We start from the raw sequence: 115,343 nt of genomic DNA, 5'->3' as shown, positions 1-115,343 counted from the left end.
GGCAGCTTCGGCCGCTGGCTCAGGCTCTGGTTGAGGCTCTGCAAAAGCGGGTTCCGGAGCCGGGGCAGGCTGAACGGCTGGCTCGGCGGCAACCTCCGGTGCTGACTCCTCTGCAACAGGAGCCTCATCACTTAAAGGATAGTTCTCTTCATACTCTGCGGTCGCCCCAGCCTGCGCATCGAGACTGGCCAGCCAGGATGCATCCTCGTCCGCCAAAGGCGGAGCCTCGTCCTGGGATTCTGGTTCAGGCTCTGGCTGTGCGGGAACCTCGCTGGATTCTTGAGCCTGCTCCGCGGCGACGTCCGTTGCCGGCCCGGATTGTGGCGGCTGCGGTTCCGGCTGTTTCGATTCTATTTGCGCAGCCGGCTCCTGTGGTGGTGTCGGCGCCGGGTCGGGCTCATCCCGTGGCTCGGAGGCGGCAGACTGACCACCGGAGCTTATAGCGGGCGGCTCGCGCCGATCAGCCCCGGGGCGAAAGGCCAGCATCCGGAGCAACGTCATTTCGAAACCCATCCGGGCATCGGGCGTAATGGTGAGGTCTTTCCGGCCAATCAGCGCAGACTGATAGAAAAGCTGGGCGTCTTCGGCACTGAGCTTACGGGCCAGGGCCTGGACCTGCTCGGCATCGCCCAGGGCGTTATCGGCACTACCCGGAACCACCTGCTCCATGGTGACCCGGTGAAAAAGCGACAGCAGATCGGCAAGGATGACACTGTAATCTGGCGCAAAGTCCGAAATCCGGCTGATTTCCGCCAGCAAAGCCGGGCCGTCACCTTCAACTAGTGCATTCACGATGCGCTCAATATCCCGCTGGTCAATGGTGCCCAGCATATTGCTGACATCACTGGCCGACAGCTTCTGGTTGCCAAAGGCGATCGCCTGATCGGTCAGGCTCAACGCATCTCGCATACTCCCATCGGCAGCCCGGGCCAGGAGCCACAGGGCCGGTTCCTCGAACGGAATCTCCTCGGCACCCAGCACATGGCGGAGGTGGCCAGCGATGTGTTCCGGAGTCATGCGTTTGAGATTGAACTGCAGACACCGTGACAGCACGGTGACCGGCAACTTCTGGGGGTCGGTGGTGGCCAGCAGGAACTTGACGTGTTCCGGTGGCTCTTCAAGAGTCTTCAGGAAGGCATTGAACGACTGATTGGTCAGCATGTGCACCTCGTCGATGAGGTACACCTTGTAGCGGCCACGGGTTGGCGAATACTGAACGTTATCGGTCAGTTCACGCATGTCATCAACGCCCGTCCGGGACGCGGCGTCAATCTCGATCAGATCCACAAACCGGCCTTCCTGGATCTCCTGGCAGCTTGAACACTCACCGCAGGGATTGGGCGTAACGCCGGTTTCGCAGTTCAGGCAGCGGGCGAGCAGCCGGCCAATGGTGGTCTTGCCTACCCCACGGGTCCCCGTGAACAGATAGGCGTGATGAAGACGCTGGCTCTCCAGGGCGTGAATCAACGCCTGAAGCACGTGTTCCTGGCCCACCATATCCTCGAAGGTGCGTGGGCGCCATTTACGGGCAAGTACCTGGTAGCTCATGTTCCGCCAACTGCAGTTAAAAACGGCTCTAACCTTAGCACGGACAAAGATCTATAAGAAGCAGACTTGATCCCGGAAACGCACGCACAAGTGCCGCACATAAGTTCATGGCTATCAAGGATAATCAGAAGGAAAAACAAGCGAGGGGAGAAAACTGGGGGTGACTCCACCAGCGACACCCCGGCACACAATTCCACCGCTGCGGCTGCTCCCTTCCGGGCCTGACCGGGTTCACGGTTTCATGTTGCGGAGGCACCAATGGAGCCACCATAACGGCGTTTCAGGACAATTCCCTGAAAGCGGCGCGCATATTAGCAAAAGGGTTTGCACACTACAATGACAAATCCGCACGCCGCCAGCATAGGCCTTATTATAAAGGCAGCGGCACCTCATCCTGGCGGAACCAGCAGGCCAGGCTGTAACGGGTGCGGTTTGCCGGCAACACCTCGTGTGGGATTTCTTCGCTCATGAACAACGCCATGCGCCCTGCCTCGGGCAACACGGTTCCGCACACCTCAAGGTCGTTATCGCGATTGAACACCTGAAGGGCGCCGCCGTCTGCTGCCTGCCACCCTTCGTTCAGGTAAAGCACCAGACTCACCACCCGGGACGCCCTGCCCTTAAAACTGTCCAGGTGCTGTTTATAAAAGTCACCGCAGTGGTAGGTAGCGTAATGGGTTTCAAACCGCTTCAGGCCCAGAAACAGTCTCTGGTTCAGGCCCTGACGAATCATCTCGAAGAATTCGAACAACGCTGCCTGAGGCGCAGTAACACCCTGCAACCAGGCGATCTTGTCGCGGCGCACCGAACGGTCACGCACCAGATCATTGCCGCGGCCAATCCCGGCTTTTTTCATGGCATCGGTACGGTCGAGAATCTGCACTTCCTGTTTCAATGCGGCCAACAGGTTGTTTCCCAGCCATGACCGCGCGTCAACCGACATCCAGCCGTGCTCGCTCAGCCCCAAAGCCAGCTCATCCAGCCAGTCCTCAGACAAGGCCTCACGTTGATCCGGCGCAAGGCCCATCAGCTGGACATCACTACCTGCCACCGCATCCTCGGCGCTCTGCAAAGGGGTGATAAGGGGATCATGGATCGGGATGATTACCGGCGTTTCCATCGGCTGGCCTCGTGCGAAATTTGAGCGTATTTTAGGCGCAATTCTCGCCGGAGCGGCAGTTTTAATTTACTCTCTGTGTAGGCAAATACACTTAACCGGTTTCACTTAGCAGATAACCATGTCAGAAAGCAGTAACAGGCCACCGCTCTCACTCTCTCCGGGCCAATGGTCCTTCACGCGCTGGAAAACGATCGGGCAACTGGAAGCCCTTGAGGTACACCACCCCTTGTTCCAGGCCACCCTGTTTTTACAGGGCGCCCACCTGGCAAGCTTCAAGCCCCAGGACGAATCTGACTGGCTGTGGATGAGCCCAACCGCCCGCTACGAGCCTGGCCGTGCCATTCGTGGAGGCATTCCGGTCTGCTGGCCCTGGTTCGGTGATCCGGCCCGCAATGCGCCGGAAGTTCGCAAACGTATCCATACCGACAAAGCCCACGGGTTTGCCCGCACCGCGCTCTGGAAACTGGAAGATGTCCGGGAGAACGCCCACGAGGTAGAAATCAGCCTATCCCTGGATGCTAATGAAGATTTCAGTGATGTCTGGGCCGGCCACGCACTCGCCCTGCTCACCTTCAGCTTTTCCATCCGGGGCTGCCAGCTGGCGCTGACCACCACAAACCTGGGGAACGATCCCCTGGCCTTTACCCAGGCGCTCCATACCTATTTGCCCACCAGCGACATCACCCGCACTCGAATACTGGGCCTTGGAAACAGCCAGTACATCGACACCCTGGATAACTGGGAATACCGCAACCAGGAGGGGCCGGTGTACTTCGAGGGCGAAACTGACCGGATCTACGAGAGCGGCGAGACCCTGACCATCGTGACACCGCGAAGCGGCCGCAAACTCTCCGCCGTGGGCAGCGACTCAACCATTGTCTGGAACCCGGGCCCCGCGAAAGCGGCAAAACTGTCGGATTTTCCCGATACGGCCTGGCAGTCCATGCTGTGCGTCGAAACCGCCAATGCCGCCAGCGATTACCGGGTGCTAAATAAAGGACAAAGCCACACATTAGGCGTATTCATCGGAAGGAAATCATGAGCCTGGCATCGTTTCTCAAAACCCGACTGGTTCCCGCGGAACTGGAGGAGCATATCAACCGCATCCGCAAACCCATAGGGAGCCTGGGCTATGATCCCTGGGGCTACAACAACGAAGCCATGAAATCCGGGCTTTCGCTCACCAAACAGATTTACGAGAAGTATTTCCGGGTCCAGGCCCACGGCGTCGAGAACATTCCCGCGGATGGGCCCGTGCTGATTATCGCGAACCACAGCGGGCAGCTACCTATCGACGGCCTGCTGATTGGCTATGCCCTCGCCTCCCGCGAAAAAGATGCCCGCATTCCAAGGGCAATGATTGAACGCTTTTTCCCGACTGTGCCCTGGCTGGGCAACCTGCTGAATGAGGTGGGCGCCGTGCTGGGCGACCCTGTCAACTGCGCCAAGATGCTCGCCAACAATGAAGCCGTCATTGTGTTTCCCGAGGGCGTACGCGGCTCCGGGAAACTCTACCAGGACCGCTACCAGCTCAAACGGTTTGGCAATGGCTTCATGCACCTGGCGATGAAGTACAAGGCGCCGATTGTGCCCGTGGGTGTGGTGGGCTGCGAGGAGACCATCCCGGCCATCGCCAACATCAAACCCCTGGCAAAGGCCCTGGGCATCCCCTACGCCCCGGTCGCCATGCCCGTCGTGCTGCCGGCAAAAGTGCACCTTAACTTCGGAGCCCCGATGTACTTTGACGATCTGGAAATCCCCGAAGAGCAGGTCACCGAACGGGTTGAGAAGGTCAAGGCGGAAATCAGCCGGCTGATCGACAAGGGACTGAGCGAAAGGAAAAGGCTTTTCTGATGACCGAACAACGCAGACCGCACATTCTGATTACCGGCGCCGCTGGCGCCCTCGCCCAACAGGTCATCGAACAGCTCAGGGATACCTGCGACCTGGTCGCCGTGGATTTCCGGGAACAGGTCTACCTGGGCGACGACATCCCAAGCTACTGCATCGATTTCAACAAGCGGGTATTCGAGGACCTGTTCCGGCGCTACCAGTTTGATGGCGTAATCCACATGGGGCGGATCATGTCCAGCCAGCTGACCCGCATGCGGCGGTACAACGCCAATGTGCTGGGCACCCAGAAACTGCTGGACCTGAGCCACAAATACGGCATCAAGCGGGTGGTGGTGCTCTCCACGTTCCACGTCTACGGAGCGGTGGCCTACAACCCGGCACTCATAGATGAATCGGCGCCACTGAAAAGCGCCGGGCTCAGTGCCGACCTCATTGATTCCGTGGAACTGGAGAACCTGGCGAACATTTACCTGTGGCGCTACCCGGAACTGAACATCACCATTCTGCGCCCCTGCAACATCGTGGGCCCCGGCGTGCGCAACACCATCAGCACCCTGCTCGCCAGCGAACGCGCACCTGTGCTGGCGGGCTTTTCACCCATGATGCAATTTATCCACATTGATGACATGGCCGATGCCATTGTGCTGGCGTATAAAAAACCGACACGTGGGGTATACAACGTGGCTCCGCAGGATTGGGTGGCCTATCAGCACGCGCTCAAATTATGTGGCTGCAAGCGAATCCAGGTGCCCTCCATCCCACCGATGATTCCGAAGATGATACTTGGCACTCTGAAGCTGAAGAGCTTTCCGTCCTATCTGATGGCGTTCTTCAAGTATCCGGTGGTGATTGACGGGCGGGCATTTGTTAATGAGTTCGGGTTTGAGCCGAAGCGGCCGTTGAAGGAGATTTTTCGGTTCTATCGGGAGAATAAGAGGCCGGTTTGATCAAACTGTTAACTTACCAATACATCGCACAATGATGAGCGTCACCTTTCTTTACATATCATGAATCCGGGCGAATTTGTTCTTTTCCTAAACAAGAGGTTAGGAAATCTGGAATGGTACGTGCTTAGCCCCCTGTGTCCATTTGACAAACCAGAAAGGCAGGTATGTATCATGTCCAAGATAAGACGTATTGGAACGGCTCTCGGGCTGGCGGCGTTGGTGATTTCACCCATCGCCTCAGCCAGCTTGCTTGATAACGGAAGTTTTGAGCAAGCCCTGACACTGAACCAGGCCGGTGGTGGCTGGGGTTACTTCGATCCAAACGACGTCGACGGATGGTCAAGCGATACCAACGACATTGAGATCTGGAACTCTGGCTTTAATGGCGTCGATGCTCAGGACGGCACCCGCTTCGCAGAGCTGAACGCTCACCCGAATACAACCGGAAGCGCATTCACGCTGTTTCAGGATTTCGACACAGTCGCGAATGAAACCTACCAGCTGACTTTTGCCTACAGGGCGAGGGTTGGTCAGGAGTCGTTCAACGTCACGGTTGCCGATCTAGATATGGATATAATCAACTTCGAGACCGGCGACTGGACCCTGTTTTCGGGCATGTTCACCGCATCCAGCGAATCCACCAGATTGATGTTCACCTCCATCAACCCGGATACGGAAACCCTCGGAAATTTCCTCGATAATGTTTCTGTTGTCGCCAAGGTGCCCGAGCCCGGCACCCTTGCGCTCTTGGGCCTTGGATTGGCCGGGCTTGGAATCGCGCGCAAACGCAAGAGCTGACGCTGACCATAAAGCACTATCAGCCAGCGCTTAAAACCCGCTGGCTTTTTTACAAATGAGTTACTCTTGCTTTTAAACAAAGCTATTCTTGGCAGGAGAATTTCATTTTTTTGGGGCATTGAAGCATGTTCAGCAACATGGACGTACTCAGCTACTCGTTGGCAGCGATTACGTTCGGGCTCCTGGCGGTACTGGTTGCAACCCGATATCTCCGGCGCGGCGTCGATAGGGCGCTGGCACTTGCAGCTGCTGTAACCGCAATCTGGGCATCGTCACTCGTCAGCCAAAGCCTTTGGGGATACCCTGACTTCAACATCCGGTATCTCATCGAATTGATCCGGGACGCAGCCTGGATCCACCTGCTGTTTGCGTTACTCAAAGACGGCCTCAGGGAAAACCGGCTTACCAGCAAGGTGAAGCAGGTTCTTGGCGCCAGTGCTGCAACCCTGGTAGTGATTTTGCTGGGGATCGGACTTGCCGAGCATTTCGCGGGAATCTACGTCGCCACTGGCAAGGTCAAGCTGCTGGGCCAGATTGGGCTCTCACTCCTCGGCCTATCTCTGGTAGAACAGATCTGGCGCAATTCACCAAGCTTTGGGCGCTCAAGCATAAAGTATATCTGCATTGGTGTAGCCACCATCTTTGCTTTTGATTTCTTCATGTATGCAGACGCGCTGCTTTTCGGTCACGTTGCTGACCCTTTCTGGAACGCGCGCGGCTTTGTCAATGCCCTGCTTACGCCGCTTTTCGCTGTCAACGTAATTAACACACGCAAACAGCCCGTGGATTTTCAGCTGTCCCGGTCCGCCGTCTTCCACGCGGGCACCCTTTTGTTTGCCGGTGGCTACCTGCTGTTCCTGGCACTCGGTGGCTATTACGTACGGGTACTCGGTGGCGACTGGGGAGACGCTCTTCAGGTTCTGTTCTTCACCATCTCCCTGGTTTTCCTGACAACGCTCCTGTTATCCCGGCGCATTCGCTCCAAACTCATGGTGCTCATCAGCCAGAACTTCTTCGATTACAAATACGACTACCGGGAAGAGTGGCTAAAAATGACACGGGAACTGGCAGATCTGAGTGACGACCCTCCTCTGCCCCATCGAGTTATCCGGATGTTGGCAGGACTGGTGGAGAGCAATGCGGGAGCAATTTGGCTCATTGGCGAGCAGGATGCCTATGTGTTGAAGGCGGCCGTCAATCTCTCGATGCCGAAGTACACTATGATAGACAGCGATTCAGAGATTGTTCGTTTTTTTCGGGATCGGGAGTGGATTGTAGACCTTCACGAATATAAATCAGATCCAGTGAGCTACAATCTTCTTGAGATTCCGGATGCCATTGCCAAGACACCCGACGGATGGCTCATTATTCCGCTTTACCTGGGTAATGAGCTGTATGGAATAGCCCTGGTCGGCAACCCCTATGCCCGAGTGGAACTGAACTGGGAGAACTTTGATCTCATCAAGGTCGTTGCCCGGCAAACCTGTAACCTTCTGGCGCAGGCTGATGCCCAGAACCGCCTGTCCCGAGCGATGCAATTCGAGGCTGTGAGCAAAGCCTCTGCATTCATGGTTCACGACCTGAAAACGGTCATTGCACAACTTTCATTGCTGGTGAAGAATGCCCCCAAACACCGGAATAATCCGGCGTTCATTGATGACATGATCAACACGACTGATCACGCAGTACGGAAAATGTCCAACCTGGTCGACCACATCCGCAAGCCAGACACGGACGATGTCAGTCTTATGAAGCCGATAAATCTGACTGATCTGATTCATCAGCTTGTCGCAAACCACCAGCATCGTGCACCCGCCCCCCGTCTTGATGGCGCCCCCCCTGACGTGGTGGTAAAAGCCGATTCTGAGCAGCTTCGCAGTGTTTTGGGTCACCTGATCCAGAACGCACAGGATGCCACTCCCCCAGACGGAGAGATCACCCTGACTCTGAAGCCCGCTAAAGGCAACGTGGTGCTTTTCATCCAGGACAGCGGCAGCGGTATGACCGAAGACTTTATCAGCGACCAGTTGTTCAAGCCCTTCGAAAGCACTAAAGGGCTTACGGGAATGGGCATTGGCGCATACCAGGCACGGGAATATATTCAGAAAATTGGCGGCAATATTGATGTAACCAGCGAGCCCGGCATCGGCTCATGTTTTTCGGTGAGAATTCCTCTTGCTGACGCCTCCGCCATGGAGGCAAGACAACAGGCTGTATCGCCAATTTCTGACACCACTGACTGGAAGGAGAGCGCCAATTAACCGGCGCAGCTGTTGATCAATGCAAACCGACATTGCAAAGTGTCAATGATCGGTTAAGAATCACGATTATGGAAACACTTTAAAAAAGGACTTAGTGCTGTTGTGACTAGACGACTCTTGATTGTAGAGGATGATCCAGGCCTGCAAAGCCAGATGCGCTGGTGTTTCAGCGAAGACCTCGAAGTAGCAGTCGCCTCTGACCGGGATTCAGCGCTGACAGCGTTGAGGCGAGATGAGCCTGACGTCGTTACCTTGGACCTCGGACTTCCGCCGGATCCGGGAGGAGCGACCGAAGGCTTCAGCCTGCTTGAAGAAATCCTGCGCCTCGCCCCTATGACAAAAGTCATCGTAGTGACCGGCCGTGAGGACAAAGAAAATGCCGTAAAAGCAATTGGTATGGGCGCCTCCGATTTCTACCAGAAGCCGTTGGACGCCGACATCCTTACCTTTGTTGTAAATCGTGCCTTCCGTCTCGCTGAGCTTGAAAGAGAGAACCGAGACCTGGCCCGGCAGGGCAACGGAACCAACATCAAGGGAATTGTTGCTGCCAGCCCACAGATGCTGACTATTTGCCGCACCCTCGAAAAGGTTGCCCCAACGGATGTAACAACACTGATAACCGGAGAAACAGGAACCGGCAAGGAATTACTGGCTCGGGCCCTCCATGATCTTAGTCACCGTGCCTGCAAGCCTTTTGCTGCCATAAACTGCGCAGCGATCCCCGAAAACCTGCTGGAGAGCGAACTTTTCGGATTCGAGAAAGGCTCATTCACCGGCGCTAACCAAACCAAGAAAGGCAAGATTGAAAGCGCAAATGGCGGAACCCTTTTTCTGGACGAGATAGGGGACATGCCAATGCCGCTTCAGGCGAAGCTGCTCCGCTTTCTCCAGGAAAGAGTTGTTGATCGCGTCGGATCAGTAAACCCTGTTCCAGTTGACGTGCGAGTGGTCTGCGCGACCCATCGGGACGTTCGACAGCTGATCGATAGCGGTGAGTTTCGGGAAGATCTCTATTACCGGATCAGCGAAATTACGCTGGATGTTCCGGCTGTTCGTGAGCGTGAAGGAGACGCGCTTGTAATTGCTCAATCGCTTCTGAAATCCCTGGGCAAGCATATGGATCGGCCCAATCTTGCTTTCTCAGAAGACGCAATCAATGCGATCAATGGATATTCCTGGCCAGGAAACGTGCGTGAGATGATCAACAAGGTCAAGCGGGCCACCATCATGGCGGATGGTAAGCGGGTTACTGCCGAGGATCTTGAGCTTCCTCCCGGTGAATCGAAATCTGATACTCAGCTGAATCTCAGGCAGGTTCGCGAAGTAGCAGAAAGGCAAGCCATCATTCAGGCACTGCGGACCTGTAATTTCAATATGGCTCAGGCCTCCCGATTGCTTGGCGTTACTCGCCCAACTCTCTATAACCTGACAGACAAATATCGAATCGACACCTCTCAGACAGTTACTGGTACCTGAAGCGCAGATACCGAACTCATAATAAGAGCTGATAAAACAAAGGAACTGGGCATGAAAGTATTCAAGGCAGCGCGAGTCACTCTTCTATCAACCGCCATAGCTCTCTCAGTCACCGGGTGTGGCGACAATCCGCCAGAGATGACACAGGAAGAAATTCAGTACATCAGTCATCTTGATCAGGCCCGCTTTTTCCAAAGACAAGGTGAACTTCGAGCAAGCACACTCGAAGCCCGAAATGCCATAGAGCTCCAGTCAGACGAGCCTGATCCGTATTTCATCATACTGGAGAATCTACTCGCAGCAGGGGATGCAGAGAACGCAGAACGCCAGCTAGATCAGCTTTTAGCCGCCATGGACGAGCATGAAACAAACATCACTCCTGCGATCGAGAGCCAGGCGAGCCTTATCCGGGCTGAGGCAAATTTCCATCAAGGGCAACTGGAAGACGCCCTCGCGGCTCTTGAAGCTGCTTCCTTTTCAGACCGATCCAAACAACTGGATGCAAAGTTGCTGGAAGCAAAAATCCACCACGCTGCAGGGGATTATCAACGGGCTGACGACGCCTATAAAGCCGCGCGTGACATTGATAACAGCTCTGCCCTGCCCCTGATCGGTCTCTCACGTCTTGCATTCAGCAAGGGTAACAGTGACGAGGTCACTGCCCTGCTTCAGGAAGCCGAAACGGTTGATTCTTCAGAACCAGAACTTTGGCTTTGGAAAGGCCAGCTCTTCCAGGCCAGAGAACAATGGGAACAGTCCGAAGAAGCTTACATCAGAGCTCTGGAGGACATCGGGCAATTTGACGTAATGACCCGCCGAAAATATGAAACCATGTCGTCCCTGATCACCGTACTTCGCGCCCAAGGTAAATCCTCTGAGGCCTTTGTGTACGAAGAAATCCTCGCCAAATCCGGCCCGGGCATGATCCGGAGCAGCCTGATTGCTGCACAGGAGGCGTATAACCGCGGAGATCTCAATGAAGCGGCACGCAATCTGGAGGAAATTCTCCGGCAGGCCCCCGGTCACACCCAAAGCAATCTGCTGCTGGGAATTATCCGTTTTCGTCAGGGACGGGTCGAGGACGCCGAGAGGTTGCTAACGCCCATCGTTGAAGCAACTGATTCTGAGGAAGCCAGCAAACTTCTGGCAGCCACCCGCATCAAGCTCCGCGATCCCGAGAGTGCAAAAGCCATTTTGGCTAACCTCGAGGATTCCGGAAGCGACCCCTCCACTACTGCTCTTGCGGGGATTGCGGCTCTCGCCAGCGGGGATCTTGAAACCGGCGAGACGCTAATCAGGAAATCGCTTGAACAGAACCCAAGCAACCATGCCCTGAGGCTGCGCTTTGCACGCTACCTGACGGAGGTCCGCAAGTTTGATGAAGCGATTGAAAACGCTCAGACCGTTATTGAGGCTTCCCCGGATAACGACAACGCTCGCATTGTTCAGATTCAGGCCCTGGCTCGATCAGGTGGCCCAGAAAAGGCTATCAGCGCCGCAGATAGATGGATTGAGGACCGACCCTCAAGCCAGGCGCCGCTGCTAATGCGGGGGCAACTGGCGCTTGAGGCCGACAACCTGAAAGAGGCCGAGACCTATTTCCACAAAGCCCAAAAGGCCTTCCCCAATACATCGGCACCTCTGGTGGCGCTTGGCAATATGGAACTTACCCGGGAAAACAAAGACCAAGCACGCGATTACTTCAAGAGGGCACTTGAACTTGAGCCCGACAACCGCCAGGCCCTGATCGGTTTCAGCCAGGTCACCTCTCGTGATGAAACCCTTGCCTTGATGAACACTCTTTCAGACATCCACCCTGACGCCATGGGTCCGAAATTGCTGTTGCTGGATGCCGCACTTACCGAAGGCAATGATAAGCGTGCAGAGGAGCTCACGGCCCAATTGCTGGATCGGGAAGAACCAGACCTTCCCTCCGCTTCAGAGCCAGCGGCCATGAATATTTATAGCGGTGTTGCGGCCCAAATCAGAGCAGAAAATCCGAAGAGGGCAGCCTCAATTCTTGAACGCGCTCGAGTACTGTTTCCAGAGAATGAACGCATCGCACTTCAGGCCGCAGACCTCGCATATCAGTCCGGGGAGAAAAATGCCGCGCGCGATATTATTCGGGAAATGAAGCGACTCCACCCCGAATCGGCTAACCCATACCTGATTGAGGCGTCTTTTTTCGAGCGACAAGGAGAGAATCGGCAGGCTTCGGAACTCTATGAGCTTGCTTTAACGAAGGACAATGCTGCCAACATACACGTTGGATACATCAGGTCGCTGCAAGCCGATGGCCAGACCGAGAACGCGTTACAAGCTGCCGAAAATGCGATCGAAGCCCATCCCTCGAACCCGTCTGTGTTAATGACATCGGCAATTCTCTTCCAAAATCAGCAGCAAATATCCAAGGCCGTGGCCGCTTACCAGAGCCTTCTGGAGTTGACGCCCTCAAACGTCGTGGCCCTCAACAATCTTGCCTGGATTTACCATGAAGATGGTGACGAGCGGGCCATGGAGCTCGCTAAGCGGGCCTATGAACTACAGCCAGAAAACGGCGCTATAGCGGACACATACGGTTGGATTCTGTTTAAATCAGGAAGGGCTGAAGAAAGTCTGCAGGTTCTGAAAAAGGCCCACGAACTCCAGCCCGATTCCCAAGAGATCGCTATGCACCTTGCAGAGGCTTACAAAGCAACTGGCAATACAGACGAAGCGAAGCGGATTCTGGAAAAGTTTGGTGGTCAGGGTTGATATAAACAGAGAGGCGATTCGCCGGTATCGCCTCCCGAGCCCTCACTGCTCGTCCCAGAGACCTGAACCGGCGAGAATTCCAGCAACCGCTTTATGCCCTTCAGGCGTCAGATGGCCTTCATTGGGGTGAAATAGTTGCTTTTCTGAGTTAATTAGATTTGCCAGTTCGGGCCCGAGATTTACCACACGGTATTCCCGGTCCTTGAGTTCACTCGACAACGCTCTTGCGGTGCTCTTCTGGTAAACCCCTGGAACCGTATTTTCCCGGAAATACCCGCTGCCGGGCATCAGAACGAACGCCATCTCACCACCCTGCCCTCTTACCATCGTCCTTGCCCTATCTGTCATAGCCAGGAAAAGGGCCACATCGCTCTTGAGACGCTCTTCAATATGTGACTGGAGGGCGTTCTCATCAAAGCCGATAATCGAGTTAATGCGCGTCCCGATCTGGGAATCAGCAAGAAGATCCTGCCAGATCGGATACAGGTCAAAGCCTTCCAAGATCGCTGAACTGACTGACATTGCCTGATACTTCGGGGTTTTCGCTTTCAAGGGAACCGGGCTGTTTTCCAGACGCAGGCGATTTCCATCCAGTACGTAATAGGGTTTTCCGTAACCAGCCTGCAACGGGAATGGGTAACGAATGTCCAACAAGTCGTTGCCAAGGTAGATCACCCACACCAATGTGTCCGGGCGATAACTCAGTAGATCGTCCAGGAGTATCAGTTGCTGGTCCGGAGCATAACCGGGCACGCTGAGGTTAAAAAAGTCTGTATGTGCCCCAGCAGCTGAACTATTGAGGAAATCCGGAAAGGTCTCCCCCTCATCAACGCCAAGCCCGAATGTAAAACTATCGCCAAGGAAGAATACCTTCTGGCTCTCCCCGGAAAATTCGAGAGCATCCCCACGAAACCCCAGTTCGTTCACCTGATACTGCACCTCAAAATCATGATGCCGGTGCTTGCCCTCCCAGCCGGGGTTTAGCTTCCAGCCAAGCCGGGAATCAAACAGTATAAATCCCTCATCCATGGATTCACTGCTTTGCATAGAACCGGTCATAGTCCTCAGAGCCCACTCGAAGACTACCAGAACAATCACAACAGAAATTACGACGGTGACAATTCCGAACCAGGCATTCCTGACAGAGTTACCTTGTTTCATCCTCAGCTTCCTTACCAATTCAAGAAGTTTATGTTTCAGTGTCTCAAGAAATTTACAGCTCGGCTAAATACTGTCGATTTTATTTACACTAACCTCCCCCCCAACAATCTTACTTTGCTGTTTTAACGAGATATTTCCGTTCCGGCCTGGTTTTTGCTGCTTACGGTAATGCATGTTCGCACAGCGAATTTAGCATTTCTGTGGAGCAAATCAGGACGATTATTATGAAAAATGCAGTAAAAGCCAGCCTGCTTGTTGGAGCCCTCGCCGCCCAACCGGTTTACGCGGATTTTATCAGCGATGACTATGTTGGATCCGATGACCACGGATACGGTGACGTCATTGCAAGCAATGCCGACACAACCAAGTTCGACATCATTGGCGCGGAAGCATCTCTCACAGGGAGTTTCCTGAATCTTTCAATCCAAACCAATTTTGTTAACCACGTGGGTATCTACCCCAACCTTACCAAGGACGGTCTCGGCGTTACTCTCGGGGACCTTTTCCTGGCAAGTGAATGGAACCCGGCCGGTAGCGCCTCTGATGGCTACAAATTGGACAACCACGCCAACGGAACCATCTGGCAATACGGCCTGGTCCTGAATGATCGTTCCAGTAACAATGGCGGTATTGCCAGTCTTTACCAGCTTACTGGCGCGACCAATGACGCAAACGCCATCCTTACCGAAGATGTGATGAGCAGCGGCGGAATTTTCCGGGACGGCCAGGAAACACTCGTCGATTTGGGCAATGAAACTGCGATCAGCACCGGGATCTCTGGCAGTTGGAGCATTGACTCAACCAACAACGTCCTGAATTTCGGCGTTGATCTGGCCGGCACCAGCCTCCTGTTCGGTAATGAAATTGCGTTTCACTGGAACATGACATGTGGTAACGACACCATCGAAGGCGCAGTTGACGTTCCCGAGCCGGCCACCCTTGGTCTTCTCGGGCTCTCGCTCGTAGCCATGTTTGGTCTGCGTCGCCGTAACCAGAAGGACGGCGAATCTGCCTGACCTGGTCATCGCGCTTAAAATCAAAAAGGGGCCTCCCAGGAGGCCCCTTTTTTCATTTCGTCAGAACAGCGTATAGATAAATGGGGCAAAGGCCGAACCCTGACTGAAAACAATCAGGCCACCCAGCAACATGAGCGTCGCCAGCAGCGGAATCATCCAGTACTTTTTCCTCGCCCGCACAAACATAGAAAAATCTTTCAGCAACTCCCACATCAGAACGGCACCTCCAGACTGGTCGTTGGATCGCTCTTTTTCCTGTAGGTCTCAGCGTCTGGCTCGAATGCTTTCGGAATTGGATCTTTTCCAAACAGCTTCATGATCAGACCCATCGGACAAACCAGGAGAAAGTACACCATGGAGAGAAGTATCACAGAGTTAATACGCCCCAGCGGTTCAGCAATCTTCAGGAGACCTCGCTGGACTGGAGAGAGGGCAGAAGGCGCCAGAAAGGAAATGAACAACAAGATAGCCCCCGTCAGCCAGGGCCACCACGGCCAGGAATAACTGAACAGCCATGGGAGAAACACACCAAATAGAACGGCGATGATAATCGCGAGACCAATTCCGAACTTCTTTAACTCTGACCTTTCCGCCGAACGTTCCATCCCTGCTCCTAATCCAGCTCGAATTGATCCACATGATCCATAAAGGCTTCCCTGCCAGACTGAGAGCCCTTGCTGAGCACAAAGTTCCCGACCACCAGGTAGTCCATGTCTGTAGCCATGAAGCAGCGGAACGCGTCTTCAGGTGTTGCGACGATTGGCTCTCCACGCACATTAAATGAGGTGTTTATCAGGACCGGACACCCTGTCAACGCCTTGAATGCGTGCAAAAGGCGTCGATACACAACCGACCCACCCTTGCCTACCGTCTGGAGCCGGGCGCTGTAATCCACATGGGTGACGGCGGGAATGGCTGAACGCACCTGCTTCAACTTCTGAAGCCCCGTAAGAGCCTCCGCATCAGCCGACTCGTGCCTGCGCGTCTTTGAAACCGGGGCAGTCATTAACATATACGGGCTGGTAAATTCGCACTCGAACCAATCCTTTGTATCCTCCTCAAGTACCGAAGGTGCAAACGGCCGAAACGACTCCCGGAACTTGATCTTGAGGTTCATTTTCTCCTGCATTCCGGGGAGGCGCGGATCACCAAGAATGGACCGATGGCCCAGCGCCCTGGGACCAAACTCCATCCTTCCCTGGAACCAGCCAACGACGTTTCCATCGGCAAGCAGGTCCGCCACCCTGGAACAGAGAGATTCCTGCGGCTCTTCATCGAAAACCGCGCCAAACCGATTAAGGGCCGAACGAATATCCTCATCAGAGAACTCAGGGCCGAGATAAGCACCGTTCATACCATCAGGGCTGTCCTGTCGCCGCTGCGGATGCTCACCCGCATACCAGGCGCTCAGGGCGGCTCCTATTGAACCTCCGGCATCCCCGGCGGCAGGCTGAACCCACAAGCCCTTGAAGCCAGCCAGGCGCGCCACCTCACTGTTCGCCACACAGTTCAGAGCCACCCCCCCTGCCAGACACAAGTGCTCCATCCCAGTTTCTTTTCTGAGCTGGCTAGCCAGGCGCACAACACAATCGTTGGTAACTTCCTGAATGGACGCAGCGATATCCATGTGGGCCTGAGTCAGCGCATCGCTCTCAGGCGCCCGGACTGGCAATCCAAAGAGCTTCCCGAACCGCTCGTTCACCATGGTCAGCCCGGTACAGTAATCAAAGTAATCCATATTGAGCCGAAACGAGCCGTCGGGCTTGATATCAATCAACTCAGAGCGAATGAGCTCGGCAAAACGGGGCTCTCCATAAGGGGCAAGCCCCATCACCTTGTACTCTCCCGAGTTAACTTTGAAACCCAAATAGTAGGTAAACGCCGAGTACAAGAGCCCCAATGAGTGCGGGAAATCAATCTGCCAAAGCGGCTCCAACTGATCGGAGTTCCCCACCCATGCCGAGGTTGTGGCCCACTCTCCCACCCCATCCAGACACAGCACTGCGGCCTTCTCATAAGGGGATGGAAAGAAAGCTGACGCTGCGTGAGACTGATGGTGGGCAGTAAACAGCAGAGGCGGCAGCGCTTTGCGCGCCAGCCCGGAGAGTTCGCACAACTGGGAGCGCAGCTCCTGCTTCAGATACAGCTTTTCCTTCAGCCAGACGGGCATGGCCTTGAGGAACGAGCCAAGCCCCTTTGGCGCAAAGCTAAGATAAGTCTCCAGAAGGCGCTCGAACTTCAGCAATGGCTTGTCATAAAAAACCACTGATTGGACCTGGTCCAGACCAATGCCGGCGAATTCGAGACAGAACCTGACTGAGTGAGCGGGAAACCCCGGATCATGTTTTTTTCGGGTGAATCTTTCTTCCTGGGCGGCGCAAAGTATGGTGCCATCACGTAACAAAGCGGCACCTGAATCGTGGTAAAAAGCTGAAATACCGAGAATATACACAGGAGAGGAATTGACGAAGTCATCATCCATGGAACACACGCGCCCTTGAGTTCAAAACAGCTACAGTAAAGCGCAATACCGCAGGGATTTCACTTGTAAAATTTACTGACGCCAAACAAAAACGCAGGATGGAGAGATCTCCACCCTGCGTTGACCAGCAATGCTAAATAAAGCCTGGCTTCAAGCACTTTGACTGCTCGTGACCATCAGGCCTTTGCGCGCTTCCTTAGCGAAAGACCAATCAGACCAAGGCCAAGCAATGCAAGAGTGCCAGGCTCAGGAACAGTGTACGAACCCTCGGTGATGTCGTTCGCACAGGTCATAGTCCAGCGCAGACCAATCTCTTGTGGATTGAGCGCGTCCAGACCAAGATCGGCGAGAGCGATCTGGAAGCTCAAGTTGGTCAGCACTGAATTGTCACCGGTATTTCCAGTGATGGCTGCCGAAGCCGACCCGGCGACTGTAGCATCACCCGCCGCCAGCACTTCCTGACCAACACGGATACCTGAAGCAAAGAGATCGCTGGACAAGACAGGAGCTGATGCGCCAACCAAATTCAGAAGATTGGCAGACCCACCCAATAGGCTGCTGATGTCTACAGCGAATTCCCAAGTCTCTCCGTTAGAGGCGTCGTCGTTTGCGTAAGGTGAGCTACCAAATGGATTCCAGCCATCCACACTGATGAACAGGTCACCGAAGTCATAACTACTGCCCACGTCGTCGAAGTTCGTATCGACATCGACATACAGGTAATTCATATCATTGGACACGTTCATGCCAAACACTTCGAACGCAGATGCTGCGCCAAAAACATCGTTGCCAGTCGTCGTGCCGGCCCCGATGTATTGATCAGTACCCGGAGCGGCATCAGTGCCGTCATCAATGGTGTAGGCAGCCGCTCCTGAAGCCAATCCCATCGACAACATAGATGTTATCAAAGCTTTATTCAGCGTTTTCATAATATTAATCCTTTTCCCTATTGTTCCCGAGGTTTGAACTTTTCCCCAGCCTAACCTATGCAATCCTTGAACCAGATTCCGCACAGTATTGTTTTTATTACTCTTTAGCTAAAATTGAGGAACCCGCTTATACGGCTTTGTAAATAATGCTGACACCATAACAGGGCAAGGAATACAGGCCATATTTTTTCGATATAACCCTTACCCTGAAATTCTGAATCATTCCAAGGCTGCACTGGCGACTGCAAGAAACCGAACCAATACTTAGTTAGACGCGCATCATTGCCGGTAACAGGTGACCTATGAATGCTTCCAGCATAGTTACAGTAGCCATCCTCATTTTCTTTTTGACGGGATGCCAATCCTGGCAGCAACGACCGCTGGAAGACTTGCCTCCAACCGCCTCCCTCCCGGATAGGAGTGAGCCAGGAAAAGCACAGATCTGGTTTTGGGACAATATTTCAGGAGCAAAAGTCGCCGATTTCACCTCGCTGGAGAGCTACCCCGACAATCCGACGGAGGTTGGGGAGTTAGATTCACTTCAGTTAAGGGGCAACAGAGCTGACTCTTATGGTGCGATGGTTCAGGGCTTCATAGTGCCCGAAGAGACTGGCGAGTATCGTTTTTTTGTCAGTGGAGACGACGAGACCCAGTTCCTGCTCAGCACTGATGCAAACCCTGAAAATGCCCGGCTGGTAGCTTCTGTGCCAAGCTGGAGCTATCCAGAGAACTACACCCAATTCAGCGCACAGACATCAGGCATTATCGTTTTGGAATCGGGAGTGAGGTACTACTTTCAATTGCTCTTTAAAGAGGGGAGTTACGACGATCATTTCAGCGTTGCGTGGGAAGGCCCCGGACTAGATCGTCGGGTAGTTAGCGGACAGTACCTTCATTCCTGGGGTGCACCACTCTACCCACTCGACGATGCATCAAAAGCTGCCTATTCAATGGGCTATCGCGTGGGTTACGTGGATGGCAATGAGAATCTCTCCTTTAATCCGCAATACCCGCCAACCGACGAGGATCAAGACGGCCTCTACGACAATTGGGAAGTTGTCATGGGGCTAGACCCCCGAGATTCCGGCGACGCCAACTCGGATCCAGACAACGACTTCCTCACCGCTGCCGACGAGTTTGCCCTGGGCACTCGTGAAAATATGGCCGATACCGACGGTGACGGCATTCCCGATGGCGTTGAATTCGCCTACAAGCTCGATCCTCTGGATAGTTCAGATGCAAACCAGGACCTGGATGGTGATGGCGCCAGTAACCTGGACGAATATCTGGGGAATACAGCGCTGGATGACCCTGACGATTTCCCTGAAGTGGCTCCCGCTCACCTGAAAGGGTTTGCTGGCCAATATTTCTCAGGGATGGAATTCGTCCAGTTCTACACCACACGGCCTGGCGAAAACATCCAGTTCAACTGGGCACGGGAAGCGCCAATGGAAGGACTGCCAGTGGACCGTTTCAGCGTTCGTTGGATTGGGCAATTTGAGGCGCCGCACTCATCTGGAACCCGCAGCTATCGGTTTTCAGTTCGAACCGATGACGGCGCTAGGCTGTATCTCGATTCCGAGTTGGTTATCGATCGCTGGGTAAATCGTGCCGCTACAACGAACAGCGACGAACGTGCTCTTGAAGCGGAGCAAGTAATTCCTATAGTTGTTGAATACTACGAGAACGCCTATGACGCGATTGCCGAATTCACCATTGTCGACCTTAACTCAGGTGACGTGATTGACACCATGGAACATGTAAGCGCTCCCGACCCTCAGAGCAGTCACACTCAGGATACGGACGCTGATGGCATTCCAGATGCCTGGGAACTCCGCTTTGGTGCCAATATGTACCAGGAAGACAGCAGCGCGGTACTGAATAACTCCGGTGTGACCTCCCTGGACGCTTATCAGTCTGGCCTCAATCCCTGGACTCTGGAGCAAGTTGCTGAACCTCCATCATCTCCTGAGGACGCTTCCCCCCCTCCTCCAACCTCAACTTCAGGCTCCGTAACGGTCACCTGGACAGCCCCATCAACCCGGACAGATGGCTCGTCCATCTCGCTCAGCGAGATCGACTACTATGAGCTTAGCTATGGCCAATCGGTCGATCGGTTGACAGAAACCGTCACAGTGGGTCCCGCAGAGACCTCTTACACTTTTGATGGCCTCAGCACCGGAGACTGGTTCTTCGCTATTCGTGTGATCGATACTCAGGGGCTCGCCAGCGACCAATCAGAGCCGGTCAGTTTTTCAATTCAATAACCAACCTGAATCGCACGGCTGTATATCACGATCCGGTTTGTAATATACTGCCTCCTCCTAAACGGTATCGGGTAATCAAGGACGAGACAGTGGCCCAACACAGACGTATCGGGCATTTTATAGAAACCGAATCATTCGGCGGAGCAGAGCAGGTTTTAATAGACCTCGCGCGCTTTACCAAGGCCAATTCAAAGACTTTTTCTCCCATTGTGCTGCATTTTGGCAACCCATGGATCGTTCAACAATGCGAACAACACGGGATTGAGCAGCTCACGATCCCATACCGCCATAATTTCAAGAGTGCTCTCCGGCTACCTGCTTTTATTATTCAGTTCAGTCGCTGGCTCAGGACAAACAGGATCGAGCTTCTCCACAGTCACCTTTTTGGACCGGTCACAGGCGCTGCCCCAGCGGCGTTTCTTGCACGCATTCCACATGTTGGAACCCTTCATGACGTGTATATGATTGAAGAGAAGCCCAAACGAATCCTCCTGGTCAAATTGGCCGCGATGCTCGGTACACGCCTGGTCACGGTTTCGAAAGATATGGAGCGATTCTATTCAAATCGAATGAAATTTCACGGCGACCGGATTCGGACAATCTACAACGGGGTAGATTCGGGACAGCAGGTTTCAAATAGTTCACCAAAGGACGAATTCATTGACTTTGGTAACGATAAGGGATCAGTTACCGTTATCTGTGTAGGCAGATTAGTTCCGTTGAAACGCGTAGAAATTGTGATAAAAACAATCCATGCATTGTCCAAGCGTTACCCCGTACGCCTGCTCATAGTTGGAGATGGGCCTGAAAAAAATAAACTTGAGGAATTGGCAGGCCAAGACCGGAACCAATCGATCTTTTTTCTGGGCGCCAGAGACGATGTGCCCCGCTGGCTTTCCCTTTCAGATATTTTTATTCAGTACTCCTCTACCGAAGGACTTTCGAGAAGTATTCTAGAGGCAATAGCGCTCGGCCTTCCTGCCGTCGTCAGTGACGTCGGGGGAAACAGAGAAATCGTCCTGAACAAGGAGAACGGCTTTGTTGTCCCACCGTCAGACGAACAAGCGCTTATGAACGCTTTGGAAACCCTTATTCAAGATGACACTATGAGAAAATGGTTTGGTGTGCGAAGCCGGGAACAAGCACAGGCCCAGTTCTCACGCGAATCAAACAATCAACTCTATCTCAATCTATACGAGAAACTTGTGGGCTGACGGACAACCCTCAGCCCTGGTTTGGAAAGGATGCTATGAAGAGTGAATTCAAAAGTATTTGTGTGATAGGCCTCGGCTACATTGGTCTCCCAACGGCCTCTTTACTGGGCACAAAGGGGTTCGACGTACTGGGCGTAGACGTTTCCGAGAAAGTCGTCAACACTATCAATGAAGGCAAGATACACATTGTTGAGCCCGATCTGGACATACTCGTCAAATCATCCGTGAATGCGGGCAACCTGAAAGCCTCTCTGACCCCGCGGGAAAGCGACGTCTTCGTTCTTGCCGTACCCACCCCCTTCAGGGACAACCACGAACCTGATCTTCATTACATTGAAGAAGCCACCAAAGCCATCTGCCCTTACGTGAAACCAGGCAATCTTGTCATTCTGGAATCCACCAGTCCTGTCGGCACCACTGACACGACCGTAGCCAGAATACTTCGCGAACACGGCCACGATACCGAAAAAGATGTATTTGTTGCTCATTGCCCAGAGCGCGTGCTCCCTGGAAGAATTCTCGTGGAGCTGGTTGAAAACGATCGCATCGTGGGTGGGATCAACCCTCAGTCGACCAACTGTGCGGCGGAGTTTTATCGGTCTTTCGTGCGCGGCGAGGTTCTTGAGACCAACGCTGTCACCGCAGAGCTGACCAAGCTCACGGAGAACGCTTTCCGGGATGTAAACATCGCATTCGCCAATGAAATGTCGCTTATCTGTGACAAGCTTGGAGTTAACATTTGGGATCTCATCAGACTCGCAAACCGTCATCCCCGGGTAAATATCCTGCAACCCGGGCCTGGTGTAGGCGGCCACTGCATCGCCGTTGACCCATGGTTCATTATCGCCAGCGACCGAGAGAACTCGGGCCTGTTGCAAGCTGCCCGCAATGTGAACGACTTCAAGCCAACCTGGGTCATAGAGAAGGTGCGCGAAAAGGCTGCAAAATTCAAACACCCGACCATTGCCTGCCTGGGCCTCGCCTTCAAAGCAGATGTGGATGACCTTCGGGAATCTCCTGCTGTAAAGATTGTGAATGAGCTTCGAAAACAGGAACTGGGTGACATCGTTGTTTGTGAACCCAACGTGAAAAAACACCCGGAATACGATCTGGTTTCCCTGGATGAAGCCCTGAGTTCAGCCGACATTGTCCTGCTGCTGGTGGACCACAGGGAATTCAAGGCACTCAAGGCGTCGGACCTGAACGAGAAGATCCTCATCGACACCCGTGGCGCGATTCGTTAAGGCCTACCATGAAACGTATTCTTACAGTATTCGGCACCCGGCCCGAAGCCATAAAAATGGCGCCCGTGGTAAAAGCAATTGAGAATGCTCCCGGGCTCGAAAGCATCGTTGCAGTAACAGCACAACACCGCGAAATGCTTGACCAGGTTCTGGATCTTTTTGGAGTTTCCCCAGAGTACGACCTGGATATAATGAGACCGAATCAGGACCTTTACGACGTCACATCCAGAGTAATGCTTGGAATGCGGGAGGTCATTGAATCGGCACGACCCGATATCATCCTTGTCCACGGAGACACCACGACATCCTTTGCGACCGCTCTGGCAGGTTTCTACGCGAATGTGCCGGTAGGCCATGTGGAAGCCGGCCTGAGAACCGGCAATCTTCGGGCGCCCTATCCAGAGGAAGCTAATAGAAGCCTCACGGCCCGCCTTACGGAAATGCACTTCGCCCCCACGGAAACAGCCCGCAATAACCTTCTGCAAGAAAACGTAGCCAGGGATAAAATATGGGTGACCGGAAACACGGTGATTGACGCCCTCTTGATGGCGCGATCGACGCTGGCAGACTATCAACCGGATTTCTGGAAAACCAGACTGGGCGAACCTCTGGTGGACAAGGTAACGAGGAACGCTGGAAAGCTGATCCTCATTACGGGGCACAGACGTGAAAATTTTGGCCAGGGATTCCTGAATTTCTGCCAGGCCATCCACAACCTCGCGCAAAAGCATCCGGACTGGCTATTTGTTTACCCCGTTCACTTGAACCCTAACGTCCAAAAACCCGTAACCCAACAACTGGGAAGCTCACCAAACATCATCCTGACTACGCCTGCAGATTACCTTCCATTTATCTGGCTCATGGATCAATGCGACCTGGTGCTCACGGATTCCGGGGGCATTCAGGAGGAAGCGCCGTCGCTTGGCAAACCTGTAGTGGTGACCCGTGAGGTTACCGAGCGCCCTGAAGCCGTCGAAGCAGGCACCGTAAAACTGGTCGGAACGGATCGAGAACAAATCGAGACCACCATTGAACAGATCCTGACAGATGACGCGCTATACACAACCATGTCCCGAGCTCATAACCCCTATGGTGACGGCCATGCCGCAACACGCATTGTCGAGGTACTGACACAACAGAACTGTTGGCATTCATGAGTAATAGAAAACTCCTGACGGGTTCAGCACTGCGCTTCGGTGCACTCATTATCGGAATGGCCATTTCATTCCTGATGATGCCCTTTCTGATCCGAAGCCTGGGCGACCACTGGTACGGTTTGTGGATACTGGTTGCCAGCACACTGGGGTTCTACGGCGTGTTCGACTTCGGGTTGTCCAGTGCGACCCAGCGTTATATTTCACATGCCCTTGGGCAGCGTGATGAGACGCGCCTTAACCAGATTTTGTCGAATTCGCTTTTCATCTACGCATTTATCGCCGTTATTGCGGTGATCGCCAGCGTTTCAATCGCACTCAGCGCAGACTTCTTCTTCGACGATCCCGAAGACGGCGATGTATTCCGAACCATCATATTGGTGATGGGATGCACCTTCGCCATTCATTTTGTGATGAATGCCTATTACGGCATTCTGACTGCCTATCTCAGATTCGACATTCAGGCCTCCACAGACATCTTCAAAGCGGTATTCCGCGCAGCTACTATCTACATCGTTTTTCAATACGACCCCAGTGTGATTAACCTGGCACTTATAACGGTGCTTTATGACCTAATTTCTCAGTTCATCATTCTCCAAGCGGCAAAACGTGAAGCACCCTGGATAGCGCCGAGGCTCACGCACGTATCGAAGGCCAATATGGCAGAGCTGGTGAACTTTGGATTCCACAGTTTTGTTATGTTCATCGGTAGCAAATTACGCGAGCGAGGGCCACACTTTGCAATCGCTGGAACATTATCCATTGGCACCGTAACCGTGTTCCAGATTGCGACCCAACTCGTCCAATACCTCGCACAGCTTCAATCCGCATTACTGGGAGTTCTTTTGCCCTCGTTCACTCGGTTGTTCAGCGAAGGCAAAAATGAAGAGCTGGATCGCAGCTATCTGTTCACTCTTAAAATTTCAACACTGACTGCCTCGTGCCTCGCAGGAGGCATGATTGCCCTTGGCCAACCTTTCATTACGTTCTGGATAGGCGATGGCTACGATGCCGCTTACTACACGTTAGTACCTCTGGCGATCGGATATTCCAGCATTCTTTTGCACTACCCTTCTTTTCAACTGATCGTCGCGCTCGCCAAGCACAAAACCTATGCCAGATACGAAGTTTTGGAGGGTCTAGCACTCACCACAGCAACCGTAATAGCTGCCGATTTGGGAGGTTTACCTGCCGTGGGGTGGGCGCTGGGGATAATATTGGCAACTGGGCGCATGATTCTGATTCCGCGCTTCGTAAGCCAAACCTGGGGCACATCAGTTGGAATTATCCAGTTACAGATGTTCAAGCAGCTATCGTTTGCAATACCTGCGCAAATCACCCTATGGTTTGCTCTCAAAGAAACAAATAGCGAATTCGGGTTCCTGATCACACTTTTATTGAGCATACCCATGTATGGAATATACATTGCTCTCTATCAATGGCTGATTTTCTCGACGACAGAAAGACAAAAAATAAAAGCCCTCTTACAGACATATCTAGCACCAATTAAGATACCCTCATAATCAAAAGCAGGCTTAAAAGGCAAGACTTAAGACGCTAAAATATTTCAACTCGGTGGCATTCTTCGAGTTAATTCAGGTTTTCTAGCTATCGACCTTCCCTTAAAGACAAAATGTCGACATATTTTTCGTATGCATTTCTCCATGAAAAATGTGTGCTAACGTGTTGTGTCAACCGCTTGCCCATTTCTTTAGCTGTAATGGGGTCATCTAGCAAGGACCTAATAGCATCTGCCAATTCACATTGATCATCAGGCGAGACCAGCACACCGTTAACGCCATCAGTCAATATCTCAGGGATACCGCCAATTCGAGAAGCGACCACAGGAACTCCAAAGCTCGCGGCTTCTAGAATCACAATCCCGAAGGGTTCCACTCGACTTGGAAGGCAAAATATCGCTGCTCCTTTATAAAAATCGGAAATGTATTCGTGCGACACATCCGGATAGAATTCCACGCACCTCTCGATTCCTTTTCTGACACACAATGCCCTCAATTCAGGCAGCATTTTGTCGGTAGCCCCAACAAGAACCAATTTCACACTCTCATACTCAGCCGCGATGTGCGCGAAAGCTTCAATAAGAACGTCCTGCCCCTTTTTCTGCTCAAATCTTGCTACGTTCAAAACCACCCGATCGGAACTCGGTTGAGACTTTTTCTCTGCTGAAGAAAATTCGCCGACGTCCAAACCATTATGAGCGACTACTGGCAATACCTCATTGCCAAGAGCCTCGACAAGTTTTCTTCCGAGATCATTCGAACAAGCTACCGCTTGATGGTTCGGATCTGCGAGCAGCATCTTCCATTGTTTTAACTCATCTTCACCTGCCGATGCGATAGCAGTCACATCAGAACCATGAAATGAAACAATAAAGGGGATGGCAGTTTCAAACTTTTTAACAACTCGCTCCAAAGCGAAGATTGGCGGCCCAGGAAAATGCGGATTAATCGCAATAACTTTGTGGTCAATACAAAATTTATGGAAGTCCCTGTAAAACTTGGCTTCCCAGAGAAAATATGCCAGCTTCTCTTTTAGACCCATGTCTTTACGGTAGGACCGAACACGCCATCGAACAGTTGTCAGTCCCTGAACAACTTCTCGAACTGGATTGATGGCATTCCAGTCGTTGATAAGCACGATTGGAAAAAAATCCCGTGCCTTTGCCATCTCTCTGGCAAGATTGATCACAACCTGATTCACCCCACCTATTTGGTCTATAGACCACGGCAAAACAAACAGATATGTATGTTCACCTACTCCATTAATCATTTATAAGTATTCCAATTCATAAATGTGACAACGGATAATAGAAAGGAACTCCGTCACACTCCGAAACTCCCGACTCCATCAATATTACACATAAAACCAACATGTCTTCTCTAAAGGCTCTGAAATTCAATCAATAACTACGGAGCCGATTCAGAACTCGGTATTGCCCATACGAAAGGGCAAAGATAGAGAGATTTCGTCCGAAACTGGTATTTTTGGTAGTGCCAGAAAACACCAGATAACGAATTATAGGACGTAGTCCACCATTATAATAATTTGTTTATGACACCACCTAGTTATAGGTTATTGCAAGAATATGAACAATAAAACACAACTCTACTTTATCAAATCAAAAATTTTATTGTGCTCATTAAGATAAATAATATCATCGTACAGCATTGGGTCTAAAGAGCAAATTAGGTGAATTTTTTAGCTTTTCCTGCACGTAGTCAAACTGAGCGAGCTCATTTACTATCTTTTCGGATCCAGTTTCTATTATTAGCACGGGGCGAGATTTTTTTATCAACTCCTGCATGCCCTTTAATACAAATTCTTCATGTCCTTCAGCATCAATCTTAATTAAAGATACCTTACTCGGCAAATTTAATGAATCCAAAGGTAGAGTAAGCACCGATAATTCACTGTCTGAACTTGGAGAGATATGTGCCTGATAGTAGTTGTCTAGCCCCGTCGAAAATGCTGGTACCGAAATCCCAGCGATGCTTAATGTGTCAGAAATACCAGCGTTGATGAGCGTAACGTTTAATTTTTTGAACTTTTGGGTATTCGCAGCGAGAATCGAAAAGGTTACGGGTACAGGTTCAATCGCAATAACTCTGCCGCTATCTCCAACCAACTCCGAAAACTTTTTAGTATAATGCCCAACATTTGCACCAATATCGACAACCCAATCTCCGGGATTTATCAAATCTTTAAGTATTTCATATTCAGGCTCATCAGTTACGAAATTATTTCGTCTGATTTGATTTCCATAATGAATTCGCTTCAATTCAACTTGCCAGCTCTTTGGCAACTGTGCAGCAAGTCTCTTTATCATGCTCATGCGAATACTCCCTTATCCAAGAAAACGCGACAGATAGCCACATTTTCAAAATATCACAATTCGATTTTGATCATACCTGTGTTTTTTTCAAATCGGAAGCTAAGAACAAAACGAAAATCTGATATTTCTCGATACAGCGTGAGCTTGAACGCATTAAACTGACCAAAAATCCCCAATGCATATGGTGAGTTGAAAATGCTAGGCCCGGAAAGTCCGAAATCTATGCGGTCAAGCATTTTAAAGAGATGACCTATTTCTTTTTCATTCGTACTCACTAGGTTTTTTCATATTTTGCTTATGCAGTGTATCTTACCTTACGTCAAGTGGTATGCTTAGCAGCGAAACCCGAGCTTCAAAAGACTTCGTCGTGGATGTCCTGTTGAAATTGTGCCTTAGAAACAGCACCCGAGGCAGGAAGCAATGAGTCCTGCTGCCTAGCTCCAGTGCACCAGCTCCGGATGACGAAACCTCCAGGTGACGTACGCAAACAAATCCACTATTAGCTAGAAGGCCAAGGGGTAAAAGGCAGCCAAGCAGAATATCTTCGAGCATATCGAAACCCTCTGCCTCCTAACCAGAAGGCACGACAGCATCTGTAGTTCTCTGAAGCTGGCCACGCGCATCACATAAGGCAATATTTTAGCCAATTGTCAGGTAACTAGGACACCAAGTTTTCAGATGGGCGCCGGTGCCACCAAAAAAAAATCGAAAAGCTTCATTCCAGACTTTTTGTTTGTTTAGCTCTTAGATTCCATTTAACATTGAGCGCGATTGGTAATCCAATTGCCCGCCAACGGGCGTCCTCAAAACCCAATTAACATTCAACGAACCACGGGCCCGACAGCTTGATCGTTACCGAACAATCTGTTGACCGTCCGAGATCAATTAGTAGGTGCTCGATAGGCTTCCATCACATGGTTGTCAAAATATCTAAAAGAAAGGTCATTGAAGACTAAGGAAACAGCATGGAAAAACGGAAGCTACTTTGGGTGTCCCACCTAGTTCCATATCCCCCAAAGGGCGGGGTTCTCCAGCGTTCTTACTACCTTCTCAAAGAACTCTCTCGTCACTACACTGTCGACCTCGTCGCATTCAATCAGGCTAGTCTGATTGCGCCGTTCTACCAAAACAACATCGAGAAAGCCCTCTCTGAAGCCAAGCAACATCTATCTAATATTTGCAATCATGTTGAGTTTTTTCCGATACCGAACGAAGCTGGTCGCTCGGGAAAACTAGGGCTTGCGTTAAAGAGCCTTTTGACGCGAGCCCCCTACACCATCAACTGGCTTCGTTCGAGCGAGTTTGAACGATACCTCCACCAGCTCGCCAAAACAGAGAACTATGATCTTGTACACTTCGACACGATCAGTCTGGATATTTTTCGGCATTGTTTTAATGGTGTCCCTTGCTTTCTTGACCACCACAACATTGAATCACACATGCTGTTAAGGCGGGCTGGCAACGAACCAAACCCGCTTAAAAAGCTCTATTTTTTCCAGGAAGGTCTAAGGCTGAAGCGATACGAACAGCGGGTGTGCCCATTGTACGATGGGCATATAACGTGCTCTGACATCGACACTGAACGGCTGAGAGCCTTAACGCCAAACTCCAGCATAAAGACAATTCCCAATGGCGTGGACACCCATTTCTTCAAGCCAAAAGGGCTTGAGCAGGAAGAGCGCACTCTTATCTTCGTTGGCACCATGAACTGGTATCCGAACATTGAGGCCGTTCTTTACCTTTGTAACCAGGTAATGCCCCTGCTACGAGACCGATGCGACAACATCACCCTTAAAATCATAGGTGCCAACCCGCCTGCCGAGATTCTGAAATTTAATTCAACAACAACTGACATCAAGGTCCTCGGATTCGTGGATGAAATCCGCGACCACATTGAGAAAGCGACTTTATACGTCTGTCCGATCATGGATGGTGGCGGTACCAAGCTTAAAATCCTGGATGCCCTTGGGATGGGAAAAGCGATTGTCGCCCATCGCATAGCGAGCGAAGGCATAGATGTGATGGAAGGCCAAGACATCATCTTTGCCGATACTCCCACTGAATACTGTACTGCGATCGTCAACCTGCTGAGCGATCCTGAAAAAAGAACAAGGTTAGGGGAAGCAGCCAGAAAAGTCGCTATTGAGCGATATGACTTTGAGTCAATTGGACAATCACTCAGCAACTACTATCTGGAAAGGACCGGCCACTAAAATGTGTGGGATCGCAGGATGCACTGTTCAAGGTTTGAATCAATCCGAGGTAGCCACCCTGGCAGATGCCTTCATCGCATCTTTAAAGCATCGGGGCCCCGATGGCCATGGGCACTGGTCGGCTCCCGACACGTTTCTTCTGACCCATACCCGCCTCTCCATTCAGGATCTGTCTGAAGCTGGCAAGCAGCCCATGCACTCAGCAAGTCAGCGATATGTCATCTCTTTCAACGGAGAAATCTACAATTTTCCGCAGATTCGAAAAGAGCTCCAGCAGCAGGGAGTCGCTTTCAAGGGGCACTCCGACACTGAGGTAATCCTCGCATTAGTTGATTCCATAGGCATTGCGGCAACCCTCGAGCGAATCGACGGCATGTTCGCGATCGCTCTGTTCGATCAACAGTCTGGAAACCTCACACTCGCCCGCGACCGAATGGGCGAAAAACCCTTGTTTTATGGGTGGGTTGGCGAGCAGTTTGTGTTCGGGTCCGAGTTGAAAGCTTTTCATGCTCTTGGCAAAAAACTCACCTTGAACAAGGAAATAATAGGCGACTTCCTTGCGTGTGGTTACATACCAACGCCTTATTCCATCTTTCAGAACATTTATAAACTCGCGCCGGGAACATACCTAACGCTGTCGCAGTTTGATCAAACCAAACAACCACGCCAGTTCAGTCCTCATCCAGGAACCGTTTCAGGTCCAGTACGATACTGGAATCTTCGCGATATTTCCCTGTCGGGCCCGGACCTCACAACAGACTCTCGCGCCATCGGCAACCTCCAGGACTGCTTGATGGAAACGATTGGTCAGCAGCTCGTGGCAGATGTCCCGGTTGGTTGTTTTCTCTCGGGCGGCATCGATTCCACGCTCGTGACAGCCCTGGCCCAGGCGGGCTCCGCAACCCCAATCGATACGTTCACCATCGGCTTTGACGACCCTCAGTTCGATGAAGCGCAACATGCTTCAGAATTAGCGCGGCATATCGGAACGAACCATCACGAGACCTATATATCCAGCAACGACGCTCTTGGCGTCATCGATGCATTGCCCACAATCTACGACGAGCCGTTCGCCGATCCATCGCAACTTCCTTCCGTACTTGTTTCTGCCATCGCAAAACAGAGCGTTACCGTTTGCCTCTCCGGCGACGGAGGGGATGAGCTGTTTGCCGGATACAACCGTTATTCCAGCACATCGCGGATGTTGGAAAAAACCAAATGGATACCCAAGCCGCTTCGTGAGCGGCTTGGCAAAATGTTATGCAGGATAAAGCCGGGATGGATAGAACAACTACTGCCTTACGTTAGTCGAATCCCAGGCCTCACAGCCGCAAAACAGGCAAACGTTGCCCTGAAAATTCGAAAACTCGGGTGGTTGATGCAGACAACCAAACCGGAGGACATTTATCTATTTCTTCTCAGTTTTAATGGACTTGAACCTGATCCGGAACGCTGTCCTGATATCCTAAAGAAGCGAGTACTTGACGCTTTTCAGGATCATCGCGACTTCCTCGATACCGTAATGCTCCTTGATCAGCTCAACTATCTGGTTGACGATAATCTGACAAAGGTTGATCGATCTTCGATGTCAGTGTCGCTTGAAACGCGCCTCCCACTGCTTGACCGAAAGGTCGTTGAGATGTCCTGGCGGATTGCGCCGTCACTGAAGTTAAATGATGACCAGACCAAGTGGCCACTGCGCCAGATTCTGTATCAGCACGTTCCCAGAGACTTGATAGAGCGTCCGAAAATGGGCTTTTCTGTTCCGATAAGAAAATGGCTGCGAGAAGAGCTCCAAACCTGGGGTAGTATGCTAATAAACACCGTACCTGATCACCAACTTATATCTGAATCTTTCTACAAGAGCTTATGGGAGACTCACTTGTCTGGACGCGCAGACAACAGCTTACAGCTCTGGCCAGCTCTCATCCTTCTTCAGTGGCTACAGCAACACAAGAACACCATCTTAATCGATTGATAAATCTGGCGGCGACGGTTTGGCATCAAACCTAATGTTGCGCACGCCTGGCAATGATGATCCACCATAAGCGCCCACATACGAACCGCCTCTGCCCATTGTTTTAGCCGGGCTTGTTTCCGATACTCTATAATCCTCCACCGCAACATTAACAAATAGGGGATCAACGACTTTACTATGAAGATCAGGAGAAGAGTCCATAGCTGTAGTTAACCTTTCTATCTCCCTACTACCAGAAACGCTTTGCCATTCCTGGAGTGAACCGTATCTGTAGGATTGACTACCGTAAAAACCAAGAATTGCATAAAAGTCTGGATAATATATATTATAATCAACAAACCTTAGGCTTCCACCATGCCGACTATCAGATGTAAAAACATCATCCTTATATTGCACTCGTATATATGCACTTCCGTACATTATGTTATTAAAAATATTAACACCAGAAAATCCCGAAATTGTAACACCCGATCCAACAATTGTATTGTTGAATATGCTGAGCCCGGAGCTCTGCGTCTTGGCACGAAATGTGTTGTCGTATAGAAAATTACCTTCGAACACAACATTATGGTGAATTGACGCATCTTTATGATAGGCGACCTCTGGCAAGCCCTCCGTATTTTCAAAACGGAACGCATTCTTTACGTCTTTTATTATATTATATCTAAACTCACCAACTGGCTCACCAATGAAATTAGGGTGCTTATGAAAAACACCGTTAGAAGCATCTGAAATCTCGTTGTGCTCGATTACCATGTTCCCCATGCGGTAGGAATGAATTCCGGAGGCATTTTCGTTCATTTCCCCCCCAACTCTAATATGATAAATCATATTATCCGAAATTTTTGAGTCGGAAATGTGGTCCGCACGAACTCCACCTACATTCCCACCCGACACACCATCAATGTGATGAATTATGTTGTTAGAAATAATAATGTTATGGTTCTTACGTTCGCTCCCACTGCGAATCCAAACGCCACCCCCATCGCAGTTTCGTAGTTCAAATCCGGAAATTTCAATATATGAACCGCCAAATATGCTGAAGCAAGCAGCCTGTCCCTGCATGTCGATAACAGGCCTCTCCCCGGGAAAACCTAATAGACGAATATATTCACCTTCACGCCCTTCATTAACAATCTCTATCCCTGCAGAGTCCGATGCGATTCCTAGACCCTTCGGTTCAAAATATACTCCATCCCTAACGTAAACGGTATCACCGCCCTTCACTGTAGAAGCGGCTTTCTGAATAGTTTTCCAAGGACCAGTTCCACCTTCGCTAATCGCACGACCGTCATTAGCATCAAAGCCAGACTTATGGTCAACGTAAAAAGAACCTGGCTCAACTTCTTGAGAATAGGTGAGCGTCGAAAACGGGAATATAGAAAAGAACAGAACGAAAGTTTTTAGCAAACTGATGGCCTTCATGGGACCTCTACTCCTGACCAAAGGGCTACCCCCATATCATACATCAACCAAGAGCCCAAACCTGTAAAACAATTTGTCTGTATAGATTGATTGTTCATGAAAGATGCCGAATTATACCCAGCGACGCTGAACGCGCTCGTAAAACTTCACTAACCGTTCGAAGTACACGGCAGGTCGAAAGTCAGACTGATACCTAAGCACCGCCTGCATGCCAAGTCTATCTCGCAAATCGGCATCATCAAGAACCATTCGCAACTTCCTTGCTAGATCCTCTACGTTTTCAGACTCAAAGAGCAAACCATCAATCCCATCTTCTATCACAGTCGGAATCCCGCCCACACTTGATCCAATTCTAGGCTTTCCAGCAGCCATGGATTCAACAAGCACACGACCCATAGCCTCGGTTCTTGAGGGCAACACAAACAACCCACAACTACCAATGTGGTCCGGCATTAGATCCGGATCAACTGGCGGATGAAAACGGACGTTCGTTCTAGCGCCCAAAAGAGCCTGCAATTCTGACTTATTCGGATAATAACCAAGAATCTTCAACGTCCAGTCGGGATAATGCGGTGAGATCAAGTCAAAAGCGGACACCAAAACATCTAATCCTTTGACGTACATGGGAGCACCAACAAATAAAATTTCCTTTTTATGCTCAATATTATGAAACCTCGAAGCATTGACGTAATTAGGAAAAACCTCAATTATAGGCCTCCGTAATGGTCTAAAGTAATCAACCTGCCCATGATACAGTAACTTCACACCATCGGAGTTACGTAGCACAATCTTTTCTACAAAAAGCACCGCCTTCCTTTTAAAATATCGCTTGATCGGCGATTTAATTTCCGAATAATTCCATTTGTTGGTATAATCTCCATTAACTTCTACCACCAACTTTGTGCCACTTAGCCGCGCTACAATAAGGCCTATAAGTCCCGTTTTCAACGGATCGTAGGTGCAAATCAAGTCGTAAGGGTCGGTAAAGCGGTTAATAAAGACCTTGAATATAGATAACCAAAAAAAACTAATCGTACTAAAAAAAGAGTTACCAAATGGATCTCTAGTACGAGTCACACAAAAATTGCCATAAATTACTTTCTCTTTGCTAGGACCACTAGTCAGTATATCACCGGAGAAGGATTGACTTAAATTTAAGCACCTCTCACGAAATGCATGTTCTAAATTATATTTTGGACCCGGCGAGATAATCAGAATCCGCTTTTCCACTCTTTTCTCCATTTCTAAACCTATTTATATTAAAAAATAACTCATGATTATTTCGAATATAACAAAAGGCGAGACCCAAAAATATAATATGCCAAAAAACCGGATAATAAAGCACTGATATGAAGGCGCCAGTTACTAAGAAACCAATAAGCATCGAGTATAATGACTTCGCGGTCGACACCATGCTTTCATCAGAAGACCTCCTTATTATTGTTATCATATTAGCCCTAAACTTAAAGACTAAAACAATGAACGCTATAACACCAACAGCACCTAGTTCCGGTATCAGTGTGAAGTAAAGAGAGTGGGACTGACGTCCAGCACGAAATCTGGCCCCCTCTTTAAAATACGGACTAAGATGCAGGTATCGATTTGACGTCCAGGGATAATTTCCAGGCCCAACACCAAATATGGGTTTATCCTTAAAGATTTCAATGGCTGTCGTCCAATGAAGTAACCTGAGATTTCTAGTCTCATCTTCCTTATTCGTAATTGTACTCATGTCATCGACATAAGCCTTCGGCAAGAAAGAAAGAGCAATCCCCCCCGAGAAAATAAATAGAGTTGTTGATATAAATATTACCTTCCATCTTTTCTTGGACATCCAGATCATAAACCAAATGACAGCGACCAAACCGACAAAACCACCTCTAGAGTATGTCAACACAATTGCCGTGATTACAGAGAATAGTCCAAGGAACAAAAAGTAGTGGAGCTTTTTATTTTTTGAGTGGAAGATACTATAGAAAATAACTGGTAACGCACATACCATTAAGAGGGCCGCATCATTTTCATCACCAACAAATCCACCGGGACCAGTACCACCAGAACGGATAATCCAAAAGGAAACCAAAACGAAGAATATGATAAGCCAATTTAAAAGTTTCAAGAACTTTTCTTCAGTATCAACAATTAAGACAGTCGCAAAGCATGTAAAAAACACCATAGACATTGACTTTGCCGTTTGAAACGCATGGAAGGTATTGGTCGCAAATGGAACCCAAGCTAAGATCAAGACCCATATCACTAGAACACTAATTACGAATTTATCAAAACGCAATCTCTTAAAGTTAGCCAAAACATATAAGGCTAACAGCAGATTGAGTAACATGGGGATTTTTAACGGGGATAGAAAAGGCAGAAAGCTTTCTTGAAATCTTACGTATTCAAAACCATAATATGAAATTAAAATATATAACCAAATTTTTCCCGATGATGTACGAGAGCTATTTAGTTGCTTTCGCTTATTTTTGATAATTACGACGTCACCCTGCATTTTTTATAACCGATATATATTCTTTATTTTGCTCGGCTCTGGCATATAACAATTTTCGATCATCGCCTGCCTCACTCGCAAGACCTCTTTGGTTGCGTACTTCCGAAAGTATCGTTTTTAATTTCTCCTTAACATCTTCTTTGGTTGACTGAGCAACAACGCCAAATTTATTAGATGATAGAAAAATCGAGATATCCGAATCAGGTTCGGAGACTAAAAATTGAACCGCTCTGAATCGCAAATATTCGAAAGTCTTAGCCGGAATCTGTTTTTTTTGCCCCTGAGCTAGATTCAATAGAATATCAGCTGCCTCGAGCTTTTTCTCTAACTCCTTGCCTGTTATATACTCATGTATTTCGACAAGATTACATATAGCATTCTCATTTAACCAATCTTCGAGATTTATACCATTCCAACTTTTGCAGTTACCGAAAAGTTCAAAAATGAATAACTTTTCATTAATTATACTCTCGGCCACAAGCTCCTTAAGCGCCTCAAACACAGGAAAGGGGTCTCTATTTAAATATAGGGTTCCCGCATATATCATGCGAATAACATTATTATTTTTTTTGTTTTTTGGTTTTAGCTCTCCATCATAACCGTTATATATCAGATGGACTTTATTATTATCAACTCTATTTTCTGAACACAATTCAGATTTCAAACTAGGGCTTGTAACTACAAGGGCGTCTGACTTTTTATAGTATTTTCTTTCCAGATCAGTCTCAACTTTTTCTCTTAACCGGGACTTGCAAACGGGTAGAACCTCCTCCCACATGTTGATTGGATCCCGAATATCCGTGATCCAAGTCGCTTTAAAGAGCCACTTTGCTGTCAATCCAATCAAATGGGACGAAGACGGCGGACTGGAGGTAACCACAACATCATAGTGTCGTCCGCTGACTTTGAGATACAAAAGAAACAATAGCGATGCCAGAACCCATGACTTGCATGCGTTCAAAGTGGCCTGCGTTGAAATTATATAACGCTTTAATCTGAACCTCAGTGTTTCCCCGACTTGGGTCTCGCGAGCTTGATCTATTTCAGGGTTTACGGCCGTTTGTGCCTTGCCCTTTTTATGACCCCGCACCCGTTTTACCAGCGCCCAAAGGGGGTCAATTATTCCTGGGTGCTGGTATATAGAATATATCTGTCCTATCGAATCTTTGCTAACTCTCGCTTCATGAGCTTCCTTTCCGATGTGTTTAGTAATTACCTCAACGTCCCAACCTTCCTCTATCATCGACTTGGTCAACTCGGTTGGCCTTTTTGCACCAACTGCTTGATCTGGATAGAAATGATAAGAAACAACTAATACTTTCTTGCTCACTTGGATTGGACCCTTTCCTCGTTGCATGCATTCATTGGTTTTAGTTACCTGGCCCAGACGTTTCCCGAAATACCGATAACAGTCACTACCTCAACCAACCTTGTGAGAAGGTTTGATTTCTCCATCGAACTCTTTGCAATGTGATCCCAACGAAGACGGATCTCGTTGGATTCAATCATAGATTCTATTGAGGTTGCTAGCTCATCGTCATTACCTATTCCTTCGTGGCTGCTTTCCAAACTCCTCGGACTTCCTTCTACTCTGGTTGATAAACCTGGTAACTCGGAGCTCGTTGGCAACCGCCCATCTCCGACGATAAGCAACTCGAATTCCAGATGACGCCTCTGGAGCACTGCGCAGGCTTTGATCAGGTTTTGAATCCCCTTTCCCGGGAGAGGGTACGCAACGGAGATGAACTTTACTGGCAGGGTTTTGCCTCTGCGCCGGTTTTTCCGCTGTGCACGTATGGATTCGAATGTTGTCTGATTAACCGCGTTGTATACGACTTCCGCTACGGCTGGTGGGCACCGATAGTCATTAATGAACTTCTCCCTGTTGTATCGGGAGACGCAGAAAATGCGACGGTGGGCTGAACCCAGCAGCCACCATCGTATGTTTTTCAACACGCGGGTAGCTTTTCCGTTATCCGCAGGAGCGCCCGACATGTGGTAGGTGGCAAACAGCCTCGCTCTGCTGAACAACATCAGAAATGAAAACAGGCAAAGGATTGGATAGAAGTGGAGGTGGACGATATCGGGATTGACAGACCGGGCCAGCTTGAACAAAGCCCAACCACTGAGCCGAGGCTGGCCATCTTCCGCGGGCATAACCTTTACAATCGCCCCAACCCGGTCCAGAGCGTGACTGACTTCGGCGATCGGCTCACTGGAAAAGAGTATTTCGTGCTCGTGGCCCTTGTTTGCCAGAAAGTCCGTGAACTCGACAAGATACTTCTCAAAACTGCCGAATTTGTCCGGGTTCACGTTTGCAACAGTGAGGACCTTCATTACCGTTTGATTCCTTTCCTTTGCCGGGGAGGCATTTTCCTGTTTCCACGCCCATAAGCCATGTGGGAACACAGCATATCAACAAACTGCGCTGCATGGCTATTTGTCCTGAATGCCTCGAAAACCTTGACCATTTATGCGCTCCCAAAGTAGCGTATTTTCAATCGCACGCCCGTGCAATGCCCTGCTATACTGCGGTTGGATTGTTTTTCGTAGTGGGTATTTTGAAAAGGATCTTCACTCTCCATGAAAGCCGCAACGTCCAGAGGTGGATTCATCCACCTGGTGTCCCTTCTATTTTTCGCAATAATATTTTTCCCGGAATGGGCTGACTATTTTGAGCTGTGGGACACCTCTATTGTCTACGCACATGGCTTCCTGGTTTTTGCTGCGATCCTGTTCCTGTTAATTCAGAACCGGGATGAAATCATTGCACTGCCCTTGAATCCCTCGCTTATTGCACTGCTCGGGCTTTTTGCCCTGTGCGCGATCATGCTTGTTGCCAAAGCAGCAGACATTAAGACGATCAGGTTGCTGGCGGTGCCCTTCATCATCGCATGCTGGGGCTGGGCCATTTGGGGCTTTGACTATCTGCGCAAGGCCGGTGTCCCTGTTCTTCTATTGGTGTTCGCTGCGCCAATCTGGGACGACATGTCGCCTCTGTTCCAGGCGATTACCGTCTTCTTCAATCGCTTCCTGCTTGAAATAGTAAACATCCCGGCCGAAATTCAGGAATTTTACATTACGATTCCGGGAGGTACCTTTTTCGTAGCGGGGGGCTGCAGCGGCGTTCGGTACCTCATGGTAGCGCTCTTCCTGGCACCGTTTTACGGCTACCTTTACTACAAAAACTTTTCCCGCTCTCTTATCCTCACGCTGATCGCCGGCTTCCTGTCGATGTTCGCGAACTGGATTCGGGTGTTCGGAATCATCGTAGCAGGCCATGTAACCGATATGGAAAGTTCGCTGATCGAAGATCACGAGCTGTTTGGCTGGATCACGTTTATCATTTTGTGCCTGGTGCCTCTCTTCTTCATAGCACGGGCCCTCGAGCCTAAAGCCGCCCTCGATTCCTCACTGAACGGGATACCACGTTCTGGCAAGGTATCCAGAACAAACAACGTTGGCATGACTTTCCCGGCCCTCGCTACCGCCTTTGTACTGGCTGTTCCTGTTATTTTCTATTCTCAGACAGTGCTCTTCGAAGCGGAGAACCCGGACTGGACTCCCGCGGTTCCAGTCAGCAACGAGCAATGGCGAGGGCCGTTGAGATTTGCCGAGGTCTGGCAGCCTTCCTTCGTCAATGCGGATGTTTCCGAAGACCTCATGTTTGTCTCAGAGGACCTCCAGCGGGTGCAGTTTTCACTGGTGGGTTATCGTTCCCAGGCCCAGAATAAGGAGTTGGTCTACTACCGAAATAGACTTTTTGATGATGGGTGGCAGCAGCTCTCCTCAAATAGGAGGGCTTTGGAACCCACGAACGTTTTCAATGTAGACGAAGTCACCGAGACAATGCTTCTGAACGAATCAACCGGTCGCACTGTGTTGGTGTGGTCGTGGTATGAGGTCGGAGACTTTGCGAGCCCCTCAAGGCTCCAGATCAAACTGGTGGGGGGTTTGCTGGCGCTCACTGGCGATTCAAAAGGTGCCTTTCTGGCCCTTGCCGGACAATGCGATGGCCTTACTCTAGATAGCTGCGGAGAACAAAGGGAGGCTTTCGAAGCGTTTATTTCTGCTGTTGAGCGCTCCTGAGCAGGGTTTTTACCATGATCCGGATATCCTTCTGGGTTACATCCTCATGCACAGGCAGAGTTATCAGACGTGATGCGAAGTCTTTGGCGCGTCTCAGGCCGCTGGTCTCTGGCAGAACGTCGTGCACTCCGGGAATATCGGGCAGTATCGCCCCGTAGAATGCATTTGCGCCAATACCCGCCTGATTCAAAAGCTGAACCGACCGATCCCTCGTTTCCATATCAGGTGCCAGCAGGCAATACCTCAATAATTTTGTGGGTTTCTTTTCCGCCTGCCCCAGCTTGGCCGGAAGGCGTATCCAACCCTGGCGGTCCAAGTCAGCAAGTTCGCGATCCAATTCAAGCCGGTAATCCGGCGCTTGTTCAAACCGCACCAAGCCAGAAGCCAGCAATCCAGGGATTGGATCTACCAGGGAGATTCGTTCAAGAGCGTGGAGACGAGTTTCACCAAGACGTAATGCGGGTATTTGCTCAAGCAGCCCAAAGAAGAGGCGCGATATTAGAATATTGAACAGCTGACGTTTCAAAGCCCACCTGATCGTCGGTCGCTCATTGACGAGAGGAAGTGGCGAACAGCACGTTCGGGCCTTTTCCTCCAAAGGGTAACCCACCAGCAGAGCACCGCCGCCCATCAAGTTAACCGGCTTACCTCTGCCAAAACTGAGCACAACAAGGTCTGCACATCCGTCTTCTGCTGAGGATGGTGGCATCCGTTGTGCCGAATCCTCTATGAGGAGCAACGCTGATCTTCTGGCCAGTTCCGAAAGCTGCTCCAATGGAGCGGCCAGCCCCAAGAAATTCACTGCGACGATTGCAACGGTGTTATCGGTAATCTTGTCAGCGACCTCCCGTGGGTTCATCCAGGGGGAGTCTTCGGCAAGATCAACCAGGACTGGAACAACACCTTGTGCCATCGCGGCGGCTATAAGATCCGGGCAACCATAACCGGGCAGTATCACCTCCGGCTTGTTGATCGCAGGCCTGGCCTGGCGCGCGATTGCAATTGCAATTGCAATGGATAATGCAGAGGTTCCTGAATCCAAAAACCGCGTTGCATAGGCGCTTTCCCACGGCATAACCAGATCATGGGCGCTGTCAGGAACAGGGACCCTGTTTCCAACAGGCCTTAACTTACCTAATCTCGCCATGCTTAACGTTGGGACGGTGTCCAGACCGTCATTCTGGTGCCGGACAGGAACTTTACCGTGGCGTGAGCAATGGCAATATTAACCTGAACGAAAAATAACGGAATTTTTACCACGCTCCGGGTTTGCAAACCGGGTTTCAGATATCCCGCCACGACAATGCCATAGAAAACTAGCTGACCAAGCATAGCGAGTGAGTAAATACCTCCCTTGTGGTTCAACAACAGTGTGGTGATCAAGAGCAAGAGGAGGAACCAGGGCACCGCCCAACGCAACACCTTGTGGCTCAGAACCTGAAACGTGAACCATCGATATTTAAAGGGGTTGAGCACATTGGGATGGCGCTCAAGCGCAGTTAATCCTCGGATAATGGTTCGGAGTTTTCGTTCGTATTCTTTCTTTGTATCCGCCACATCCTCGTAATAGCCATGTACATCGGGCGCTGTTACAGCGACGAACCCGCCAGTTGCGCAGTTGAGTGCGGTGTTGAAGTCGCTGGGTGACAAAATATCCCATGACTGGCAAACCTCTTTTCTGGCGGCAAAGAATGAACCACTCAAACCAACCAGACCTGCCTTGTCGGATTCCAGTCGCCGGAGCCACATTTCATAACGCACATAGGCACCTTCGCCTGCGACCTTGCCATCCCTGGTGAGAAACCTGTCCTCACTGGACACAGCACCCACCCCGGGGTCCCGGAAGTAGGCGGCAAGTTTTTGAAGGGCTTCTTCCGGTATTCGAGTGGCTACGTCGGAGAAAACCAGAATCTCGCCCTCAGCCTCGTTGATGGCTTGCAACTGGGCATACTCTTTACCTTTGCGCTCATGGGCACGCACCACGCTAACGCCCTGCCCGGCATATTCCCGAACAATATCGTCGGTGCCATCGTCTGACGCATCAGACGCTACGATAATCTGAAGATCGGGATAATCGATCTCAAGGCAGTTTTCAATTTTCTCACGAATTCTCTTCGCCTCATTGCGAGCGGTAACGATCAGCGAAATCCGTGGCTTCTGGCCATCTTCTTCAGACATGGCCTTGCGCCTGGAGGGAACGAGATGAAGCAACGCAGGGTAAAGAAAATAGCTGTAGATGGCGCCCAATAAAGACGCCCAGAAAATGACTTCAAGCATGGGTATCTGACTTCCTTTCCCGGGTGGAGATTCCTTTAAATAACGAGAACACCTGCTCGTCGTTCAATGTGTGTACCTGAGATACACTCTGCTCCCTGGCTACCACAACCGAAAAAGCATAGTGTTCTTCATAGCGATGATACGCAGCCAGCTCCCCTCCGGGCGCCATCATCTTGCCGTCCGATAGCGGTTGCCCGAAATCAAGCACTTTAAACAGGTCCGTTTGTTCCATGGCTCCAAGACCTTGCCCTGTGTACTTGAGATAGGCTTCCTTTAAGGTCCATATTCTATAGAAGCGCTCCATCAATGAACCCCGCCCAGACATTACAAATTCTCTTTCGGCGCTTGAGAAAACCTTTGTCTGTACCATCTCTTTCAGGTCTGGCAAAGATTGCCCATCTGGCACCTTCTCAATATCAATACCACATTGGCCAGGAGTGGTTGCGATAAATGCGACCCGATTTCCTGACGAAGATGAGTTGAAGTGCCATGTTCCGGCCGTGCACCAACGCTCAGTTTCAGAAACAAAGGGCTTTCCGTCGTTCCCCTCGGAGAATGCAATTTCTGACATTGGCAAACCGGTCAGCCTTGAAAGCAGCACCCTTCTAAGAAAATGCGAGCACACATACCGTTTTCGGTCCTTTTCCAGGACCAGTGTATTACAGCGTTCAATTTCTGATTGCTCCAGGGCTTGTGTCATTGCTCCCGGCAAGCCATCCAGTGAGGCGTCGCCGATTTCCCATATAACGCAAAGGGAGGAGATACCCCTGTCATTATCTGTCAGTTCAGGTAGACCAAACTGCATTTTTGCTGGGCTCTTTGGATTACGATTAGAATGCGGCGTCAGGACCCTCGTATATTATGCTAGCATAAAGGTCCAGAATTTAAGCCCTCTTGAGCACATACACCTTGCAGGAATTGTTTAAATGGATTTAAACGAACTATCGCTAAGATCGACGTCTGACAGGCAAGGCGACCAGAAGCATTCATCGCGACTACACGGGATTTTGATCAGCCGGAGAATCAGAGATAAATGCCTGCGATAGTCACTCATATCGCATCGGGAGATATCTGGGCTGGTGCGGAAGTTCAGGTGTATCAGTTGCTTCGGGGGTTACTCCAGTCCGGAGAGGTACAACCTACGGCAGTGTTGTTTAACCACGGAGTACTTCAGGAGAAACTGGAAGCACTTGGCATTCCGGTAACCGTCGCCGACGAATCGTCCCTGTCACCATTGCGGATGATTGCCTCAATCCGTCAGCATCTCAGGGCCCATCGCTCAAATCTGGTACACACCCATGGCTTTAAAGAGAATGTGTTGGGGGTGGCGGCTCAGCGCCTTGCCGGCGTCCCGGTGTCCGTTCGCACTGTGCATGGCAGCCCGGAATACCAGCGAAGCTGGAAAAATCCGGTTAAACGCGTGATTGCGCTCCTGGACCAGTGGATAGGCCGGTATCAACAGGATGCCGTGGTGGCAGTCTCACAACAATTAAAGAGCAAACTGGAGGATGTGTTCCCGCGCAAGACCAAGCTGATTTACAACTTTTTTGATGTTGAGTCTCTTCAGGCGGAGTTTGAATCCTTCAAGGTTTCACGCTCAGACGGGCCAGTGCTGATTGGATTCGTCGGTCGCCTGGTCCCCGTCAAACGTGTTGATTTGTTTATAGAAACAATTGAAAGACTAACCAATCAGCACGGGCGGGCTGTCAAAGGCATCATAATTGGTGATGGCCCTCTCCGAGCCCAACTGGAGAAGAAGGTTCGGGAATCCAATCTGGTCGACCAGGTGGAGTTCCTTGGTTTCGTCAACCCCGCCGCATCCGAGATTGCAAAGCTCGATATGCTGCTAATGACGTCTGATCATGAGGGACTCCCGATGACACTCATTGAGGCACTTGCCCTCAGCGTTCCGGTCGTTGCCCATAACGTGGGCGGAGTTCCCGAGGCCCTCGGCAATGGTCGATGCGGAGTTCTGGTTGATGAACATTCCCCGGCGGGTTACGCAATCGCCGTAAACGATGCGCTGAATCACGTCAATGACCTGAGAGAGCTGAGTGATAGAGGCCGCCAGCACGCTCAGGATCTGTTCGGCGCGAAGATGAACACTAGCGAGTATGTTTCCCTTTACCGCTCTCTTCTGAATTGATCATCTACTTCAGGGAGAAAGAAAGATCGCAGCCGTTCAATTGTTTCAGGCGACTCCATAAATACATTATGAGGAACGTCAATCTCACTTATTTTCAAATGCCCGGTGAGCAGACCTTCCCAACCAAGATACGGATCTTCGTACACACCTCCCAGCCCTTGCCTGCCCCTGATCAGGAAAACATTACCACGATATTCTGCATCAATGTGTTGGCTCAGTAGGCCTTTATGATATTCCTCGATAAAGAACGGTCTCAAGCTATAAGGGATGCGCAAATAAAAGATACGACATAACAAAACTACTGCTCTTCGCACATAATATGAGGTCAACGCTTTCGCGCTCCTCCAAGATCTCTTGCTGAGTGGCGTTACATCGGAGCTGAAATCACTAATGTTTCTCCCATTCGGCCCAATGGTATCCAGAAGAATCACCCAGTCGACTTCCACGCCTTCGGCCCGAAGTATGCGGGCCATCTCCAACGCAATGGTTCCCCCGAGGGAACCTCCCATTAAGGTAAACGGTTGCTCGTACCCGGATGACAACAGTTCCTGAACATAGTCATTTGCCATTTGATTCAGGCTTTCCTGCGGCGGTGTTCTTCCGTCAAGAGCACGAGACTGGAAACCAAGAAGTGGCCGGCCTTTTCCTATCAGCTCCATCACACGACGATAGCTCAACACGTTACCGCCTACCGCATGCACACAGACAATGGGTTTACGGGTGCCCTCTCCGCCCAGCTCCACCAGACAATTCCAGCCAGACAGATGGGTGTCAGAGCCCGCTGACAACGCCTTGGGTGCCTTGGCCCTGTCGAGCTCAAGGGCAAGGTCGCGCAGCGTCGGGTACTCGAGCAATGTCGATAAGGGAATATCCTGTTTGAGCTCCCTGGCAAGGTGACTAAAAACCTCCAGGGCTTTAATGGAGCTCCCCCCCAGGGCGAAAAAGTCATCCTCGCGACAGACACCCTCGACGCCCAGAGTCTTCTCCCAGATGCGCGCCAATGCCTTTTCGGTAGTGGATGTCGGGCGTGTTCTGCCGCCGGTTTCGGATACTTCCGGGAAAAGGAGAGGGTCAGGCAACCGAGCTCTATCAACTTTTCCTGTTAAACCCACTGGCAAAGCGCTCAAGCCGATAAGTCGAGCAGGCAGCATGTATCGCGGCAGCTTCTGGCCAAGCCATCTTTGCAACTTTTCGACATCGTCCCGCGATGGGAACGACGGGGTGAAATAGCTGATCAGTCGAGTGTCTCCGGAAGGCGCTGTCCAGCCGATGGTTATGGCATGCTCAATATCAGGATAGGACTCGATGATGTCACTGACCTCATCCGGCTCAATTCGGAACCCTCTGATCTTCAATTGGTTGTCGTAGCGGCCAAGGAATTCGAGGGAACCATCACTGCGCCAGCAAACTTTATCGCCAGTTCGGTAGACCCGACCGATCTGCCTTCCAAACGGGTTTTCGAGGAACGAGCGTTCCGTCAGCCCCGGCTCTCCAACATAGCCTAATGCTACACCATCACCGCCAGCATAAAGCTCTCCAGGAACCCCGATCGGGCAATCGTTCCCGCTCTGGTCCAGAACGTAGACCCGGGTGTTCGCAACAGGCTTTCCAATGGGAACCGGTGAAACCACGTCGTCAGAAGAAGACATCGGATAACAGCAAGTAAACGTGGTGTTCTCTGTTGGCCCATAACCGTTGATCAGCTTAAGGCCCGGATTGGCCGAAAGGACTCTCCTGACCCATTTGGGCGATAAAACATCCCCGCCAGCGAGCAAAAAACTCAACCCTGAAAAAGCCCCAGGAGAATGCTCAGCCATATAGTGGAACAATGCCGCGGTTAGCCATAAGGAATTGACATTGTGGTTAACAAGGACCGATTCCAGTTGGTCCATAGACTGGTTGTCGTCTGGAATCACTAGGGTCCCCCCGTTCAGGAGCGGCCCCCAGATTTCGAGAGTCGAAGCATCAAAAGCCACCGGTGCAAACATCAAAAACCTGGTATTTGCATCCAGTGTCATGAAGTTGTTGTTAATAACCAACCTCACGACATTACGGTTCGATACTTCGATACCCTTGGGCACGCCTGTTGAACCGGATGTAAACATCACGTAGGCCGGGCTCTGGGCAGACCTTCGGGTTTCCTCGGCCGCTCCTGAACCTTGCCCGTTTATCCGAGCCGCTTCGGGCCAACTCGCCATTTCAATGGCGGGAACAGAATGTTCCAGTTCTGTAACATCGCCAGGCTGTTTTTTCGCAGACAGGACCGCCTTGATAGCTGCCTTGTGTGCGATGTAATTCAGCCGTTCGACCGGGTAGGAAAGATCCATCGGCACATAGATGCATCCCGCCCGAAGAATCCCCAGGATACCAGCGACGGTCTCCAATGACTGGCTGGCAGCAACCCCGATTCTGTCGCCCTCCGATACGCCAGATTCTTTCAGCAACCGGACAACATAATTCGCATATTCAGAAAGCTCACGATAGCTCAGCGAAACCCGGCTGGTTTCGACCGCCGGCGCATCGGGAGAAATGGACACCTGTCTCTGAAAGCACTGATCAATGGTTTCCTCGCGCGGGTATTCGGTAGCCGCCCCGCTCCATTCCTTCAAATGCTGTTCTTCCGTACGATCAATAATCGGCAGGTCCCTGCAGATCTGATCTGGAGTTTCGACCACTGATTCCAGCATCACCGCGTAACGGCGCACAAACCGTTCAAGACTCTCCCGACTGAAGAGCCGTTCACTCGCCTGGAAGTGTAATCTCAACCTGTCAGGATAAAGATCAACGAAAAGCACCAGATCAACCGGAGAGAACCCTCCGTTCACAGGCTCAGGAGCCCATTTTAACTCTGGCGAAAGTCCTGTGGGCCGTTCGCTGTATTCGTTGAGGGCGAACATCACCTGATAAATCGGTGTGCGTGAAGGATCCCTCTCCGGATTCACCCTCTGAACGATTTCATCGAACGGAACGTGATCATGCTTCATCGCATCCAGGGCGATCCTGGAAACTGCACTTACCAAGTCGGAAAACGGCAATTCGACCTGGGACCTTAATCTCAGCGGTATGGTATTGGTAAACAAACCGACCATATCATCGGGCCAATAGGGCTCCCTTCCACTAACCGGGGTACCAATAACGTACTCACCTTGATTGGAATGCCTGGCCAGCCAAACAAGATATACGGCCAAATACACGGTGAATGGAGTGGAGTGAAGGTCTCTGGCGAGTTCCCTTATGGACGCTTCCAGATCTGGAGGCAGGTCCAGAAAAACGTCTTGCCCGGCATAATCCATTTTCGCCGGCCGAGGATAATCCGTTCTGAGATCAAGAGGCTGAACTTCGGGCGCCGCCAGCAAATGATCAACCCAGCATTCCAGGCTCGCCGGGTCTCTGACAGGTTCGCTGCCAAGGTATTTGAGATAGGCCGTATCCTGCTGGCTCTCCCTCCCAGGCGATTGCTCTGCGCCGGTCTGATAGAACTCAGCCAGTTCCTTCCATAAAAGCGTTTCGGAGAGGCCATCAATAATAAGGTGGTGGGCTACAAACTGAACAACATGCCGCTCGTTGCCATCGGTATAAACGACAAAGCGAATTAAAGGCTCCTCGGAAAAACGAAAACTTCGCGAAGCTTCATTATGCATTTCCTGAGACAAAGACTCCCAGGATCGGTCCCCTTGTTCGTCCAAATTCACCTGACGCAACGGCAAGTCTGGACTCTGCAAAACGGTCCAGGTCAGGTCACGCTCATCTTCAACGACCATTCTGAATGCGACATGCTTATCCATGATACTGCGAACAGCATGTTTCAATCGGGTAAGATCCAGCTTTCCTTCGACCCGATAAGCCTCGGATTCATTGAAAATACCTGCTGAATCTCCGGACTGAACCGTGTACCACATACGCTTCTGCGCAGCGGAAAATGGAATGCGTGTTACCGCAGCACTGTTGAAAGACCCGGTTTTTTCTACTGGGCCAGCTCCCTTGGCTTGCCTTACGAGGCGACAATGGTCAGCCAGGGTACTCTGGCTAAGCAGCTCGACTGGTCTTACGTATTGCCCGGTCTCTTTTGAGAGTGCAACACTCAAGCGCGCTGCCAGGAGCGAGTGCCCACCCAAGGCCAGGAAGTCATCAGATTCCCGATCTGGTTCGACGCCCAACAGGCTCCGCCAGTGATGTGCTATCGCTCTCATTAGGGGGTCGTTAAAATTGGAGTCACCAAACTCCTGGTTCGAATGTTCGCCCTCTACCAATCGACGTAACGCTTTTCGATCAATTTTCTGATTTGGTGTCTTGGGCAGTTCGGGGTACCACCTCCAGGCCCTGGGAATCATATAGGGAGGCAAGGTTTTTGAGAGCCCATCCTCAAGCTGCTTCAGATTCACATCCTTGCCGGTCTGAATGCACCCGACCAGCACAGGCTCGTCCTCCCCAAGATTTGCCACCACCACCGCGGAGTCTCCAGCTGAAACAATACGCGAAAGTGATGCTTCGATTTCGCCGAGTTCCACCCTGAATCCGCGAATCTTCACCTGGTTGTCCAGTCGATCGACGTAAATCAGTTCCGAACGGGAGTTCTCAAAGACAAGGTCACCGGTGCGATAGTATCGACGACGGGTATCGCCTGCTTCCATCGAGAGAAATCTTTCCTCGTTCAGCTCGGGACGACCGTAGTAACCAGGAGTGATAGCAACCCCAGCGATCAAAAGCTCCCCGGGACTGCCTTGCGAGCATGAATTACCCGACTCATCGAGAACCCGATATTCAAGGTTGGGAACCGGATCTCCAAGCGGAATCCTTCCATCCTGAAGATCAGATGCCGTCACTCTATGGCAACTGGACCAAACGGTCGCCTCAGTTGGGCCATACATGTTCCAGACTTCCCCGGCGCAGGCGACAAGTCCGTTCGCAAGGCTCAACGGGAACGCCTCCCCCCCACAAAGCAACTTCTGGTGTCTTTGGGGCCGCCAACCGTAGTCATACAGTAATCGCCAGGTTGCCGGCGTAGCCTGCATCAAGGTCAGACGTTTTTCATCAATGACCCGCGATAGCGATTGAGGGTCGAGGCTGTCTCGTTTTGAAACAACATAAACGGTGGCTCCGGCAATCAGCGGCAGGAACAATTCCAGAACGGAGATATCGAAAGAAATTGTGGTGAGGGCCAAAACCCGGTCTTCGGCAGCTATACCCGGTTTATCCGCCATCGCCAGCAGGAAGTTCATCATGGCTGCCCGGGTGATGGGGACGCCTTTGGGGCGGCCTGTCGAGCCGGACGTGAATATCAGGTAGGCGAGATCGTCCGGGCGCCATTCAGGAAGAGATCGGGCCTCAAGCTGGGCAGGTTTGTCCTCCACCACAAAGCGAACGGACGGATTGCTCGGGGGAAGGAGCGCCTCACTTTCCCGGTCTGAGATCACAGCGGCCGAATCGGAGTCTTCAATGATCACAGCGATGCGATCCGGCGGAAATGCTGGATCGGCTGGAACATAGCATGCCCCGGCCCGAAGGATACCCAATAACACAGCAGGCAGTTCCAGGGCACGTTCCATGCACACCAGAACCTTGTCTCCCGTCTTTATGCCTTCTGACAGAAGCCAATGCGCCCACTGCCGGCTCTGGAGTTCCAGTTCCCGGTACGTGAGAACATCTTCACCAAACACTACAGCGGTTTTTTCCGGCTTATCCTGGCTTTGATTGATAAACAGGTAATCGTAAGGAACTTCCGGCCAGTTCTGGGAATCTGACAGTAATTCAACTGGAGCGATGACCGAACCAATCGTCTGATTATCCCTTTGTGCTCTTTCCATTGAACATCCGATCTCAAGGGAGGTTTTTTACAATACCCGGACCAATTAGCCGGCTCATCCATACTGGCATTCGTTTCCAAATCGCAATTAAAAGGCGAAACTTTGGGTTGTCCGGATTCAACTCTGGCAGGTTTTTCCCTTCGGGCAACGCATAATCCCAGAACAGAGGGATTTCACTTGCACCCCATTGTCGCTTAAACCTTGAGGTACCCGCTCCCCTGCTACAGCGCCCAAAATCAAATATTTGATATTTGTTCTGAATCGCGTATTCAAGGATTCGCCAGTACATCAACATATTAATTCCGGTGTAATTCTCCTCGCGAATCGTCGAGGCCCAGGGTATCTCGAGGCGCCCACCCTGGCCTGCGATGAAAGCACACCCGACTGGCCGGCCATTCTTTTTAACGACCACCAGGCTGGCACCAGAACCTAGCTCTCTCAACAAGTTGGAGAAGAATTCCTTGCCGTAAACGGGTGTCCCAAGGTCTCGCATATTGCGGGCGAAAACTTGATAGAACTGACTCAACAGTTCTTCCCCGCCGAAAACGACCTCATCCGCTTCCCGCTCGCCCCTGCGAATCTGGGCCCGGACTTTGGGCCGAAAACTGTTCCACAGGTCCTCTTTCGCTTCTGGAAGAGGTAGCCAGAAGGTCAGTTTATCGGTGCGCTTGGGAAACTTAAACCCGATATCGAAGGCGTGCCTCAGTTCGACATGAGCTGCCCCGGTTTCATCTCGCCAGGAAACGGCATTATTGGCAAGTAAATCAGCCGCCTTCCGGTGGTTCGCCAGCACCCCGCCGTAATTGAAGTAGGGAACCGAGACAATAAAATCACCGAAAAGACGGCTTTTCATGCGCACCAGGGGCAAAACCCCGATAACACGGTTGTTTTCGTCCAGTGCGCAAAGATATCGGGTCTGATGGCCAGAGGTTGCTTCGATGAACCTGGTAGTACCTGTGGAATGCCAGATTGAACCCGCAGGGTGCGCCCGCACGTAAGCATTCGCAGCAGCGAGGAACTCTCTGCAGGCGAACGCATCAACTATCCGGACTTCTCCGGCTACGGGGTTATCCAGGATTGGCGAGGGAACATCCGGCGTTCCGGGAAACCAGGCTTTGGGTTGCTCGTCGACCGTTAATTGCTTTTTGAGCGTTTTCTGAAGTTCCTTGATCTCACTTGAGACCGTCTTCAGCTTGTTGATCAGTTCATCGGTGTTGGCGCCCGTTTTTTTGGCCGCTCCGATCGCTCTGTTCAAATCACCCTTTCTGTCGCGGAGCCTTTCCAACTGTGCTTTTAGCTGCCCGGCATCAGGGAATTCGCGATGTGAACCCATATCCGTTCCCTAGACTGAAACCGGTTCAGGGCGGAGTTCCACGCTTGATAGTACGTCTTGTACTGAACCAAAATGAAAATCGCCGAGAAGGGTTTCCAGCCGCCCCATGCATTTATCGAGGTTGTTGTAATGACGGAACCGCGAGAACGCTTTTACTTTCAGGCGGGGTTGGTCGGTGTCGATCTCCCAGGGGTGCAAATAGAAGATGAAAGGCTGCCCTGACCGATTGATTCGCCCCAGCCCCCAACGGCTCAACCAATAGGGGAAAAGACGAAAATATCCGCCTCCGGCAATGGGTAATCGGTAATTTCCCAATGGGCAGGTGGACAGAGGAAACTCGATCAGCGTGCCTCCATTCGGCGCACGCAGTCGGTAAGGCTCATGAGGCGTCCCTGGCATGCCATAGCGGTCATGATGCACGGGGAAAATCGAGGAATCCCAGGTGAAGCCCTCCTCACACAGGATGTCGAGAGCCCAGCGGGATTGTGCCGTAATTGAATAACTGGCCGCCCGATAGCCGGTAATCGCTTCGCCAGTAATGTCCTCAAGGATACCCTTCGATTTGCGGGTTTCTTCTCGAAAAACTTCAGGACTCTGGTTATAGACAAGCTGATGACTGTATCCATGGCTGGCGATTTCATGGCCAGCATTCCGAATTCTTCTGACAAGATCCGGGGAACGTTCAGCCACCCATCCGAGGGTAAAAAAGGTTGCTTTCACGTCTTTATCCGAGAACAACTGCAGAAGACGGTCTGTGTTGGCTTCAACACGATATTCCATTGAAGGCCAATCCTCAGGACTGACTGCTTCGGATAACGCGGCTACCTGGAAATAATCTTCAACATCGATCGTTAGGGCATTCCTGATCACTTCCGTCCACTCCACTGCTTTCAGAGGCGCTTGAAATATTCTTTCTGGGGAGGCTTAACTATTTCACCGGAACCGGTAATTTACTCCTACACTCACCCAGTTCTCTTCAAAATCATTCGCAGGAAGATCGCTTTCGCGATTCTCATGACCAATTTGAGCTGTCAGATCGAGGTCACTCGTCGCTGAATAAGTGATTCCCGTCCTTAGCCTCAGCGCCACGTCATCCTGGGTATTGACTTCAAAGCGAGAATACTCGTAATTACCGGACAGCTGGACGCTCAGCAAAGGCCTCAAGGGCTGACTGTAGGCAATATTTAAACCTGCAACATCTTCGCGGTCATCGGTGCGGAGGTAATCCGCCCTGTTTGCGTATAAACGAACGCTCAAGTCAGCATTATTGCTGTAGCTTTTATTCAACCCGGTGCTTACAGCTGTTACTTCTACTTCAGTCGTTTCCCGCAAATTGAAGACGAAGTCCTGAAACCGGATATCAAAGTCCGATGTCTGGTCAGTCAGTTCTCTGCTGGCCTCAAAAAAGAAGACCATGGACGAGGCCACATCCCGCTCCAGGAACAGCTCTCCTATCCATCCATCAGAGCTCTGCTCAAAGCTGCCAAACCGGCTGGTGAGTTCGCTGTAACCAAGACTTCCTCGAAATCGAGTGGTCGCCCACTCCTTGGACCAGTTGAACGAGGCCGAATCGGTATCAATCTCACCTCCTGTATCCAGTTCTGCCCTGTCTGCAGTAAAGCTTATTCCCCCCGAGAGGGTTGCATTAAACAGATGGTTCCAGCCTGCCGACCCGATGTATCTTTCGCTGTCTGTTTCTTCAGGTTCGCGAAACTCGGTATTTTCATAGTTTATCGAAAGGTTGATCTGGTCCCGGTTGCTAATGGGAATTACGTAGCTAGGCCCTGTGCGGAAGACGTTTTTTAGAGTGCGATTATCCGGAGTATCGGTTCCGCGCGAATCCTGTTGAACCTGGCTAAGATTATCGGACAACTGCCAGGTCAACCCTGGTCGAAGTTCACACAGCCCCCTGAATGCAAGGTCGGCATAGGTCTCAGGGTCATAGGTAGAATCTGCCCAGACCCCATAGCCAAGGCTGCCACCCGTTTCTGACACGCACCTGCCCGGATCAGATTGGTGCTGAACAGATAACGTAACACGGGTTTCCGTATCGCTGAGTTCATTGTTCGCGCTCTGGGTGACGTTGTCACTGTATTTGGACTCTACGCCTCCCGATAAGGTCACAGGTTCAGCAGAAACATGCGGGGTACCAAACCCGACACAAACAGCGAAGGTAAAAGGGCTAGCGTATTGAGTCATCCGTGATTTCAATAACCTATCCATTGATTACCGCTCCCACGAATTTATTCGAACTGAAGGCGCTCGCAGCTTGCTCCAGACCGGAACTGGTAATCTTGCCGTGAGGAACAACAAGCATTCCGAAGTCACAAAGTTCAGTGAGTATTCTGGCATCGGGCGAATCCGAGATAGGCGCTGTATCCAGTACAATAAAGCGATCGGGATAGCGCCGACGAACCGCCTGAAGGAATTGTTTCATTCGGAATGACGTAAAAAATTCCGCAGGCGTCTCACGCCTGCTACCGGCCGGTATCAGGCGTAGACGAGGAATTCCTGTTGGGTAGAGAATTCGACCAATATCGAAGTCCGGGTCGTCCAGAAAATCTGTCAGGCCAGTCTCCGGCATTATATCCAGGGCTGAATGCAACGTCGGTTCCCGAAGATTGCAGTCGATAATGAGAGCGGTTTTTGCGTGATCAAAGGCGAATGCTGCTGCAAGATTCAGCGCGACGAACGAGGATCCGGCGGATTCGGACGCCCCGCTGACGACCAGAGTGAAGTTATTACCGCCGGATATCTCCAGCAGCTTGGTCCTGAGGTTGCGGAATCGGTTTACGAGATCCCTATTCGCTGATTCAGGATAGATAATACGGCGCTCATCCAGATCCTCTTTGGTGAGCTTCCGGGGTTCCTGCATCCGGGCAATCTGTTTGCTGAGGACATACTTGTCGACCGCACCCGGCCCCAATTCCAGGGAGCTCGGTACAAGCAGCCTGGAATCATTCCAGTCTGACTGCTCCTCGACCTGTTTATCCTCTTGGGAGCGCTCCAGTTTTTTGTTAGCGTCAACATCTCTCATCAAATCACCCCAATGATGGTTGCGGCAACAACAGCAATGTAGGCAGCAGCAACCAACGCCGACAGAATAAATACAGCAACGGTGATCCGCCTGTCACGACGCTTCTCATAAGGCGTCCGAACCACCGGTATCTGCTCAAGCACCGGGAAGTCAAACTCTTCCTCCACCTGACTACGCACTCTTATTCTGGGATCGACTTGAACCCATCCGATTGCCGCCCCGAACGGAGCCACAAGACCTATGAACAGGCCGGCCATGGCGAACATCTCAAACCTTGGCCCGTCCGGGGCGAGTGGGTACTGGGCTGTTTCGTTTATTCGGTAATTCAGGCCCTGACCTTCAATATCCAGGTGCATGGATACACGCGCTTTTTCGCGACGTTTCAGGAGGTCATCATAGATCTGTTTATTTACCTCCATGTCGCGGGTCAGCTCGGAGTACTGGGCCTTATTCGCCTGGATCCGCTCCATTCTTTCCTTCTGTTCTGAAATCAGCCTCTCGATGGAGCGAATGCGGGTTTGTATCGTCTCCATATCCGCCCGGGTAGTAACCAACTCGGATCGAACCTCTTGGTAGACCGGATTGGCGACGCTCTCCCCCTGATTCTGATTCAACTCAGGAGTCGCCTCCGCTAGCGCTCTATCACGCTGCTTGCGAAGTTCTGCCAATTGCTCGCGGAGAATTACGATGTCGGGATAGGAATCATGATATTGCAGCCGCAGTGCATCAAGACGAGCTTCCAGAGTATTGATCCGCTCCTGAAAAGCATTTTCCGTCTTGCCCTGACGAAGCGTCGGCGGCAGATTACTCAACTGTTGTTGGAGGGAATTTGCTCTCGTCTCAAGTTCCTCTCGTTCCAATTGAGCAAGCTCCAGTTGGCGCCGGAGATCCGCCATCCTGTTATTGGCCTCGCCTTCGGTTCCATCCACATTCCTGGAAAGAAAATCCTTGAGACGCCTCTCAACCTCTTCGAGCTGCTTTTCATACCCTTTTACCTGCTTGTCGATGAAGTCGTACGCTGCTCTACTTTCCGAGCGTTTACGCTGATTGTTCTCCTCGATAAACAGCTGCCCAAAGCGCTGTGCCACCTTGAAGGCACGGATCTGCGATTCTGCCGTGTACTCAATACTGAAATAGGAGTCACCACGAGGCCTGACGATAAGATTGCTCCGCAAACCAGCGATTCGCCCTTCCAGAACCTCCGGAGATGCGGATGCAGCGCCTTCACCATATATATCCGAGTCCGTCGCTATCTGCTCTATGACGCTGCGCGACCAAAGGAGTTCCTTGGCCGCCGATGCACGCTCATTGATTTCCGTCGGTACGGCACTCCCTTCCATCAAAGGCCGGATAATGTTTTGGTCATCGACAAAAATAACCACACTCGATTCATATTTGTACGGCCAGAGAAAACCAAGCGCCAGTACCGCCGAACTCACAATGGCAAAGAGCAGGAAGGACAGCCATTTTCGCGACCGGACTTCGCGCAAGGCCTCTCGTGGCAACTGACTTAGGGGAAGAGCCATTTCAAATACTCACTCGGAATCGATGGTCTGTCAGGAATCTGTTCAAAAACTGCGCTCTGGTACGCTGATGATATCGCCCGGTCGCAGAGAATAGTTGGTAGTAATGTCCCCATCACTCAGGATGTCTCCAAGGCGAACAGGGATCGCAACGACGTCTCCCTCATGAACTCTGTAAAGACGAGTTTCATTCTGCGCCGCAAATGGCGTTACTCCGCCTGACCCCAGAACCATATCAAGAACGGTCATTCCCTCTCGATACGGCACAGAGGTCGGTTGCTGGACAGCACCTGTCACTCTCACCCGATTCACAAACTCGTTGCTTCCCATGGATGTGACGACAATACTCACTTGAGGTTCACGAATGTATTGCGCCAATTGAGTCTCAATAGAATCGGCCAACTGTTGGGGCGATCTGCCGCTGGCCTGCACGTCACCTACCAGAGGGACAGAGATTTTTCCGTCCGGCCGAACTGGCACGGCAATGCTGAGGTCCTCATTTCTCCATACGGACACCTGAACGACATCAGTTGGCCCAAGAACATATTCCTCATTTTCTGACGTCACCGGGGTCTCTAGCGCCTGTTGAATCCGCTCGGGGGACGATGACGGTGTTGAGGAGCAGCCACTCAGAACCGTCAAAACCAGAACAGAGACCACACCGTTCAGCAAACTTTTTGCGACTGTCATATCCATTACTCTCTTTCTTCTCCGTGAATGGGAAAGCTGTGATCGACGAAATTATTCTGACCAACAACTACCTTGATCCTTTTTTGAACAATACCACCTCTACTGTCTGAATTATAACCAACAAATCCAGAAGTAGACTCTGGTTCTTGATGTAGTAAAGGTCGTACCTGAGTTTCTCGCGGGTGTCCTCTTCATTGTCGGCGTAAGCAAAGCAAAGCTGCGCCCACCCGGTCAGACCAGGCTTTACCCGATGCCGTTCATTGTAGAATGGAATCTTACGGGTCAACTGCTCAACGAACACAGGACGTTCAGGTCTCGGCCCAACAAAAGCCATGGTTCCATTAAGAACATTAAAAAGCTGGGGCAGTTCATCGATTCTTACCTTTCGAATAAAGTCTCCGACCCGGGTCACCCGGGAGTCGTTTTTCTTCGCCCAAACTGCGCCATCTTTCTCTGCGTCGGTCTTCATCGAGCGGAACTTGTGGACCATGAAGGGCCTGCCGTTAAGCCCAACCCTCTCCTGACTATAAAACACCGGTGCCTTCCAGCCATCCTCAATCTTGATCGCGATAGCGGTCAACAACATCAATGGGCAGGTAGCAATAAAAAGTGCACCGGCGGCAAGCAAGTCGAGAGAGCGCTTTCCAGCGCCAAATACTGAGGAGACATTGAAACCGTCTGAAAACACAAGCCAGCCAGGTGTAATCATTTCAAGAGCAACTTTGCGGGATTCACGTTCGTAGAAACTCGCGCCGTCGACAATCTTTACGCCTTCCATCTTGCATTCCAGAAGGTCCTCCATCGGTAGCCCTTTTCGGCGGTCATCCACGGCCACAACAATCTCTGCAACGGGGCTGCGAAGCACATAATCGTGCAGTGTTCCAGGAAAGTTCAGGAGGTACTGCTGATCAACTTCAATATCGGCATCCGGCATTGGCACAAATCCGGCCAGGACAAATCCTTTCCGGTTAAACGGCGTTCGCAAATCTTCCAGTAACTGCCGGGCTCGAACGCCGGCACCCAGCACCAACACTTTTCGTTTGAACGCATCCTTGCCGATGACCGCGAAAAATACCGAACGGGCAATACCAAGAAGGAAAACACCAAATACCGAAGAGGTCGTCAGAACACTGCTGTCACCGAGGTACCACAGCCATTCACTTGAGGTAAACCAGGCAAAACCACTCAGTGGAAGCGCAATGACAACGGCCATGATGGTCCGGAGCATCATGCCGGACATGCCCTCCTCAACCCGGGACTGATGAACACCCAACGCGACCATCACGATCAGGTTAAATATTGCAAAAACAACACAGGAAGGAAGAATAAATTTCAGATTAGCGCCGAAAAGCTCAACATCTCCAAAGAACCGAAAAAAGATGGCAAGTGCACAAGCCAGCACGAGGACAACGCAATCGATCAGGCCAAGAATGACGAAGGGGAGATGAATGTAGTGTCTAAACAACCTGACGTGGGCCACGTCGACTCCTTTTGCTGCTCACAACCATAAAACTGCATCCTTTGCGTTCTATACAGCGATTTCAGAGCAACAGTGTACTTCAATTTGGGTTTACTTCAATCGAGGGGACGTAACCTTTTCGATACATTCAGCTATTTGTAAACAAAACTGACAGGCAGCCTCGCTTGCCCCTTGTCAAAGCTCGCTAAATTGTAAAAAGTGAAACAAAATCCTGTACGGCAGTTGCTTCCAGATCCTGCTGATCCTCGCATACTGCGTTTATCTGATCACAGCGCTGAGCGGGAAACCGCGTGGCGAGGTTGTAGCGGAATTTATCTAACAGCAACGGCATTCCCTCTTTTCTACGCCGACGATGGCCAACCGGATACTCAACGGCCACTTTGTCGGTGCTGCTGCCATCTCTGAAAAACACCTGGACCGCATTGGCTATTGAACGCTTATCCTCCTCCAGATATTCCCGGGTATAGCGCTCATCTTCAACGATCTCCATTTTGTCCCGAAGTGTGTCGATGATCGGGTGAGCCTCATGAAATGAATCCTCATAGTGTTCTGCAGTGAGCGTTCCGAAAATCAGAGGTACAGCTGTCATATACTGCAAACAGTGATCCCGATCCGCCGCGTTCGCCAACTTTCCAACTTTTGAGATGATCCGGATCGCCGATTCGTGGGTGGTAATAATAATCCTGTCAATCTCATCAAGCCGCTCCTGCACCTCTGGATGAAGCCTTACTGCCGCCTCAGCAGCGGTCTGGGCATGGAATTCGGCCGGGAAGGAAATCTTGAAGAGGATATTTTCCATCACATAGGAGCCAAATCCCTGGGGAATCAAGAGTTCTCTTTTACCCTCTGGCTTGAGCTTCTGATCTTTGTTGGTTTTGCTAAACAGTACGTCGTAGAAACCCCATTGCGGCGCTGTCAGCACGCCCGGTATTCCCATCTCCCCACGCATGGCTATATCGGCCAGCCGCACTGCCCGCGATGTGGCGTCGCCGGCGGCCCAGGATTTTCTGGAGCCTGCGTTGGGCGCGTGACGATAAGTCCTGAGTGATTGTCCATCTACCCAGGCATGGGATAACGCAGAGAGTAACTGCTGCCGGTTGGCGCCCATCATTTTCGCCGCAACTGCCGTAGAGGCGACTTTCACCAGCACGACATGATCCAGACCCACGCGATTGAAGGAATTCTCAAGTGCCAGCACCCCCTGGATTTCGTGAGCCATGATCATGGCTTCCAGAACCGTTCTCATAGTCAGAGGGTCTTTGCCTTCGGCGACGCGTTTTTGCGAGAGGTGGTCCGCAACGGCCAATATGGCGCCGAGATTATCCGAAGGGTGACCCCATTCTGCCGCAAGCCAGGTGTCGTTGTAGTCCAACCAGCGAACGATACAGCCGATATCCCAGGCGGCTTTCACCGGATCAAGCCGGAAAGACGTTCCGGGTACTCGTGCGCCATGAGGAACCGTCGTGCCCTCAACGATCGGGCCAAGATGTTTCGTGCACTCCGGAAAACGCAGAGCCAGAAGACCGCACCCCAGCGTATCCATCAAGCAGTAACGAGCAGTGTTCCAGGCTTCCTCGCTGTCAATCCGATAGCCAAGAACGTAGTCGGCTATTTTTTGCAGGACTTCGTCGTAGTCGGGGCGTTCGTTTATATCAAATTGCGCAGACATGACACGTTTTCCTCATTTGAAGTCAGCTTTACCGCCAAGACTAGTTGAATAACCCGCAGAATTCAGTGATCAGCTGATCGGCTGATGTTGAAAAAATTTACACCTTAGTGTGTCTTTTTCTAGACAGAAAGCTATATGTCACTGTTTGTAATGATGAATTTATGGTTGGCACGAGTCTGGCTATCGAAAAGGATAGAGCAAGCGACTGCGCTGCTCAGGCAAAGACGGGTTCGGAAACCTGAAAAACAATTTTCAAGGAGATCTTCACATGAAAATCAAACAAACACTCGCAGCTCTGCTTCTGGCGTGCTGCACGGCATTTGCACCATTCTCAGCCTCAGCAGCACCCATTACTGAATTGGCCTTGGTGGTGGACGCTTCTGGCAGTATAAGTAACTCCCAGTGGAACCTGCAGATGCAAGGCTACTCCAACGCTATCAATAGCGTTGTTCCTGTGGATGGCTCGGTTGCCATCTCTGTGATCAGATTTGCCTCAGGCGCCAGCGTAGTACGTGGAATGTCGACAATTTCGGATCTAACTGCGAGAACCAACCTGGCGAACTTTTTTCTTGGCCTAAGCCAAACCGGTGGGTCAACTTGCATTTCTTGCGGAATAATAGCGGCCGAGTCTACATTCAGCGGAACTGCTCAGCGGTCCGTTATCGATGTTTCCACAGACGGGTTTAGCAATGTGGGCGCCAACCCTGCTGGACCAGCATCCACTGTTGGCACTTCGGCGTGGGCAGTAGAGAATGGCGAGGCCGATGTCGTGAACGTAATTGGTATCGGAAGCAGTGCTTCTACTAATTTTGCTTACGGAACTGGATCGTTTTCGCTCCTGGCGAACAGTTTTGACGACTTCGAGGACACCCTCAAGGAAAAAATCCGTCGTGAAATCGTAGTTCCTGAGCCAGCAACGCTTGGCCTTCTGGGACTCGGTCTCTTGGGCATTGCAGGCATTCGTCGCAAGCGTGCCTAAGATCAGCCTGACGAGAAAGTGATAAAACGGCGGCCAAAAGGCCGCCGTTTTCATTAGAACGTATTGCCAGGCACCCTCACCCAACCTTCCATCAAAACCCGCGCACTGCGGCTCATAATGGCTTTGGTTGCGGTCCACTGACCATCTACTTCCTTCGCTTCTGCCCCCACACGCAAGGTGCCGGAGGGGTGGCCGAAGGTCACATGGGTTCGGCCGCCACCGCCAGCAGCAAGGTTCACCAGGGTTCCGGGGACCGCCGATGCCGTGGCAATCGCCACCGCCGCCGTGCCCATCATGGCGTGGTGGAGCTTGCCCATGGACAGAGCGCGAACCAGGACATCCACATCCCCTGTCCCAATGTTTTTGCCGCTTGATGACACGTAATCCGAAGGCTTCGCCACGAAGGCAACTTTCGGAGTGTGCTGTCGGTTGGCGGCTTCTTCGATGTTCTGGATCAGCCCCATTTTCACCGCACCGTGGGCACGGATGGTTTCGAACCTGGCCAGGGCTTTGGGATCGGAGTTGATGTCGTCCTGCAGCTCGGTGCCCTTGTAGCCGATGTCTTCGGCGTTCACGAAGATCGTCGGGATGCCGGCGTTGATCATGGTGGCTTTCAGCGTGCCTACGCCAGACACATCCAGATCGTCCACCAGGTTGCCTGTGGGGAACATGGAGCCTTCGCCATCGGCCGGGTCCATGAATTCCACCTGCACTTCGGCGGCCGGGAAGGTTACGCCGTCCAACTCGAAATCGCCGGTTTCCTGCACTTCACCGTTGGTGATGGGCACGTGGGCGACAATGGTCTTCTTGATATTGGCCTGCCAGATGCGGACGGTGCACGTGCCGTTCTCCGGAATCCGGTCTTTGGCTACAAAACCGCTGTTGATAGCGAAAGCACCTACAGCAGCGGTGAGGTTGCCGCAGTTACCGCTCCAGTCCACAAACGGCTTGTCGATGGAGACCTGGCCGAACAGGTAATCGACATCGTGATCCGGCTGAGTGGGCTCTGCCAGGATCACGGTTTTGCTGGTGCTGGAGGTAGCGCCGCCCATACCGTCGATTTGCTTCTGGTAGGGGTCTGGGCTGCCGATGACTCGTAGCAGGAGTTTGTCCCGGGCTTCGCCTGGGGTTTGGCAGGGTTCCGGGAGGTCCTGAAGGCGGAAGAAGACGCCTTTTGATGTGCCGCCACGCATGTAGGTGGCGGGGATTTTGATTTGGGGAGCGTGGGGCATGGTTTTACTCTCTGGATCCGTGAAGACGAGGGTCAGAAGAAGGCTCTCTTCTGACCCCGTGTTTCTTGTCGGATTACGCTGCGCTAATCCGACCTACGTGCGCCGATTTCATTGTCGGATTACGCTTCGCTAATCCGACCTACGTGCGCCGATTCTATTGTCGGATTACGCTTCGCTAATCCGACCTACGGGTTTGGCGGTAACTCTGCGTAGGTCGGATCAGGCCCAAGGGGCCGTAATCCGACATTTCTTCAGGCTACGCCGCCCCTTCGGACTGCAGGAAATCCTCCGCAAACCGCTGCAACACACCACCTGCGCTGTAGATAGACACTTCTTCAGCGGTATCCAGGCGGCAGATAACCGGAATGCGCTCGGTGCTGCCGTTTTTCCGGTGGATTACCAGCGTAAGCTCAGCGCGGGGTGCCGGGGTGCCTTCCACGTCGTAGGTTTCCGTGCCGTCGATGGCCAGGGTGTTACGGGTAGTGCCTTCCTCGAACTGCAGGGGCATCACGCCCATACCGATCAGGTTGGTACGGTGAATCCGCTCGAAACCTTCAGCCACGATGGCTTCTACACCGGCCAGGGCAACGCCCTTGGCGGCCCAGTCGCGGGAGGAGCCTTGACCGTAGTCGGCACCGGCAATGATGATCAACGGCTGCTTGCGCTCCATGTAGGTTTCAATGGCTTCCCACATACGGGTGACCTTGCCTTCCGGCTCGATCCGCGCCAGGGAGCCCTGCTTCACGTTGCCGTTTTCGTCCCGGACCATTTCGTTGAACAGTTTCGGGTTGGCGAAGGTGGCACGCTGGGCCGTCAGGTGGTCACCCCGGTGGGTGGCGTAGGAGTTAAAGTCTTCCTCCGGCACGCCCATCTTGTGCAGGTATTCACCGGCCGCACTGTTCATCAGGATCGCGTTGGAGGGCGACAGATGGTCGGTGGTGATGTTGTCCGGCAACACCGCCAGCGGGCGCATGCCCTTGAGGGTTTTCTCACCCACCATGCCACCTTCCCAATAAGGCGGACGACGGATATAGGTGCTCTGCGGACGCCACTCGTACAGCGGGTTGGTGTTGGCCTGGGCATCCCGGGTGATGTCGAACATCGGGATGTAGGTGCTGCGGAACTGTTCCGGCTTCACGCTGGATTTCACGATAGCATCGATTTCCGCATCGTCCGGCCAGATGTCCTTCAGGGTGACGGGGTTGCCGTCTTTGTCGTAGCCCAGGGCATCTTTCTCGATGTCGAAACGGATAGTGCCTGCAATCGCATAGGCGACCACCAGCGGCGGCGACGCCAGGAACGCCTGCTTGGCATAGGGGTGAATCCGGCCGTCGAAGTTCCGGTTACCGGAAAGTACCGCTGTTGAGTAGAGATCCCGGTCGATGATTTCCTTCTGGATTTCCGGGTCCAGTGCACCACTCATGCCGTTACAGGTGGTGCAGGCGAAGGCCACTACGCCGAAACCGAGTTTCTCCAGCTCTGGCAGCAGCTTGGCTTCTTCCAGGTACATCTTGACCGTCTTGGAGCCCGGCGCCAGGGAGGTTTTCACCCAGGGCTTGCGAGTCAGCCCCAGCTTATTGGCGTTGCGGGCGATCAGGCCGGCAGCCACCATATTGCGGGGGTTGCTGGTGTTGGTGCAGCTGGTGATGGCAGCGATGATGCAGGCGCCATCCGGCATCTTGCCCTCTTCCTGTTCCCACTCACCGGCAATGCCGCGCTCTGCCAGCTCGGATGTCGGCAGGTGCGCATGAGGGTTGGAGGGGCCAGCCAGTGTACGGGTCACTTTGGACAGGTCGAACTTCAGCACACGCTCGTATTCCGCGTTTTTCATGCTGTCGGCCCAGAGACCTGTCTCTTTGGCGTATTCCTCCACCAGGGCGACCTGATCGTCTTCACGACCGGTCAGTTTCAGGTAGTCGATGGTCTGGCCGTCGATGTAAAACATCGCGGCGGTGGCACCGTATTCCGGGGTCATGTTGGAGATGGTGGCACGATCGCCTACTGTGAGGCTGTCAGCGCCTTCACCGTAGAACTCCAGGTAGGCGCCAACCACGCGCTCCTTACGCAGGAACTCGGTGATGGCCAGTACCATATCGGTACCGGTGATACCCGGCTGCAGTTTGCCAGTCAGTTCTACGCCAACAATATCCGGCAGGCGCATCATGGACGCACGGCCCAGCATAACGCTCTCTGCTTCCAGGCCACCCACGCCCACGGAAATAACGCCCAGGGCGTCGACCATCGGCGTGTGGCTGTCCGTGCCTACACAGGTATCCGGGAAAGCGACACCGTCGCGGTTCTGAACCACCGGGGACATCTTTTCCAGGTTAATCTGGTGCATGATGCCGTTGCCGGGCGGAATCACGTCGACGTTCTTGAACGCGGTCTTGGTCCAGTTGATGAAGTGGAACCGGTCGTCGTTGCGGCGGTCTTCGATTTGACGGTTCTTCTCGAACGCGTCTTTTTCGAAACCGGCGTGCTCAACGGCCAGGGAATGATCCACGATCAGCTGGGTCGGAACAACCGGGTTGACCTTTGCAGGATCACCGCCCTTCTCAGCGATGGCGTCACGCAGACCCGCCAGATCGACCAGGGCTGTCTGGCCCAGAATGTCGTGGCACACCACGCGGGCAGGGTACCAGGGAAAGTCCAGGTCGCGCTTGCGTTCGATCAGCTGTTTGAGTGAGTCCGTGAGCATCTCCGGATCACAGCGGCGAACCAGTTGTTCCGCCAGGATTTTGGAGGTGTACGGGAGTTTGTCGTACGCGCCGGCCTGGATGTCTTCCACGGCCTGGCGGGTATCGAAGTAGTCCAGGTCGGTGCCTGGTAACGGTTTGCGGTATTCGGTGTTCATGGTCGATACCCTGATTCTGGTTTTGTCGGATTACGCCGTAGGCTAATCCGACCTACATAAAGATTGTCGGATTACGGCCTGGGCTGATCCGACTTGCGAAAACTTGTCGGATTACGGCTTCGCCTAATCCGACCTACTTGGAGCATGGCGCTAACCCGTAGGTCGGATTAGCCGAAGGCGTAATCCGACACTCAGGGCTTGGTTAATTCACGGCCGTTCGTCGATCGGCACCCACTTCGAATCCGCCGGGCCGGTGTAATCGGCGCTTGGACGGATGATGCGGTTGTTCTCGCGCTGTTCTTTCACGTGGGCGGTCCAGCCGGATACCCGGGACATTACGAAGATCGGGGTGAACAGTTCGGTCGGAATGCCCATGAAGTGATAGGCAGATGCGTGGAAGAAGTCGGCGTTACAGAACAGCTTCTTCTCGCGCCACATAACGGCTTCACAGCGCTCGGATACCGGGTACAGCACGGTATCGCCCACTTCTTCCGCCAACTTCTTCGACCACTGCTTGATGATGGCGTTGCGCGGGTCGGACTCTTTGTAGATCGCATGGCCGAAGCCCATGATTTTCTCTTTCCGCTCAAGCATGCCCATCAGACCTTCTTCGGCCTCTTCCGGCGTCTTGAACTTCTGGATCAGGGCCATGGCTGCCTCGTTGGCACCACCGTGCAGAGGACCGCGCAGAGAACCGATGGCGCCGGTCACACAGCTGTGGATGTCAGACAAGGTGGAGGCACAAACGCGGGCGGTAAATGTGGAGGCGTTGAATTCGTGCTCTGCGTACAGGATCAGAGACACGTTCATCACGCGCTCGTGGAGTTCGCTGGGCTTCTTGCCGTGCAGCAGCTCCAGGAAGTGGCCGCCGATGGAGTCCACATCGCTGTCGGTCTCAATCCGAACGCCTTCGTGGGCGAAGCGGTACCAGTAGGTGATGATGGACGGGAACACCGCCAGCATGCGATCGATCTTGTCGTCCTGCTCGCTGAAATCTTCTTCGGTTTCCAGGTTGCCCAGCATGGAGCAGCCGGTACGCATCACGTCCATCGGGTGCGCGTCTTTGGGGATCTGCTCAAGCACGGTTTTCAGGGCAGCAGGCAGGCCGCGCAGGCTCTGGAGCTTTTTCTTGTAGGCATCCAGTTCCTGACGGTTTGGCAGTTTGCCGCGCAGCAGCAGGTAGGCGATCTCTTCAAACTGAGCTTTCTCAGCCAGGTCGGCGATGTCGTAGCCGCGGTAGGTCAGGCCCGCGCCGCTCTGGCCAACGGTACACAGGGCGGTTTCACCAGCTACCTGGCCACGGAGGCCTGCGCCGCTAAGTTTTTTTGCTTCAGCCATTGTTGTCTCCCATCGTTATCTTGTTTGGGGTGTCGGATTACGGCTTCGCCTAATCCGACCTACATAATTGATGCCGGAATTTTTGTAGGTTGGATTAGCCGAAGGCGTAATCCAACAAACCTCATTAACCTTTGCTCTGCTGGAACAGCTGGTCCAGCTTCTGCTCGAAATCGTGGTAGTTCAGGAAATCGTAAAGCTCCATACGGGTCTGCATCAGATCAACCACGTCTTTCTGGTCGCCCTTCTCCAGGATGTTCTGGTAAACCGTCAGGGCGGCCTTGTTCATGGCGCGGAAGGCGCTGAGTGGGTACAGAACCATGTCGGCGCCGGCTTCGGCCAGTTCCTTGCGGTTGTACAAGGGTGTGGCACCAAATTCGGTGATGTTGGCCAGGATGGGCACGTCCAGGGCTTCCGAGAAGGCCTTGTAGTGCTCAAGTTCCGTAACCGCTTCTGCAAAGATACCGTCGGCGCCGGCTTCGATGCAGGCCTTGGCGCGCTCGATGGCGGCTTCGAGACCTTCTTTCTGGAAGGCGTCGGTACGAGCCATGATGAAGAAATCTTCGTCTTCACGGGCATCGACGGCGGCCTTGATGCGGTCGACCATTTCTTCCTGGGACACGATTTCCTTGTTCGGGCGATGACCACAGCGCTTCTGGGCAACCTGGTCCTCAATGTGGACAGCTGCAGCACCGGCACGTTCCATTTCGCGGATGGTGCGGGCGATGTTGAAGGCGCCCCCCCAGCCAGTATCGATATCCACCAGCAGCGGGACGTCGGTAGCTGCAGTAATGCGGCGAACGTCCTCGACCACGTCGTTCATGGAGGTCATGCCCAGATCCGGCAGACCATAGGAGGCGTTTGCGACGCCGCCACCGGAAAGGTAAATGGCCTGGTGGCCGACTTTATCGGCCATCATGGCGGCGTAGGCGTTGATGGTGCCGACAATCTGCAAGGGCTGGTTTTCTTTGAGCGCCTTGCGGAAGCGGGCGCCGGGGCTGAGTTTGTTGGACATGGTGTTGGCCTCTTCTCTTTTGGATTCTTGCTGTCGGATTACGCCTGCGGCTAATCCGACCTACGGGTTCTGATTTTTTGTCGGATTACGCCTGCGGCTAATCCGACCTACGTTAGATGGTTAGTTCGCCTTCCTCGATCTTTTTCTCGATGTTCTGTCTTGCTGCGTTGATATGGCGTTTCATCAGAAATTCGGCGAGTTCGCCGTCGCGCTGGGCGATGGCCTCGACGATACGGCGGTGTTCACCGAGAGCACGCTGGGGGCGCCCGGTGGAGGTACTAAGACGGTAGCGATACATCCGTACCATGTAATAAAGATCACCCAGCAGCATCTGGGCAAGTTTGGTGTTGCGGCTGCCGGTGGCGATTCTGTGGTGGAAGTCGTAGTCGCCTTCGGCCTGGTAATAGGCCTGGCCCTGGGCTTCGTCGATCATGCGTTCGTGGGTATCGAGGGTGGCCTGGAGATCGGCGATTTCCTGATCCGTCATGCGCTCGGCTGCCTGGCGGGCGGCCAGACCTTCCATGACTTCACGTATGCGGTAGAGCTCCATCAGCTCGGAGGCGCTGACTGAAACCACTTTGACGCCGGCATGGGGGCGACGCACCAGAAGGCCGCGAGACTCAAGGCGGCCCAGTGCTTCCCGAAGCGGGCCGCGGGTGAGATCGAACCGGGAGCACAGTTCCAGTTCGCCGATTTTTTCGCCCGGTGCCAGTTCGCCTTTCACGATCGCCGTTTGCAGACAATCGAAAGCCTCGTCGGCACGGGTGTAGGTAGGAGACAGTAACTCAGACATAGTTTGTCAACAAAACCCAGGTTATTTTGTGCAAAGCTACGCCCGAGAGGTCATATTGTCAACAATATTGGCTAAATTGACTCCTGGATTGTTTACAATAGCTGCAGTCAATTAATAGAGCTGTCGTTCAGCGACCGGTGGCGGGGTGTACTGATAAAGCCAGGTTTCCGTAAGCGCCTCGCCGCCCAGCCTGAGATACAGGCGAATATTGATAGGCCCAACGGTGTCGTCCGGCACCAGGTCAAACATGGCCCGATAGCCGCCGATTGCAGACAATGGTCGGGCGGACGTGATTTCGACCTCTCCCCTGCTCACACTGATGACGGGCTCTACATCCGCATTCTTGCTGAGCATCTCCAGGGCGCCACCGGCGAAATCAACAGCAAAACGCCATGAAAAGTAGGTCCGTTTCTGGCCCACAACACCGCCCAGCCCCGTCCGGGTTGCTTGCACCGTGGCCAACTCATAGGGCCGTAACGGAGCTTGCGCGCCCCAGTGCAGACGGTAGCTGTATAGGTACTCCCGACCCGGCAACAGAGGTTCTTTCGGGTGCCAGAAAGCAACGATGTTATCGAAGGTTTCATCCACGGTGGGGATTTCCACCAGGTCAACGCTGCCCCGCCCCCATTCTCCGCGGGGCTCCACCCAGAGGCTGGGCCGACGATCATAAAACACACCGTCATCCTGGTAGTGGTCGAAATTCCTGTCCCGCTGCAACAGGCCAAAGCCGACGGGGTTGTTATCCTGGAAACTGTTGAACCGGAGATTGGCGGGATTCACCAATGGCCGCCACAACCACTCGCCGCTGCCGTTGCGTATGGCCAGGCCGTCTGAATCGTGTATTTCCGGCCGCCAGTCGTAGCCCATGCGATCGTTATTTTCACCCACCTGGTACATGCTGGTCAGCGGCGCGATGCCTGCCCGGGTGATTTCGCCTCGGGGATACAGCGCGACATAGACATCCATCACCATGTTGCGCCCGGGGTCGAGCACAAACGCGTAGGCGCCGGTGGTGCTGGGCGAATCCAGTAGAGCCCAGACCCGGAGGACCTGGCTACCCGGTGCCGGCTTCTCCAGCCAGAACTCCGAGAAACGAGGAAATTCCTCCTCCCGATTCATCCCGGTATCAATGGCCAGGCCTCTGGCCGACAGGCCGTACTGCATCTCCGAGCCCACCGCCCGGAAGTAGCTGGCGCCCAGGAAGGCGGCCAGATCCAGGGCAAAGTTGTTCTGGTAATGAACCCGAAAGCCGGCATAGCCGAGGTCTTCCGGCAGATCGCCCAGCGGCTGTTCTCCGCTGTATCGGAACAGGTCCTGTCGATACGCGAGTTCGTTGGCCTGGCCATCGATTACTTCGTGGATTTTTACGGGTTGCTGGAAATACAGCCCAAGGTGGAAGAGCTGAATCTGGAAAGCGGTATCGTCGTCTTGCCAAAGCGCCTTATCTGCGCGGAAAGCAATGGCCTGGTAGTCGTCCCAGGAGAGATTTTTCAGGGATTGGGGCAATTCACCTTCATGGGACACATACGCCTCGGCTGCCAGCGCCCGGGCGCGGCCCTTGAGCCAGGCGTAGCTGAAATCGCGGGGCCTGCTGCCAGATACCGGTTGAATTCCGGCACCCTTTACCAGGGACGCTAACGGCAGGAAGCCGGCCCCTATGATTCCAGCCAACGCCTTGACCAGTGATCGTCGATCCACCATCGTGACCCTCTCCTTTTTGGGCTCCTGTCTCCGGCTTCGGCGTCCGGCTCCTTTAGCCAGATACTTATTCCTGCCCGGAAGCCTGCTCATGAATTCTGCGGGTGATGCATTGGCCCCAGTAGCTCCGCTCAGGTGCACGCCAGGCGCCGTTGTGCAGATCAGCCAGGGACTGGCTGTCTCGAGCCAGGCCACTCAGTTCGGCGCGACTCATCATCGCGGGTCCGTTCTCAAGGCAGCGGTCAACGGCTGCCATGAGCGCTTCGCTCCGCGTACCTCTGCGGTGATCTTTTGCCAGAGCCCTGTGTAACCGGTTCAGGCCGGGATTGAGAACGGCCTGTTCAAAGGGGCTCCATACGGAATCGCAAACGGGCTCCGAACGAAAAGTGCGCGCATCATCCAGCAATGGCAATGGAGGCTCGCGTTCCTCCGGTATTCTCAAGAGGCCCCAGACCTTTAGTACGCTGCCCGGCCCGATTCTGCTCAGATAAACGGCGGTTGGAGCCGCCACCAACAACGGAATGGCAACTGGCAATGACCAGAGGAAAAACAGTTTATCCAGGCTCAATGCAAACGCCGACCAGCAGCCACCAACGAGCATTCCGGGAAACTGCGTAACCAGCGCCTGCCGCCAGGTTGTTTCCTCCGTGCGGTTCTGGCCAGACCAGGAAAGCGACAAATTGAGCAACGCTGCCACAACATAACGGCTGTGTGCCCACATTCTTACCGGTGCCAACAGGATCGAGATCACTATCTCCAGCAACACACTGGCAAATAGCCGAAGGAATCCTCCAAACTCCCGGGTGTAACGGTGGAGAACAGCATCAAGAATGGCCAGGAATTTGGGCAGGAACAGCAGAGCGAATGTGCTTAACGCCAGCACCAGGGCCCAGTCCGGCCGCCATTCCGGCCACAGCGGGAACGGCCCCTGGTGGCCTTCTGGAAAGTACTCGATTGGAGCCAGCGTCATCCTGGCCGCCTCTAAAGTGGTCAAAACAAGGAAGGCGAACCACAGTGGGGATGCGAGGTACGCCATTACCCCATTGAGAAATGCCATCCGGTGAGCAAAGCGCAGTCCCGGCTCACGAAACATCACCCAAAGATGCTGGAGATTGCCCTTGGCCCAGCGGTTGTCTCGGGACAGTTCATCAGCCAGCGTGGGAGGAGATTCCTCAAAGCTGTTGCCAAGCCCTGTCTCGAGCCAGACTTCGTATCCCGCCCTGCCCATGAAGGCTGCCTCGACAAAATCGTGGCTCATGATCGGGCCACCAAAAATGCCGAATCCGCCCAGTTTGGGCAAACCACAATGCTTCATGAAGGGTTCGATTCGGAGGATCGCGTTGTGCCCCCAGAAAGCGGCGTCGCCCATCTGAATCGCGGCCAGGCCCGTAGCGAACAACGTTGAATAGAACCGATTGGCAAACTGTTGAACACGAGCAAACAGTGATTTCCCGTTGATGATGGTCGGATTGGTTTGCAGAATGCCGAAACCGGGTTCCCGTTCCATCAGTTGCACCATGCGAACAACCGTATCGCCGCTGAGCAGACTGTCGGCATCAAGTACCACCATATACTTGCACCGGCGCCCCCAACGCCGGAGAAAGTCTGCGACATTTCCGCTCTTGTAATTGAGATTCACCGGACGCCGACGATAGAACAGCCTACCCTCTGCGCCCAGCTCTCGGGCGAGCTCATGCCACCGCCGCTGCTCCTCCAGCCAGACATCCGGATCACGGCTGTCCGAGAGAATATAGAACTCGAAATGCTCAATCCTGCCTGTTCGTTCAATGTCCCTGTACACCGCTTTCAGTCCGCTCAGGGTCCACTGCACCGGTTCATGGTATATCGGCAGCAAAATGGCCGTTTTTGCCAGCGGCGTAGCGGCAAGGGCTTCCGGAGTATGGCGTCGCAACAGCCCATGGCGGTCGCCACCGGTGAGGCGCAGCACAAAACCGAATACCGCCGTCCAGAAACCGACCGCAATCCATGCGTAAAGAATGGCAAACAGTGCGGTCATACCCAGTTCAAGCCAGGTCCCTCCATGGTATGGAAGCACCCAGAGCAGGTAGTAGCTGGCTACGGCTGTCTGCCCCAGCACAAAAAGGATCAGCAGGCTACGGCGAGCGAATGCAATGTGTCGCCAGCGGTTGTCTCGAGACAAGGTGGCGCCGGGAACTTCAGCCATGAGCGCGGTACCCGATGCTTCCGCGCAACAGCGGCGGAGCTGGCGCGGGAATCGCTTCCTCCACAACAGGGAAGTAGTCGGGGAGGCGATCCATGGCCCGGGAGAGTAACTGCGCTTCGCTGACATCATCGGCCACGCCCTCCCCGACCGTCTCCGCGAGGGCATCATCCAGCATTTTCAGAAGCTTGCGGGACTTGCTTCGATTCATCGTTACGCCAGATTCCGTCAGGTAGGTGGATAACCGAACGACTACCCTCTGTAGCGTCTGCGCTGTCATCGTTGCCTCCTTTCGTCTGCCGTCGTCACTCAGATTTCGCCCGCAATCCCGTAGCCGGGGGCAGTGAGTATGTCCATGTTTCGGTTAACGTCTCACTGCCCAGGCTCAGGAATCCCCTCAATGACAGCGGCTCTTCTTCCGAGGGTTTTGCAAGAATCGAGAGCCTCCAGACATCAGTGGCAGGGATGTACTCTACAAAATGCTCTATTATTTCGACGCCCTTGCCCCCCGAGACCTGGCTGACCACGGCATCTTCTGGCCCCAGGGCGCTCAGTTGTTTGCCCTGAAAGTCGACAATGAACCGATAGGCTCCAACCTCGTTGCCTCCGCCAGTGCGGTTTCCATCTCCCACGAATGTGTGGATCGCGCGGCCTGAAGGGTGGCGGGATACTGCCGGCCCTCCGACGGTCAGTTCGTATTCCAGTCTTCGGTTTTCGCCTTCTTTAACTCCCTCATCCGGTGTCCAGAACGTCACCACGTTGTCGTTGGTTTCCGCATTCGAGGGAATCTCGACAAGCACCACAGAGCCCGGCCCCCAGTCTTTCACTGGCTGCACCCAGGCGCTGGGGCGCAGATCGTAGCGCGCTTCACTATCCTGGAACTGCTGAAACTTCTGATTCCGCTGCATCAGGCCAAAGCCCTTCAGCTGCCCTACCTCGTGGAAATTCAGCTGCAGTTGCGATGGGTTGATCAGTGGCCGCCATAGCCATTCCCCGGACTTGCCATCGTGAACCAGGAGTCCATCTGAATCGTGCACCTGGGGCCGCCACTCTCCCCGGGGACGAAGGGTGTTTTCACCGTAATAGAACATGGAGGTGAGCGGCGCCAGGCCCAACTGCTGGATATTGTCCCTGAAGAAAAGTTCAGCGGTTACACGAATCCGCGTACTTTCCCCTGGCTGAATCACAAAACGATATGCACCGGTCAAACTGGGCCCGTCGAGAAGCCCGTACACCACCATGGTGTCACTGTCTGCGGCGGGCCGCTCCAGCCAGAATTCCGTAAAAGATGGAAACTCCTCACCCGAAGGCAAGCCGGTATCAACCGCGATACCACGCCCGGAGAGGCCGAACTGCTGCCCCTTGCCAATAGCACGGAAATAGCTTGCACCACCAAAAACCAGAAACTGGTTCTGTACGTTCTTGCCATCGAAGGGGAAGGTGAGCTTGAAGCCGGCATACCCGAGATCAGCCGGGATGCGCTTGGCAAGCTCTGGCGTCGGGTAGTCAAAATCGGCCTTGTCGTAAGCGACCGGCTTCACCCCCTCGCTATCAATCACATGGAGCTTTACCGCATGAGCGTAGAAACTTCCCTGAGGGATCATCATTACCTGGAACGGGGAGCGCCCTGAACGCCAGAGACTTGCCTCGGGTTTAAAGCGGATACCCTGGTAAACAGAGTATTCCAGCGCCTGGAGGAAATCCGGTGCAGGTTGTGGTTCCGCGTAGCTTTTCCCGGCCAGCTCATCAGCCTTGCCCACCACATCCTCAAAGCCGAAAGCATTCGCCAGTGATGGATGGCAGGCGAGGAAAAACATCATCAAACAAGTTGCTGGTAGTCCTGGACCTTTCATGCACAAAATCCCTTGCTTTCCGTTACTTGAATGTAGCACCTGGTGGGCGCATCGCCTCAAGTGACATCTTCGTAACGGCTTTGAAAGGATTTTGCCGATTTTCCGGCGTCAGATTCAGATCCCCAGGGACATGGAAAGAGATACACCCGGACCCGCGGGACGACGCATGGCTTCTCCTGAGAGATCCAGAATCTGCCCAACATTCATGCTGGCATGAAAGCCCCGGCCCCGGAGGCGCAAGGAGATCTCACCGGTACTGGCTCCGAAATTTTCCCCGTCGGCGGCTGATATCGGGGCCCAGCCCCTGAGAACCGACACCGATACATAGGAATTGAGCGCTTGGAAGAAAGGCAGGGAGTAACCCGGGCTCCGGGCATTCATACGAACCCATCCACCCTCGGCTACGTACATGGACTGGCCACTGAAACCATAGGACATCGATGGCCCGGCCACTTGAAGGTACTCCGAGGATGCAAGATCGTCCGGCGCCAGTTGATACCGGCCATCCAGCTCAAGATCCCAGGTATAGAAGGACCGGCTCAGGGATGCACCCAGGGTCAGTTTGTGGAAGCGGGTTCGCTCCGACGTCACCGCCGATGACATAGTGGATTCACGGCCCTCCAATCCCCCCAGGGCCGTAACGGTGGTGTCTGCCTGAACACCACCGACTAGCTCCTTCCGGCCTGAACATCGCAACCCGAAACTGGACAGCTGATGGGAGGTGTCCGATATCCAGACTGATTCTTCGTATTTGTGGTTTGTTCCGCTGGAATGGTTGAACACGCTGTTCAGTTCCAAGCCGTTCAAGGACCATAGTGCCCGGCTTCCGGAAAGGTTCACCCCCTGGAATTCACCGCGGGTATCCACTTGCTGCCCTGTTTTGGTTTTTACGCCAACATACTCCGAGTCTTCAAGCGTTATGGCGAAGTTAACGCCAGCAACCGGAAACGCATAGCGGAAAGCGAGAGACTGGGTATCGCCACTGCCCCGGCGCGACACCGAATCCCTGAAATCCAGCGAAATGTCGTGGCTAGAGAGAATCATGTTGTTGCCAGACACATTAAGACGCCCGCTGGCAGCGTCATTGGTGTGGGTCGAATCCCCGGAAAATTTAAGAGTGGAGGCGAGATAGCTGGTGACAGACCTGAGCAGGTCTTCCGGATACAGATTCCAGCCTGCAGGATTCAGGGGCAACTTCTCAGCTATCGAAACGGCGCTGGCGGGTGCGCACCAAAGCAGTGCAGCCAGACAATAAATTCGCAAAACAAACGCCTCGGCCGGTCAGGTTCAGGATTACCAACACTTTAAAAGACGTATGCGGTTTGGGCTATGGTTTATTGCTAAAACTTACAATTTTAATCTTGCCAAAAAACATAATGTTATGGAGATCTGTGAAAGTTGTATCTCAACGTTTCCAACCAGCACTTATGGAACACACAGAGATACTCACAGTTACAAATATGGATGCCCCCTGCATTTGTCTCAACAACTTGGGTAAACTCGGCACACTTTGTGAAAGAACAACTGTTCATAGGCTAACGCGGAGGCGTTGTGCAACCCACAGGCCGTGAAACTGACCATCAAAGGACGAAAGACATGATCAAAAAATGCCTGTTCCCCGTCGCCGGCTACGGCACCCGTTTCCTTCCGGCAACCAAGGCGATGCCCAAGGAAATCCTGCCGGTGGTAAACAAACCCCTGGTTCAGTATGGCGTTGAGGAAGCCGCCGAAGCCGGCATTCATGAATTCGGCTTTGTGACTGGTCGGGGCAAGCGGGCCATTGAGGATCATTTCGACATCAGCTACGAGCTTGAGCACCAGATTGCCGGTTCCGGCAAGGAAGACCTGCTGACCTCCATCCGTGATCTGATCGACCACAATAGTTTTGCCTTTACCCGGCAGAATGAAATGAAGGGCCTTGGCCACGCCATTCTGACCGGTCGCAACCTGGTGGGCGACAGTCCCTTTGCGGTCGTGCTGGCCGATGACTTCTGCATCGGCCCCGAAGGTGAAGACGGCGTGCTGGCGCAGATGGTGAAACTCTACAACCAGTTCCGCTGCTCGATTGTTGCCATTGAAGAAGTACCGGCCGACGAAACCCACAAGTACGGGGTGATTGCCGGTGAATCCATGAAAGATGGCCTCTACCGGATCACCGACATGGTGGAGAAACCCGCCCCGGAAGATGCCCCGAGCAACCTGGCCATTATTGGGCGATACATTCTTACGCCGGACATTTTCGACATTATTGAAAAGACCCCGGCGGGCAAGAACGGTGAAGTCCAGATTACCGATGCCCTTCTGGAACAGGCGAAAAACGGTTGTGTGCTGGCCTATCAGTTCAAGGGGCGCCGGTTCGATTGCGGCAGCATTGATGGCTTTGTGGAAGCCACCAACTACGTTTACGAGAATATCTACAAGAAAGGCAAGTGAGGAAGCCCGGGCGGGTTCAACTGCCCAGGATCTGAAGAATCATTCGCCGGTTTTCCGCGCTCGTCCTGCGGAACCGGCGAAGCAATTCCACTTCTTCCGCAGTCAGCTGCACCTTCTCAAGCGCTTCCTCCAGCTCAGCCAGCGACTCCAGCAGCTCATCACTCTTGTCCAGGGCAATACCGGGAAGCTCAAGTTGCCCGTGGTCCTCAGGCTTCTCTGGTTCCCAGTGCTGAATGGGTTGCGCATGTTGCATGGCCATTTACCTCGTCATCCAAATCGGGAAACTTGTCCCGATAATGCCCTGCGAAGTGAATCAATCCGGAAATGTAACGTACATATAGCTTTGCACACAATCTGCCTATACTGAAGATGGCAACAAACGAACAGGCGATTTATGGCGGCAAGAACACTGGATATCGACTCGGCATGGGAGCTGGTGCTTAGCGCAGTTAACCGCAGCAATGTGACACTGCCATTGCCGGGAACAAACAAAGAAGCAGTAAAACTCAATGGCCACGGCGCCTGGCACCTGATGCAACCGGCCACAGGCGAGGCGAAGGACCTGCTCTCGATATTCCTTCCCCTGTGTCGGCCCGTGCCCGATGATGGCCGCCCCAAAGTCATCGGCCAGCTGGGCCAGAGTCTCGACGGGCGGATCGCAACAGTAACCGGTCGCTCCCGTTTCATCAACGGAGATGACGGCATTACCCATCTCCATCGGATTCGTGCGGTATCCGACGCGGTTATCGTGGGTGCCGGCACGGCCTCCACCGACAACCCCCGCCTCACCGTTCGTCGCACCAGCGGGCGTAACCCGGTACGTGTTGTTATCGATCGTCACCGCCGCGTACCGGACAGCCATCACCTGTTTACCGATGGTGACGCCCCTACTCTGCGTTTGGTGGCAGGCGACTACCAGAAAAGTGAAAGCCCGTTTATCGGGTCGGGTGTGACCGAGATCCCGTGCCTTGGAGACGCAGACGCCAAAGAGGCAGTGGATCCGAAATTGATACTCCAGATTCTGGCGGATTTCGGTTTGAAAAAGGTGTTCGTGGAAGGGGGCGGTGTTACCGTTTCTTCGTTCCTCAACGCCGGCTTGCTGGACCGACTGCACGTAATGGTTGCCCCCATGATCATCGGCAGCGGCAGGCCGGCCTTTTCGCTTCCGGAGATTAATTTTCTGGATGACGCACTCCGGCCACGGGCACAGCTGGTGAACCTCGGTAGCGATATGCTCTTCGACCTGGATTTCTCCCGCGACGCAAGGTTGGATTAGGGGCGGGCGTGATTCAGCTGGTTTTGTCGGATTACGCTTTGCTAATCCGACCTACGAACCCCCGATTCTTCCAGCGACGCCTATAAACGTAGGTCGGATTAGCCGCAGGCGTAATCCGACAACCAAACCGAAAATTCACCCCTTGGCCGGCTTGCCACCAAACAAAAACACCACCCCGGGCAAACTGGAAACCAGCACCAAGGCCCCATACCCAACGCTCAGCGCCACTCCCTGCTCTGCCGGCAGCCCAACCATAGGCCAAAGCACGGCGGCAGCACCTTCCCGAATCCCCCAGCCAGCCACGGTCAATGGGATAACCATGCTCAGCAGCAAAATACTGCCCAGCCCTGCAATCACCGCCACAGATTCCACACCACCAAGATAACCGGCCCCCCAGGCCAGGCAGAGAAATACCCCAAGATAGCTCGCCAACACCAGTAGCGAAGAGCCAAGCTGGACTGGCAATACGGTGCAATTCAGCAACGACAGATACAGATCATGCCGAAGACGCTTCAGGTAACTGGCGATTGCGGTTCTCAGCACCAGCCAAGTCCCTAGAATAACGACGACAGCGATAATAACGAGCCATTGCCCGCCACCCCGAGAGACGAAAGTGAGATGCCCTGAACTGACTAGCCAACTGACGGAGAGGGCAACGACCAGACCCAGCACCAACTGGCCGGAGAGTCGCTCGATGGCCACCCCGTGCACCGCAGACAAACGTTCACCAGCGCCGCTGCCATGGCGCCAGGCCCTGTTTACGTCGCCGAGGACGCCACCCGGAAGGACCTGATTCAGGAACGTAGCCAGATAATACTCCCGAACCGCCACGGGGTACGCCAAAGGCAGACCAAGTCGTTCCACGGTGTAGCGCCAGCGCCAGGCAGAAAGTGCCACCTGGAAAACCGTAAGCGCCAATGCCGGCAACAGCACATAGAGGGAAACGCGGGCAAGCTCGTCGAAGAGCGCGCTGGCATCCACGGAGCGGATAACAAACCCGATGATCAAAACCGTGAACAGCCACCGGGCCGCCAGTCGCAACCTTCTTTGGCGCAGTTCCGTCAAGGCAACTCCCCGGGAGGCAGTGCCAGCAGATCCAGATGCCGGACAACAATTCTAAGTTTACCCTCGGACAACTGGAGGCGCCGCGTTTCCAGCCATCGGTTCAGGCGATCACGGTCGGTGGGTGACTGCTCGATGGCGGCGTCAGTCCATCCCTGCATCAGCATCCGCGCCAATGCCTGATCCCCACTACTCAGGGTCCAGGGGGATTCCGCCAGCTTCACCCGGTACCCATCCCGGGTGAGCAGTTCCTTGAGCACGATGGGCGCTTCGGGCCCGAGGGCCGCACCGATGCCCTTGTCACCATGCTGGTGCTGGTTCACCAGATTGCGAAGTAGCTCATCATCCGGATGACCTGGGGACACTTCAAAATGTCCTGCATAGCTCAGCACAATGAGCATCGCTGATTTTCGGCGCACCGCCGCCTTGCTGAGCGCTTTCAGCCACGCTTCTGAAACAAGATCAATCAGTGCTGACGCGGTGATCAGGGCAACCTCGGCAGGCAGGTGTTGCTCCATGTTCTCTGGTGACAACTGTACGGTGCTCGTTTCAAAAGGAACGTCCAGTATGTCCACCCCCTGCCTGGCCTCACGCAGTAGCGCAGCATCCTGATCCAGGGCCAGCCAGGTTTGCGGTACCTGTAACGAAGGCACCAGGAACAGCGCATTGGAACCACGGCCGGTGCCAATATCGACAATCTGCATCGGGCAATGGCTTTCGGGCGGCAGGCTATCGTAATGGTGGAGCAGCCACTGATTTAACTCTTCAGTGAGTTCCCTGGAACGTGCCTGATGATCTGCAGCTTCCCGCGCCGCCAGCCAATCGCTCGCAAACTCGGAGTGCTGGTGCAGATGGGACGGCAAACCCTGAAAGAATCGAAACGCTTCGCGAACGTCGTTAGCGGTATCGGCCCATGAGCGAACCCGCCTTGATTCCCTGGCAGCCAGTTTTCGGGAATGGTCGAGCTGGTCCGGATGCTCCAGCCAGTTCCTGATCCGGGCCTCCAGGGCCCGAACATCACCGGCACAATACTGAACCACTCCCGGCCTCGCAGAGGTATTGGCAAGGGCACCGCCATCGGAGGAAATGACCGGCAGCCCCTCGGCCAGCGCCTCGTCGATCACCATGCCATAGCCCTCGTAGAGTGACGGCAGTACAAAGAAATCGGCCCTGCCGTAGAGATCCGCAAGCCTGGACTCTTCCACTTCCCCGACCAGTTCAATCCTGTCTTCAAGACCGGCATCGGCAATCGCCTGACGCACCTGTTGACTGTATTCCGGATCACGACTGTCAGACCCCGCCAGCGTGCACTGCCATGGGAGGGCCTTCATGTGTTCCAACGCTTCCACCAGTTGGTGTTGGGCCTTTCTTGGTGACAGATGGGCGACGCAAAGAATCTGCGGTCCATTCTTGTCAGAAGACTCGATTCGGGCTTTCGGAATTTGGGCTTTGGCAACACCCGGCTCAGCAACCCGAATCGCCTCTGCCGGCACATCGTAATCCGACAGACGGGCGGCGGTGTGTTGGCTGGTGGTAATAACACCCTTCACGACCCCCAGCGCCCGTTTTTCCGACTCAAAAAACCACTGTCTATCCGCTTCGCTGATGCCTGTCTCGTCAGCAAGGGGGTGATGCACAAGGGCAAGCAAATTCAGACGCTGGGAATGTTTTTCGACGATTTCCGGCAGGCCGCCCATGGCCAGGCCATCGAGTACTACAGAGGTGCCATCGGGGAAGCCCGTAAGCCTCTCATCCATCGCACCGCGGGCGACCTTGTCCGGGCGCGGGAACTGCCCGGGTAAACCGCTTACCCGGGCCCTGAAACCGTCCTCGCACAGTGCCTCCACCAGCTTGCGGACATAACGGTAGCCGCCCGTGTTCTGTTCCGGATCACCCGGCACCAGAAACTCAAGGACGCTCGGTTTGTCAGATTCCAGCATGGTAGCTGGCCCAGGCAATGTGGGATTCAGAGAGGGTAACCTTGAGGCTGACGATGCCTTTCCCCGTCTCCCCCAATCGCCCCCCGTGAATGGCTGCCGCCATCCGGTCGAACACCAGTTTGGCCATGAATTCAGTGGTGGTATTGCGGCCTCGCAGTTCCGGCAGCTCGTCCAGGTTCTGCATATTGAATTCGGAGAGGATGTTGTTAAGAAGCTCGGAAGCCAGACCGATGTCGACGACCAGGTCGTCCGTATCAAGTTGGTGACGCTCAAAGGTCACGTCCACCACATAGGTGGCACCATGGACCTTCTGCGCAGGACCAAAGATCTCTCCGTTGAAGCTGTGGGCAATCATCATATGGTCCCGGACCGTCAAGCCGAACATAGTTTCTCCTTAGCAGGTGATTTTGGATTATCAGTAAACAACTCGATGGCAGAGAGTCTCCCTGCCATCAATGAGAATTCGTGCCATGGATTTTGGCAGGTCATCGAACCGGCACTCGCCGGTAATCAGCGCATCCAGCGCATCGTCCTGGAGCAGTTCCAACGCCAGCGCCAGGCGTTTGCGATAGTTCCACCGCGGGACGCGGGACGGCACAATCTGGCCCACCTGGCTGGATTTCAGGGTCAGGCGCCGCGGATGGAATGCGGCTCCCAGTGGCGCGGATACGAGTTGATCCCCGTACCAGCTCATTTCAACAATGGTCGCTTCCTGCCCTGCCAGCCCCAAAGCTGTCTCCAGGCCCGATGGGTGGCCGCTGGCATGGATCACCAGGTCATGATCATCGGCACCGGGTTCGCTGCTGAAGGTTAGCCCCAGTTGTTCGGCAACAGCCTGCCTCTCTGGATTCGTATCGATCGATGTGACACGGGTTCCCGGGATGCGACTGGCGAGCCAGGCGACTAGAAGACCAACCACACCGAGACCAACCACCGCAATCCGGTCTCCGACCGCCGGTGCGCCATCCCAGAGGCCGTTGACAGCGGTTTCCATATTGGCGGCGAGTATGGCTCGCTCGGCAGGCAGGTCTTTCGGCAAAGGCGTTACCGCCGATGCCGGCACCCGGTAGCGATTCTGGTGCGGGTACAGGCAAAACACGGTCTGCCCCACCAGCTCAGCAGGCCCTTCAGTCACCTTGCCGACGTTGGCATAGCCGTATTTCACCGGCCACGGAAAATCCCCTGCCTGGAAGGGGGCCCGCATTGCGGTGTATTCACTTCTCGGGACCCGACCATGAAAAACCAGTGATTCAGTACCCCGGCTGATGCCTGAATAAAGGGCCTGGACAGTCACCTGCCCTTCTTGCTCTTCCCCCCTGGACTCCGCCAACGGCGTTTCCTGAATCTCGCCCTTACCGGCACCGGTTACCCACCAGGCCTGGGCCATTGTCTCGGTGTTGGGAGTGTCCGGGTCACGTTGCACTTCAGGATCGCGTTGCAATGGGAGCTCCTTTCTTGGCAGTGTTCTCAGCGGCTTTTGTCGTCGCCCTTCCCGGGCTGAACCTTCAGGTCTGAACGCGGTCAATGCTCGTAAGCACAATCAGACATATCAACTATAGTCAGTGTACAGCGCATCCGGGGTGTTTGATGCCTGCAAACCTATACGCTGGAGTTCAGTGATGGATTCTAACGGCAGTTCAGCTTCACAAAGGGTTACCCTGCCGCTGGACCTCGCCTGGGGGTTTGGTCTTGTCGCCCTGCTCTGCTTGGCCACAGGCTGGCTCACCTCTCCGCCCGATCTTTTCTATTTGCTGGCAGCCGCACTTTATCTGGGCGTTTGTGGCCTCGTTATCCGGGCCTGGCCCGAAAACCGGGACTTTGGCTGGGCCAACAGGGCAACCCTTTTGAGGGGCTGTCTGGTGATTGTCCTGGTGGCTCTGGCCCCATTTGCCGGACACCTGACTGACAGCCTCTGGTTGTATGGCTGGATGGCATTGCTGGCGCTGATCCTGGATGGAGTGGACGGCAAAGTCGCCAGAGCGACGGGCTCCGAAAGCGACTTCGGCGCCCGGTTCGATATGGAACTGGATGCCCTTTTCATCCTTGGGCTCAGTATCGCCGTTCTGGCACTGGGCAAGGCGGGCATCTGGGTGCTGGCCCTTGGCCTTATTCGCTACGCCTTTGTTGCTGTCAGCCACTACGCCAATTGGCTGAACGCGCCACTGCCGGACAGTTTCAGACGCAAGACGGTCTGCGTGTGGCAGATCGTTACCCTGCTTGTGGCGGTATTACCGCCGATCAATACGCTGTTTGCCAGCACCACCCTTGCAACCGCCCTTGCGCTGCTTGTGTGGTCGTTTTTCGTGGATATTCACTGGCTTTATCAGAGGAGACATCACCATGATGTTCATCAACCGGAAAACCCTTAGCCATTCTGCCATTGCCCTGGCTGGAGTCCTGGCACTGAGCCCAGTGGCCATGGCCGAGCCAAAGAACTTTGTCGTCGACGACGAACATTTCTCCATGTTCTTCGAGATCATGCACATCGGCTATGCCCCAGTCATGGGCATGTTTCGCGAAGTTGAGGGCGAATTCGTTTATGACGAGGAAGCCAGGGAGCTGAAATCCGGCAAACTGGTGTTTCAGAGTAAAAGCGTGTTTACCAACCACAAGAAACGCGACGATCACGTGCGCAACAAGGATTTTCTGGACAGCAAGAAGTATCCGGAGATTACCTTTACCGTTACCGACTTTGAGACCACCGGCGAGAATACCGGCAGGGTAACAGGGGATCTGGAATTGCTGGGCCAGACCCGGCCCGTGGTGCTGGATGTAACCCTGAACAAGTCTGACGTTTACCCCTTTGGCCACGAGGAGTACACCCTGGGCATCAGTGCTTCCACCACGCTGAAACGCAGTGAATGGGGCATGACCTATGGCCTTGATGGTGAAATGGTCGGTGATGAAGTGAAACTGCACTTCGGGTTCGAAGCCATTCGGGAGTCCGGCTGGCTCTGATTTCTGATTAAGTGTTCCGTGCAACTGGAATGTGACCCGGTCCACAACACGGACACATTCTGTTACACAAACAGGCCGGTTTTTTGGGCTGCGGCGTAATTCCCGTTATGTTTAAGGCTACAACAATAAACTAGGGACCTGCCGCATGCCCGGTAAGGCTGTTTTACTGCTGACAATGGTAACCGCCGGTGTGGTTGGCACCGGGTATCTGCTTTCCGCCGACAACCACACCCACACCCAATTCAGTTGGCTCACCGAGCTGGCCAGCAAAGACGAATCTGCGTTCGTTCAGAACACACCGCCGGCAAAGCAACCGCCCAACGCCCCCACACAGCAACCCGAGCCTCCATCGGACAACGCCCTTGGCTTCATGCTGGCCAGCGTTGCCGACCAGTACGCCGAATCCACCCGATACCCTGCGTGGTCGGTGCCACTCAGCCCGGAACAGGCCAGTGCCTATCGTGGCAATCACTACGAGCCGGTCAGCCTGCCGCTGGAAGGTAACGGACAATTCACGGTCACGCTTGAAAAGTACCGGTTTACAGAGGGCGAACAGATCCTTATTGCTGCGGCCATCCAGGGCCCGCAGGTTGTTGACCGCTCTCTTTCTGCAACCCTCGAGCGCCCCGAAAGTCGGGAGGCAGTCGCCAGCACCACACTTGAGGAAGCCGGTTCGCAGGGTTACTTCGAGGGCGTTCTTTCCGCCGACGAATCACCGGGCGAATACCGCCTGATCGTCGAAGCCCGGCTTGACGGAAAACCGGTTCGCCACGCTTCAACGCTTACCATTGAACCCTATTTGGGAGAGTTCGATGGGCTGGGCGATGCCCGCATCAGCAACAACAATCTCATTATCCCCGTTCGGTTCTCACCGGAAGATCCCGGCTTTTACGCGCTCTCGGCCCAGCTTTACGTCGGGCAGCGTCCGGTTGCCCAGCTGCAGATGGAGAAACGGCTGGACAGTACTTCGGACACCATCAACCTGAAGGCTCACGGCACGGTGTTGGCGAACCAGAGCGTGGACGGTCAACTGCATCTGAAAAACTTGCAGATACGCCAGCTTCCCGCCAGGCCGGGTGACAGAACCAATTATGCGTTCGGCCCTGACGAGGGCTATTCATTCACATCGCCGGACCTCGACAGTCTTACCGATACGCCAGCGGTGAACCCCGAATCGGAACAACGGGCGGCGCTGCTCCGGCAGCTTGCCGACAAGTTCTGATGGCGGAGCGTACGCTCTGCACCGGCTGACGCCGGGCTGTACCGCCACAAATGGCGGAGAAACGTCTTGTGACAACAATAATTCAGCAAAGACGGAGCAACTATGAAAACAACAAAGATCGGAAGTGCCTGTAAGACCGCGCTGGCGGTCGCTATCACCGGCAGCCTCTTTGCCGGCACCGCCCAGGCCCAGCTCGCCGGGCACAATGTGATCCTGGTACACGGATTCCAGCAGGAAGACCTGGCCAATCCTCCCGCCGACCTTCAGGAAGTGAAGAGAGCCGGTGAGGACTACTGGCGCACCTTCTGGCTCTCCCGTGCAGAAGCCCGCATTGACTGGGGCAGTGACGGACGCGTTGAAGGCGGCATTGCCCAGCAGGCCTATGAACAGATGCGACAGATCAGTCAGCAAGGGCTGTGCAATGACTACTGCATCGTTGTCTCCCATTCCACCGGCGACCTGGTTACCCGCTATCTGCTGGAAAACCAGGCTCGCTGGCTTCAGTCTGAGGGCCTTCAACCGCTGAAAATCCTGGCAGCCCTGGATTATTCAGGCGCCGGCGGTGGCACGGAGTTGGCCAACCTTGCCCTGAGCCTTGCCTACAACGACAGCTGGTACAACTGGCCCCTCAGGGCGGCAGTCGAAGCCTTCACGGGCATTGAACCGGAGCCGGGCAAGCTGGGCGTGGTAAACGACCTGCAGACCAACGCAGCGCGCAACCTCGCGGTAAGCCCGAATTCAATTCCCAGGCTGCGCTTCGTGGCCGGCGGCTCCTCCTATGGCGGTATCACCAAGCCGTTCATCGCCGGCACCGACGATGGGGTGGTGCCCACCCACTCCGCCTGTGGCGCGACATCTGCCGCGGGGATTGATTCCTGCTCATCCAGCATCAGCCTGGCCGGCAAGGTAACCAGCCAGAATGGCCCGGGTGCTCTGTACTACAACCACTACCCGGTACTGATGAACGAGGACGTCACCCATAGCGGTGTGCTTGGCTCCGAGACGGGCAACATCTCCGTGCCGGTGGTCAACAACACCACTCTGAACGGTTTGCAGGTGGATTTCGCCAGTCGCACCTACAATAAGCGCGCCTGGTGGCAGCTGTGGGGTTCCGGAGACCGGTACATTGAAGTGCCCGGCTCGGACCAGACGGACATGTCCAATCTGGTTTACACCACCCTGAATAACTAAACCCACCTGGACAATGCAAACAAAAGGCTCAGGGAAGAGCCACTTCTTGCCTCGGTAGTTCTACCCATCTTTTCTTTTTAGTTCGCAAACTATACATTGGTTCGCTTTCCCGTTTGATTAACCCACTGCCGGCAAGCGATATCCGATGTCTGACACTCACAAATCCGATCTTCTACTGGTTGTTGTCACTCTGTTTGCGGCCATCAGCTGGATGTTCTCCAAAGAAGCGGTGCTGCTGATGCCTCCGCTGATGTTCATGGCGGCGAGGTTTCTTATTGCCGGCACAGTGCTCGCCTTTTTCGCCCGCCGCTCGCTGATGAGGCTGAGCGTGGATCAACTACTTCGAAGCGTGGGTGTCGGCCTGGTGTTCGGCACGGCCATGACCTGCTGGGTGATGGGACTGGTTCATGGGACCAGCCTTGGCGAAGGCGCCTTTTTGACCAGCCTGGGGGTTGTGATTGTCCCCATTATTGCCCGGTTGGTATTCAAGGAAGCCCAGCCTCCAAGCACCTGGCTGGCCATTCCGATTGCCGTTGCCGGGCTGGCGCTACTGTCCCTCGAGAACGGATTCCGCCCCGAAGCCGGCCAGATTTTCTTTGTTATGGCAGCGACGATCTTCGCCCTGTATTTTAATCTCAATACCCGCGCAGCTAACCAGAGAACGGTGATTAACCGGCTGGGCAAGACGGTGGAAAAGCATCGGGTACCCGCCCTGCCCCTGACAGCCATTGCTCTGCTCACGGTCGGCATGCTCACCCTCGTTGAGTCCATGATTATGGAGCCCTGGCTGCCTACGCTGAATAACCTTTCGCCAATACTGGTCTGGTGGGTGGTTGCCAGTGCCGTCATTGGCACGGCCGGCCGCTTCCTGCTTCAGACCCTGGCCCAGAGCCTGTCTGCAAACAGCCATGGCGTCGTGATTCTGGTACTGGAGCCGGTGTGGGTAGCCCTGTTCGCGGCGGGCTGGTTTGGCGAGACCATGACCAGCATTCAGCTGGCCGGCTGCGGTCTAATCTTCGCGGCTCTGATCGTCAACCGCTGGGCAGTGCTGAGCAAAGTCATCAAGGAAAAACTCCGGAGCCGGAAAACCGCATAAAAGTGGTTGACCAGCATCGGCCGAATCAGTATATTTCGTCCCCGTTGCAGGACACAGGACCATAGCTCAGTTGGTTAGAGCGCTACCTTGACATGGTAGAGGTCCCCAGTTCGAATCTGGGTGGTCCTACCACTCCTGCGAAGAAAGTCAGTTACTTACATCCACCGTAAGAACTGGCTTTTTTTGTGCCCGCATTTTCCCTTCTGCCTCCGTTACCTGCGCCCGTCACCCGGTACAGTGAGAAGTACACCTGCGCGCCGGTGAGCGTTTACGCTCATTCTTTCTCGTAATGAGCATTATTGCGCAGCGCCAGGGAAGAGCCTATACTTTTACTGAACTATTCAGTAATGGGCCTATAGATATTGAGGGCCAGGAGAGGCAGCCATGCTTGGCTTGAAGCACCATCAGCCGTTGGACACTACCCCACCCACGAATTCCGGGCACGTACTGACAGCTACCCATAGCACAGCCGGACTTCGCTGGTTATTCGAGCACAGGGAGCATTGGGGGCTGACTATGGATCAACTGGGGACCCTTCTCGGTGGCATTCGCCGCAGAACGCTTACGGATTGGCAGCAGCGGGTGAATCGCGGAGTTGAAGTGGAAGTGTCACGGGATATCATGGATCGAATCAGCCTGCTACTGGGCATTCACAAGGCCCTGACACTGCTTACGCCGGCCGGACATGAGCAACTGGCCTATGAGTGGTTTCAGACACCAATCGAGCTAATGGGCCTGCAGGGAACATCGATCCGCGACTACCTGCTTGAGCAAGGGTCCATGGATGCGCTCTATTACGTGCGCCGGAACCTTGACGCGATGCGCGGATGAAAATATCAAAAAGACAGGGAGTCTGAGTTGAATCGTGTAAAGCCTGAATGGAAGCATCACCGGGTCATCCATAGCAAGCACCCTCCGGTCGACTGCTTTGAAAGCCCTGACTCCATGATTCTTGCGGAGCTGGAGTCCGCCACCAGCGACCGCATTGCACATTGGCCCCGTTACGTCGATAAAGCAGACTTCCGGGCCGGCCCCGGCTGGAGCCCTGTCATGGCGTCCTTCTGCTACCCCGCAGAGGGGCGTACCAGAAACCGTGGGACTTACTATGCGGGCGATTCTGTTGAAACGGCACTTCGGGAATGGGTCTACCATGCCGGCAATGTGTGGCGGGGCTTTGGTGTTGGCAACGATTTTTCAGCAGTGGTCCGTTGCTACACTGGCCACGTGGCTGAAGCTCTGGTGGACCTTCGGAACCAGTCCCAATACATGCATGAAACCAACTATGAACCCGGGCAGAAGGTCGCCGCAGATCTTCTGAATGCGGGTGAATTCGGGGTTCTGTATCACTCGGTCCGCAACCCGGGTGCAGAAGCCATTGCCCTGTTCCGACCACCCGCAACAACACCTGTTGTTCAGGCTGGCCACTATACACTCTACTGGGATGGCCAACGGTTTACCAAGTACGCCCGGCTTGAGGAGTTCAGACCGCTTTAGGCGGGTACCCCTAGGGCTCCTCGAGGTTCTTTTCCTGCCCTACGAGGACCAATTCATCCAGATCGAATCCTTCCGCCCTGGCCCGATCCCTGAACGCCTCAATCGCCTCTTCGCTGACTTCCGGCGTGCGTGAGAGAAACCAGAGATAGTCACGGTTGTAGCCGGTCACAAAGGCGAAGGAATACTCTTCCTTGTCGAGCTCAAACACTACGTAGGAAGCGTAAAAGGGCCCGAAGAAAGACACCTTCAGGTGGCCCGTGTTTTCATCCTCCACAAACACCGCACGACCGTCGGCCTCCTTCCACTGTCCTTTTTCGGCATTAAAGCCGCGATTGATGACCTTGATGCTGCCGTCGTCATTTCGGCTGTATTCGGCACGAACATTAGTGAGACCACGCTCGAAGGAATGGTCCAAACGGGCGATTTCGTACCAGGTACCCAGGTAGCGGTCGCTATCAAAGCCGGTGACTGGTTCAATACCTGTCGGAAGGCCGGTGCAGCCGACCAGGCCAATGAGTCCGGCGATCAGGACCCATCTTCTGAACACTGCCATCATCGCTGAGGCTCCATTTCCGGGTATCAGATACAGGAAGGGCCAGCAGTCGCTGGCCCTTGTTTCATACGTTGTAGAAGTCCCGATACCAGTCGACAAACCTGGCAATCCCCTCCTCTACGGGAGTCGCCGGCTTGTAGCCTACATCGTTAATCAGATCATCGACATTGGCGTAGGTGGCGGGCACGTCGCCCGGCTGTAACGGCAGCAGGTTTTTCTCCGCTTTCTTGCCAACCCGTTCCTCAATAATCTCGATGAACCGGGACAGTTCAACCGGGTTGTTACTTCCAATGTTATACAATCGATACGGCGCCTTACTGGTGCCGGGATCCGGAGTTGCACCACTCCACTCGCCGTTGGGTTCGGCAACATGATCCAGGGTCCGGATCACGCCTTCCACGATGTCGTCGATGTAAGTGAAATCCCGGCGGTGGTGGCCATGGTTAAAGACGTCGATGGGCTCTCCCGCGAGTATCTTTTTGGTAAAGATAAACAGCGCCATATCCGGCCGGCCCCATGGACCATAGACCGTGAAAAACCGCAGGCCTGTGGTTGGCAGGTTGTACAGGTGGCTGTATGTGTGGGCCATGAGCTCATTCGCCTTCTTGGAGGCGGCGTAGAGACTCAGAGGATGATCCACGTTGTCGTGCACCGAGAACGGCATGGTCTCGTTCGCGCCGTATACCGAGCTGCTTGAGGCGTATACGAGGTGCTTCACCTTGTTGTGCCGGCAACCCTCGAGGATGTTCATGAAGCCAACAAGGTTGGCATCCACGTAGGCGTGCGGATTCTCGATGGAATACCGCACACCCGCCTGAGCTGCCAGATGCACCACCCGCTCCGGTTTGTGCTCGGCAAAAAGCGCTTCCATGGCGGCACGGTCGGCCACATCCTCGCGGACCTCGGTGAATCCTGCCTTGCCAGTCAGGCGCTGCAGCCGGGCTTCCTTCAGGTTCACATCGTAGTAGTCATTGACGTTATCAACGCCAATAACTTCATCGCCCCGGTCGAGCAGGCGATGTGCCAGGTGAGAACCGATAAACCCGGCCGTGCCGGTTACAAGAATCTTCAAGTGTCTCTCCTTGAACGGAATGTCATCCTTAGAACGAAACGCCTGCACTTACGAACGGGCCACCAATCTCGACATCCAGGCGATCATTGTCGTCTTCGTAATCAATGGACATCTGACGATAGCCTGCACGGAACTGGATCAGTGAGATCTCATACTGGCCGTAGGCGTTGAAATCGTGCAGCGAGTCGCCGTCGAAGCTGATGAAATTACCTTCTGCCCCCACAGACAGACCGGTTAACGGCAGATCGAAACGCGCTGCCAGGTAGCCCATGGGGATAACAGCGTCGACCTTGGTTTGGCTCGATGGAACGCCAGTCAGCGCCTCTTTAACAATCAGCTCTCCGGAAAAATCGCGTGCGGTCAGGCCAAGATCAAGGTTTACCCAGTTATCAAGCACTTCGTAATACAGGGTCAGATCCAGCTGTTCCAGATCCAGATCAGACTGGACCTCACCAGTAACGCCGTCGAAGCCAGCGAGACCTACATCGCCTCGACCACTCTGTTCAACCAAAGTGTAGTTCAACCGAACATTGGGCAACAGCGGCACCGGATGCTCAAGGTACAGGGAGGCATTGGCGTTGGTATCGCTGTCGAGATTCAGGTCGTTCTCGACATCCACAACATCGTTATTGGTGGCAGCCTTACCGGAAAGATCGGAATCCCAGTAACTCACGCTGGCCCCCAACCCAACCACGTCGGCCTGTGACAGAGGCGCCACCAGGATCAGTGAACCACCTACAGCAAGCATCAGTTTACGCATGACACACCTTTTATTCGTTGTCTGTTTCTATCAGTCGAACTGGATTCCAAGACGGCGCCCGACTTCCTCGTATGTTTCAATCACATCCCCCAGCCCCTGGCGGAAGCGATCCTTATCCATTTTCTTGCGGGTTTCCTTGTCCCAGATCCGGCAACCGTCAGGGCTGAATTCGTCACCCAGTACAATCCTGCCTTCACTGCGACCGAACTCCAGCTTGTAGTCCACCAACAGCATGCCGGCCTCGTCAAACAGGGCTTTGAGCACGTCGTTCACCCGGTATGTCAACGCTTTCATCTGCTCAAGCTCGTCGGCTGCAGCCCAGCCGAAGCTGACGGCGAGGGATTCGTTGACCATGGGATCGTGGAGAGCGTCGTTTTTCAAGAACAGTTCGTAGGTGGGCGGATTCAGCTCCTGCCCTTCTTCCACGCCCAGGCGGCGGCAAAGGCTGCCAGCGGAGACGTTACGAACCACGCACTCAACCGGAATCATGTCCAGTTTCTTCACGAGCGATTCGGTGGACGACAGCAGTCCCTCGAAATGGGTGGGTACGCCCGCCGCCTCAAGCTTTTCCATAATGAACGCATTGAACTTGTTGTTCACCATGCCCTTGCGATTGAGCTGTTCCTTTTTCTCGCCATCGAAGGCGGAGGTGTCGTCACGGAACACCAGCACAAACCGCTCTGGGTCGTCGGTACGATAGACAGATTTTGCCTTGCCGGCGTAAAGTTCTTCGCGTTTTTCCATTAGGGTTCTCCGAAAAGGGGCCGCCCGGGGCGGCTCCTTCCTGAATCAGTATAGGTAATCGAATAGTTGCGCGAGCAGATCCGGCGTCGTGCGGCTGCCGGTGTAGCCCGCAACCTCCTCGGCAGAGATGACAATGGCGTCGCTCTGCTGGCTAAGGCTCACTGTGTGGGTATGCCGGGGTGCTTCCTTGTCGCTGAACCAGCTGAACCAGCCCGGATCTCGCTCATCTTCGGTGCGGAAGTCAACATGGAACCAGCCTTCACTGCGGTTAAGATCAACAACAGGAACTCCCGAGTCCGTCAGTGCCCGGCTTACTTCCGCCCAGGAGCGACCGTAATCAAGCTCCATGCGGATCGCGACCGCCTCATCATTTTCCGAGATCAGGCGAACCAGGGGATCGCTGACCATACCCGACGCGGCACGGGAAAAGGACTTGGTTTCCTCCCGGGCCCTGAGGAAATCGCCCAAATCAGACAACAGGCGCCTCTGCAATTCCAACGCCTGCTCGGAAGGATCGGATACACCGGCCCAGGGGATCAGCTCGTCCGGCTGATCCGGAACCTCCAATTTGCGCACCTGAATTTCGGTGGTCTTGCGGCGAACGCCGGGGGCCATACGCACCTGAAGGACCACTTTCTGTTCGCCGGCAGACGGGTTATCGGAAAGCTCTACCAGAGTCCGGGCCCGCTTGCTGAAGTTGGCAATCTCCGTCTGAAGGATGCCCAGTTGAGGACTGTCGAAGCCAACACCCAGACCACGCTCGGACAGGTAGCCGTTTACCGCCGGCCAGATTCTTCCGGGCACGTCGTTGACCAACAGCCAGAGCCTGCCATCGAGCTCTTCAATCACGTAGTTTTCATCCAGGATGTCCGAGGTCATATCCGGCGGCTGCGGTATATCGGACGGATACATCTTGCTAGCGTCGGCCGGCTGGACATCACGGATTGGCATGGTCTGGCTGAAGCGGGAATCGTCAGCGGTTGCCGGCAATTCCAGGGGCTTCCCTTCCCTCGCATTCACATAGCGTTCGGAACGATCTTCAACAAGACTGCATCCCGAGGCTGCAGCCAGAAGCAGCAGCCCGGATACAATAACAACGGGTTTCAACATCAGGGTACTACCGGTTCCTTTTAGAACCTGCATCAGGCTACTCCGGGGATGGGATGATTTAAGCAAACTCAGAGTACACCTGAGGCCTTGAGGGCATCTTCCACTTCGCCATGGAATTTTTCGCTGAGCGGTGTCAGCGGCAGGCGAATGCCTTCTCCAATCATCCCCATGCGATGGAGTGCCCACTTCACCGGAATCGGGTTCGCCTCGAGGAACAGCTTCCGGTTGAGAGGCATGAGCAGTTCGTTAAGGCGCTCGGTCTCCTCACGGTTTCCGGCAACGGCCGCTTCGCATAGCTGGGACATCGCCTTCGGGGCAACGTTGGCAGTAACCGAGACGTTGCCCTTGGCACCGGCCAGCATCAACTCCGCTGCAGTGGCATCATCACCCGAGTAGACCGCCAGACGGCCGTTCAAGGCTTCGATCAGTTCAGCACCGCGGGGAATATTGCCGGTGGCGTCCTTGATACCCACGATATTGGGGATATCGGCAAGCCGAAGCACGGTCTCGTTCAGCATGTCACAGGCCGTTCGACCCGGCACGTTGTACAGCATCTGGTTCATCCCGGGGACGGCTTCGGCAATGGCTTTGAAATGCTGGTACAGGCCTTCCTGGGTGGGTTTGTTGTAGTAGGGAACAACGAGCAGACAGGCATCGGCGCCAAGCTTGTGGGCTTCCGCAGTCAGTTCAATGGCCTCACGGGTGCTGTTACCGCCCGTACCGGCAATGACCGGGATACGTCCATCAACGCGTTTGATGATATGGCCAATGGTCTGGCAATGCTCTTCCGGGTCGAGCGTTGCGGATTCGCCGGTGGTGCCCACAGCAACAATGCCGTGCGTGCCGTTTTCAATATGAAAGTCTACCAGCTTGTCCAGATCCTCCCAGTGAATGTCACCGTTTGGATGCATGGGCGTGACCAGTGCGACAAGGCTACCCGTAATCATAAAAGCTCCGTCCGAATAAAACCGATATGGTAATGTTGGGCACGAACTGACACAAGGGAATTAAAGGAGATGTCATGCCATCCGTTGAGTTAAACAAACCCGTTCCGGATTTTGAAGCTCCGGCAACCGGAGACCAGACCATTCGGCTGGACGATCTTAAAGGCCAGAACGTAGTGATCTATTTCTACCCGAAAGACAACACTCCCGGCTGCACCACCGAAGGCCAGGACTTCCGGGACCGGATGAAGCAATTTGAAGAACTGGATACGGTTATTCTCGGGGTATCAAGAGACGGCCTGAAAGCCCATGAAAATTTCCGGGCCAAGCATGAGTTTCCCTTCCACCTGATTTCAGACAAGGACGAAGCCCTTTGCAACCTTTTCGACGTGATCAAGCTGAAAAAGCTCTACGGCAAGGAGTACATGGGCGTCGATCGCAGCACCTTCCTGATAGATAAGGACGGGGTGCTGAGAGCGGAATGGCGTGGTGTGAAAGTCAAAGGCCACGCAGACGAGGTCCTGGAAGCTGTAAAGGCGCTTTGAGCACCTTTCAGGCGTCGCTGGTCTCGGTCAGCGGCGCTGACTCCTTCACCGGCCAGGCGGCAAACACCGCTTTGAGCATGGTGGCCAGCGGAATGGCAAAGAAAACACCCCACAAGCCCCAGATGCCACCGAAGAACAATACCGCGACGATGATCGCCACCGGGTGCAGATTGTTCACCTCCGAGAAGAGAATTGGAACCAGTACGTTGCCATCCAGCGCCTGGATAACGCCGTACACCACCATAACCCAGATAAACTGACTGCCCCAGCCAAAGGCGAACAGGGCAATCACCGCAACGGGGATGGTGACAACAGCGGCACCGATGTATGGAATAACCACGCTCAGGCCAACTAGCAGCGAGAGCAACGCGGCATAGGGCATACCCAACAGCTTGAAACCGATATAGGTGGCGCCGCCAACGATCAGTATCTCGACTGCCTTACCCCGGACATAGTTGGCGCACTGGAGATTCACCTCGTGCCAGATCTGCAACATCATTGGGCGCTGTGGTGGCAAAAGCCTGGCAATGGAGTTGAGCAGAACCTCCCGGTCCTTCAGGAAGAAAAATACCAGGATGGGCACCAGCACCATGTAGATCAATAACGCCACCAGATCCGGAATGCTCGACAGTGAGAAAGACACCAACCACTGGGTCATGTGGCCCACTTCGGTGCTTACCTGGCTGTAGATCGTGGTCACCGCCTCGCCCGAAATCAGGTGCGGATACTCCTCTGGCAAAAGCTCAAGATAGGACTGCAGCTCCCGGATGATGCGCGGCGCCTCACCTGCCAGATTGCTCAGCTGGGTCCAGATTAAAGGCAGCAGACCAAACAGGAACCCAACAAGCACGCCGAGGAAGACCAGGAAAACACCCACTATGGAAACCGTCTCCGGCACGCCCAGCTTGTTGAGCTTGGTCACCAGGCCCTGCAGAATAAAGGCTACGATCAGCGAAGCAATGGCCGGCGCAAGCATGGCACCGAACCAGATAACGAAGATGGTTCCTGTTACCAGTATAAGAAACAGGATGACGGCTTCTTCATCCGAGAAATACTTGTGGGCGAGACCGCGTAGTGTCCTGATCATTTACAGCTCCGAATCCTTAACCGCCGCACTTTATCACAAACCGATACTGCCCGGCGGTTTCAGAGCTACTCATCAACCTGTGATCGGACAACTGCAAAAAAGCCGGAATATCGCGGGCCGAGCCGGCATCCGTGGCAATGACCTCGAGTTCTTCACCCGGCGCCATGCTGTTCAGCTCCAATTTGGTCTTAAGCAGGGGCATGGGGCAGCGTAACCCGGAGGCATCAAGCGTTCGATCAACCATACTAGCGATACACTCTCGCAGAAATTATAAGCGGATTTAACAAGCGGGCATTATGCCGACAGTGATAATGTATTGCATCACAATCCTCTTCAAGGAGGGGATCAGAACTTTTTATCGTAAACCGCTGTCAAAGCGGCGACTCAGACCACAGGCACCTGGCACTACATGATTGTTTATCAGCCCCGACCCCGAACGCTACCGGCACTGGCCGTCACCGCCCTGCTGGCATTGTTGCTCGTTGCCCTGCCGGGCCATGCCCAGGAAAGCAGGCTACCGAGTATTGGTGGCAGTGGCGGAGGCCTGATCGCGGGCCAGCAGGAATCGGATATCGGCCAGCAAGTCATGGTGTCTATCCGCCGATCGGCACCGAGGATCAGCGACCCCCTGGTTTATGACTATTTGAGCGCCATCACCTATCGACTGGTCCCCTCGGCGCCACTTCAGAACCGGGACTTGACCCTGGCGCTGATTGATAGCTCCGCCATCAACGCGTTCGCAGTGCCCGGCGGCATTGTCGGCGTCAACGGCGGCCTGTTCCTCAATGCTGCAACGGAGCAACAGTTTGCTTCCGTTCTGGCCCACGAGCTTGCCCATCTTAGCCAGCGGCATTTTGCCCGGCGCATGGAACAACAGGAAACCAGTGCGCCACTCACACTGGCTGGCATGATTGCCGGCATTGTGTTGTCGGCAGTCACCCAGTCGGATATCGGCTTTGCCGCTATTGCCGGGACCCAGGCCCTGGCAGCCCAGAACATGCTCGCCTACAGCCGTGCCCATGAACAGGAAGCCGACCGCGTCGGGCTCGACATTCTGGCCAGCGCCGGCATGGATCCTCGTGGCATGCCGGAAATGTTCGAAATCATGATGCGACAGAACCGCATGCAGGGAAATCGACTGCCCGAGTACCTGTCTACACACCCGTTAACCCAGAGCCGTGTGGCCGACACCCGCAACCGCGCAGAACAGTATCCGGACGAAAACATCCGGGACGGTCAGGAATACCATCTGATGCGCAGCCGGCTTCAGGTGCACTACGCACCCTCGCCTGATGTTGCCGTGGAAACCTTCGAGGCCTACCTGAATCGACCCGAGGCCCAGCGAAACGACGCTATCCGTTATGGCTTGTCCGTGGCCTACCTCGAAAACAGACAATACGACAAGGCCGTGGACATTCTGAACGACCTGCTTACCAGGAACCCCGGGCGAATCACGTTTCAGGTGACTCTGGCGGAAGTCAGGCTGGCGCAGAATCGTATGGACGAGGCACGGACTGTACTGAAAGACGCGCTGGCGAGGAATCCGGGGAATTATCCGATCATCCACACTCTGGCTCGCACGGAGATAGCAGACGGCAATGGCGCCGCAGCGGCTGAATACCTGAAACAACTGACCCGTCAGCTGCCAGGACAGGAACATCTCTGGCTTAAACTGGCCGAGGCCGAGGGTATGGCAAGGAACATTGTCGGCGTGCATCGCGCCCGGGCAGAATACGACGTATTGATGGGCGATCTGGAATCTGCCCAGCGTCAGCTCAGGCAGGCGCAGGAGAAGCTACCCGCAGGCGCGCCGCAGCGACAGATTGTCACCGAGCGACTGGCGGAAATTACCAGTCGCCTGCACGCACGGGCCAACAGCTGATCAGGCGTTACCGGCAGCCTTGAGATTCATGTTGGCGGTGAAATCCAGCATACGCTGCAAAGGCTGCAGTGCTTTTTCTCTCAGTTCTGGATCCACAAGCACTTCCTGATCGCCCTGCTCCAGCACCTGGAGAAGATTCTGAAGGCCGTTCATCGCCATCCAGGGGCAGTGGGCGCAGCTGCGGCAGGTGGCGCCATTACCGGCGGTAGGTGCTTCGATCAGCGTTTTATTTGGAGCCAGTTGCTGCATCTTGTAGAAGATGCCGTTGTCAGTGGCAACAATGAACTTTTCATTGGGCAATGTCTGAACAGCGTGAATCAGCTGCGAGGTCGAACCCACAACGTCTGCCATTTCAACCACCGCATCGGGCGATTCCGGATGCACCAGCACGGCCGCATCGGGATACAGCGCTTTCAGATCCTCCAGTCCACGATACTTGAATTCCTCATGGACGATGCAGGAGCCGTCCCAGAGCAGCATGTCTGCGCCCGTGGTTTTCTGAACGTAGTGTCCCAGGTGCTTGTCCGGAGCCCAGAGAATTTTTTCGCCGCGGGCGTCCAGATCCTCAACAATCGCCTGGGCACAGCTTGAGGTGACCACCCAGTCTGCCCTCGCCTTCACGGCCGCAGATGTGTTGGCGTAGACCACAACCGTACGGTCCGGGTGCTGATCGCAAAACTCGGCGAATTCATCGGCAGGACAACCTACATCCAGAGAACAGGTTGCCTCAAGGGTTGGCATCAGAACACGCTTTTCCGGGTTCAGGATCTTCGCGGTTTCGCCCATGAACCGCACGCCAGCAACCACGACGGTCGAAGCCGGGTGCTGGTTGCCAAACCGGGCCATCTCCAATGAATCCGCAACACAACCACCGGTCTCTTCGGCAAGGCGCTGAATATCGGGATCGGTGTAGTAATGAGCTACAAGTACCGCATCCTGATCCTGCAGGGCCGATTTGATACGAGCCTCCAGCTCGGACTTTTCGTCCTCGCTGAGCCGCTTCGGCTCGGCGGCATGGGCCAAGTGTTCCTGAACAAGAATACGGTCTTCGGCGTATGTCATTACTGCGTCTCTGTGTTGCGTTGACCGGGGGATTATAGCATTCATCCCCAGCCTTAATATTTCTGAAACAGTGCTATCACACACTTGTGATCGCTTTTTCTGTTACCTGTGTACCTAGGTAAGAACGTATACGCAAAAAAAAAGAGCCCGGAGGCTCTTTTTTCACAAAAACCCGCAGGTTTCTGTTATTTGGTGGGTCGTGAAGGATTCGAACCTTCGACCAATTGGTTAAAAGCCAACTGCTCTACCAACTGAGCTAACGACCCTGAACTGCTGACTGAAACCGTGGCTTCAACCCATACCGAATGACTCAGCCCACTCGGTATTTCGTATTTGGTGGGTCGTGAAGGATTCGAACCTTCGACCAATTGGTTAAAAGCCAACTGCTCTACCAACTGAGCTAACGACCCAAACGAGGCGCATATAGTAATGATTTTTGGCCGCTGATCAACCCCTTTTTTTCAGGTTTCTCAACATTTTTGCCACGCCCGGCCTTCAGCCGTTCTGTGACTCCAGGAACTTCCGGGCCAGGTCCGCAGCGCTGCTGGACGGGTAATCCTCAATCACGGTTTGCATGCTTCGCCGTGCCTGATCCTTTTCACCCAGACGATCGTGGGTCACACCCAGCTTGTAGACGGCATCCGGCGCTTTGCGGTGGTCGGCAAAGCGGGTAGCGACAATGGTAAACGCCTGCTTTGCCTGCTCCAGCTGAGGCTTGACCAGATACACCTCACCCAGCCAGTAGTAGGCGTTAACAGTCAGATCACCCTCTGGATACTCATCGATAAACTCGTATATCCGGCTGATGGCCTCATCGTATTTTTTCTGGTTACGGATCAGATCCTGAATCTGTTCGTAAGCCTTTCTCTCCTCCGCATCCGGTTGGCGATATTCCTTTGCCGTCGGAGCTGATCCAGAAGCCTGAGAGCTGGTACTGGTGCCGGCTTCGGGAGCCGGTTGCGAAGCAACCTTCTCTGAGAGATCCAGAATACGCTGATCCAGATCGATATAACGGTCGCGGCCTTGCTGCTGCAGGCGGTTAATCAGGTGCCTCTGCTCCTCGACTTCGCCCTGGAGCCGCCTGACTTCACCCTGAAGCTGCTGGATCATGTAGAACAGCTCAGCCGTCGCCTGGCTATTATTGGCGTTGCTCTGAGTGTTCTGAGCTGATTGCGCCAGAGAAACTCCCGCCTGCCCAAGGGCAAGCGGGAGCAACACTGTCGCCATGAGGATGTTTCTCATGGTCCTTCCTGTGTGATTACTCAAATACGAGTTCCACACGACGGTTCTGGGCCCACGCACTCTCGCTGGAGCCCATCACTGCCGGCTTCTCTTCACCATAGCTTACGGTTTCGAGCTGGCCACGTGAAGCGCCATTCACGATCAGGAAGCGCTGTACCGCGTTGGCACGACGCTCGCCCAGAGCCAGGTTGTATTCCTTGGTGCCGCGCTCATCGGCGTGACCCTCGATACGAACGTTCTGGCCAGGGTTATTGGCGAGGAAGCGAGCATGGGCCACCAGCACGTCGCGGGCTTCCTGCTTGATTTCAGCAGTATCGAAATCAAAGTAGAACACGGTAATTTCGCGCAAAGCCTGCTGCTCTGCCTGTTCGCGCGCGGCCATGCGTTCTTCTTCGGTCATGGCTGAAGAGGACACACCACTCTGATCATCACCGCCGTAAACAGTGGAACCACCTTCCTGATCTACCGCAGAAACGTCAGAGCCGAACTCACCACCGTCTTCCGAGGTGCCACCTGTGGAGCTACAGCCAGCTACCAGGCCGACAGAAAGCAACAGTGCGAACGCTTTTGATTGAGCCGAGAAAATCATATTTTCTTCCTTTCAGTTAAGTAACGTTATCAATTGAACGATTGCCAACGCCGAAGGGCATGGGCAATCAGCGAACCAAAGGTCCCCAGGCAGGCTCACGAACATCGCCTTCGGATGCCGGCAAGCTGTAGGCTGCCCCACCATCCGCGGAAATTACCGTAAGCACGTTGCTTCCGTTCTGCCGGGTAGCGTAGATCAGCATCCGGCCGTTGGGGGCAACACTGGGAGACTCATCAGACTCCGTACGGGTAAGGATCGTTTCCTCCCCGGTTTTCAGTTCGGTACGGGCAATGTGAAATGCCCGATCCCGCTGGTGAACGTAATAGACATACTTGCCGTCATTGTCGGGCCTGGGCCGGGCGTTGTAGCGGCTGCCGAAGGTGATACGACGAGGCTCCGCACCCGGTGTTTCCATATGGTAAATCTGGGGCCCGCCGGAACGATCCGAGGTGAAGAAAATCCCCTTGCCGCTGGCATCGTAGCTCGGCTCGGTATCAATGGCCCAGTGGTTGGTAAGCTTGGTCAGTTGACGGCTGTCGAGATTCATCCGGTAGATTTCGGCGTTGCCATCCTTCGAAAGAGTCATCAGTAGCGACCTGCCGTCGTCAGACCAGGCCGGTGCCGAATTCAGCCCCGGAAAGTCGGCCACCTTGGTGCGCTGGCCGGTTGAAAGCTCGTGCACAAAGATAACGGGCTTTCCGGTTTCGAACGAGACATACGCCAGTTTTTTCCCGTCCGGCGACCAGGCGGGAGAAAGAATTGGCTCCTGGCTTTCAAGGCGAATCCGAGCACGCTTGCCATCGACATCACTCACCTGCAGCCGGTAACGAGGCTTGCCATTGGCGGTATCCAGCGTTACGTAGGCCAGTTTGGTTGAGAAAGCGCCGGGCACGCCAGTGATCGCCTCATACACCTTGTCACTGATGTGGTGCGCCAGAGAACGCGTATTGGAGGCAGGTGCTGCCGCGGTCTCGCCAAGAATTCTTTCTTCGCGGTTAACATCGAACAGCTCATACCGCGCCTGGACACGGTCACCGCTTCGGGTGAGCGAACCGACCAGGACATAGCGCTGACCAAGCAGACGCCAGTCCCGGAAATACACTTCTTCGCGCCGGGATGGCAGGCTCAGCATTTTTTCCGGAGGCAGGGTACGGAACTCCCCCGTCATGGTCAGATCGGCCTGAACAATACTGCCAACCTTGTCTCCGGCCGGCATCTGTCCCGACTCAGCGAAGGGCACCACCGCAACAGGAATGGCGGAATCCGCACCCTCGGTAATCCGGATCAACAGCTCGGCACGGGCTCCTGTAACCGCAAAAAAAATCAATGCAAAGACGGCGAGCAGTGTTCTGGACGGTTTGTACCAAATCCGATGTGTCATGGTGTTATCCGTATCCTTATCTCAACCGGCGTGGGTTGAATTCAATCGTAAACTGTCGGAAATACCGTTCAAAGGTATCCCGATCATTGGGTATCGGGTAACGGCTCAGTGAGCGCACGGCCCCCAGAGCGGAATTATCAAACGCAGTGTTGCCACTGCTACTGACCAGACGCACTCCTGCAAGCTCCCCCGTTGGCAAAAGGGTAATCTGGAGCCGCGCGGTCATATCTTCCGTGGCCGAGGATGGCGGATACCACGCTTGGCTCAATCGCTCCCGGATCAGTGCCTGATATTTCTCGCTCTCCGACAGCATCTGAGCTTCCCGGGCTTTCGCGGCGGCCGCCTGCTGCTGGCGACGTGCTTCCTCTTCCCGAGCCTTTTGAGCCGCCTCCGCCTGGGCTTCAAGCTGTTGTTCCCGCAGCTTACGCTCCGCCTCAAGACGTTTGCGCTCAGCTTCCTGGCGGGCTAGTTCTTCCTGGCGCTTGCGCTCAGCCTCTTCACGCTTACGCTGTTCTTCCTGCCGTCGCTTCTCTTCTTCGGCTTTTCGCCTGGCCTCTTCCTGACGGCGTTTTTCTTCCTCGGCTTGCTGTCGAGCCCGTTCCTTGGCCTCCGCTTCTGCCTTTTGACGCGCCGCTTCTTCTTCAAGCGCTTTCTGGGCTTCACGTTCCTTCGCCTCGGCTTCCTGACGCTCCTGCTCTTTTTGCTGCTGCAGCCGCTTCTGCTCTTCCTGCCGCTTCTGCTCAGCGATACGGCGAGCTTCTTCTTCCTGCCGTTGCCGCTCTACTTCTTCGCGGCGACGCTGCTCCTCAGCCCGGCGCTCCTCATCGCGCTTCTGCTGATCATCTGGCTCAACAACCGGACTCGGCTCCGGCTCTTGCTGGGTGATCAACCGTGCCGATATGCTTCTGGGCGGCGGCTCGTGATCGGTACTGGTCCAGGACCAACCTGCCAGCGCAATACCCAGAATCAACAGATGAAGCGTTACCGAAAGCGCCACCGGTGATTTCCAGGGTGGCACTCCGGTTGTGGTTACTTCGCGCTCGTGATCTCTCACAACACTCCTGCCCGCACCACGATCAATTGTCGTCCCGGGGTGATTCAGTGATCAGGCCGATACTGCTCGCCCCGGCACCCTGTAATTCCGCCATCAATCTGACAACGGTGCCGTAAGGAACGTTTTCATCACCGCGAACCAGAACCTCACTTGAAGCGCGCTGCGAAAGAATCTTGGAGATCTGCGCCCGTAAATCCGCCAGAGTCATGGGATCACTGCCTTCATCACCGATTTCGACGTAGTAAGCACCGTTCGCATCGACGGAAACAATGATGGACTCTACATCCTTATCGGCCTGGATCGGGTCCGAGGTGGTCTGAGGCAAATCAACCTTGACCCCCTGGGTCAGCATCGGCGCGGTGACCATGAAAATAATCAGCAGCACCAGCATGACATCAATGTACGGAACCACGTTGATTTCGGACATTGGCTTGCGCCGGTTTTCCGGCATCATTCCCATGCCTTTCATAAAGCGGCGCTCCCAAGCTCACCCCTGCCCATGAATTTCCGTGCCATCATGCGGCACCCTTTTCACTCTGGTGCACGCGACGATGGAGAATACTGGAAAACTCATCGGCAAAGGTTTCGTAGTTCTTCAGCAGTGCATCAGACATGGCTGAGAAACGGTTGTAGGCGATAACCGCCGGTATTGCGGCGAACAGGCCCATGGCCGTCGCAATAAGGGCCTCCGAAATGCCCGGCGCCACCGTGGCCAGGGTTGCCTGCTGAACCTGGGCCAGGCCGCGGAACGAGTTCATGATGCCCCAGACGGTACCAAACAAGCCGATGTAAGGGCTGGTGGAGCCAACGGTAGCCAGAAACGGCAGGCTGGCCTCAAGCCGCTCGTGCTCCCGGGAGAAGGCCACACGCATTGCCCGCTGGGTACCTTCCATAACCGCATCGGCATCCCGGCTTTGCTGGCGCAAACGGGAAAACTCCTTGAAGCCGGCCCGGAACAGAGATTCCATGCCAGAAAACGGCGTCGGATCGGCATTCACCTCCCGGTACAGCTGGCCCAGGTCCATGCCGGACCAGAAACGCTCTTCAAACGCCAGTTGAGCCCGCTTGGCTTTGCGGAATACCTGCAGACGCTGGAAAATCAACGCCCAGGACATGACCGACGCCAGGGCCAGCAAAAGCATGACCAGTTGCACCAAGACACCGGCATTGGCAATGAGGTACCAGACTGAAAGTTCTGAATCCACTTCTTACTCCTGGCTCGTTCTGTTTATCGTTTCGGTGGGCTGGACATTCCTGGCCAGCAAATCCTGCATGTTTTCCGGCAAACGCCGGGGGCGACCGGTATCGAGCGCAACACAGGCGACCCGCACATTGCTATCACTCAAAAGCTTGCGGTCGGAGGCCCGCAGGACACGCTGCCGAAAGTCCATCCATACCCGGCCAAAGGCCACTGGTTCGGCGGTGACAAGCAGCTCATCATCAAGCTTTGCGGCTACCGCGTAATGAATGTCCAGGCGCTGCACGACATAACTGATGTTGTCTGCCAGCCCCGCCCTGAGACCAACTCCGCAACTGCGTACCCATTCTGTTCGGGCCCGCTCCATGTAATGGAGGTATTTGGCGTGAAATACGATGCCGCCGGCATCGGTGTCTTCAATATAGACCCGGATCGGCAGCTCGAACCTTGCCTCTGGCGCCTGATCAACCAAAAAGATCGTCCTCCCTGCCCGACTTAGGCGGAATGACACCAAAATGCTGATAGGCGTTGGAGGTCACCATCCGTCCCCTCGGGGTTCGGACCATGTAACCCTGCTGGATCAGGAACGGCTCAAGCACATCCTCGATGGTACCGCGCTCCTCGCTGATTGCCGCCGCAAGGCTCTCGACACCTACTGGCCCGCCGTCGAACTTTTCGATCATGGCCAGCAGCAGACGACGGTCCATATGGTCGAAACCCTGGTTATCCACTTTCAGCATGTTCAGGGCCTGATCGGCTATGTCAGAAGTGATCCGACCGTCGGAGCGGACCTCGGCAAAATCCCGGACCCGACGCAACAGCCGGTTGGCGATCCGTGGCGTGCCCCTTGAGCGACGTGCGATTTCGAACGCGCCCGCCTCATCAACGGAAACCGAGGACAGGCGCGCAGAACGCAGAATGATGCTGGTGAGGTCTTCAGTATTGTAGAACTCCAGCCGCTGCACGATCCCGAAGCGGTCCCGCAAAGGCGATGTCAGCAATCCCGCGCGGGTGGTAGCCCCTACCAGAGTGAACGGCGGCAGATCCAGCTTGATGGATCGGGCCGCCGGGCCCTCACCAATCATGATGTCGAGCTGATAATCTTCCATCGCCGGATAAAGGACTTCTTCTACGGCGGCGCTGAGACGGTGAATCTCGTCGATGAAGAGAACGTCACCTTCTTCAAGGTTGGTCAGCATGGCTGCCAAGTCCCCGGCTTTTTCAAGTACCGGGCCGGAGGTTGTCTTGATGGACACGCCCATCTCGTTGGCGATGATATTGGCCAGGGTTGTCTTGCCCAGACCGGGCGGGCCAAAAATCAGAACGTGGTCCAACGCTTCCTGACGGCCACGGGCAGCGGATATAAAAATATCCATCTGCTCACGAACCGTAGGCTGGCCAACATATTCAGCCAGCAGGGTCGGGCGAATGGCCCTGTCCTGTACTTCCTCGTATTCACCGGCCCGGGCCGAGATCAACCGGTCGGATTCGATCATGGCATCACCCATAGTGTGGGAATCAACATCGTGCCTCACGTTTGCCCGCTATTCCAGCGCAGCCCCAATTGTACAAAGGGGTTTGCAGGTGTCACGTTACGCTCTCTACAGGTTCACGACAGGTTTTCACGCTCAGGCCGGTATCATGTTTCGCAGGGCCAGACGGATGAGGGTTTCGCTGGTCATACCCTCCTCGGCCACTTTGCTGATGGCCTTGGCGGCCTCCTGGGGCTTGTAACCCAGTGCAATCAGTGCGGCTTCCGCTTCCTCGGTGGCCGCCGGCCGGCCAGAAGGACCCTGCCCACCCATTTGGCCCAGCCCTGTCGTCTCTGGCGACGTTGGCACAAATTGCCCTTCAAGTTGCCCTATCCGGTCCGCCATTTCAATAAGAAGCCGTTCTGCGGTTTTCTTGCCAACACCGGGGAGCTTCACCAGTGAGGCGGAGTCTCGGTTCTCGACGCAGCGAATGAATTGTTGGGCATCCAGACCGGAAAGAATGCCAACCGCCAGTTTCGGACCAACGCCGTTGACCTTGATCAGCAGGCGGAACAGGTCCCGGTCCAGGCTGGAGGCAAAGCCATAAAGGCTATGGGCATCTTCGCGGACGGCAAAATGGGTGTGCAGGGTGACTTCATCGCCGGTTTCCGGCAGATGAAAGAAGGTGGTGTAGGGAATGTCGACTTCGTACCCCAGACCGGCGCACTCCACCAGCGCCTGGCCCGGAGCCTTTTCAACCAGAATACCTCGGATACGACCAATCAAGCTGAATCTCCTGTCGCTCCTGGGAGCGGTTTATTGTTGTCGCACGCGACCGCTTCGGACCTTTCCGGCGCCACTGGCCACCCGCAGAATACTCTGGCTCATGTGGGCGTGGCACATGGCAATGGCGAGCGCATCGGCGGCATCCGCCTGGGGTTTGCGTGAGAGCGAGAGCAACACCTGAACCATGTGCTGCACCTGGGACTTGTCAGCGCCACCCTTGCCAACCACCGCCTGTTTTACCTGCCTCGCCGAGTATTCATGAACCGCCAAGCCACTGTTGGCGGCACTGACGATGGCCGCGCCGCGGGCCTGACCGAGTTTCAGAGCGGAGTCAGGATTGCGGGCCATAAACACCTGCTCAATGGCAAATTCTTCCGGCCGATATTCTCCGATCAGGGTGGCAAGGCTCTGGAAGATGGTCTGGAGGCGTTCCGCCATGGGCTTCTCACCCACCCGGATACAGCCACTGTCGATGTACTCGATGTGTCGACCATCCGCCCGAATGACGCCGTAACCGGTAATTCGTGACCCCGGATCAACGCCCAGAATTATCGCCACATCAATGCCCCTGACTGGTCAAAGCGATTCCATGATTTCGCCGGAGATATCCGCGTTGTGGTAGACATTCTGAACATCGTCCAGATCTTCGAGCATATCAATGAGCTTCAGAATGGTTTCTGCGCCGTCCCGATCGAGCTCAACCCGCGTGGATGGAACCATGGTTACTTCGGCATTGTCCGGCACCAGACCGGCATTGACCAGTGATTCCTTGACGTCCAGAAACTGCTCGGGCGTGGTCACGATTTCCCAGGAGCCGTCGTCCTGGGCCGCAAGGTCCTCGGCGCCGGCACTGAGCACGGCTTCCACCAGCCTGTCCTCTTCCCACTCCGGACCGTAGCTGATGATGCCCTGTTTGCTGAACAGGTAGGCCACCGAACCGTCAGTGCCGAGATTACCACCCATCTTGTTGAATGCGTGACGGATCTCCGCAACAGACCGATTCTTTTTGTCGGTCATGACTTCCACGAAGATCGCCACGCCGCCCGGGCCGTAGCCCTCGTAGGTCAGCTCTTCGTAGTTGTCGTCATCGCCACCACCGGCGCCACGTTCTACCGCGCGCTCGATGGTGTCTTTTTTCATATTCGCGGTGAGCGCCTTGTCGATGACCGCGCGCAGACGGGGATTATCGTCTGGATTACCCCCGCCCTGGCGTGCGGCTACGGTCAGCTCACGAATGATTTTGGTGAAGATCTTACCCCGCCTGGCATCCTGTGCCGCCTTGCGGTGCTTGATGTTGGCCCACTTACTGTGACCCGCCATACAGCTCCTCCCTTAAATCACTGACTTACTCGTTGCCCTCTCCGGCTTCCGCCTTGTTGCCTTCAACCGGCTTTGAGGGCTTGCGCAGGCGGATATGCAACTCACGCAGCTGCTTCTCGTCCACTTCGCCCGGCGCCTGGGTCATCAGACACGTGGCACTCTGGGTTTTCGGGAACGCAATTACGTCACGTATGGACGTGGCACCAGTCATCAACATGACCAGACGATCCAGGCCGAACGCCAGGCCACCATGGGGCGGGCAACCGAACTTCAGGGCATCCAGCAGGAAGCCGAACTTGGCTCGGGCTTCTTCCTCTCCGATACCCAGGATGCGGAACACAGCTTCCTGCATTTTCTCATCGTGGATACGGATGGAACCGCCACCCAGCTCGGTACCGTTCAACACCATATCGTAGGCGCGGGACAGCGCGTTAGCGGGGTCTGCGGCCAGGTCTTCCGGGCTGCAGGAAGGCGCAGTGAACGGGTGGTGAATCGCGGTCAGGCCGCCGTCCGGGGTTTCCTCGAACATCGGGAAATCCACAACCCAGAGCGGTGCCCACTGGGACGTCAGCATGTCCAGATCGTGACCGATCTTGATCCGCAGGGCGCCCAGGGCCTCATTGACCACGTTGGTCTTGTCCGCACCGAAGAACACGATGTCGCCGTCTTCGGCACCTACGCGCTCCATGATCGCCAGGGCTACGTCATCACCCAGGAACTTGATGATCGGGGACTGCAGGCCTTCAACGCCCTTGGACAGGTCATTGACCTTGATATAGGCAAGACCCTTGGCACCGTAGATACCAACAAACTTGGTGTAGTCATCAATCTGCTTACGAGTCAGCTCGCCACCCTTCGGCACACGCAAGGCGGCTACACGGCCTTTCGGATCCTTGGCGGGGCCAGCGAAGACTTTGAAGTCCACGCCTTCGACCAGATCGTTCACGTCCAGCAGTTCCAGCGGGATCCGAAGATCCGGCTTGTCGCTGCCGTAGCGCCGCATTGCCTCGGCATACGGCATTTGCGGGAAGGACGGCAGCTCTACATCCAGCACATCCTTGAACAGCGAACGAATCATGTCTTCGTTCAGCTTCATCAGAGTCTCTTCATCAATAAAAGAGGCCTCGATGTCTACCTGGGTAAACTCCGGCTGACGATCCGCACGCAGGTCTTCGTCCCGGAAACACTTGGCGATCTGGTAATAACGGTCAACACCAGACACCATCAGCAGCTGCTTGAACAGCTGGGGCGACTGCGGAAGTGCAAAGAAGGAACCCTCGTGGGTACGGCTCGGCACCAGGTAATCCCGCGCACCTTCCGGCGTGGCACGGGTCAGGATGGGGGTTTCCACATCCATGAAGCCGTTGCTGTCCAGGTAGTTACGGATGTAGCTGGTCACCCGGGAACGGAAACGCAGACGGTTAATCATTTCCGGGCGACGCAGGTCCACAAACCGGTAGCGCAGACGCACATCCTCGCCAACGTCGACATGCTCATCCAGCGGGAACGGCGGCGTTGCTGCAGCGTTAAGGATGCTCAGCTCCTTACCCAGAAGCTCAACCTGCCCGGTCGGCATGTTATTGTTCTCGGTGCCGGCAGGACGACGACGCACCCGGCCGGTTACCTTGATCACGAACTCGCTGCGGACTTTTTCCGCAAGCGCAAAGCTCTCGGGTGTATCAGGATCAACAACCACCTGAGACATACCATCCTGATCCCGCAGATCCAGGAAGATAACCCCACCGTGGTCACGGCGGCGGTGGACCCATCCGCAAAGTGTGACTTCCTGATCGATGTGGGATTCGTTAATCCCACCGCAATAATGACTGCGCATACCGGTTCCCGTTACTTTTGATGTGTTCATGTTTGGTGCCATAAGTTCCGCACCGGCTGTGGTGGCTCTATCCGAAACACGCTGTAAATACGTCCATGTACGCTCTGCTCCGCCATCCATGGCTCCGCAAGGTTTCTGATAGAGCCACCACACCCGGCGCTACCTTGATTCGTGCCCGCTCAAAAATGTTGCGACCATAGCGGAAAAGCCGCCCATTATAAACACAATGGCGGTGAAAATCAGGCGTGCCGGCACGCAAATCAAACGGTCGGATGACTGCAGGTTTGCAGCCGGCTAGAATGCTTCTTTTTTATCAGCAGATGGAGTCTGAACTTGGCCACCAGAGCGGAGCAGAAACTCAAAACCCGGCGGGCATTAATGGATGCGGCGCTTTCGCAATTGAGTGCGGATCGGGGCTTTGGCAGCCTGAGTTTAAGGGAAGTTGCCCGGGAAGCGGGCATCGCCCCCACGTCTTTCTACCGGCACTTTGCGGAGCTTGATGAACTGGGGCTGGCTCTGGTGGACGAAGGCGGCGTGGCGCTGAGGCAACTGATGCGTCAGGCCCGCAAGCGGATTGCCCGGGACGGCGGCAGCGCCATTTCCACTTCTGTGGAAACCTTTATGGAGTACCTGGGCAACAACGCGAATCTGTTCCGACTGATGCTGCGGGAAAGAACCGGGGTATCCAAGCCGTTCCGGACAGCGGTAAAGGCCGAGATTGATCACTTTGTCACCGAGCTGGCGGATGATCTTCGGCGAATCGCCGATGAACAGAACAGACCGCTTTCTGAAGCAAGGCTGGTGGCCGAATCGATGGTGACGCTGGTCTTCAATCAGGGGGCCGAAGCGCTTGATGCAACGCCGGCAGAACGTGAAGAGCTCAAGGCCAAACTGAAAACCGAGCTCAGGATGATTCTGGTGGGCTCCCAGACTCTGGCAAAGCGCCAGTAGCCTGCCCTGGGTTTAAACGCCCGCTTTCAGTTCCGCCAGTACTGGCGCCAGTCGCTGTCGAACCTGCTCCAGCTCCTCATCGGAATAAGGTACCGGCGCCTGCTTGCCCCAGATCGGGCCCGGCCAGGCCGGATCGCCCTCAAACCGCACGATGTGATGAAGATGAAGCTGCGGCACCATGTTGCCAAGGGCGGCGACGTTCATCTTGTCACCGCCGAACGCGTCCATCATGGCTTCGCTGAGCGCCGAGGACTCGCGAACCAGCTGGTGCCGCTGATCTGCCGACAACTGGTAAATCTCCCGAATCCCGGCAACCGCCGGAACCAAGAGCACCCATGGCCAGGTACTGTCGTTCATCAGCCGGATTTCACACAGCGAGGTGCTTCCAAGGCCAATCGTGTCAGCCTCCAGTCGCTCATGTAACCGGAAAACTACCGGTTCACTCATGACCCCCTCCCCATTATCTACATTTACTCCGAGTGGAACTGCGTACGACCACGGCCAATGGCGTAGTAAATGAGGCCGTAGCGATCCAGCATTTCCGGTTCATACAGGTTGCGGCCGTCAAAGACCACCGGCTCACGAATGGTCGCGGCAATGGATTCAAAGTCCGGCGAACGGAACTCCTTCCACTCGGTACAGATCGCCAGCACATCTGCACCCTTCAGAGCCTGCTCTTTCGTTCCACACAGGGTCAGGCCTTCCTGATCACCATAGATTCGCTGGGTTTCTTCCATGGCCTCCGGGTCAAAAGCCTGCACCCTGGCACCGGCTTTCCAGAGATCTTCCATCAGAGTGCGGGAAGAGGCTTCGCGCATATCATCCGTATTTGGCTTGAATGCCAGTCCCCAGAGCGCGACGACCTTGCCATTCAGATCGCCGCCAAAGTAATGGCTGATCTTGTCGAACAGCACGTGTTTCTGGGCGTAGTTCACCGATTCAACTGCGTTCAGCAGGCGTGCTTCGTAGCCGCAGTCGCTGGCGGTTCGGGCCAATGCCTGGACATCCTTCGGGAAACAGGAACCGCCGTAACCACAACCCGGATAGATGAAGTGATAGCCAATCCGCGGGTCGGAACCAATGCCCCGGCGCACGGCTTCAATATCGGCACCCAGCCGCTCTGCCAGGTTCGCAATCTCGTTCATGAAGCTGATCTTGGTGGCCAGCATGGAGTTGGCCGCATACTTGGTAAGCTCCGCGGACCGCAGATCCATGAAGATCATCCGGTCATGATTGCGGTTGAACGGGTAGTAGACCTCCCGCAGCAGTTCCGCAGCCCGCTCGCTGTCGGTGCCCACCACAATACGGTCAGGCTTCATGAAATCGTTGATGGCCGCGCCTTCCTTGAGGAACTCCGGATTGGACACCACATCAAAATCCAGTTCCAGCCCACGGCGATCCAGCTGTGCCCTGAGTGCAGCCCTGACTTTGTCGCCAGTGCCAACCGGCACAGTCGACTTGTCGACCACGACTCTGTAGTCCTCCATGTACTCGCCTATGGAACGGGCCACAGCGGTTACATATTGAAGATCGGCAGAGCCGTCTTCATCCGGTGGTGTACCGACAGCAATAATCTGCAGGGTGGAGTGTTTGACAGCTTCTTCCGTATTTGTTGTAAAGGATAGGCGGCCCGCTTCAACGGTGTGCTTTACGATGCTGTCCAGACCAGGCTCGTAAATAGGTATCTGGCCATCTTTCAGCTTTTCAATCTTGCCCTGGTCCACATCCATACACAGAACGTGATGACCTACATCCGCCAGACAGGCTCCGGTTACCAGGCCTACATAACCGGTTCCAAAAATCGTTATTTTCATCCTCTAAATCCCGATGCAAATACAGAAAAGTTACTGACTGTCTCTGGCTTTCTTCTTCTGCCAGATCGCTTCCCACGCCAGAGCCGTTCCGACGATGGTATCCAGGTCGTCATAGTCCGGCTGCCAGCCCAGGGTCTGGCGAATAAGCGTGTTGTCCGCCATCAGCGCCGCCGGATCTCCGGCACGGCGGCCGGTTTCGGTGACCGGAAAATCAACGCCTGATTGCGCCTTGACCACGTCAATCACTTCCCGGACCGTAAAGCCGCGACCATAACCGCAGTTCATGACCTGCGAATGACCACCATTGGCCATATAGTCCAGCGCCATCACGTGGGCCTTGGCCAGATCTTCCACGTGGATGTAGTCGCGAATGCAGGTACCGTCGCGGGTATCGTAGTCGGTACCGAAGACGCTCATGCCCTCGCGCTGGCCAGTGACACACTCACAGGCCACCTTGATGAGATGCGTGGCTTCGGGCGTCGCCTGACCCAGCAGTCCGTCCGGATTGGCACCTGCCACATTGAAGTAACGCAGAATGACGTAATTGAGGCTGGAGGCCGCAGCCAGATCCATGATCATCCGCTCGCTCATCATTTTGGAAGCGCCATACGGGTTGATCGGAGCCAGCGGTAGGTCCTCGGTGAGCACCGTCTGCTCAGGCATGCCGTAAACGGCGGCGGTGGAGGAAAACACCATGTAAGGCACTTGGTGTTTTTCAACGGCTTTCAGCAGGTTCAGGGTATTACGGGTGTTGTTGCTGTAGTACTTCAAGGGGTTGGCGACGGATTCCGGCACCACAATGTTGGCCGCAAAATGCAGGACCGCCTCAAACCGGTGACGGGAGAACAGATCCTCGACCGCCCCCTCATCAGCCAGATCCCCGACCACCAGTTCGCCGGCGGTCACCGCCCAGCGATAGCCTGTGGAGAGATTATCGAACACCACGATATCGTGACCAGCCTGGCCAAGCTGACGAACCACATGACTGCCAATATACCCGGCTCCGCCGGTAACGAGGACTTTCATAGGCGAGAACTACCCCTTCCCTGATTTCTGTTTGCGCAGACGCCGGATCTCTGCCCGCCGCCGGCTGAAAAACTCACTGATCACCTGGCTGCACTGGCCTGAGAGAACACCGCCAACCGCCGTCACATCCCAGTTAAGATGGGGCTCTTCAAGCGTTCGGCGTGCAGATTCTATCGCCCCGGCCTTGGGCTCGCTGGCACCATAGACAAGCCGACTGATGCGGCCATGAACGATAGCGCCCACGCACATGGTACAGGGCTCCAGAGTAACGTAAAGCGTGGCAGCGGGCAGCCGATAATTGCCCACCCGGGCGGCGGCATCGCGCAAAGCCCGGATTTCCGCATGGGCCGTGGGGTCGCAACCGGAAATAGGCGCGTTAAAACCAGCGCCGATTTCCTTGCCATCGAGGACCACGACAGCACCAACAGGCACCTCGCCCTTTTCTGCAGCCTCACCAGCCAGCTGCAGCGCGCGCTTCATCCAAAATTTGTCAATTTCATTGCGGTCAGGCATTGAATGCGGCATTCCGTCGATTATTCACAATCGGCTCTATTTGACCATGCTCTGTCAGGCAACGGGGGAATACCGTCCGCCTTTACAGATTTCCACTTGAATACAAAATTCGATTGGCCAATAGCCCCGATCTCTTCCCCACCCCAATCGCATTGCCGCCGATCCTAATTCGTGCGGAATCACGATAGCGAAACAATTTCCTTCCGCACTAGAATCAACGCTCACGCAATCCAACGTCGACCGGTGTCCTGAAGTATCAAGACCATGCCGAATAAGAGATCGACCTATCACAACAGACTGAATGAAGCGCTTGCCTACATCGCACGCCACATGAAAGAAAGAATCCAGCTCGGTCATCTTTCTGAAGCGTCTGGCGTAAGCAAGCGAACGCTCGGTTATCTTTTTCTGCACACCTATGGCATCACACCGATGGCATTCTTGAAACGGGAACGATTGAGAAAAGCCAATATGCTACTGAAGCATGCCGACCCGTCTACCACCACAGTTTGCAGTATCGCGCGAGAGTGCGGCTTCGCACACATGGGCCAGTTCTCGCTCGACTACAAGCGGCTGTTCGGAGAATCACCTTCCGATACCTTGCACCAGAGCCAGGCAGGTGAGGCGAGCCCGGAAATCGACTGACGACGCGCCCAAGCGCGGTTTGGCGCGATCATTCCCACTCAATCGTTGCCGGCGGCTTGGAGGAAACATCGTAGGTCACCCGGGAAACGCCGGTGATCTCGTTGATGATCCGGTTGGAAACGGTTTCAAGAAGATCGTATGGCAGATGTGCCCAGCGGGCGGTCATGAAATCGATGGTTTCTACCGCCCGGAGGGCCACCACATATTCATAGCGGCGGGCATCTCCTACCACGCCTACCGACTTGACCGGCAGGAACACCGCAAAGGCCTGACTGGTCTTGTGATAGAAATCCGCGCGATGAAGCTCCTCCAGGAAGATGGCATCTGCCTTGCGCAGGATATCGGCGTATTCTTTTTTCACTTCGCCAAGAATACGCACGCCCAGGCCCGGCCCCGGGAACGGGTGGCGGTAAACCATGTCGTACGGAAGGCCGAGCTCAAGACCGATCCGGCGGACCTCATCCTTGAACAGCTCGCGCAGCGGTTCGACCAGCTTCATTTTCATGGTTTCCGGCAAGCCACCGACGTTGTGGTGGGACTTGATCACATGGGCCTTGCCGGTCTTGGACGCGGCAGACTCTATGACGTCCGGATAGATCGTGCCCTGAGCCAGCCAGTTCACGTCCTTGATATTGGCCGCCTCGTCGTCGAACACGTCGATAAAGGTGTTGCCGATGATCTTGCGTTTCTGCTCGGGATCACTCACGCCCTTGAGCTTCGACAGGAACAGGTCTTCGGCGTCAACCCGAATCACTTTCACGCCCATGTTGCTGGCGAACATGTCCATCACCTGGTCGCCTTCGTGAAGACGCAGGAGGCCATTGTCTACGAACACACAGGTAAGCTGATCACCGATGGCGCGGTGTAGAAGCGCAGCCGTTACCGAGGAATCAACACCGCC

General features: G+C 54.1%; 98 protein-coding genes, 3 tRNA genes and 1 other RNA gene (2 of these 102 running past the window's edge). 32 read left to right on the top strand and 70 right to left on the bottom strand.

Annotated elements, in window-relative coordinates; genetic code table 11:
- From dnaX to KEHDKFFH_RS08510, 3 genes are all read right to left on the bottom strand, one after another.
- A protein-coding gene (gene dnaX, locus KEHDKFFH_RS08520) for a DNA polymerase III subunit gamma/tau (protein ID WP_104321518.1) crosses the window boundary here: on the bottom strand, positions 1-1,548 show its 5' portion. The gene continues 414 nt to the left of window position 1, outside the view; the window shows 1,548 of its 1,962 coding nt (coding positions 1-1,548); the start codon lies at positions 1,546-1,548; its stop codon lies beyond the left edge, outside the window.
- A gap of 164 nt (positions 1,549-1,712) precedes the next feature.
- Positions 1,713-1,809, bottom strand: an RNA gene (ffs, locus tag KEHDKFFH_RS08515) — signal recognition particle sRNA small type.
- A 109-nt stretch (positions 1,810-1,918) separates the two neighbouring features.
- Positions 1,919-2,668 (bottom strand): 2OG-Fe(II) oxygenase, encoded by a 750-nt coding sequence (locus tag KEHDKFFH_RS08510; RefSeq protein ID WP_104321517.1) that lies wholly within the window; start codon positions 2,666-2,668, stop codon positions 1,919-1,921.
- Positions 2,669-2,786: 118 nt separating this feature from the next.
- On the opposite strand from KEHDKFFH_RS08510, the gene KEHDKFFH_RS08505 reads away from it, so the two are divergent.
- The 7 genes from KEHDKFFH_RS08505 to KEHDKFFH_RS08475 all read left to right on the top strand — a co-directional run bounded on the left by KEHDKFFH_RS08505 (position 2,787) and on the right by KEHDKFFH_RS08475 (position 12,758).
- Positions 2,787-3,710, top strand: coding sequence for a D-hexose-6-phosphate mutarotase (locus tag KEHDKFFH_RS08505; protein ID WP_104321516.1), 924 nt, complete (start codon positions 2,787-2,789; stop codon positions 3,708-3,710).
- Complete coding sequence (locus tag KEHDKFFH_RS08500) at positions 3,707-4,522, top strand: lysophospholipid acyltransferase family protein (protein WP_104321515.1); 816 nt, start codon at positions 3,707-3,709, stop codon at positions 4,520-4,522. Before KEHDKFFH_RS08505 ends, KEHDKFFH_RS08500 begins: the two co-directional genes overlap by 4 nt.
- Positions 4,522-5,469 carry an SDR family oxidoreductase gene (locus tag KEHDKFFH_RS08495; RefSeq protein WP_104321514.1) on the top strand — a complete coding sequence of 316 codons (948 nt, stop codon included), beginning with the start codon at positions 4,522-4,524 and terminating at the stop codon, positions 5,467-5,469. The genes KEHDKFFH_RS08500 and KEHDKFFH_RS08495 overlap by 1 nt, the downstream gene beginning before the upstream one ends.
- A 171-nt stretch (positions 5,470-5,640) precedes the next feature.
- Positions 5,641-6,267 (top strand): DUF642 domain-containing protein, encoded by a 627-nt coding sequence (locus KEHDKFFH_RS08490; RefSeq protein WP_104321513.1) that lies wholly within the window; start codon positions 5,641-5,643, stop codon positions 6,265-6,267.
- A 125-nt stretch (positions 6,268-6,392) separates the two neighbouring features.
- On the top strand, positions 6,393-8,528 hold the full coding sequence (prsK, locus tag KEHDKFFH_RS08485) for an XrtA/PEP-CTERM system histidine kinase PrsK (protein WP_104321512.1): 2,136 nt from the start codon (positions 6,393-6,395) through the stop codon (positions 8,526-8,528).
- 102 nt (positions 8,529-8,630) lie between these two features.
- Complete coding sequence (gene prsR / locus KEHDKFFH_RS08480) at positions 8,631-10,004, top strand: PEP-CTERM-box response regulator transcription factor (RefSeq protein WP_104321511.1); 1,374 nt, start codon at positions 8,631-8,633, stop codon at positions 10,002-10,004.
- A 51-nt stretch (positions 10,005-10,055) separates the two neighbouring features.
- Positions 10,056-12,758, top strand: coding sequence for a tetratricopeptide repeat protein (locus KEHDKFFH_RS08475; RefSeq protein WP_104321510.1), 2,703 nt, complete (start codon positions 10,056-10,058; stop codon positions 12,756-12,758).
- 42 nt (positions 12,759-12,800) lie between these two features.
- Here the strand turns inward: KEHDKFFH_RS08475 and KEHDKFFH_RS08470 are convergent, their stop codons facing one another.
- Positions 12,801-13,817 carry an SGNH/GDSL hydrolase family protein gene (locus KEHDKFFH_RS08470; RefSeq protein WP_158253191.1) on the bottom strand — a complete coding sequence of 339 codons (1,017 nt, stop codon included), beginning with the start codon at positions 13,815-13,817 and terminating at the stop codon, positions 12,801-12,803.
- A gap of 326 nt (positions 13,818-14,143) precedes the next feature.
- Between KEHDKFFH_RS08470 and KEHDKFFH_RS08465 the strand changes: the two genes are divergently transcribed.
- Positions 14,144-14,935: a PEP-CTERM sorting domain-containing protein gene (locus KEHDKFFH_RS08465; protein ID WP_104321508.1), complete on the top strand. Its 792-nt coding sequence runs from the start codon at positions 14,144-14,146 to the stop codon at positions 14,933-14,935.
- Between the two features lie 60 nt (positions 14,936-14,995).
- Here KEHDKFFH_RS08465 and KEHDKFFH_RS20225 read toward each other — a convergent pair whose 3' ends face one another.
- From KEHDKFFH_RS20225 to KEHDKFFH_RS08450, 4 genes are all read right to left on the bottom strand, one after another.
- Positions 14,996-15,148 (bottom strand): DUF5989 family protein, encoded by a 153-nt coding sequence (locus KEHDKFFH_RS20225; RefSeq protein ID WP_162841250.1) that lies wholly within the window; start codon positions 15,146-15,148, stop codon positions 14,996-14,998.
- Complete coding sequence (locus tag KEHDKFFH_RS08460; protein ID WP_104321507.1) at positions 15,148-15,540, bottom strand: SxtJ family membrane protein; 393 nt, start codon at positions 15,538-15,540, stop codon at positions 15,148-15,150. Before KEHDKFFH_RS08460 ends, KEHDKFFH_RS20225 begins: the two co-directional genes overlap by 1 nt.
- A gap of 8 nt (positions 15,541-15,548) precedes the next feature.
- A complete protein-coding gene (locus KEHDKFFH_RS08455) occupies positions 15,549-17,417 on the bottom strand; it encodes a carbamoyltransferase family protein (protein ID WP_104321506.1) in 1,869 nt (622 codons plus the stop codon).
- A gap of 176 nt (positions 17,418-17,593) precedes the next feature.
- Complete coding sequence (locus tag KEHDKFFH_RS08450; RefSeq protein ID WP_104321505.1) at positions 17,594-18,346, bottom strand: PEP-CTERM sorting domain-containing protein; 753 nt, start codon at positions 18,344-18,346, stop codon at positions 17,594-17,596.
- 302 nt (positions 18,347-18,648) lie between these two features.
- Between KEHDKFFH_RS08450 and KEHDKFFH_RS08445 the strand changes: the two genes are divergently transcribed.
- From KEHDKFFH_RS08445 to KEHDKFFH_RS08425, 5 genes are all read left to right on the top strand, one after another.
- Positions 18,649-20,613: a PA14 domain-containing protein gene (locus KEHDKFFH_RS08445; protein WP_104321504.1), complete on the top strand. Its 1,965-nt coding sequence runs from the start codon at positions 18,649-18,651 to the stop codon at positions 20,611-20,613.
- 89 nt (positions 20,614-20,702) lie between these two features.
- Positions 20,703-21,827, top strand: coding sequence for a glycosyltransferase (locus tag KEHDKFFH_RS08440; protein WP_104321503.1), 1,125 nt, complete (start codon positions 20,703-20,705; stop codon positions 21,825-21,827).
- 35 nt (positions 21,828-21,862) lie between these two features.
- Positions 21,863-23,071 carry a UDP-N-acetyl-D-mannosamine dehydrogenase gene (wecC, locus tag KEHDKFFH_RS08435; protein WP_104321502.1) on the top strand — a complete coding sequence of 403 codons (1,209 nt, stop codon included), beginning with the start codon at positions 21,863-21,865 and terminating at the stop codon, positions 23,069-23,071.
- Positions 23,072-23,079: 8 nt separating this feature from the next.
- A complete protein-coding gene (gene wecB, locus KEHDKFFH_RS08430) occupies positions 23,080-24,228 on the top strand; it encodes a non-hydrolyzing UDP-N-acetylglucosamine 2-epimerase (protein ID WP_104321501.1) in 1,149 nt (382 codons plus the stop codon).
- Positions 24,225-25,748 carry a lipopolysaccharide biosynthesis protein gene (locus KEHDKFFH_RS08425; protein ID WP_104321500.1) on the top strand — a complete coding sequence of 508 codons (1,524 nt, stop codon included), beginning with the start codon at positions 24,225-24,227 and terminating at the stop codon, positions 25,746-25,748. Before wecB ends, KEHDKFFH_RS08425 begins: the two co-directional genes overlap by 4 nt.
- Positions 25,749-25,833: 85 nt before the next feature.
- Here KEHDKFFH_RS08425 and KEHDKFFH_RS08420 read toward each other — a convergent pair whose 3' ends face one another.
- Entirely contained in the window at positions 25,834-27,015 is a 1,182-nt protein-coding gene (locus tag KEHDKFFH_RS08420; protein WP_104321499.1) for a glycosyltransferase family 4 protein, read from the bottom strand.
- Between the two features lie 385 nt (positions 27,016-27,400).
- Positions 27,401-28,078, bottom strand: coding sequence for an FkbM family methyltransferase (locus tag KEHDKFFH_RS08415; protein ID WP_104321498.1), 678 nt, complete (start codon positions 28,076-28,078; stop codon positions 27,401-27,403).
- A gap of 965 nt (positions 28,079-29,043) precedes the next feature.
- Between KEHDKFFH_RS08415 and KEHDKFFH_RS08410 the strand changes: the two genes are divergently transcribed.
- Both KEHDKFFH_RS08410 and asnB read left to right on the top strand, forming a co-directional pair.
- Entirely contained in the window at positions 29,044-30,291 is a 1,248-nt protein-coding gene (locus KEHDKFFH_RS08410; protein ID WP_104321497.1) for a glycosyltransferase family 4 protein, read from the top strand.
- Complete coding sequence (gene asnB, locus KEHDKFFH_RS08405; protein WP_104321496.1) at positions 30,230-32,269, top strand: asparagine synthase (glutamine-hydrolyzing); 2,040 nt, start codon at positions 30,230-30,232, stop codon at positions 32,267-32,269. Before KEHDKFFH_RS08410 ends, asnB begins: the two co-directional genes overlap by 62 nt.
- Here asnB and KEHDKFFH_RS08400 read toward each other — a convergent pair.
- From KEHDKFFH_RS08400 to KEHDKFFH_RS08380, 5 genes are all read right to left on the bottom strand, one after another.
- Complete coding sequence (locus KEHDKFFH_RS08400; protein WP_104321495.1) at positions 32,258-33,694, bottom strand: right-handed parallel beta-helix repeat-containing protein; 1,437 nt, start codon at positions 33,692-33,694, stop codon at positions 32,258-32,260. The two genes, asnB and KEHDKFFH_RS08400, sit on opposite strands and share 12 nt — an antisense overlap.
- Before the next feature lie 111 nt (positions 33,695-33,805).
- Positions 33,806-34,924 (bottom strand): glycosyltransferase family 4 protein, encoded by a 1,119-nt coding sequence (locus tag KEHDKFFH_RS08395; protein WP_158253190.1) that lies wholly within the window; start codon positions 34,922-34,924, stop codon positions 33,806-33,808.
- Positions 34,881-36,200: an O-antigen ligase family protein gene (locus KEHDKFFH_RS08390; protein WP_104321493.1), complete on the bottom strand. Its 1,320-nt coding sequence runs from the start codon at positions 36,198-36,200 to the stop codon at positions 34,881-34,883. Before KEHDKFFH_RS08390 ends, KEHDKFFH_RS08395 begins: the two co-directional genes overlap by 44 nt.
- The gene (locus KEHDKFFH_RS08385; protein ID WP_158253189.1) at positions 36,190-37,530 is read right to left on the bottom strand and encodes a glycosyltransferase; all 1,341 of its coding nucleotides are present in this window, start codon (positions 37,528-37,530) and stop codon (positions 36,190-36,192) included. Before KEHDKFFH_RS08385 ends, KEHDKFFH_RS08390 begins: the two co-directional genes overlap by 11 nt.
- A 44-nt stretch (positions 37,531-37,574) precedes the next feature.
- A complete protein-coding gene (locus KEHDKFFH_RS08380) occupies positions 37,575-38,537 on the bottom strand; it encodes a glycosyltransferase family 4 protein (protein ID WP_104321491.1) in 963 nt (320 codons plus the stop codon).
- 246 nt (positions 38,538-38,783) lie between these two features.
- Here KEHDKFFH_RS08380 and xrtA point away from each other — a divergent pair, with 246 nt between their 5' ends.
- The gene (gene xrtA / locus KEHDKFFH_RS08375; RefSeq protein ID WP_104321490.1) at positions 38,784-40,289 is read left to right on the top strand and encodes an exosortase A; all 1,506 of its coding nucleotides are present in this window, start codon (positions 38,784-38,786) and stop codon (positions 40,287-40,289) included.
- On the opposite strand, the gene KEHDKFFH_RS08370 is transcribed toward xrtA, so the two are convergent.
- From KEHDKFFH_RS08370 to KEHDKFFH_RS08360, 3 genes are all read right to left on the bottom strand, one after another.
- Positions 40,264-41,364, bottom strand: coding sequence for a DegT/DnrJ/EryC1/StrS family aminotransferase (locus KEHDKFFH_RS08370; RefSeq protein WP_158253188.1), 1,101 nt, complete (start codon positions 41,362-41,364; stop codon positions 40,264-40,266). The genes xrtA and KEHDKFFH_RS08370 overlap by 26 nt on opposite strands.
- Positions 41,365-41,438: 74 nt before the next feature.
- Positions 41,439-42,566 carry a glycosyltransferase family 2 protein gene (locus KEHDKFFH_RS08365; protein WP_104321488.1) on the bottom strand — a complete coding sequence of 376 codons (1,128 nt, stop codon included), beginning with the start codon at positions 42,564-42,566 and terminating at the stop codon, positions 41,439-41,441.
- Complete coding sequence (locus KEHDKFFH_RS08360; protein ID WP_104321487.1) at positions 42,559-43,371, bottom strand: 4'-phosphopantetheinyl transferase family protein; 813 nt, start codon at positions 43,369-43,371, stop codon at positions 42,559-42,561. Before KEHDKFFH_RS08360 ends, KEHDKFFH_RS08365 begins: the two co-directional genes overlap by 8 nt.
- Positions 43,372-43,599: 228 nt before the next feature.
- Here KEHDKFFH_RS08360 and KEHDKFFH_RS08355 point away from each other — a divergent pair, with 228 nt between their 5' ends.
- A complete protein-coding gene (locus KEHDKFFH_RS08355; protein ID WP_104321486.1) occupies positions 43,600-44,712 on the top strand; it encodes a glycosyltransferase in 1,113 nt (370 codons plus the stop codon).
- Here KEHDKFFH_RS08355 and KEHDKFFH_RS08350 read toward each other — a convergent pair.
- From KEHDKFFH_RS08350 to prpD, 9 genes are all read right to left on the bottom strand, one after another.
- Complete coding sequence (locus KEHDKFFH_RS08350) at positions 44,691-50,516, bottom strand: non-ribosomal peptide synthetase (protein ID WP_104321485.1); 5,826 nt, start codon at positions 50,514-50,516, stop codon at positions 44,691-44,693. The genes KEHDKFFH_RS08355 and KEHDKFFH_RS08350 overlap by 22 nt on opposite strands.
- A 13-nt stretch (positions 50,517-50,529) precedes the next feature.
- The gene (locus KEHDKFFH_RS08345; protein WP_104321484.1) at positions 50,530-51,849 is read right to left on the bottom strand and encodes a FemAB family XrtA/PEP-CTERM system-associated protein; all 1,320 of its coding nucleotides are present in this window, start codon (positions 51,847-51,849) and stop codon (positions 50,530-50,532) included.
- Positions 51,850-51,858: 9 nt separating this feature from the next.
- A complete protein-coding gene (locus tag KEHDKFFH_RS08340; RefSeq protein ID WP_104321559.1) occupies positions 51,859-52,719 on the bottom strand; it encodes an XrtA system polysaccharide deacetylase in 861 nt (286 codons plus the stop codon).
- 63 nt (positions 52,720-52,782) lie between these two features.
- A complete protein-coding gene (locus tag KEHDKFFH_RS08335) occupies positions 52,783-54,072 on the bottom strand; it encodes an outer membrane beta-barrel protein (RefSeq protein ID WP_241956463.1) in 1,290 nt (429 codons plus the stop codon).
- Positions 54,065-54,886: a P-loop NTPase family protein gene (locus tag KEHDKFFH_RS08330; protein WP_241956462.1), complete on the bottom strand. Its 822-nt coding sequence runs from the start codon at positions 54,884-54,886 to the stop codon at positions 54,065-54,067. The genes KEHDKFFH_RS08335 and KEHDKFFH_RS08330 overlap by 8 nt, the downstream gene beginning before the upstream one ends.
- Positions 54,886-56,412 (bottom strand): XrtA system polysaccharide chain length determinant, encoded by a 1,527-nt coding sequence (locus KEHDKFFH_RS08325; RefSeq protein ID WP_104321483.1) that lies wholly within the window; start codon positions 56,410-56,412, stop codon positions 54,886-54,888. Before KEHDKFFH_RS08325 ends, KEHDKFFH_RS08330 begins: the two co-directional genes overlap by 1 nt.
- 42 nt (positions 56,413-56,454) lie before the next feature.
- The gene (locus tag KEHDKFFH_RS08320) at positions 56,455-57,105 is read right to left on the bottom strand and encodes an XrtA/PEP-CTERM system exopolysaccharide export protein (RefSeq protein WP_241956461.1); all 651 of its coding nucleotides are present in this window, start codon (positions 57,103-57,105) and stop codon (positions 56,455-56,457) included.
- Positions 57,106-57,166: 61 nt separating this feature from the next.
- A complete protein-coding gene (locus KEHDKFFH_RS08315; protein WP_104321482.1) occupies positions 57,167-58,579 on the bottom strand; it encodes a TIGR03013 family XrtA/PEP-CTERM system glycosyltransferase in 1,413 nt (470 codons plus the stop codon).
- A 184-nt stretch (positions 58,580-58,763) separates the two neighbouring features.
- Positions 58,764-60,248, bottom strand: a complete 1,485-nt coding sequence (prpD, locus tag KEHDKFFH_RS08310; RefSeq protein WP_104321481.1) for a 2-methylcitrate dehydratase — start codon at positions 60,246-60,248, stop codon at positions 58,764-58,766.
- Positions 60,249-60,516: 268 nt separating this feature from the next.
- Here prpD and KEHDKFFH_RS20220 point away from each other — a divergent pair, with 268 nt between their 5' ends.
- Positions 60,517-61,227, top strand: a complete 711-nt coding sequence (locus tag KEHDKFFH_RS20220; RefSeq protein WP_192875760.1) for a DUF1194 domain-containing protein — start codon at positions 60,517-60,519, stop codon at positions 61,225-61,227.
- 53 nt (positions 61,228-61,280) lie between these two features.
- Here the strand turns inward: KEHDKFFH_RS20220 and prpF are convergent, their stop codons facing one another.
- The 10 genes from prpF to KEHDKFFH_RS08255 all read right to left on the bottom strand — a co-directional run bounded on the left by prpF (position 61,281) and on the right by KEHDKFFH_RS08255 (position 75,452).
- Positions 61,281-62,459 carry a 2-methylaconitate cis-trans isomerase PrpF gene (prpF, locus tag KEHDKFFH_RS08300; RefSeq protein WP_104321480.1) on the bottom strand — a complete coding sequence of 393 codons (1,179 nt, stop codon included), beginning with the start codon at positions 62,457-62,459 and terminating at the stop codon, positions 61,281-61,283.
- Between the two features lie 256 nt (positions 62,460-62,715).
- Positions 62,716-65,313 (bottom strand): Fe/S-dependent 2-methylisocitrate dehydratase AcnD, encoded by a 2,598-nt coding sequence (acnD, locus tag KEHDKFFH_RS08295; protein WP_104321479.1) that lies wholly within the window; start codon positions 65,311-65,313, stop codon positions 62,716-62,718.
- 207 nt (positions 65,314-65,520) lie between these two features.
- On the bottom strand, positions 65,521-66,651 hold the full coding sequence (gene prpC / locus KEHDKFFH_RS08290; RefSeq protein ID WP_104321478.1) for a bifunctional 2-methylcitrate synthase/citrate synthase: 1,131 nt from the start codon (positions 66,649-66,651) through the stop codon (positions 65,521-65,523).
- Positions 66,652-66,775: 124 nt separating this feature from the next.
- Complete coding sequence (gene prpB / locus KEHDKFFH_RS08285; protein ID WP_104321477.1) at positions 66,776-67,663, bottom strand: methylisocitrate lyase; 888 nt, start codon at positions 67,661-67,663, stop codon at positions 66,776-66,778.
- 112 nt (positions 67,664-67,775) lie between these two features.
- A complete protein-coding gene (locus KEHDKFFH_RS08280; RefSeq protein WP_104321476.1) occupies positions 67,776-68,456 on the bottom strand; it encodes a GntR family transcriptional regulator in 681 nt (226 codons plus the stop codon).
- A gap of 111 nt (positions 68,457-68,567) precedes the next feature.
- A complete protein-coding gene (locus KEHDKFFH_RS08275) occupies positions 68,568-70,154 on the bottom strand; it encodes an OpgD/OpgG family glucan biosynthesis protein (RefSeq protein ID WP_192875764.1) in 1,587 nt (528 codons plus the stop codon).
- Between the two features lie 67 nt (positions 70,155-70,221).
- A complete protein-coding gene (gene mdoH, locus KEHDKFFH_RS08270; protein ID WP_104321474.1) occupies positions 70,222-72,339 on the bottom strand; it encodes a glucans biosynthesis glucosyltransferase MdoH in 2,118 nt (705 codons plus the stop codon).
- Positions 72,332-72,616: a hypothetical protein gene (locus tag KEHDKFFH_RS08265; protein WP_104321473.1), complete on the bottom strand. Its 285-nt coding sequence runs from the start codon at positions 72,614-72,616 to the stop codon at positions 72,332-72,334. Before KEHDKFFH_RS08265 ends, mdoH begins: the two co-directional genes overlap by 8 nt.
- 25 nt (positions 72,617-72,641) lie before the next feature.
- Positions 72,642-74,156, bottom strand: coding sequence for a glucan biosynthesis protein G (locus KEHDKFFH_RS08260; RefSeq protein ID WP_104321472.1), 1,515 nt, complete (start codon positions 74,154-74,156; stop codon positions 72,642-72,644).
- 147 nt (positions 74,157-74,303) lie between these two features.
- Positions 74,304-75,452: a ShlB/FhaC/HecB family hemolysin secretion/activation protein gene (locus KEHDKFFH_RS08255; RefSeq protein ID WP_104321471.1), complete on the bottom strand. Its 1,149-nt coding sequence runs from the start codon at positions 75,450-75,452 to the stop codon at positions 74,304-74,306.
- Positions 75,453-75,785: 333 nt separating this feature from the next.
- Here KEHDKFFH_RS08255 and galU point away from each other — a divergent pair, with 333 nt between their 5' ends.
- Positions 75,786-76,622, top strand: coding sequence for a UTP--glucose-1-phosphate uridylyltransferase GalU (gene galU / locus KEHDKFFH_RS08250; RefSeq protein ID WP_008171948.1), 837 nt, complete (start codon positions 75,786-75,788; stop codon positions 76,620-76,622).
- A 16-nt stretch (positions 76,623-76,638) separates the two neighbouring features.
- On the opposite strand, the gene KEHDKFFH_RS08245 is transcribed toward galU, so the two are convergent.
- Positions 76,639-76,881, bottom strand: a complete 243-nt coding sequence (locus KEHDKFFH_RS08245) for a hypothetical protein (protein ID WP_104321470.1) — start codon at positions 76,879-76,881, stop codon at positions 76,639-76,641.
- A 135-nt stretch (positions 76,882-77,016) separates the two neighbouring features.
- Here KEHDKFFH_RS08245 and KEHDKFFH_RS08240 point away from each other — a divergent pair, with 135 nt between their 5' ends.
- On the top strand, positions 77,017-77,898 hold the full coding sequence (locus tag KEHDKFFH_RS08240) for a RibD family protein (protein WP_104321469.1): 882 nt from the start codon (positions 77,017-77,019) through the stop codon (positions 77,896-77,898).
- Positions 77,899-78,033: 135 nt separating this feature from the next.
- On the opposite strand, the gene KEHDKFFH_RS08235 is transcribed toward KEHDKFFH_RS08240, so the two are convergent.
- Genes KEHDKFFH_RS08235 through KEHDKFFH_RS08220 form a run of 4 tightly spaced genes read right to left on the bottom strand, consistent with a single transcriptional unit; the run spans position 78,034 to position 82,323 of the window.
- A complete protein-coding gene (locus KEHDKFFH_RS08235; protein WP_104321468.1) occupies positions 78,034-78,963 on the bottom strand; it encodes a lysylphosphatidylglycerol synthase transmembrane domain-containing protein in 930 nt (309 codons plus the stop codon).
- Positions 78,960-80,900, bottom strand: a complete 1,941-nt coding sequence (locus tag KEHDKFFH_RS08230) for a glycosyltransferase family 4 protein (RefSeq protein ID WP_104321467.1) — start codon at positions 80,898-80,900, stop codon at positions 78,960-78,962. Before KEHDKFFH_RS08230 ends, KEHDKFFH_RS08235 begins: the two co-directional genes overlap by 4 nt.
- The gene (locus tag KEHDKFFH_RS08225) at positions 80,887-81,285 is read right to left on the bottom strand and encodes a 6-pyruvoyl trahydropterin synthase family protein (RefSeq protein WP_104321466.1); all 399 of its coding nucleotides are present in this window, start codon (positions 81,283-81,285) and stop codon (positions 80,887-80,889) included. The genes KEHDKFFH_RS08230 and KEHDKFFH_RS08225 overlap by 14 nt, the downstream gene beginning before the upstream one ends.
- Before the next feature lie 30 nt (positions 81,286-81,315).
- Positions 81,316-82,323 (bottom strand): zinc-dependent alcohol dehydrogenase, encoded by a 1,008-nt coding sequence (locus KEHDKFFH_RS08220; RefSeq protein WP_104321555.1) that lies wholly within the window; start codon positions 82,321-82,323, stop codon positions 81,316-81,318.
- 196 nt (positions 82,324-82,519) lie between these two features.
- On the opposite strand from KEHDKFFH_RS08220, the gene KEHDKFFH_RS08215 reads away from it, so the two are divergent.
- From KEHDKFFH_RS08215 to KEHDKFFH_RS08180, 8 genes are all read left to right on the top strand, one after another.
- Positions 82,520-83,269 (top strand): CDP-alcohol phosphatidyltransferase family protein, encoded by a 750-nt coding sequence (locus KEHDKFFH_RS08215; RefSeq protein WP_104321465.1) that lies wholly within the window; start codon positions 82,520-82,522, stop codon positions 83,267-83,269.
- On the top strand, positions 83,241-83,858 hold the full coding sequence (locus KEHDKFFH_RS08210) for a YceI family protein (protein WP_104321464.1): 618 nt from the start codon (positions 83,241-83,243) through the stop codon (positions 83,856-83,858). The genes KEHDKFFH_RS08215 and KEHDKFFH_RS08210 overlap by 29 nt, the downstream gene beginning before the upstream one ends.
- A 145-nt stretch (positions 83,859-84,003) precedes the next feature.
- On the top strand, positions 84,004-85,080 hold the full coding sequence (locus tag KEHDKFFH_RS08205) for a hypothetical protein (RefSeq protein WP_104321463.1): 1,077 nt from the start codon (positions 84,004-84,006) through the stop codon (positions 85,078-85,080).
- A 102-nt stretch (positions 85,081-85,182) separates the two neighbouring features.
- Positions 85,183-86,271 (top strand): hypothetical protein, encoded by a 1,089-nt coding sequence (locus KEHDKFFH_RS08200; RefSeq protein ID WP_104321462.1) that lies wholly within the window; start codon positions 85,183-85,185, stop codon positions 86,269-86,271.
- Between the two features lie 145 nt (positions 86,272-86,416).
- Positions 86,417-87,367: a DMT family transporter gene (locus KEHDKFFH_RS08195; protein WP_104321461.1), complete on the top strand. Its 951-nt coding sequence runs from the start codon at positions 86,417-86,419 to the stop codon at positions 87,365-87,367.
- A 55-nt stretch (positions 87,368-87,422) separates the two neighbouring features.
- A tRNA-Val gene (locus tag KEHDKFFH_RS08190) sits at positions 87,423-87,499 on the top strand.
- Positions 87,500-87,751: 252 nt separating this feature from the next.
- Positions 87,752-88,198, top strand: a complete 447-nt coding sequence (locus tag KEHDKFFH_RS08185) for a hypothetical protein (protein ID WP_104321460.1) — start codon at positions 87,752-87,754, stop codon at positions 88,196-88,198.
- Between the two features lie 27 nt (positions 88,199-88,225).
- Positions 88,226-88,861, top strand: a complete 636-nt coding sequence (locus tag KEHDKFFH_RS08180; RefSeq protein WP_104321459.1) for an RES family NAD+ phosphorylase — start codon at positions 88,226-88,228, stop codon at positions 88,859-88,861.
- A gap of 10 nt (positions 88,862-88,871) precedes the next feature.
- On the opposite strand, the gene KEHDKFFH_RS08175 is transcribed toward KEHDKFFH_RS08180, so the two are convergent.
- The 6 genes from KEHDKFFH_RS08175 to dapA form a co-directional block, all read right to left on the bottom strand.
- A complete protein-coding gene (locus KEHDKFFH_RS08175; protein WP_338418382.1) occupies positions 88,872-89,414 on the bottom strand; it encodes a lipocalin family protein in 543 nt (180 codons plus the stop codon).
- A gap of 64 nt (positions 89,415-89,478) precedes the next feature.
- Positions 89,479-90,486 (bottom strand): NAD-dependent epimerase, encoded by a 1,008-nt coding sequence (locus tag KEHDKFFH_RS08170; protein ID WP_104321457.1) that lies wholly within the window; start codon positions 90,484-90,486, stop codon positions 89,479-89,481.
- 28 nt (positions 90,487-90,514) lie between these two features.
- The gene (locus KEHDKFFH_RS08165; RefSeq protein ID WP_104321456.1) at positions 90,515-91,246 is read right to left on the bottom strand and encodes a TIGR04219 family outer membrane beta-barrel protein; all 732 of its coding nucleotides are present in this window, start codon (positions 91,244-91,246) and stop codon (positions 90,515-90,517) included.
- A 30-nt stretch (positions 91,247-91,276) separates the two neighbouring features.
- Complete coding sequence (gene purC / locus KEHDKFFH_RS08160) at positions 91,277-91,990, bottom strand: phosphoribosylaminoimidazolesuccinocarboxamide synthase (protein ID WP_104321455.1); 714 nt, start codon at positions 91,988-91,990, stop codon at positions 91,277-91,279.
- 45 nt (positions 91,991-92,035) lie between these two features.
- Complete coding sequence (gene bamC / locus KEHDKFFH_RS08155; RefSeq protein WP_104321454.1) at positions 92,036-93,133, bottom strand: outer membrane protein assembly factor BamC; 1,098 nt, start codon at positions 93,131-93,133, stop codon at positions 92,036-92,038.
- Positions 93,134-93,168: 35 nt separating this feature from the next.
- Complete coding sequence (gene dapA, locus KEHDKFFH_RS08150) at positions 93,169-94,047, bottom strand: 4-hydroxy-tetrahydrodipicolinate synthase (protein ID WP_104321453.1); 879 nt, start codon at positions 94,045-94,047, stop codon at positions 93,169-93,171.
- A gap of 74 nt (positions 94,048-94,121) precedes the next feature.
- On the opposite strand from dapA, the gene KEHDKFFH_RS08145 reads away from it, so the two are divergent.
- Positions 94,122-94,589: a peroxiredoxin gene (locus tag KEHDKFFH_RS08145; protein ID WP_104321452.1), complete on the top strand. Its 468-nt coding sequence runs from the start codon at positions 94,122-94,124 to the stop codon at positions 94,587-94,589.
- A 7-nt stretch (positions 94,590-94,596) separates the two neighbouring features.
- Here KEHDKFFH_RS08145 and KEHDKFFH_RS08140 read toward each other — a convergent pair whose 3' ends face one another.
- Positions 94,597-95,676, bottom strand: a complete 1,080-nt coding sequence (locus KEHDKFFH_RS08140; protein ID WP_104321451.1) for an AI-2E family transporter — start codon at positions 95,674-95,676, stop codon at positions 94,597-94,599.
- Between the two features lie 16 nt (positions 95,677-95,692).
- A complete protein-coding gene (locus tag KEHDKFFH_RS08135; protein ID WP_104321450.1) occupies positions 95,693-95,920 on the bottom strand; it encodes a sulfurtransferase TusA family protein in 228 nt (75 codons plus the stop codon).
- A 165-nt stretch (positions 95,921-96,085) separates the two neighbouring features.
- On the opposite strand from KEHDKFFH_RS08135, the gene KEHDKFFH_RS08130 reads away from it, so the two are divergent.
- Positions 96,086-97,558: a M48 family metalloprotease gene (locus tag KEHDKFFH_RS08130; RefSeq protein ID WP_241956460.1), complete on the top strand. Its 1,473-nt coding sequence runs from the start codon at positions 96,086-96,088 to the stop codon at positions 97,556-97,558.
- On the opposite strand, the gene nadA is transcribed toward KEHDKFFH_RS08130, so the two are convergent.
- From nadA to aspS, 15 genes are all read right to left on the bottom strand, one after another.
- Positions 97,559-98,620: a quinolinate synthase NadA gene (gene nadA / locus KEHDKFFH_RS08125; RefSeq protein ID WP_104321449.1), complete on the bottom strand. Its 1,062-nt coding sequence runs from the start codon at positions 98,618-98,620 to the stop codon at positions 97,559-97,561.
- A 190-nt stretch (positions 98,621-98,810) separates the two neighbouring features.
- Positions 98,811-98,886: transfer RNA gene (locus tag KEHDKFFH_RS08120), tRNA-Lys, on the bottom strand.
- A gap of 68 nt (positions 98,887-98,954) precedes the next feature.
- A tRNA-Lys gene (locus KEHDKFFH_RS08115) sits at positions 98,955-99,030 on the bottom strand.
- An 85-nt stretch (positions 99,031-99,115) separates the two neighbouring features.
- Entirely contained in the window at positions 99,116-99,862 is a 747-nt protein-coding gene (ybgF, locus tag KEHDKFFH_RS08110) for a tol-pal system protein YbgF (RefSeq protein WP_104321448.1), read from the bottom strand.
- Positions 99,863-99,878: 16 nt separating this feature from the next.
- The gene (gene pal, locus KEHDKFFH_RS08105) at positions 99,879-100,451 is read right to left on the bottom strand and encodes a peptidoglycan-associated lipoprotein Pal (RefSeq protein ID WP_104321447.1); all 573 of its coding nucleotides are present in this window, start codon (positions 100,449-100,451) and stop codon (positions 99,879-99,881) included.
- A 67-nt stretch (positions 100,452-100,518) separates the two neighbouring features.
- On the bottom strand, positions 100,519-101,832 hold the full coding sequence (gene tolB, locus KEHDKFFH_RS08100) for a Tol-Pal system beta propeller repeat protein TolB (RefSeq protein WP_104321446.1): 1,314 nt from the start codon (positions 101,830-101,832) through the stop codon (positions 100,519-100,521).
- Positions 101,833-101,848: 16 nt separating this feature from the next.
- The gene (gene tolA, locus KEHDKFFH_RS08095; RefSeq protein WP_104321553.1) at positions 101,849-102,829 is read right to left on the bottom strand and encodes a cell envelope integrity protein TolA; all 981 of its coding nucleotides are present in this window, start codon (positions 102,827-102,829) and stop codon (positions 101,849-101,851) included.
- Positions 102,830-102,908: 79 nt separating this feature from the next.
- Positions 102,909-103,355, bottom strand: a complete 447-nt coding sequence (tolR, locus tag KEHDKFFH_RS08090) for a protein TolR (protein WP_104321445.1) — start codon at positions 103,353-103,355, stop codon at positions 102,909-102,911.
- Between the two features lie 46 nt (positions 103,356-103,401).
- Positions 103,402-104,091, bottom strand: a complete 690-nt coding sequence (gene tolQ, locus KEHDKFFH_RS08085; RefSeq protein ID WP_064230142.1) for a protein TolQ — start codon at positions 104,089-104,091, stop codon at positions 103,402-103,404.
- A gap of 3 nt (positions 104,092-104,094) precedes the next feature.
- Positions 104,095-104,556 carry a YbgC/FadM family acyl-CoA thioesterase gene (locus tag KEHDKFFH_RS08080; protein WP_104321444.1) on the bottom strand — a complete coding sequence of 154 codons (462 nt, stop codon included), beginning with the start codon at positions 104,554-104,556 and terminating at the stop codon, positions 104,095-104,097.
- Positions 104,549-105,580, bottom strand: a complete 1,032-nt coding sequence (gene ruvB, locus KEHDKFFH_RS08075) for a Holliday junction branch migration DNA helicase RuvB (RefSeq protein WP_104321552.1) — start codon at positions 105,578-105,580, stop codon at positions 104,549-104,551. The genes KEHDKFFH_RS08080 and ruvB overlap by 8 nt, the downstream gene beginning before the upstream one ends.
- A 132-nt stretch (positions 105,581-105,712) precedes the next feature.
- The gene (ruvA, locus tag KEHDKFFH_RS08070; RefSeq protein WP_104321443.1) at positions 105,713-106,342 is read right to left on the bottom strand and encodes a Holliday junction branch migration protein RuvA; all 630 of its coding nucleotides are present in this window, start codon (positions 106,340-106,342) and stop codon (positions 105,713-105,715) included.
- 30 nt (positions 106,343-106,372) lie between these two features.
- Positions 106,373-106,900, bottom strand: coding sequence for a crossover junction endodeoxyribonuclease RuvC (ruvC, locus tag KEHDKFFH_RS08065; RefSeq protein ID WP_014577393.1), 528 nt, complete (start codon positions 106,898-106,900; stop codon positions 106,373-106,375).
- 18 nt (positions 106,901-106,918) lie between these two features.
- Positions 106,919-107,662 carry a YebC/PmpR family DNA-binding transcriptional regulator gene (locus KEHDKFFH_RS08060; RefSeq protein WP_104321442.1) on the bottom strand — a complete coding sequence of 248 codons (744 nt, stop codon included), beginning with the start codon at positions 107,660-107,662 and terminating at the stop codon, positions 106,919-106,921.
- 25 nt (positions 107,663-107,687) lie between these two features.
- A complete protein-coding gene (gene aspS, locus KEHDKFFH_RS08055; RefSeq protein ID WP_104321441.1) occupies positions 107,688-109,496 on the bottom strand; it encodes an aspartate--tRNA ligase in 1,809 nt (602 codons plus the stop codon).
- A 333-nt stretch (positions 109,497-109,829) separates the two neighbouring features.
- Here aspS and fabR point away from each other — a divergent pair, with 333 nt between their 5' ends.
- Positions 109,830-110,447, top strand: coding sequence for an HTH-type transcriptional repressor FabR (gene fabR, locus KEHDKFFH_RS08050; protein ID WP_064230147.1), 618 nt, complete (start codon positions 109,830-109,832; stop codon positions 110,445-110,447).
- 12 nt (positions 110,448-110,459) lie between these two features.
- On the opposite strand, the gene KEHDKFFH_RS08045 is transcribed toward fabR, so the two are convergent.
- The 4 genes from KEHDKFFH_RS08045 to tadA are packed head-to-tail and all read right to left on the bottom strand — an operon-like array spanning position 110,460 to position 113,800.
- The gene (locus KEHDKFFH_RS08045; protein WP_104321440.1) at positions 110,460-110,894 is read right to left on the bottom strand and encodes an HIT domain-containing protein; all 435 of its coding nucleotides are present in this window, start codon (positions 110,892-110,894) and stop codon (positions 110,460-110,462) included.
- 23 nt (positions 110,895-110,917) lie between these two features.
- On the bottom strand, positions 110,918-112,261 hold the full coding sequence (locus KEHDKFFH_RS08040; RefSeq protein ID WP_104321439.1) for a UDP-glucose dehydrogenase family protein: 1,344 nt from the start codon (positions 112,259-112,261) through the stop codon (positions 110,918-110,920).
- A 30-nt stretch (positions 112,262-112,291) separates the two neighbouring features.
- Entirely contained in the window at positions 112,292-113,287 is a 996-nt protein-coding gene (galE, locus tag KEHDKFFH_RS08035; RefSeq protein WP_104321438.1) for a UDP-glucose 4-epimerase GalE, read from the bottom strand.
- A gap of 9 nt (positions 113,288-113,296) precedes the next feature.
- Entirely contained in the window at positions 113,297-113,800 is a 504-nt protein-coding gene (tadA, locus tag KEHDKFFH_RS08030) for a tRNA adenosine(34) deaminase TadA (RefSeq protein ID WP_104321437.1), read from the bottom strand.
- 264 nt (positions 113,801-114,064) lie between these two features.
- Here tadA and KEHDKFFH_RS08025 point away from each other — a divergent pair, with 264 nt between their 5' ends.
- Positions 114,065-114,442 carry a helix-turn-helix domain-containing protein gene (locus KEHDKFFH_RS08025; protein WP_104321436.1) on the top strand — a complete coding sequence of 126 codons (378 nt, stop codon included), beginning with the start codon at positions 114,065-114,067 and terminating at the stop codon, positions 114,440-114,442.
- 28 nt (positions 114,443-114,470) lie between these two features.
- On the opposite strand, the gene guaA is transcribed toward KEHDKFFH_RS08025, so the two are convergent.
- Positions 114,471-115,343, bottom strand: partial view of a glutamine-hydrolyzing GMP synthase gene (gene guaA, locus KEHDKFFH_RS08020; RefSeq protein WP_104321435.1) — the 3' portion only. The gene runs 705 nt beyond the window's last position; the window shows 873 of its 1,578 coding nt (coding positions 706-1,578); its start codon lies beyond the right edge, outside the window; the stop codon is at positions 114,471-114,473.

Source organism: Marinobacter maroccanus, from assembly GCF_002933275.1.
Taxonomy (GTDB): Bacteria; Pseudomonadota; Gammaproteobacteria; order Pseudomonadales; family Oleiphilaceae; genus Marinobacter; species Marinobacter maroccanus.
Note: the sequence above shows the minus strand (reverse complement) of the source record. Positions and strands in the feature narration are given on the sequence as shown.

Excerpts from the sequence above, each read along its gene's own strand:
- KEHDKFFH_RS08510 (WP_104321517.1), bottom strand. The coding sequence starts at position 2,668 with ATGGAAACGCCGGTAATCATCCCGATCCATGATCCCCTTATCACCCCT.
- KEHDKFFH_RS08505 (WP_104321516.1), top strand. The coding sequence starts at position 2,787 with ATGTCAGAAAGCAGTAACAGGCCACCGCTCTCACTCTCTCCGGGCCAA.
- KEHDKFFH_RS08500 (WP_104321515.1), top strand. The coding sequence starts at position 3,707 with ATGAGCCTGGCATCGTTTCTCAAAACCCGACTGGTTCCCGCGGAACTG.
- KEHDKFFH_RS08495 (WP_104321514.1), top strand. The coding sequence starts at position 4,522 with ATGACCGAACAACGCAGACCGCACATTCTGATTACCGGCGCCGCTGGC.
- KEHDKFFH_RS08490 (WP_104321513.1), top strand. The coding sequence starts at position 5,641 with ATGTCCAAGATAAGACGTATTGGAACGGCTCTCGGGCTGGCGGCGTTG.
- prsK (WP_104321512.1), top strand. The coding sequence starts at position 6,393 with ATGTTCAGCAACATGGACGTACTCAGCTACTCGTTGGCAGCGATTACG.
- KEHDKFFH_RS08475 (WP_104321510.1), top strand. The coding sequence starts at position 10,056 with ATGAAAGTATTCAAGGCAGCGCGAGTCACTCTTCTATCAACCGCCATA.
- KEHDKFFH_RS08470 (WP_158253191.1), bottom strand. The coding sequence starts at position 13,817 with ATGACCGGTTCTATGCAAAGCAGTGAATCCATGGATGAGGGATTTATA.
- KEHDKFFH_RS08465 (WP_104321508.1), top strand. The coding sequence starts at position 14,144 with ATGAAAAATGCAGTAAAAGCCAGCCTGCTTGTTGGAGCCCTCGCCGCC.
- KEHDKFFH_RS20225 (WP_162841250.1), bottom strand. The coding sequence starts at position 15,148 with ATGTGGGAGTTGCTGAAAGATTTTTCTATGTTTGTGCGGGCGAGGAAA.
- KEHDKFFH_RS08460 (WP_104321507.1), bottom strand. The coding sequence starts at position 15,540 with ATGGAACGTTCGGCGGAAAGGTCAGAGTTAAAGAAGTTCGGAATTGGT.
- KEHDKFFH_RS08455 (WP_104321506.1), bottom strand. The coding sequence starts at position 17,417 with ATGGATGATGACTTCGTCAATTCCTCTCCTGTGTATATTCTCGGTATT.
- KEHDKFFH_RS08450 (WP_104321505.1), bottom strand. The coding sequence starts at position 18,346 with ATGAAAACGCTGAATAAAGCTTTGATAACATCTATGTTGTCGATGGGA.
- KEHDKFFH_RS08445 (WP_104321504.1), top strand. The coding sequence starts at position 18,649 with ATGAATGCTTCCAGCATAGTTACAGTAGCCATCCTCATTTTCTTTTTG.
- wecC (WP_104321502.1), top strand. The coding sequence starts at position 21,863 with ATGAAGAGTGAATTCAAAAGTATTTGTGTGATAGGCCTCGGCTACATT.
- wecB (WP_104321501.1), top strand. The coding sequence starts at position 23,080 with ATGAAACGTATTCTTACAGTATTCGGCACCCGGCCCGAAGCCATAAAA.
- KEHDKFFH_RS08425 (WP_104321500.1), top strand. The coding sequence starts at position 24,225 with ATGAGTAATAGAAAACTCCTGACGGGTTCAGCACTGCGCTTCGGTGCA.
- KEHDKFFH_RS08420 (WP_104321499.1), bottom strand. The coding sequence starts at position 27,015 with ATGATTAATGGAGTAGGTGAACATACATATCTGTTTGTTTTGCCGTGG.
- KEHDKFFH_RS08415 (WP_104321498.1), bottom strand. The coding sequence starts at position 28,078 with ATGAGCATGATAAAGAGACTTGCTGCACAGTTGCCAAAGAGCTGGCAA.
- KEHDKFFH_RS08410 (WP_104321497.1), top strand. The coding sequence starts at position 29,044 with ATGGAAAAACGGAAGCTACTTTGGGTGTCCCACCTAGTTCCATATCCC.
- asnB (WP_104321496.1), top strand. The coding sequence starts at position 30,230 with ATGACTTTGAGTCAATTGGACAATCACTCAGCAACTACTATCTGGAAA.
- KEHDKFFH_RS08400 (WP_104321495.1), bottom strand. The coding sequence starts at position 33,694 with ATGAAGGCCATCAGTTTGCTAAAAACTTTCGTTCTGTTCTTTTCTATA.
- KEHDKFFH_RS08390 (WP_104321493.1), bottom strand. The coding sequence starts at position 36,200 with ATGCAGGGTGACGTCGTAATTATCAAAAATAAGCGAAAGCAACTAAAT.
- KEHDKFFH_RS08380 (WP_104321491.1), bottom strand. The coding sequence starts at position 38,537 with ATGAAGGTCCTCACTGTTGCAAACGTGAACCCGGACAAATTCGGCAGT.
- xrtA (WP_104321490.1), top strand. The coding sequence starts at position 38,784 with ATGAAAGCCGCAACGTCCAGAGGTGGATTCATCCACCTGGTGTCCCTT.
- KEHDKFFH_RS08370 (WP_158253188.1), bottom strand. The coding sequence starts at position 41,364 with ATGCCGTGGGAAAGCGCCTATGCAACGCGGTTTTTGGATTCAGGAACC.
- KEHDKFFH_RS08365 (WP_104321488.1), bottom strand. The coding sequence starts at position 42,566 with ATGCTTGAAGTCATTTTCTGGGCGTCTTTATTGGGCGCCATCTACAGC.
- KEHDKFFH_RS08360 (WP_104321487.1), bottom strand. The coding sequence starts at position 43,371 with ATGCAGTTTGGTCTACCTGAACTGACAGATAATGACAGGGGTATCTCC.
- KEHDKFFH_RS08355 (WP_104321486.1), top strand. The coding sequence starts at position 43,600 with ATGCCTGCGATAGTCACTCATATCGCATCGGGAGATATCTGGGCTGGT.
- KEHDKFFH_RS08350 (WP_104321485.1), bottom strand. The coding sequence starts at position 50,516 with ATGGAAAGAGCACAAAGGGATAATCAGACGATTGGTTCGGTCATCGCT.
- KEHDKFFH_RS08345 (WP_104321484.1), bottom strand. The coding sequence starts at position 51,849 with ATGGGTTCACATCGCGAATTCCCTGATGCCGGGCAGCTAAAAGCACAG.
- KEHDKFFH_RS08335 (WP_241956463.1), bottom strand. The coding sequence starts at position 54,072 with ATGGATAGGTTATTGAAATCACGGATGACTCAATACGCTAGCCCTTTT.
- KEHDKFFH_RS08330 (WP_241956462.1), bottom strand. The coding sequence starts at position 54,886 with ATGAGAGATGTTGACGCTAACAAAAAACTGGAGCGCTCCCAAGAGGAT.
- KEHDKFFH_RS08325 (WP_104321483.1), bottom strand. The coding sequence starts at position 56,412 with ATGGCTCTTCCCCTAAGTCAGTTGCCACGAGAGGCCTTGCGCGAAGTC.
- KEHDKFFH_RS08320 (WP_241956461.1), bottom strand. The coding sequence starts at position 57,105 with ATGGATATGACAGTCGCAAAAAGTTTGCTGAACGGTGTGGTCTCTGTT.
- prpD (WP_104321481.1), bottom strand. The coding sequence starts at position 60,248 with ATGTCTGCGCAATTTGATATAAACGAACGCCCCGACTACGACGAAGTC.
- KEHDKFFH_RS20220 (WP_192875760.1), top strand. The coding sequence starts at position 60,517 with ATGAAAATCAAACAAACACTCGCAGCTCTGCTTCTGGCGTGCTGCACG.
- prpF (WP_104321480.1), bottom strand. The coding sequence starts at position 62,459 with ATGCCCCACGCTCCCCAAATCAAAATCCCCGCCACCTACATGCGTGGC.
- acnD (WP_104321479.1), bottom strand. The coding sequence starts at position 65,313 with ATGAACACCGAATACCGCAAACCGTTACCAGGCACCGACCTGGACTAC.
- prpC (WP_104321478.1), bottom strand. The coding sequence starts at position 66,651 with ATGGCTGAAGCAAAAAAACTTAGCGGCGCAGGCCTCCGTGGCCAGGTA.
- prpB (WP_104321477.1), bottom strand. The coding sequence starts at position 67,663 with ATGTCCAACAAACTCAGCCCCGGCGCCCGCTTCCGCAAGGCGCTCAAA.
- KEHDKFFH_RS08280 (WP_104321476.1), bottom strand. The coding sequence starts at position 68,456 with ATGTCTGAGTTACTGTCTCCTACCTACACCCGTGCCGACGAGGCTTTC.
- mdoH (WP_104321474.1), bottom strand. The coding sequence starts at position 72,339 with ATGGCTGAAGTTCCCGGCGCCACCTTGTCTCGAGACAACCGCTGGCGA.
- KEHDKFFH_RS08265 (WP_104321473.1), bottom strand. The coding sequence starts at position 72,616 with ATGACAGCGCAGACGCTACAGAGGGTAGTCGTTCGGTTATCCACCTAC.
- KEHDKFFH_RS08260 (WP_104321472.1), bottom strand. The coding sequence starts at position 74,156 with ATGATGTTTTTCCTCGCCTGCCATCCATCACTGGCGAATGCTTTCGGC.
- galU (WP_008171948.1), top strand. The coding sequence starts at position 75,786 with ATGATCAAAAAATGCCTGTTCCCCGTCGCCGGCTACGGCACCCGTTTC.
- KEHDKFFH_RS08245 (WP_104321470.1), bottom strand. The coding sequence starts at position 76,881 with ATGGCCATGCAACATGCGCAACCCATTCAGCACTGGGAACCAGAGAAG.
- KEHDKFFH_RS08240 (WP_104321469.1), top strand. The coding sequence starts at position 77,017 with ATGGCGGCAAGAACACTGGATATCGACTCGGCATGGGAGCTGGTGCTT.
- KEHDKFFH_RS08230 (WP_104321467.1), bottom strand. The coding sequence starts at position 80,900 with ATGCTGGAATCTGACAAACCGAGCGTCCTTGAGTTTCTGGTGCCGGGT.
- KEHDKFFH_RS08225 (WP_104321466.1), bottom strand. The coding sequence starts at position 81,285 with ATGTTCGGCTTGACGGTCCGGGACCATATGATGATTGCCCACAGCTTC.
- KEHDKFFH_RS08215 (WP_104321465.1), top strand. The coding sequence starts at position 82,520 with ATGGATTCTAACGGCAGTTCAGCTTCACAAAGGGTTACCCTGCCGCTG.
- KEHDKFFH_RS08210 (WP_104321464.1), top strand. The coding sequence starts at position 83,241 with ATGATGTTCATCAACCGGAAAACCCTTAGCCATTCTGCCATTGCCCTG.
- KEHDKFFH_RS08205 (WP_104321463.1), top strand. The coding sequence starts at position 84,004 with ATGCCCGGTAAGGCTGTTTTACTGCTGACAATGGTAACCGCCGGTGTG.
- KEHDKFFH_RS08200 (WP_104321462.1), top strand. The coding sequence starts at position 85,183 with ATGAAAACAACAAAGATCGGAAGTGCCTGTAAGACCGCGCTGGCGGTC.
- KEHDKFFH_RS08195 (WP_104321461.1), top strand. The coding sequence starts at position 86,417 with ATGTCTGACACTCACAAATCCGATCTTCTACTGGTTGTTGTCACTCTG.
- KEHDKFFH_RS08185 (WP_104321460.1), top strand. The coding sequence starts at position 87,752 with ATGCTTGGCTTGAAGCACCATCAGCCGTTGGACACTACCCCACCCACG.
- KEHDKFFH_RS08175 (WP_338418382.1), bottom strand. The coding sequence starts at position 89,414 with ATGGCAGTGTTCAGAAGATGGGTCCTGATCGCCGGACTCATTGGCCTG.
- KEHDKFFH_RS08165 (WP_104321456.1), bottom strand. The coding sequence starts at position 91,246 with ATGCGTAAACTGATGCTTGCTGTAGGTGGTTCACTGATCCTGGTGGCG.
- purC (WP_104321455.1), bottom strand. The coding sequence starts at position 91,990 with ATGGAAAAACGCGAAGAACTTTACGCCGGCAAGGCAAAATCTGTCTAT.
- bamC (WP_104321454.1), bottom strand. The coding sequence starts at position 93,133 with ATGCAGGTTCTAAAAGGAACCGGTAGTACCCTGATGTTGAAACCCGTT.
- dapA (WP_104321453.1), bottom strand. The coding sequence starts at position 94,047 with ATGATTACGGGTAGCCTTGTCGCACTGGTCACGCCCATGCATCCAAAC.
- KEHDKFFH_RS08145 (WP_104321452.1), top strand. The coding sequence starts at position 94,122 with ATGCCATCCGTTGAGTTAAACAAACCCGTTCCGGATTTTGAAGCTCCG.
- KEHDKFFH_RS08140 (WP_104321451.1), bottom strand. The coding sequence starts at position 95,676 with ATGATCAGGACACTACGCGGTCTCGCCCACAAGTATTTCTCGGATGAA.
- KEHDKFFH_RS08135 (WP_104321450.1), bottom strand. The coding sequence starts at position 95,920 with ATGGTTGATCGAACGCTTGATGCCTCCGGGTTACGCTGCCCCATGCCC.
- KEHDKFFH_RS08130 (WP_241956460.1), top strand. The coding sequence starts at position 96,086 with ATGATTGTTTATCAGCCCCGACCCCGAACGCTACCGGCACTGGCCGTC.
- nadA (WP_104321449.1), bottom strand. The coding sequence starts at position 98,620 with ATGACATACGCCGAAGACCGTATTCTTGTTCAGGAACACTTGGCCCAT.
- ybgF (WP_104321448.1), bottom strand. The coding sequence starts at position 99,862 with ATGAGAAACATCCTCATGGCGACAGTGTTGCTCCCGCTTGCCCTTGGG.
- pal (WP_104321447.1), bottom strand. The coding sequence starts at position 100,451 with ATGATTTTCTCGGCTCAATCAAAAGCGTTCGCACTGTTGCTTTCTGTC.
- tolB (WP_104321446.1), bottom strand. The coding sequence starts at position 101,832 with ATGACACATCGGATTTGGTACAAACCGTCCAGAACACTGCTCGCCGTC.
- tolR (WP_104321445.1), bottom strand. The coding sequence starts at position 103,355 with ATGAAAGGCATGGGAATGATGCCGGAAAACCGGCGCAAGCCAATGTCC.
- ruvB (WP_104321552.1), bottom strand. The coding sequence starts at position 105,580 with ATGATCGAATCCGACCGGTTGATCTCGGCCCGGGCCGGTGAATACGAG.
- KEHDKFFH_RS08060 (WP_104321442.1), bottom strand. The coding sequence starts at position 107,662 with ATGGCGGGTCACAGTAAGTGGGCCAACATCAAGCACCGCAAGGCGGCA.
- aspS (WP_104321441.1), bottom strand. The coding sequence starts at position 109,496 with ATGCGCAGTCATTATTGCGGTGGGATTAACGAATCCCACATCGATCAG.
- KEHDKFFH_RS08045 (WP_104321440.1), bottom strand. The coding sequence starts at position 110,894 with ATGAGTGAACCGGTAGTTTTCCGGTTACATGAGCGACTGGAGGCTGAC.
- KEHDKFFH_RS08040 (WP_104321439.1), bottom strand. The coding sequence starts at position 112,261 with ATGAAAATAACGATTTTTGGAACCGGTTATGTAGGCCTGGTAACCGGA.
- galE (WP_104321438.1), bottom strand. The coding sequence starts at position 113,287 with ATGAAAGTCCTCGTTACCGGCGGAGCCGGGTATATTGGCAGTCATGTG.
- tadA (WP_104321437.1), bottom strand. The coding sequence starts at position 113,800 with ATGCCTGACCGCAATGAAATTGACAAATTTTGGATGAAGCGCGCGCTG.
- KEHDKFFH_RS08025 (WP_104321436.1), top strand. The coding sequence starts at position 114,065 with ATGCCGAATAAGAGATCGACCTATCACAACAGACTGAATGAAGCGCTT.